The 115,343-nt window shown below is 58.3% G+C and carries 97 protein-coding genes, 1 tRNA gene and 7 pseudogenes (2 of these 105 only partly in view); 50 read left to right on the forward strand and 55 right to left on the reverse strand.

Translation table 11 applies throughout. The annotated features are described in order from the left end of the window. A protein-coding gene (locus tag ACV7GQ_RS01390; RefSeq protein ID WP_470311773.1) for a type II toxin-antitoxin system VapC family toxin crosses the window boundary here: on the forward strand, positions 1 to 179 show its end. The gene continues 283 nt to the left of window position 1, outside the view; the window shows 179 of its 462 coding nt (coding positions 284-462); its start codon lies off the left edge, out of view; its stop codon occupies positions 177 to 179. A 75-nt stretch (positions 180 to 254) separates the two neighbouring features. Then, positions 255 to 1,172, forward strand: a complete 918-nt coding sequence (locus ACV7GQ_RS01395; RefSeq protein ID WP_470311774.1) for an NAD-dependent epimerase/dehydratase family protein — start codon at positions 255 to 257, stop codon at positions 1,170 to 1,172. Positions 1,173 to 1,284: 112 nt separating this feature from the next. Here ACV7GQ_RS01395 and ACV7GQ_RS01400 read toward each other — a convergent pair whose 3' ends face one another. The 7 genes from ACV7GQ_RS01400 to ACV7GQ_RS01430 all read right to left on the reverse strand — a co-directional run bounded on the left by ACV7GQ_RS01400 (position 1,285) and on the right by ACV7GQ_RS01430 (position 8,117). Then, positions 1,285 to 1,689 carry an HVO_A0114 family putative DNA-binding protein gene (locus tag ACV7GQ_RS01400; protein ID WP_470311775.1) on the reverse strand — a complete coding sequence of 135 codons (405 nt, stop codon included), beginning with the start codon at positions 1,687 to 1,689 and terminating at the stop codon, positions 1,285 to 1,287. Between the two features lie 21 nt (positions 1,690 to 1,710). Continuing rightward, positions 1,711 to 2,016, reverse strand: coding sequence for a toxin-antitoxin system TumE family protein (locus tag ACV7GQ_RS01405; protein ID WP_470311776.1), 306 nt, complete (start codon positions 2,014 to 2,016; stop codon positions 1,711 to 1,713). Positions 2,017 to 2,097: 81 nt separating this feature from the next. Then, a complete protein-coding gene (locus tag ACV7GQ_RS01410) occupies positions 2,098 to 2,895 on the reverse strand; it encodes an SWIM zinc finger family protein (protein ID WP_470311777.1) in 798 nt (265 codons plus the stop codon). Between the two features lie 26 nt (positions 2,896 to 2,921). Beyond that, on the reverse strand, positions 2,922 to 3,677 hold the full coding sequence (aglF, locus tag ACV7GQ_RS01415) for a UTP--glucose-1-phosphate uridylyltransferase AglF (protein ID WP_470311778.1): 756 nt from the start codon (positions 3,675 to 3,677) through the stop codon (positions 2,922 to 2,924). Positions 3,678 to 3,758: 81 nt separating this feature from the next. Then, positions 3,759 to 4,331, reverse strand: coding sequence for a metal-dependent hydrolase (locus ACV7GQ_RS01420; RefSeq protein WP_470311779.1), 573 nt, complete (start codon positions 4,329 to 4,331; stop codon positions 3,759 to 3,761). A gap of 170 nt (positions 4,332 to 4,501) precedes the next feature. Further along, complete coding sequence (locus ACV7GQ_RS01425; protein ID WP_470311780.1) at positions 4,502 to 6,844, reverse strand: PGF-pre-PGF domain-containing protein; 2,343 nt, start codon at positions 6,842 to 6,844, stop codon at positions 4,502 to 4,504. A 181-nt stretch (positions 6,845 to 7,025) separates the two neighbouring features. After that, complete coding sequence (locus ACV7GQ_RS01430) at positions 7,026 to 8,117, reverse strand: PGF-CTERM sorting domain-containing protein (RefSeq protein WP_470311781.1); 1,092 nt, start codon at positions 8,115 to 8,117, stop codon at positions 7,026 to 7,028. 288 nt (positions 8,118 to 8,405) lie between these two features. Between ACV7GQ_RS01430 and ACV7GQ_RS01435 the strand changes: the two genes are divergently transcribed. The 5 genes from ACV7GQ_RS01435 to ACV7GQ_RS01455 all read left to right on the forward strand — a co-directional run bounded on the left by ACV7GQ_RS01435 (position 8,406) and on the right by ACV7GQ_RS01455 (position 13,155). Beyond that, positions 8,406 to 8,681, forward strand: coding sequence for a DUF8044 family membrane protein (locus ACV7GQ_RS01435; RefSeq protein WP_470311782.1), 276 nt, complete (start codon positions 8,406 to 8,408; stop codon positions 8,679 to 8,681). Then, positions 8,681 to 9,742: a DUF4350 domain-containing protein gene (locus tag ACV7GQ_RS01440; RefSeq protein WP_470311783.1), complete on the forward strand. Its 1,062-nt coding sequence runs from the start codon at positions 8,681 to 8,683 to the stop codon at positions 9,740 to 9,742. The genes ACV7GQ_RS01435 and ACV7GQ_RS01440 overlap by 1 nt, the downstream gene beginning before the upstream one ends. Next, positions 9,735 to 10,733, forward strand: a complete 999-nt coding sequence (locus ACV7GQ_RS01445; protein ID WP_470311784.1) for an AAA family ATPase — start codon at positions 9,735 to 9,737, stop codon at positions 10,731 to 10,733. Before ACV7GQ_RS01440 ends, ACV7GQ_RS01445 begins: the two co-directional genes overlap by 8 nt. 76 nt (positions 10,734 to 10,809) lie before the next feature. Then, positions 10,810 to 11,265 carry a TRAM domain-containing protein gene (locus ACV7GQ_RS01450; protein ID WP_470311785.1) on the forward strand — a complete coding sequence of 152 codons (456 nt, stop codon included), beginning with the start codon at positions 10,810 to 10,812 and terminating at the stop codon, positions 11,263 to 11,265. A 123-nt stretch (positions 11,266 to 11,388) separates the two neighbouring features. Continuing rightward, entirely contained in the window at positions 11,389 to 13,155 is a 1,767-nt protein-coding gene (locus ACV7GQ_RS01455) for a two-component system sensor histidine kinase NtrB (RefSeq protein ID WP_470311786.1), read from the forward strand. 109 nt (positions 13,156 to 13,264) lie between these two features. Here the strand turns inward: ACV7GQ_RS01455 and ACV7GQ_RS01460 are convergent, their stop codons facing one another. The 4 genes from ACV7GQ_RS01460 to ACV7GQ_RS01475 form a co-directional block, all read right to left on the reverse strand. Then, complete coding sequence (locus tag ACV7GQ_RS01460; RefSeq protein ID WP_470311787.1) at positions 13,265 to 14,143, reverse strand: DUF7982 domain-containing protein; 879 nt, start codon at positions 14,141 to 14,143, stop codon at positions 13,265 to 13,267. A gap of 88 nt (positions 14,144 to 14,231) precedes the next feature. Continuing rightward, positions 14,232 to 14,390: a hypothetical protein gene (locus ACV7GQ_RS01465; RefSeq protein ID WP_470311788.1), complete on the reverse strand. Its 159-nt coding sequence runs from the start codon at positions 14,388 to 14,390 to the stop codon at positions 14,232 to 14,234. A 59-nt stretch (positions 14,391 to 14,449) separates the two neighbouring features. Beyond that, positions 14,450 to 14,998, reverse strand: a complete 549-nt coding sequence (locus ACV7GQ_RS01470; protein WP_470311789.1) for a DUF8163 family membrane protein — start codon at positions 14,996 to 14,998, stop codon at positions 14,450 to 14,452. Further along, positions 14,995 to 16,020, reverse strand: coding sequence for a DUF58 domain-containing protein (locus tag ACV7GQ_RS01475; RefSeq protein WP_470311790.1), 1,026 nt, complete (start codon positions 16,018 to 16,020; stop codon positions 14,995 to 14,997). The genes ACV7GQ_RS01470 and ACV7GQ_RS01475 overlap by 4 nt, the downstream gene beginning before the upstream one ends. 603 nt (positions 16,021 to 16,623) lie before the next feature. On the opposite strand from ACV7GQ_RS01475, the gene ACV7GQ_RS01480 reads away from it, so the two are divergent. Both ACV7GQ_RS01480 and ACV7GQ_RS01485 read left to right on the forward strand, forming a co-directional pair. Continuing rightward, entirely contained in the window at positions 16,624 to 18,678 is a 2,055-nt protein-coding gene (locus ACV7GQ_RS01480) for a hypothetical protein (protein WP_470311791.1), read from the forward strand. A 50-nt stretch (positions 18,679 to 18,728) separates the two neighbouring features. Continuing rightward, the gene (locus ACV7GQ_RS01485; RefSeq protein WP_470311792.1) at positions 18,729 to 19,772 is read left to right on the forward strand and encodes a DUF1616 domain-containing protein; all 1,044 of its coding nucleotides are present in this window, start codon (positions 18,729 to 18,731) and stop codon (positions 19,770 to 19,772) included. 2,054 nt (positions 19,773 to 21,826) lie between these two features. Here ACV7GQ_RS01485 and ACV7GQ_RS01490 read toward each other — a convergent pair. The 4 genes and pseudogenes from ACV7GQ_RS01490 to ACV7GQ_RS01505 all read right to left on the reverse strand — a co-directional run bounded on the left by ACV7GQ_RS01490 (position 21,827) and on the right by ACV7GQ_RS01505 (position 27,101). Next, positions 21,827 to 24,007, reverse strand: a complete 2,181-nt coding sequence (locus tag ACV7GQ_RS01490; RefSeq protein ID WP_470311793.1) for a hypothetical protein — start codon at positions 24,005 to 24,007, stop codon at positions 21,827 to 21,829. 79 nt (positions 24,008 to 24,086) lie between these two features. Beyond that, positions 24,087 to 24,998, reverse strand: coding sequence for a hypothetical protein (locus ACV7GQ_RS01495; RefSeq protein WP_470311794.1), 912 nt, complete (start codon positions 24,996 to 24,998; stop codon positions 24,087 to 24,089). A gap of 1,383 nt (positions 24,999 to 26,381) precedes the next feature. Next, positions 26,382 to 26,753: pseudogene (locus tag ACV7GQ_RS01500) on the reverse strand (hypothetical protein); the annotation flags it as partial. Between the two features lie 66 nt (positions 26,754 to 26,819). Next, positions 26,820 to 27,101 (reverse strand): ribbon-helix-helix domain-containing protein, encoded by a 282-nt coding sequence (locus tag ACV7GQ_RS01505; RefSeq protein ID WP_470311795.1) that lies wholly within the window; start codon positions 27,099 to 27,101, stop codon positions 26,820 to 26,822. A 450-nt stretch (positions 27,102 to 27,551) separates the two neighbouring features. Between ACV7GQ_RS01505 and ACV7GQ_RS01510 the strand changes: the two genes are divergently transcribed. From ACV7GQ_RS01510 to ACV7GQ_RS01520, 3 genes and pseudogenes are all read left to right on the forward strand, one after another. Then, a complete protein-coding gene (locus tag ACV7GQ_RS01510) occupies positions 27,552 to 27,698 on the forward strand; it encodes a DUF7837 family putative zinc-binding protein (protein WP_470311796.1) in 147 nt (48 codons plus the stop codon). A 70-nt stretch (positions 27,699 to 27,768) separates the two neighbouring features. Then, a pseudogene (locus tag ACV7GQ_RS01515) lies at positions 27,769 to 28,017 on the forward strand (DUF8065 family protein); the annotation flags it as partial. Positions 28,018 to 28,099: 82 nt separating this feature from the next. Further along, a pseudogene (locus ACV7GQ_RS01520) lies at positions 28,100 to 28,477 on the forward strand (hypothetical protein). On the opposite strand, the gene ACV7GQ_RS01525 reads toward ACV7GQ_RS01520, so the two are convergent. The 5 genes from ACV7GQ_RS01525 to ACV7GQ_RS01545 all read right to left on the reverse strand — a co-directional run bounded on the left by ACV7GQ_RS01525 (position 28,464) and on the right by ACV7GQ_RS01545 (position 34,330). Then, positions 28,464 to 29,567: a hypothetical protein gene (locus ACV7GQ_RS01525; RefSeq protein WP_470311797.1), complete on the reverse strand. Its 1,104-nt coding sequence runs from the start codon at positions 29,565 to 29,567 to the stop codon at positions 28,464 to 28,466. The pseudogene ACV7GQ_RS01520 and the gene ACV7GQ_RS01525 sit on opposite strands and share 14 nt — an antisense overlap. Positions 29,568 to 30,518: 951 nt before the next feature. Next, entirely contained in the window at positions 30,519 to 31,148 is a 630-nt protein-coding gene (locus tag ACV7GQ_RS01530; RefSeq protein WP_470311798.1) for a signal peptidase I, read from the reverse strand. 156 nt (positions 31,149 to 31,304) lie between these two features. Beyond that, on the reverse strand, positions 31,305 to 31,931 hold the full coding sequence (locus ACV7GQ_RS01535) for a hypothetical protein (protein WP_470311799.1): 627 nt from the start codon (positions 31,929 to 31,931) through the stop codon (positions 31,305 to 31,307). Positions 31,932 to 32,111: 180 nt separating this feature from the next. Then, complete coding sequence (locus ACV7GQ_RS01540) at positions 32,112 to 32,759, reverse strand: TasA family protein (protein WP_470311800.1); 648 nt, start codon at positions 32,757 to 32,759, stop codon at positions 32,112 to 32,114. 398 nt (positions 32,760 to 33,157) lie between these two features. Then, positions 33,158 to 34,330, reverse strand: a complete 1,173-nt coding sequence (locus ACV7GQ_RS01545; RefSeq protein ID WP_470311801.1) for a TasA family protein — start codon at positions 34,328 to 34,330, stop codon at positions 33,158 to 33,160. A gap of 327 nt (positions 34,331 to 34,657) precedes the next feature. Between ACV7GQ_RS01545 and ACV7GQ_RS01550 the strand changes: the two genes are divergently transcribed. The 3 genes from ACV7GQ_RS01550 to ACV7GQ_RS01560 all read left to right on the forward strand — a co-directional run bounded on the left by ACV7GQ_RS01550 (position 34,658) and on the right by ACV7GQ_RS01560 (position 36,566). Then, complete coding sequence (locus ACV7GQ_RS01550) at positions 34,658 to 35,257, forward strand: DUF7344 domain-containing protein (protein WP_470311802.1); 600 nt, start codon at positions 34,658 to 34,660, stop codon at positions 35,255 to 35,257. A gap of 234 nt (positions 35,258 to 35,491) precedes the next feature. After that, positions 35,492 to 35,857 (forward strand): DUF5658 family protein, encoded by a 366-nt coding sequence (locus ACV7GQ_RS01555; RefSeq protein ID WP_470311803.1) that lies wholly within the window; start codon positions 35,492 to 35,494, stop codon positions 35,855 to 35,857. Between the two features lie 526 nt (positions 35,858 to 36,383). Further along, a complete protein-coding gene (locus ACV7GQ_RS01560; RefSeq protein WP_470311804.1) occupies positions 36,384 to 36,566 on the forward strand; it encodes a hypothetical protein in 183 nt (60 codons plus the stop codon). Between the two features lie 24 nt (positions 36,567 to 36,590). On the opposite strand, the gene ACV7GQ_RS01565 is transcribed toward ACV7GQ_RS01560, so the two are convergent. After that, positions 36,591 to 37,097, reverse strand: coding sequence for a metal-dependent hydrolase (locus tag ACV7GQ_RS01565; RefSeq protein ID WP_470311805.1), 507 nt, complete (start codon positions 37,095 to 37,097; stop codon positions 36,591 to 36,593). 102 nt (positions 37,098 to 37,199) lie between these two features. Here ACV7GQ_RS01565 and ACV7GQ_RS01570 point away from each other — a divergent pair, with 102 nt between their 5' ends. The 10 genes from ACV7GQ_RS01570 to ACV7GQ_RS01615 all read left to right on the forward strand — a co-directional run bounded on the left by ACV7GQ_RS01570 (position 37,200) and on the right by ACV7GQ_RS01615 (position 51,380). Next, entirely contained in the window at positions 37,200 to 37,460 is a 261-nt protein-coding gene (locus tag ACV7GQ_RS01570; protein ID WP_470311806.1) for an antitoxin VapB family protein, read from the forward strand. Then, the gene (locus ACV7GQ_RS01575; RefSeq protein WP_470311807.1) at positions 37,457 to 37,843 is read left to right on the forward strand and encodes a PIN domain-containing protein; all 387 of its coding nucleotides are present in this window, start codon (positions 37,457 to 37,459) and stop codon (positions 37,841 to 37,843) included. Before ACV7GQ_RS01570 ends, ACV7GQ_RS01575 begins: the two co-directional genes overlap by 4 nt. A 1,488-nt stretch (positions 37,844 to 39,331) precedes the next feature. Then, positions 39,332 to 40,540, forward strand: a complete 1,209-nt coding sequence (locus tag ACV7GQ_RS01580; RefSeq protein WP_470311808.1) for a Cdc6/Cdc18 family protein — start codon at positions 39,332 to 39,334, stop codon at positions 40,538 to 40,540. Positions 40,541 to 41,884: 1,344 nt separating this feature from the next. Then, positions 41,885 to 43,678, forward strand: a complete 1,794-nt coding sequence (locus ACV7GQ_RS01585) for a hypothetical protein (protein WP_470311809.1) — start codon at positions 41,885 to 41,887, stop codon at positions 43,676 to 43,678. Positions 43,679 to 43,983: 305 nt separating this feature from the next. Further along, positions 43,984 to 44,286 (forward strand): hypothetical protein, encoded by a 303-nt coding sequence (locus ACV7GQ_RS01590; RefSeq protein ID WP_470311810.1) that lies wholly within the window; start codon positions 43,984 to 43,986, stop codon positions 44,284 to 44,286. Continuing rightward, positions 44,279 to 44,653: a DUF7344 domain-containing protein gene (locus ACV7GQ_RS01595; protein WP_470311811.1), complete on the forward strand. Its 375-nt coding sequence runs from the start codon at positions 44,279 to 44,281 to the stop codon at positions 44,651 to 44,653. Before ACV7GQ_RS01590 ends, ACV7GQ_RS01595 begins: the two co-directional genes overlap by 8 nt. After that, positions 44,650 to 45,471: a hypothetical protein gene (locus ACV7GQ_RS01600; protein WP_470311812.1), complete on the forward strand. Its 822-nt coding sequence runs from the start codon at positions 44,650 to 44,652 to the stop codon at positions 45,469 to 45,471. Before ACV7GQ_RS01595 ends, ACV7GQ_RS01600 begins: the two co-directional genes overlap by 4 nt. Next, a complete protein-coding gene (locus tag ACV7GQ_RS01605; protein WP_470311813.1) occupies positions 45,468 to 46,724 on the forward strand; it encodes a hypothetical protein in 1,257 nt (418 codons plus the stop codon). The genes ACV7GQ_RS01600 and ACV7GQ_RS01605 overlap by 4 nt, the downstream gene beginning before the upstream one ends. Then, entirely contained in the window at positions 46,717 to 50,346 is a 3,630-nt protein-coding gene (locus tag ACV7GQ_RS01610) for a UvrD-helicase domain-containing protein (protein WP_470311814.1), read from the forward strand. Before ACV7GQ_RS01605 ends, ACV7GQ_RS01610 begins: the two co-directional genes overlap by 8 nt. Further along, entirely contained in the window at positions 50,346 to 51,380 is a 1,035-nt protein-coding gene (locus ACV7GQ_RS01615; RefSeq protein ID WP_470311815.1) for a hypothetical protein, read from the forward strand. Before ACV7GQ_RS01610 ends, ACV7GQ_RS01615 begins: the two co-directional genes overlap by 1 nt. A gap of 133 nt (positions 51,381 to 51,513) precedes the next feature. On the opposite strand, the gene ACV7GQ_RS01620 is transcribed toward ACV7GQ_RS01615, so the two are convergent. Next, complete coding sequence (locus tag ACV7GQ_RS01620) at positions 51,514 to 52,653, reverse strand: glycosyltransferase family 4 protein (RefSeq protein WP_470311816.1); 1,140 nt, start codon at positions 52,651 to 52,653, stop codon at positions 51,514 to 51,516. A 213-nt stretch (positions 52,654 to 52,866) separates the two neighbouring features. Here ACV7GQ_RS01620 and ACV7GQ_RS01625 point away from each other — a divergent pair. From ACV7GQ_RS01625 to ACV7GQ_RS01635, 3 genes and pseudogenes are all read left to right on the forward strand, one after another. Continuing rightward, a pseudogene (locus ACV7GQ_RS01625) lies at positions 52,867 to 53,476 on the forward strand (transposase); the annotation flags it as partial. A gap of 131 nt (positions 53,477 to 53,607) precedes the next feature. Then, positions 53,608 to 54,066: pseudogene (locus tag ACV7GQ_RS01630) on the forward strand (IS701 family transposase); the annotation flags it as partial. Positions 54,067 to 54,425: 359 nt separating this feature from the next. Then, a complete protein-coding gene (locus ACV7GQ_RS01635; protein WP_470311817.1) occupies positions 54,426 to 55,079 on the forward strand; it encodes an alkaline phosphatase family protein in 654 nt (217 codons plus the stop codon). Here the strand turns inward: ACV7GQ_RS01635 and ACV7GQ_RS01640 are convergent. Beyond that, entirely contained in the window at positions 55,054 to 56,523 is a 1,470-nt protein-coding gene (locus tag ACV7GQ_RS01640; protein ID WP_470311818.1) for an oligosaccharide flippase family protein, read from the reverse strand. The two genes, ACV7GQ_RS01635 and ACV7GQ_RS01640, sit on opposite strands and share 26 nt — an antisense overlap. A 49-nt stretch (positions 56,524 to 56,572) precedes the next feature. Here ACV7GQ_RS01640 and ACV7GQ_RS01645 point away from each other — a divergent pair, with 49 nt between their 5' ends. Next, positions 56,573 to 57,370 (forward strand): FkbM family methyltransferase, encoded by a 798-nt coding sequence (locus tag ACV7GQ_RS01645; RefSeq protein ID WP_470311819.1) that lies wholly within the window; start codon positions 56,573 to 56,575, stop codon positions 57,368 to 57,370. A gap of 581 nt (positions 57,371 to 57,951) precedes the next feature. Here ACV7GQ_RS01645 and ACV7GQ_RS01650 read toward each other — a convergent pair. Genes ACV7GQ_RS01650 through ACV7GQ_RS01675 form a run of 6 tightly spaced genes read right to left on the reverse strand, consistent with a single transcriptional unit; the run spans position 57,952 to position 65,682 of the window. Continuing rightward, positions 57,952 to 59,505, reverse strand: a complete 1,554-nt coding sequence (locus ACV7GQ_RS01650; protein WP_470311820.1) for an alkaline phosphatase family protein — start codon at positions 59,503 to 59,505, stop codon at positions 57,952 to 57,954. A 2-nt stretch (positions 59,506 to 59,507) separates the two neighbouring features. Continuing rightward, on the reverse strand, positions 59,508 to 61,235 hold the full coding sequence (locus ACV7GQ_RS01655; protein ID WP_470311821.1) for a glycosyltransferase family protein: 1,728 nt from the start codon (positions 61,233 to 61,235) through the stop codon (positions 59,508 to 59,510). Beyond that, complete coding sequence (locus tag ACV7GQ_RS01660) at positions 61,232 to 62,359, reverse strand: glycosyltransferase family 4 protein (RefSeq protein ID WP_470311822.1); 1,128 nt, start codon at positions 62,357 to 62,359, stop codon at positions 61,232 to 61,234. The genes ACV7GQ_RS01655 and ACV7GQ_RS01660 overlap by 4 nt, the downstream gene beginning before the upstream one ends. Next, on the reverse strand, positions 62,349 to 63,593 hold the full coding sequence (locus ACV7GQ_RS01665) for a sulfatase (RefSeq protein ID WP_470311823.1): 1,245 nt from the start codon (positions 63,591 to 63,593) through the stop codon (positions 62,349 to 62,351). The genes ACV7GQ_RS01660 and ACV7GQ_RS01665 overlap by 11 nt, the downstream gene beginning before the upstream one ends. Next, complete coding sequence (locus ACV7GQ_RS01670; protein ID WP_470311824.1) at positions 63,590 to 64,774, reverse strand: glycosyltransferase family 4 protein; 1,185 nt, start codon at positions 64,772 to 64,774, stop codon at positions 63,590 to 63,592. Before ACV7GQ_RS01670 ends, ACV7GQ_RS01665 begins: the two co-directional genes overlap by 4 nt. After that, a complete protein-coding gene (locus tag ACV7GQ_RS01675) occupies positions 64,771 to 65,682 on the reverse strand; it encodes an NAD-dependent epimerase/dehydratase family protein (RefSeq protein WP_470311825.1) in 912 nt (303 codons plus the stop codon). The genes ACV7GQ_RS01670 and ACV7GQ_RS01675 overlap by 4 nt, the downstream gene beginning before the upstream one ends. 130 nt (positions 65,683 to 65,812) lie before the next feature. Here ACV7GQ_RS01675 and ACV7GQ_RS01680 point away from each other — a divergent pair, with 130 nt between their 5' ends. Beyond that, on the forward strand, positions 65,813 to 66,019 hold the full coding sequence (locus tag ACV7GQ_RS01680; protein ID WP_470311826.1) for a hypothetical protein: 207 nt from the start codon (positions 65,813 to 65,815) through the stop codon (positions 66,017 to 66,019). A gap of 859 nt (positions 66,020 to 66,878) precedes the next feature. Continuing rightward, positions 66,879 to 68,237: a tyrosine-type recombinase/integrase gene (locus tag ACV7GQ_RS01685; RefSeq protein WP_470311827.1), complete on the forward strand. Its 1,359-nt coding sequence runs from the start codon at positions 66,879 to 66,881 to the stop codon at positions 68,235 to 68,237. 26 nt (positions 68,238 to 68,263) lie between these two features. On the opposite strand, the gene ACV7GQ_RS01690 is transcribed toward ACV7GQ_RS01685, so the two are convergent. From ACV7GQ_RS01690 to ACV7GQ_RS01715, 6 genes are all read right to left on the reverse strand, one after another. Next, on the reverse strand, positions 68,264 to 68,851 hold the full coding sequence (locus ACV7GQ_RS01690) for a hypothetical protein (RefSeq protein ID WP_470311828.1): 588 nt from the start codon (positions 68,849 to 68,851) through the stop codon (positions 68,264 to 68,266). Between the two features lie 136 nt (positions 68,852 to 68,987). Then, positions 68,988 to 70,115, reverse strand: coding sequence for a tyrosine-type recombinase/integrase (locus ACV7GQ_RS01695; RefSeq protein WP_470311829.1), 1,128 nt, complete (start codon positions 70,113 to 70,115; stop codon positions 68,988 to 68,990). Positions 70,116 to 70,487: 372 nt separating this feature from the next. After that, positions 70,488 to 71,702 (reverse strand): glycosyltransferase family 2 protein, encoded by a 1,215-nt coding sequence (locus ACV7GQ_RS01700; RefSeq protein ID WP_470311830.1) that lies wholly within the window; start codon positions 71,700 to 71,702, stop codon positions 70,488 to 70,490. A 359-nt stretch (positions 71,703 to 72,061) separates the two neighbouring features. Further along, positions 72,062 to 73,288, reverse strand: a complete 1,227-nt coding sequence (locus ACV7GQ_RS01705) for an ABC transporter permease (protein WP_470311831.1) — start codon at positions 73,286 to 73,288, stop codon at positions 72,062 to 72,064. After that, positions 73,288 to 74,478 (reverse strand): ABC transporter permease, encoded by a 1,191-nt coding sequence (locus ACV7GQ_RS01710; protein WP_470311832.1) that lies wholly within the window; start codon positions 74,476 to 74,478, stop codon positions 73,288 to 73,290. The genes ACV7GQ_RS01705 and ACV7GQ_RS01710 overlap by 1 nt, the downstream gene beginning before the upstream one ends. A 26-nt stretch (positions 74,479 to 74,504) precedes the next feature. Further along, positions 74,505 to 75,239: an ABC transporter ATP-binding protein gene (locus tag ACV7GQ_RS01715; RefSeq protein WP_470311833.1), complete on the reverse strand. Its 735-nt coding sequence runs from the start codon at positions 75,237 to 75,239 to the stop codon at positions 74,505 to 74,507. Positions 75,240 to 75,429: 190 nt separating this feature from the next. Here ACV7GQ_RS01715 and ACV7GQ_RS01720 point away from each other — a divergent pair, with 190 nt between their 5' ends. The 6 genes from ACV7GQ_RS01720 to ACV7GQ_RS01745 all read left to right on the forward strand — a co-directional run bounded on the left by ACV7GQ_RS01720 (position 75,430) and on the right by ACV7GQ_RS01745 (position 86,342). After that, on the forward strand, positions 75,430 to 76,722 hold the full coding sequence (locus ACV7GQ_RS01720) for an RNA-guided endonuclease InsQ/TnpB family protein (protein WP_470311834.1): 1,293 nt from the start codon (positions 75,430 to 75,432) through the stop codon (positions 76,720 to 76,722). A gap of 545 nt (positions 76,723 to 77,267) precedes the next feature. After that, positions 77,268 to 78,125 (forward strand): hypothetical protein, encoded by an 858-nt coding sequence (locus ACV7GQ_RS01725; protein ID WP_470311835.1) that lies wholly within the window; start codon positions 77,268 to 77,270, stop codon positions 78,123 to 78,125. A gap of 199 nt (positions 78,126 to 78,324) precedes the next feature. Then, the gene (locus ACV7GQ_RS01730; protein ID WP_470311836.1) at positions 78,325 to 79,374 is read left to right on the forward strand and encodes a hypothetical protein; all 1,050 of its coding nucleotides are present in this window, start codon (positions 78,325 to 78,327) and stop codon (positions 79,372 to 79,374) included. Then, entirely contained in the window at positions 79,371 to 82,919 is a 3,549-nt protein-coding gene (locus ACV7GQ_RS01735) for a UvrD-helicase domain-containing protein (protein WP_470311837.1), read from the forward strand. The genes ACV7GQ_RS01730 and ACV7GQ_RS01735 overlap by 4 nt, the downstream gene beginning before the upstream one ends. Before the next feature lie 263 nt (positions 82,920 to 83,182). Further along, positions 83,183 to 85,108 (forward strand): Ig-like domain-containing protein, encoded by a 1,926-nt coding sequence (locus ACV7GQ_RS01740; protein WP_470311838.1) that lies wholly within the window; start codon positions 83,183 to 83,185, stop codon positions 85,106 to 85,108. Between the two features lie 334 nt (positions 85,109 to 85,442). Beyond that, positions 85,443 to 86,342: a hypothetical protein gene (locus ACV7GQ_RS01745; RefSeq protein WP_470311839.1), complete on the forward strand. Its 900-nt coding sequence runs from the start codon at positions 85,443 to 85,445 to the stop codon at positions 86,340 to 86,342. A gap of 268 nt (positions 86,343 to 86,610) precedes the next feature. On the opposite strand, the gene ACV7GQ_RS01750 is transcribed toward ACV7GQ_RS01745, so the two are convergent. The 5 genes from ACV7GQ_RS01750 to ACV7GQ_RS01770 form a co-directional block, all read right to left on the reverse strand. After that, on the reverse strand, positions 86,611 to 87,462 hold the full coding sequence (locus tag ACV7GQ_RS01750) for an RNA ligase family protein (RefSeq protein ID WP_470311840.1): 852 nt from the start codon (positions 87,460 to 87,462) through the stop codon (positions 86,611 to 86,613). Between the two features lie 85 nt (positions 87,463 to 87,547). Continuing rightward, positions 87,548 to 88,744 (reverse strand): protein kinase family protein, encoded by a 1,197-nt coding sequence (locus ACV7GQ_RS01755; protein WP_470311841.1) that lies wholly within the window; start codon positions 88,742 to 88,744, stop codon positions 87,548 to 87,550. Further along, positions 88,719 to 89,993: an RNA-guided endonuclease InsQ/TnpB family protein gene (locus ACV7GQ_RS01760; RefSeq protein ID WP_470311842.1), complete on the reverse strand. Its 1,275-nt coding sequence runs from the start codon at positions 89,991 to 89,993 to the stop codon at positions 88,719 to 88,721. The genes ACV7GQ_RS01755 and ACV7GQ_RS01760 overlap by 26 nt, the downstream gene beginning before the upstream one ends. After that, complete coding sequence (locus tag ACV7GQ_RS01765; RefSeq protein ID WP_470311843.1) at positions 89,990 to 90,145, reverse strand: DUF2080 family transposase-associated protein; 156 nt, start codon at positions 90,143 to 90,145, stop codon at positions 89,990 to 89,992. Before ACV7GQ_RS01765 ends, ACV7GQ_RS01760 begins: the two co-directional genes overlap by 4 nt. A 54-nt stretch (positions 90,146 to 90,199) precedes the next feature. Beyond that, positions 90,200 to 91,221, reverse strand: a protein-coding gene (locus ACV7GQ_RS01770; RefSeq protein WP_470311844.1) for an IS630 family transposase whose coding sequence is annotated in 2 segments (ribosomal slippage) — positions 90,200 to 90,717 and positions 90,717 to 91,221 — 1,023 coding nt in all. Because the reading frame shifts where the segments join, the coding sequence is not laid out codon by codon here. A gap of 50 nt (positions 91,222 to 91,271) precedes the next feature. Between ACV7GQ_RS01770 and tnpA the strand changes: the two genes are divergently transcribed. Further along, positions 91,272 to 91,670 carry an IS200/IS605 family transposase gene (gene tnpA, locus ACV7GQ_RS01775; protein WP_470313129.1) on the forward strand — a complete coding sequence of 133 codons (399 nt, stop codon included), beginning with the start codon at positions 91,272 to 91,274 and terminating at the stop codon, positions 91,668 to 91,670. A 45-nt stretch (positions 91,671 to 91,715) separates the two neighbouring features. Here the strand turns inward: tnpA and ACV7GQ_RS01780 are convergent, their stop codons facing one another. Further along, positions 91,716 to 91,976 carry a hypothetical protein gene (locus ACV7GQ_RS01780; protein WP_470311845.1) on the reverse strand — a complete coding sequence of 87 codons (261 nt, stop codon included), beginning with the start codon at positions 91,974 to 91,976 and terminating at the stop codon, positions 91,716 to 91,718. 229 nt (positions 91,977 to 92,205) lie between these two features. On the opposite strand from ACV7GQ_RS01780, the gene ACV7GQ_RS01785 reads away from it, so the two are divergent. The 3 genes from ACV7GQ_RS01785 (at position 92,206) to ACV7GQ_RS01795 (ending at position 94,445) form a co-directional block, all read left to right on the forward strand. Next, complete coding sequence (locus ACV7GQ_RS01785; RefSeq protein WP_470311846.1) at positions 92,206 to 92,361, forward strand: hypothetical protein; 156 nt, start codon at positions 92,206 to 92,208, stop codon at positions 92,359 to 92,361. Between the two features lie 105 nt (positions 92,362 to 92,466). Next, positions 92,467 to 93,345 carry a universal stress protein gene (locus ACV7GQ_RS01790; protein WP_470311847.1) on the forward strand — a complete coding sequence of 293 codons (879 nt, stop codon included), beginning with the start codon at positions 92,467 to 92,469 and terminating at the stop codon, positions 93,343 to 93,345. Between the two features lie 119 nt (positions 93,346 to 93,464). Further along, positions 93,465 to 94,445, forward strand: a complete 981-nt coding sequence (locus ACV7GQ_RS01795; RefSeq protein ID WP_470311848.1) for an AAA family ATPase — start codon at positions 93,465 to 93,467, stop codon at positions 94,443 to 94,445. On the opposite strand, the gene ACV7GQ_RS01800 is transcribed toward ACV7GQ_RS01795, so the two are convergent. The 4 genes from ACV7GQ_RS01800 to ACV7GQ_RS01815 are packed head-to-tail and all read right to left on the reverse strand — an operon-like array spanning position 94,417 to position 97,796. Next, complete coding sequence (locus ACV7GQ_RS01800) at positions 94,417 to 95,118, reverse strand: DUF7519 family protein (RefSeq protein WP_470311849.1); 702 nt, start codon at positions 95,116 to 95,118, stop codon at positions 94,417 to 94,419. The genes ACV7GQ_RS01795 and ACV7GQ_RS01800 overlap by 29 nt on opposite strands. After that, on the reverse strand, positions 95,106 to 96,377 hold the full coding sequence (locus ACV7GQ_RS01805) for a DUF58 domain-containing protein (RefSeq protein ID WP_470311850.1): 1,272 nt from the start codon (positions 96,375 to 96,377) through the stop codon (positions 95,106 to 95,108). The genes ACV7GQ_RS01800 and ACV7GQ_RS01805 overlap by 13 nt, the downstream gene beginning before the upstream one ends. Beyond that, positions 96,374 to 97,012: a DUF7269 family protein gene (locus ACV7GQ_RS01810; RefSeq protein ID WP_470311851.1), complete on the reverse strand. Its 639-nt coding sequence runs from the start codon at positions 97,010 to 97,012 to the stop codon at positions 96,374 to 96,376. The genes ACV7GQ_RS01805 and ACV7GQ_RS01810 overlap by 4 nt, the downstream gene beginning before the upstream one ends. Further along, a complete protein-coding gene (locus ACV7GQ_RS01815; RefSeq protein ID WP_470311852.1) occupies positions 97,005 to 97,796 on the reverse strand; it encodes a DUF4129 domain-containing protein in 792 nt (263 codons plus the stop codon). The genes ACV7GQ_RS01810 and ACV7GQ_RS01815 overlap by 8 nt, the downstream gene beginning before the upstream one ends. Before the next feature lie 161 nt (positions 97,797 to 97,957). On the opposite strand from ACV7GQ_RS01815, the pseudogene ACV7GQ_RS01820 reads away from it, so the two are divergent. Then, positions 97,958 to 100,177 (forward strand): annotated as a pseudogene (locus ACV7GQ_RS01820) (nucleotide sugar dehydrogenase); the annotation flags it as partial. A gap of 3 nt (positions 100,178 to 100,180) precedes the next feature. Further along, positions 100,181 to 100,675 (forward strand): annotated as a pseudogene (locus tag ACV7GQ_RS01825) (UDP binding domain-containing protein); the annotation flags it as partial. A 6-nt stretch (positions 100,676 to 100,681) separates the two neighbouring features. Here the strand turns inward: ACV7GQ_RS01825 and ACV7GQ_RS01830 are convergent. From ACV7GQ_RS01830 to ACV7GQ_RS01850, 5 genes are all read right to left on the reverse strand, one after another. Next, positions 100,682 to 101,173: a hypothetical protein gene (locus tag ACV7GQ_RS01830; protein WP_470311853.1), complete on the reverse strand. Its 492-nt coding sequence runs from the start codon at positions 101,171 to 101,173 to the stop codon at positions 100,682 to 100,684. After that, complete coding sequence (locus tag ACV7GQ_RS01835) at positions 101,166 to 101,648, reverse strand: OB-like fold-containing membrane protein (protein WP_470311854.1); 483 nt, start codon at positions 101,646 to 101,648, stop codon at positions 101,166 to 101,168. Before ACV7GQ_RS01835 ends, ACV7GQ_RS01830 begins: the two co-directional genes overlap by 8 nt. Before the next feature lie 61 nt (positions 101,649 to 101,709). Further along, entirely contained in the window at positions 101,710 to 102,693 is a 984-nt protein-coding gene (locus ACV7GQ_RS01840) for an NAD-dependent epimerase/dehydratase family protein (protein ID WP_470311855.1), read from the reverse strand. Further along, on the reverse strand, positions 102,686 to 103,621 hold the full coding sequence (locus tag ACV7GQ_RS01845) for an NAD-dependent epimerase/dehydratase family protein (RefSeq protein WP_470311856.1): 936 nt from the start codon (positions 103,619 to 103,621) through the stop codon (positions 102,686 to 102,688). Before ACV7GQ_RS01845 ends, ACV7GQ_RS01840 begins: the two co-directional genes overlap by 8 nt. After that, positions 103,618 to 104,787 (reverse strand): NAD-dependent epimerase/dehydratase family protein, encoded by a 1,170-nt coding sequence (locus ACV7GQ_RS01850; protein ID WP_470311857.1) that lies wholly within the window; start codon positions 104,785 to 104,787, stop codon positions 103,618 to 103,620. The genes ACV7GQ_RS01845 and ACV7GQ_RS01850 overlap by 4 nt, the downstream gene beginning before the upstream one ends. Before the next feature lie 141 nt (positions 104,788 to 104,928). Between ACV7GQ_RS01850 and ACV7GQ_RS01855 the strand changes: the two genes are divergently transcribed. The 4 genes from ACV7GQ_RS01855 (at position 104,929) to ACV7GQ_RS01870 (ending at position 106,549) form a co-directional block, all read left to right on the forward strand. Next, positions 104,929 to 105,001, forward strand: a tRNA-Pro gene (locus ACV7GQ_RS01855). 171 nt (positions 105,002 to 105,172) lie between these two features. Further along, a complete protein-coding gene (locus ACV7GQ_RS01860) occupies positions 105,173 to 105,502 on the forward strand; it encodes a hypothetical protein (protein ID WP_470311858.1) in 330 nt (109 codons plus the stop codon). Continuing rightward, positions 105,503 to 106,072 (forward strand): hypothetical protein, encoded by a 570-nt coding sequence (locus ACV7GQ_RS01865; RefSeq protein ID WP_470311859.1) that lies wholly within the window; start codon positions 105,503 to 105,505, stop codon positions 106,070 to 106,072. 276 nt (positions 106,073 to 106,348) lie between these two features. Further along, positions 106,349 to 106,549: a hypothetical protein gene (locus ACV7GQ_RS01870; RefSeq protein ID WP_470311860.1), complete on the forward strand. Its 201-nt coding sequence runs from the start codon at positions 106,349 to 106,351 to the stop codon at positions 106,547 to 106,549. A gap of 319 nt (positions 106,550 to 106,868) precedes the next feature. Here the strand turns inward: ACV7GQ_RS01870 and ACV7GQ_RS01875 are convergent, their stop codons facing one another. From ACV7GQ_RS01875 to ACV7GQ_RS01885, 3 genes are all read right to left on the reverse strand, one after another. Next, complete coding sequence (locus ACV7GQ_RS01875) at positions 106,869 to 107,639, reverse strand: cupredoxin domain-containing protein (RefSeq protein ID WP_470311861.1); 771 nt, start codon at positions 107,637 to 107,639, stop codon at positions 106,869 to 106,871. Positions 107,640 to 108,375: 736 nt separating this feature from the next. Beyond that, the gene (locus tag ACV7GQ_RS01880; protein ID WP_470311862.1) at positions 108,376 to 108,864 is read right to left on the reverse strand and encodes a hypothetical protein; all 489 of its coding nucleotides are present in this window, start codon (positions 108,862 to 108,864) and stop codon (positions 108,376 to 108,378) included. After that, positions 108,861 to 109,583, reverse strand: coding sequence for a hypothetical protein (locus ACV7GQ_RS01885; RefSeq protein WP_470311863.1), 723 nt, complete (start codon positions 109,581 to 109,583; stop codon positions 108,861 to 108,863). Before ACV7GQ_RS01885 ends, ACV7GQ_RS01880 begins: the two co-directional genes overlap by 4 nt. Positions 109,584 to 110,033: 450 nt before the next feature. Here ACV7GQ_RS01885 and ACV7GQ_RS01890 point away from each other — a divergent pair, with 450 nt between their 5' ends. Then, on the forward strand, positions 110,034 to 110,249 hold the full coding sequence (locus tag ACV7GQ_RS01890; protein ID WP_470311864.1) for a hypothetical protein: 216 nt from the start codon (positions 110,034 to 110,036) through the stop codon (positions 110,247 to 110,249). Positions 110,250 to 110,819: 570 nt separating this feature from the next. Here the strand turns inward: ACV7GQ_RS01890 and ACV7GQ_RS01895 are convergent. Then, positions 110,820 to 112,160 carry a polysaccharide deacetylase family protein gene (locus tag ACV7GQ_RS01895; protein WP_470311865.1) on the reverse strand — a complete coding sequence of 447 codons (1,341 nt, stop codon included), beginning with the start codon at positions 112,158 to 112,160 and terminating at the stop codon, positions 110,820 to 110,822. 244 nt (positions 112,161 to 112,404) lie between these two features. On the opposite strand from ACV7GQ_RS01895, the gene trmY reads away from it, so the two are divergent. Further along, a complete protein-coding gene (trmY, locus tag ACV7GQ_RS01900) occupies positions 112,405 to 113,001 on the forward strand; it encodes a tRNA (pseudouridine(54)-N(1))-methyltransferase TrmY (protein WP_470311866.1) in 597 nt (198 codons plus the stop codon). Positions 113,002 to 113,123: 122 nt separating this feature from the next. Then, positions 113,124 to 115,232 carry a hypothetical protein gene (locus tag ACV7GQ_RS01905; protein ID WP_470311867.1) on the forward strand — a complete coding sequence of 703 codons (2,109 nt, stop codon included), beginning with the start codon at positions 113,124 to 113,126 and terminating at the stop codon, positions 115,230 to 115,232. A 69-nt stretch (positions 115,233 to 115,301) separates the two neighbouring features. Here ACV7GQ_RS01905 and ACV7GQ_RS01910 read toward each other — a convergent pair whose 3' ends face one another. Beyond that, positions 115,302 to 115,343, reverse strand: partial view of a hypothetical protein gene (locus ACV7GQ_RS01910; RefSeq protein ID WP_268899093.1) — the final stretch only. It continues 84 nt past the right edge of the window; the window shows 42 of its 126 coding nt (coding positions 85-126); the start codon falls outside the window, past its right edge — the gene reads right to left on this strand; it ends in the stop codon at positions 115,302 to 115,304.

Genomic DNA, 115,343 nt, shown 5'->3' on the forward strand with positions numbered 1-115,343 from the left:
GGGCAGGTGCACTGAACATCGACGGCTGGGATGGATACTACGTACAGGTTGCAGTCGAAGAAGGTGTCGAGACGATACTTACACTAGACAACGACTTCGACCGAATCGACGGTATCTCTACCGAGATTATTCTCTCCGATTCGGAGTTCGAAGCGCTTGATGCATATCTCGGATACTGATTCGCAGGTCAGGCCGAGTCCCACCTACACGACCCAATCAACAGAAACTTGTCACACCGGATTCCCTCGTTGCGTATGGACGGACAACGCGTGCTGGTTACTGGTGGTGGCGGATTCATCGGCTCGAATCTCGCGAACACGCTCGCTGTCGACAACGATGTCATCGTCGTCGATGACGGCTATCTCGGCACGCCCGAGAACGTCGACGACGCGGTCGAGTACGTCGAACGGAGCGTCGTTGAGGACGACCTGCCCACGGACGTCGACGTCGTCTTTCACCTCGCGGCGCTGTCGTCGTACGCGATGCACGAGGACAACCCGACTCACGGCGCTCGCGTCAACGTCGAAGGGTTCGTCAACACGGTCGAACAGGCTCGCGACGATGGCTGTGACACGGTCGTCTACGCCTCGACCTCCTCGATCTACGGCAGCCAGACCGAGCCCTCGCCCGAGGACATGGACGTGACCGTCAACACGGGGTACGAGGCGTCGAAGATGGCCCGTGAAACCTACGCCGAGTACTTCCACAATCACTACGACATCTCGCTGGCCGGGATGCGCTTCTTCTCGGTGTATCAGGGCTACGGCGGCGCCGAGGAGCACAAGGGCGAGTACGCGAACGTCATCGCGCAGTTCGCCGACGACATGGCCAACGGTGAAGCGCCGGTATTGTACGGCGACGGCACCCAGACGCGGGACTTCACCCACGTCGAGGACATCGTCCGCGGGCTCGAACAGGCCGCCGACCACGAGCTGCACGGTATCTACAACCTCGGGACCGGCGAAGCCTACGACTTCCGCACCGTCGTCGACATGCTCAACGACGAACTCGGGACCGATATCGACCCGGAGTTCGTCGAGAACCCCATCCCCGACGACGTGTACGTCCACGACACCTGTGGCGACTACGCGAAGATGCACGCCGCCACTGGCTGGGAACCGCAGATCTCCTTCGAAGGGGGGATTCAGCGAGTTTGCGAGCCGTATAACTGAGTTAACTCCGAGAAAACGTATTGACTACGTGTTGTCACGGTTAAAAATACAGTCCGACCACAGAACAGACCACCAGTAGCCCTGTTGAAAGACACCCAAGGACTAGAACAGACTACGGTGCAGCAGAACCTGTCTCCCTGTGTCTTTCTGTGAACGGAATATCTATTTCGAGACCGTCATAGGCCAACATCGGTTTTTTCGCCTGCCCTGGTCCGCCGCCCTGGAATTCGATGACGCCGATGTCCGCGAGCTCGGAGAGATTCCGGTGGACCTGTTTGTAGTCACGATCCACCAGTTCAGCAGCTTTGCGGATGCTCTCGGGTTCGTGTTCAGAGAGTGCGTCCAACAGTTCCAGGTTCTTCGGGCTGAGGAGGCGATTGAGTTCAGCGTACGAACCGAAGTTCAGCACAGGCTGAGCGTCCTCAAGGTTTTCGCCTTCCTGAGCGGCTTTGATTCGACTGCGTGTGTGCTGATCGAGGCGGTCACGGTTTCCAACGGTTACTTTGAGCGTGGACATAGTGTCTCTCCTGAGGGCATCCTACGTTGACCAATTCCATGAGACGGGCGACAACTCTTCGGCTTCCTGTTTGAAGCGGTCGTAGAGCGTGAGCATTCCGGGAAACTTGATGACCTCGACGTCATCCCGAGTATGGCGTTCGTGTCCTTTTGTCCGTTCATGAGCGTTATCGTATCGAAGGAGTGTATCACCACCGACTTTCCCAAGGTGGAGGCTGTAATCCCACCCACACGGGTACTGGTCGTCCTCCGTCTGTCGGATGGTGACAGCAACGACGTAGCCGTCTTCGACATCCCGCCAGTCTTCCACCGTAGTGTAGGACGCCATCCGCTACCCTATGGTATCTGCTCCATAGGAATAAACCTATGGACTGTACAACATAGGTCTTGGTTTTGTAATTATCGTGAGTTAGTTGCCGGTGAGCGTATCAACCGCTTCCTGATACCGCTTAGCGTACGGTCCGATCGCGTCGCCAGCCCGTTCGGACAGGACTGCAATCGCTTCCTGGCGTTCCTCATCACCTAAATCGGCTGCTTGCACGCACTCGACGTAGCCGTCCAGTGCAGTCTGAAACGTTCGGGCGTAGTGATCGTAGGCGGCGTCGATCCGATTCTCGTTGGCTTCGATTCCCTCAGCAAGGGCGCGATAGATGGTCGCGGCCTCGCGATAGCGACCGCGTGACCGGTACTGGTCGGCCTGCTCGAAGAAGTGCGAGAAGTCGATAGCGTCCGTGACGGCCGGATACTCGACTGTGTGGTCGTCGAACAGTTGGTCGACGTCGGCTCGGTAGTCCTCGACCGACCGTCGCTCGTCGCCGAATCGCGCACGAAACCGGTCACGGAGGTCGGGGTTCCGGGCGAGTTCGTCGAGGAGGAACGACCGGAGTGCATCTGGAGCGGCGTTCTCGAGGCGGTCCTCGATCTGACCACGTTCGTCGTCCGGTGGCTGCTCGGCGACGTCCAACAGAACAGCGACGACGTGCTTGCAGATGCCCGGGCCGTCGTACGGACACGTACAGGTTGCCTCGAACGGCGTCGTGGCCAGGTCGACAGTGACGTCGTAGGACCGCGAACCCTGTACGTCTGCGGTGATCACTTCTCCGAACCGAGTCAGGCGTCCGAGTCGGCCCTCCGTACGGTAGTTCTGGCCACGCTCGAACACCGCCTCCGTACATCGCTCGCGGATCTGAGCCTCGTCGATCGTCATACTGTCTGTCGGCCGATTTCAGCTGCTCACTCGCTTGCCGCGATGTTCTCGGCGGCGAGTTCGGAGTCGACTTCACCCTGGAGACGCTCTTCGGCTTCGTCGCGGTCCTCGGGATAGCCGATGTCGTTGCGCCAGCCGTCCATGCGGATGGCGTCGATGGTTCGGCCCGAATGCAACAGGAGGTCGATAGCGTCGCTGATCTCGTACTCGTCGCGACCAGAAGGCTGGACGAGGTGACAGGCGTGGAAGATAGCCGGCGTGAACGTGTAGAAGCCGGTCATCACCAGATTGGACGGTGGGTCCTCCGGTTTCTCGATGACCTCCGTAATCTCGCCATATTTGTTGGTGTCACAGACGCCGTACCTGCTGGCTTCCTCCCACGGCACCTCCTCGACGAGGAACGCGGCGTCGGCCCGGTCTTCCTGCTGCCGGTTGACAACGTCGCTGAGGTTCGCCTCGAAGATGTTGTCCCCCAGCATCAGCATGAAGTCGTCGTCGACGTGTTCCTCGACGGTCAGCAGCGCGTGGGCGAGGCCCTTCTGTTCACGCTGGTGGGTGTAGGTGATGGGAACGCCCTCGAACTCGTCCTCGTAGTGGTTGATGATGGCCTGTTTCTTGTAGCCGACGACGACGAGCAGTTCGTCGGCACCCAACTCGATCAGTTGCTCGAAACAATGCGTGAGGATGGGCTTTCCGGCGACCTCGACCATCCCCTTCGGTTTGTCCTCGGTGAGTGGGCGGAGGCGGGTCCCTTCACCGGCGGCAAGTACGACAGCTTTCATACAGATTTGTGGTCAGAGCAGCGATAAAACTCTTGTCGAAGCGGCGGGCACGTCGTCGGCATTTCAATCCCGTACAGATACTTATCGACCAGCAAGCGTCGACGCCGCGGCGTTGGCCTGTCGCATACACCATTGGCCCAACACGCGAAGCCCTGGGGCGCCATCGACCAGCCAGAGTACTGTGGCGACGACGAACAGGCCGACCTCGAGAAGGAGGTGTGGCGTAACTTCCGCTGCTGCGAAATGCGCGAGAATCCCAGCCGACTCTTCGTATGGTGGGAGGGGCGTCACGGGCCAGAGGAGATATCCCAGATAGAGGAATTCACCGTCGAAGACGGCATAGATGCCATCACCAGCGAGATGCGAGAGATAGCCGAGTCCGAAGCCAGCCATCGCTGTGCGACCATCGTGGCTATCGAAATGCCACCAGAGCACGACAAGCAGTGGGAGGGCAATCAGTAACGAGTGGGCACCAGCGCGGCCGGATGGCAGCACGCCCAGCGTCCAGCCGAGCGGTTTATCGATGAGGTCCGGAAACTGGGTGCCGACGGCGAGTGGCAGGACTACGCCGGCCGTCGGCCGATGACCATAGCGTGCCCGTAGCCAGAGCGTACACAGGAGGTAGCCGACAGCGGCGTGTCCCCAAGGCCACATGGCTGTGGCCTCGGGTTGAGGAGAAAAGAACGCTCGGGTTCGGACTCACTGGCACACTGGTGCGAGCACACTGCAGAGCGCCTCGTGGCCCTCCGGACCGCTGCTGATTTTCTGGCCTGTGTCTCTCGACATCCGCACGCGAAAAAATAGTGATGTGCCGCAGGTGTCTCTCAGTCGTCGCGACGGGCGGCGAGGAGTGCCGCTGCCACGATTGCGAGCAGGGCTGCCAGTGCAGTGAAGCCTGGCCCGTCGCCCGCGGTGGTCGTCGCAATCTCCTCGGTGGTTTCGTCGGTTGGTTCTGTGGTCTGCTCGGCGGTCGGCGTCGCGTCCTGGGTGACAGTCAGCGTCCCAGCCGACTGGTCGTTCACAGCGATCTCGTAACTGCCAGCTTCGTCGAACGTCACCGAGAGTGTCTCGGTCACGGTCTCGCCGGCACCGACTGTCACATCGGTCGTGTCGATGACCTCCCCGTTAGCGGTCACCTCGAGGATGATGGTTCCCTCGGCACTCCCGCCATTTTCGATAGTCGCGGACACATCTGCCGAGTCACCAACTTGCGTTTCCGTGGCACTCAGGCCCGACTCGGTCACGGTCAGCGACGGTTCGGCGACACCGATTGCGAACCACGAGAAGCCTGGCGTGACCGCCTGGTAGCTGCCATTCCCGAGGTAGGTCGTCTCGAGCGTCTCCCAGGAGCCATCACTGTACCGGAACATCACCACGTTGCTGGGGTCGATGCCACGGTCCTGGAGCCGTTGTTCAGAGACACGGAACGTGAACGTTCCTTCACTGACGTTCGCGTCTTGGAGGTTCTGCACGTCGACCTCAGCGTACCGGAAGACGGTACTCGTCTTGTCAACGGCGGGCGTGCCCGGCGACGGCTGCTCGCTGGTGCTGAAATTAACCCGCACGTTGCTGGCGTTATTCGCACTACTGATGTTCAAGCGTTCGACTGCAGCGCCGTCTTCGTCCTCAGTCTCGTTCTCACCGATATCGACGGTAATCGTCTGGCCACCAGCGACGCTGGGCACCGTAGCCGACAGGGTCCCGTTCGAGCGGATGACTTCTGCCGGTTCGACGAATTCAGGCACGGGTTCTGGAGGTTCGGTAATCGGTTCGTCGTCACTGTCGTCACCATCGTCACCATCGTCACCGTCGCCGCCGTCGTCACCGCCGCCGCCGCCGCCACCACCGGTGGACTCGTCGATAGTCAGCGTTCCCGTATTCGTCGCCATTCTGGACTCGTTGTCGTCAGGCACCGAGACGACGACGTACTGGTACGTCCCCTCGGTGAAGTTCGAGAACGTATCGACGGTCACAGTGGTATCCGTCGCTTCACCGTTGACAGCCGTCACCGACGCATCGATGGTTTCGTACTCAGTGTCCGATGCGCCACCGGCTTTGATGGCGTTCGTGTTCGGGTCGTTTGAGCCGACTTCGTCGGCGAAAAAGTCGATTGCACTAGCGGCATCGACTGGCCGATTGACTCGCCCATCGGCGAGCGTGTTCTGATTGAGCGTCGTTCCCGCCTCGACGTCAGCGATACCGTTGAGTTCGTCGATCGAGTGCTCGAGTTGCATGTCCTCTGACTGGGAGAAGTCGTTCCCGAGCTCTGACTCATCGACGACGACGTCAAACCGTGCATCCTCGAAGGTGGACTTCTTGTAGACTGCGACGGCGTGCGTCATCGACCCATCATCGCCACTGAACGAACTGCCAGCGTCGACGTCGAAGGTTAGGCTCTCTCCTGGCTCGGGGTTAGACGGAGTCCCGACCGTCGCACTGGCTTCCTGCACAGTGAGCATGTCAGCACCAATGACCACGACATCACCGTCGACAGAGATGTCTCCGTCAGTGACCTGGATACCGTTCTCTTTGTCCTGGTGAACTGCTGCAAAGAGCACGTAGTGGCCAGAGCTGAACGTATCCGTGTGCTCGAACGTCCCACCAGTGATCGAACCCGAGTCGACCAGCTTCTTGAACGAGGCATTGTTGTTTGCCTTCTCGACGTTCGAGAGGAGTTCGATGGCCGCCGACGTACTATCGGGTGCACCCTTTCCATCTTCTGGAGTGAGTCGTGCTGCAACGAGGTCGACTCGGTCCTGGGTGCCGACATCATAGTTCGCGTAGTTGTCGTCAAAGACGATTCTGACTGAATCACCACTCTGGTGGACGCCAGCCGGATTTCGCGAGCTGAAATCCCGAACCAACGTTTTCGTGTCCCCACCGTCGTTCCCATCAGTGAATGAACCTGAGTCCAGCGTCTGCCCGTTCACTTCTGCAGGCAGTGGGACCTGTGTTGCGGCACCGGTATCGTCAGTCCTGAGTGGGAACGCTGCTCGTTCCCAGCCTTCGATTTGCCCACCATCGCTCACAGCGAACACTTGGTCGTCCGGAATATTATCAGTTGGATTTTGTACTCCGGACTCCGCGAGCGCAACACCTGATGACCCGACACTGACCATCATTAATACACACATAATGATGGTCAGGTAGTGCCTAATCTCAGTCATATAACTGATTCGTGATGTATCTCTGAATGGTAATGAAACTTCCCATTAAATCAACTAACCTGCATACCAGCAGATGTAAATTATGAGTAACTAGAACGCAGATGGTGCTGAGATACTCACTCCCCACAGCCCCTACCGATATCAGAAGACAGACCCTGTGTTTTGAAAAACTACGGTTTGCCTATCTCCTTCGTTGCAGATACAGTGTGGCAATTATTGAGATGAGCGCTCCAGCGACTGTGAAGCCCGGGCCTGCATCCCCTGTCGTCGACGCAGCTGTTGTTGTCGACCCAGTCGTCACCGTTGATGGGTCGATGACGTTCGAGTCTGTCGTTGATTCGGTCGTGGGTGACGATTGCGTCGGGGACGTCTGGCTGCGTGTCCGAACCGCCGTCGTCGGGCGCTCCGTGGTCGGTGTTGAGTCTGTTGTCACCGTAGATTGGGTCCTGACAGGAGTTTGTGTGCGTGTACTGGTCTCGCCGCCACCGGATGAACCGTCTGACCCAGTGTTCGAGGTAGATGTCGTTGTTTCGGTCGGTGCCGTTGTCCCACCGTCTTCGACCGAGAGCGATGCCGTCTCGCTAACTGCCAGTAACTCGTCTCGTTGCCGAACCTGTTCATCGCCACGGACAGCCACATAGATGTCGTAATCTCCAGTTCCGAGTTCAGATGCTGGTATGGTCGTCGAATACGTGTTTCCGCCACTCTGTTCCATACGGGCCTGCGCGGCGACGCCGTCGTCGGTACCGACGACCACTTTGAGATACTTCAGCGAGGAATGGCGCTCGATGTCACGTTCAGCCACCGTTGCCTCGATTGTCACTCCCTCGTCGGACGCAACTGTGTCCGGTGCAGATACGGCGACATCATACCCTGGGATGACTACTGGGTGGACCGCCTGTGTCGTCCCGTTATCTTGGATTGTTATCGCGTACGTGCCTGCCTGTGCAGGCCCGTAGTAATCAATCGTATGGGAGCTGTCCCCGACCTTTCGCTCGCTGCTGATTATCTGGTTGTCTGGCCCCCGGAAATTGATGTAGTGCCCAAGATCGTTCGGTACATCTGAGGAGACCGTCACTGTCTGATCCGGAGTGATCTGTGTGAGCGAACTGATGGTATATTCTGTACCTTGATAGGTTACTGTCTCCGTCGGCGTGTCCATTGCTGGATCCGCCGAAAGTGCATAGCCCGACGCTGCGAGGCTGGGGGCTGTGAGCAGTCCGATACCGAGCAGAGTGAGAAGGAGGAGGGTAACGGTACGAGGACCAGACATACCCGTAGAGTTCTTCGAGAAGTATTCAACTTTTTTGGCTTGTGTCTTTGCCAGGATGTCTGTCGACGGATGAGGCGCCGAAGCCAGTGGCTACACAGTGCTCTTCCTGGCCGACCATCTCGCCACCAGAGCAGTGCCTTATCGATTGCCGCGTGATCGGCGCGCTAGTGCGTACCGAAGATAGCTGCAGGTCCCTATGGCCACATTGCACGTAGAGGGGGCGAGCCGACTGAAGTATGGTATGCAGGAGTCGATAGCTACAAACCGGTCGCCCCACAGACTCCGGTGATGGCAACACGACGACGGACCCAGTTCGTGACGGCCACGCTCGCCTGGCAGCTCGGGGCCGTACTGGTTCTGGCGCTGCTGGGATCCTTGTCACTCGAGTTGTTCTTCGTCGTCTCACTCATCGGCTTTCTTGTCGTCGTCGAACTCACGGCCCCGTTTGCCGTCACACCAACGTGGCGCCGACGGCTGAAATGGCTCATCGGTGTCGGCCTGCTCGTGTTCGGGTATATCGTCGTCCGTCGTATCCTCGCAATCCTGCCGCCGGGGGTGCTCTGATGCTCGAGGACTACTCGTATCCCCGTCTCCTGTTCGGTGCATTGCTCGCTACGGTCGCAGTAACGCTGCTGGTCGTCGCCGGCACCTCATCGGCGTCGCTCGGTGTGTACAATGACCAGTGGGATGGCACCTCCGAAATCCGGGCGGCTGCCGACACGGCCGGCACAGACACGACAGTGGCCCGTAACGTCAGCCAGTACGGCCAGGCCACTCCCAACCGAACGCTCGCCGTCGTGCTCTCGCCGACAGACGCTTACAGTGAGGGCGACACCGACAGAGTCCGGACGTTCGTCCGGTCTGGAGGGACGCTTCTCGTCGCAGAGGATTACGGCCAACACGGCAACGACCTGCTCGGCGCTGTCGGCGCCGAGGCACGGGTCAACGGGACACCGCTGCGTGACGAACAGCGGGCCGGCCCAAGCCCGGCGTTCCCCCGTGCCCAACCGACGACCAATCATACCTACACTGAGGGTGTCGACGGCCTCATGCTCAATCACGGGACTGTTGTCGACCCCGGCGCGGCGACAGTGCTGGTAAATTCTTCGGCGTTTAGCTATCTGGATACCAATCGGAACGAGGCACTCGACAACACGGAGGTCCTTGCGTCCCGTCCGGTCGTGACCGTCGAATCCGTTGGCTCGGGGACGGTTATCGTCGTCAGTGACCCGAGCATCTTCCTGAATTCCATGCTTGACCGGAGCGATAACGCGGCGTTCCTGACCGCAATCGTTAGCGCTCACGAGAACATCCTCCTCGATATCTCACACAGCAGTTCACTGCCCCCGCTTGTCACACTGCGATTGCTCCTCCAGCAATCCGGCCTCGCCGCGTTCGTCACCGGTTGTCTGTCGATTCTCGCGGTACTCGTCCTGTTCCGGCCTATCGGTGTAGGTGACCGACTGCGAGCGTGGCGACGTGACAGCGTCGATTCCCCGGGCCTGTCGACCGACGACGTCGCCAGAACGGTTCGAGACCAGCACCCTGACTGGGACCCAGAGCGAGTCGAGCGCGTGACAGACAGTTTGATGGCAGACCGACAGAAAGGGGAAACCGATGACTGAGCCCGCCACGCTTGCTGACGATCTCAACGAGGAGGTGTCGACGGTGTTGGTCGGTATGGACGAGCTAGTCGAGCAACTGACGATTTCACTGCTGACGCGGGGTCACGTGCTCTTAGAGGGCGTTCCGGGCGTGGCCAAGACGACGCTTGCAAACACGTTCGCACGGGCGAGCGGGCTCACGTACAACCGGATTCAGATGACGCCGGACATCCTGCCCGCCGACATCACGGGTACCAGCGTCTATCGCGAGCAGACCGGCGAGTTCGAACTGCGGAAGGGCCCCGTGTTCGAGAACGTCGTCGTCGCCGACGAAATCAACCGGGCGACGCCGAAGACCCAGTCTGCGCTACTGGAGGCGATGGCCGAGGGCCACGTCTCCATCGAGGGCGAGACACTGGACCTGCCAGAGCCGTTTCTCGTCATTGCGACCCAGAACCCAATCGAGATGGAGGGCACGTTCGAACTGCCGGAAGCCCAGCGCGACCGCTTCCAGCAGAAGCTGACCGTCGATCTGCCCGATGCCGACATGGAGCGGGACTTGCTCACGCGGTTCGATGGCGCACCGACGATGGGGCCTGCCGATATCAAAGCCGTCGTCTCGCCCGAGGACGTACTGGATGCCCGTGAAGCTGTGACGGCCGTTCATGTCGAAGACGTCGTCCGTGACTATATCCTCGCATTGGTCACCGCTACCCGCGACCACCCTGATACGGCACATGGGGCCTCTCCGCGTGGCTCACTCGCATTGCTCCAGACGGCCAAAGCTCGTGCCGCCATCCGAGGCCGAGAGTACGTCACCAGCGACGACGTCAAGCAACTGGTCGAACCGGTGCTTCGCCATCGGTTGGTGCTCACGACTGACGCTGAACTGAGTGATGTCTCGCCGGCATCGATTATCGACGATATCCGATCGTCAGTCACACCGCCGGAGGGCCAGACGACTGATGCAGATCTGATTGACGAAGATCCGGCAGAGGCAACGACAGAATAGACCGGATTGGGTGCCCTCAGATACTCCCCCGATGGCAAACGAATTTTTCATGATTCTGGAACTGTGAGCCAGTACAATGGCGCAAATTCCGAACTCGCTTCGTCTCTTGTTCGACGGCTCAATCGAGAAAGAGGACGGGCGCTACGTTATCCCGATTCCGGCCGATTTCGTCGAGAACGGCTCGCTGTCGGCAGAAGAGATGTACCGCATTGCCCTTTTGGAAGACCAGCAGGAGCAGTCGACACCAACCGATGCGGCGGCGGCTCAAACCTCCACGACGACTCACCCAGAGAGTGACCCATCCGGCGGAACATCGTCACAGGTACCGGACCCACCAGTGAGTGAAGGGGAAACGCGATCCGTGACGATCGATACCCTCGGTGACCAGGGTGACGGTATCGCGAAAGTCGAGCGTGGCTTCATCCTTATCGTTCCGGAGACCCAACCTGGCGATCAGGCTGAAGTCGAGATTACGGACGTCCGCGAGAACGTGGCCTTTGCCGAGCTCATTGGCGACCCAACGGTTCGGTAGGTCTGTTTGCGATTGGCTGAATCGGAGTAACCAGACAGCACTCTGTAGCGCGCAACTACAGTACATACATTTCTGATAGAGGGTCAAACTATTCAAAGCTCGAACACATGGTCGAAATAAAGTATGTCTATCTCTGGCGACACGACCACAACCTCAATCCATATTCTGCATGTCGATGACGACCCTGATTTTCCCGATATCACGGCGGAGTTCTTACAGCGTCTCGACGAACGGTTCACGATCGAGACGGCAACAAGCCCAGAAGACGGACTGGCGTATCTCACTGACAACGATGTCGACTGTGTCGTCTCTGATTACGAGATGCCTCACCTGGATGGGCTGGAGTTTCTAGAGCGGGTACGCGAAACGCATCCGAACCTCCCATTCATTCTGTTTACTGGCAAAGGGAGCGAAGCAGTTGCCAGCGACGCAATCTCCGCCGGCGTCACCAACTATATCCAAAAGTCTGGCGGGACCGAACAGTACGAATTACTGGCCAAGAACGTTAGCGATGCAGTCGAGAAGCAACGCGCACAGGCCCAACGTGATCGCTGGATTGAGGCCGTCAGGACGGCTAACGAAGGCATCGCAATTGTCGACGCCGACGGCCGGTACGTCGACATGAACGAAGCCTACGCAGAACACTACGGGGTAGAGCCAACTGAACTCGCCGGTGAGCCATGGACGACGACCGTTCCGGAAGCCGAAGCCGACCGACTCGCTACCGATGTCTTTCCCGAGCTTGGAGAGACGGCTAAATGGTCCGGGGAGGCGGTCGGGAAGCGTATCGACGGCACAGAATATCCGAAAACCCTCTCACTATCGACGCTCGATGACGGTGGACACGTCTGTGTCATTCGGGATATCTCGACGCTAACCGGCCGTGAGAAGCAACTCCGCCGCCAGAGTGCCAAGCTAGACGTCCTCTTCGAGAACTCGCCGGACATGATTCTCATCCATGACCCGGATGGCAAACTGGTCGACGTCAACCAGAACTTCTGTGAGAAATTGGGATACTCGAAGGACGGACTACTCGGGAAGTACGTCTGGGACTTCGACCAGACCGTCGATCCGAATGGCTCCAGATCCCTCTGGCGAGAGATGTCTGTCGGTGACATTCGCAAGGTCGAGGGCGTGTTTCAGCGGAAGGACGGGATGACCTTCCCTGCACAGATTCACCTCGCAAGGGTACGGATAGATGGTGCCGACCGATTCTTCGTCATCTGCCGGGATATTTCCGCGCAAAAAGCGTACGAACAACGACTCGAACGAAAGAACGAGCGGCTCGAAGAGTTCGCCAATATCGTCAGCCACGACCTCAGAAACCCTCTGAGTGTCGCCGAGGGGCATCTCGAACTCGAACGGCAAGACCGAGAGAGTGAGCACCTAGATACGATTGACCGATCGCTCAGTCGAATGCGACAGCTGATCGACGACATCCTCATGTTTGCTCGCCAGGGACGAAGCGTCGACGAGGTCGAATCGTTATCGCTGGATAGGCTGGCACACGGTTGCTGGGAAACCGTCGCGACAAGCACTGCCTCGCTGGAGTGTGAAACCGGGCTGAGCGTGGATGGTGACGAATCCCGCGTCAAGCAACTGCTGGAGAACGTCTTTCGGAACGCCGTCGACCACGGCGGCGACGATGTCCAACTCACCGTCGGCACACTCGAACACGAAGACGGATTCTACATCGCCGACGATGGCCCGGGCATCTCGCCGGACAAGCGGGACAAAATCTTCGAATCAGGCTACTCCACGGCCGAGAGCGGGACTGGGTTCGGACTCGCGATTGTCCGAGAAATCGTGGAGGCCCATGACTGGTCCGTCCATGTCACCGATAGCGACACGGGTGGCGCACGGTTCGAGATCGTGACCGACGGCCAGTGAGTATTCGGCACAACCACGGCTGCGGAGAGGATTCAGAGACACAGTCTGACGCTTTGTGGGCCTGTTCCCAGTAGATACTTCAGTGGTAGTGCCGGTTCTAGTGGCTGTCCTATCGGGACCTGTCCTCGCCCCACCGACAGGTCACGAGATAATCCGAACGGTCGTCCTCGGCCGCTGTAACATCTACCGAGATCGGCTCGTCAAGCCCACGTGCGAGGCCGACTGCCAGCAACGACGCCACCGGATGGTCGAACCGGTCGACGCGCCCATAGACACTGCCGTCGACTGCAACGGTCACACGCTTAGACGCCGTGTCGACCTCCGGTGTCGCAGACCGTGCGAGCTCGAACTGCTCGACGATGGCGTCCGTCAGTTGGTCGGCTATCTCGGCAGGCGTCTCAGCCAATGAGCCGGTCAGTGCGTCGTCGACGGCGGTGAACAGGCGCTGCCCGCTCGGTTCGAGTGCCAACCCACGCGTCTCCCCGTCGTCCGGAACGACGACTGTGTGCGTGAGTTCCTCTCCGTCGGGCAGCACTCCGGTGTCGTGCTGTGGCACGAATAGCCGAACGCCACGTTCGGACGTGGGCGTCGGCACGTAGCACCGTCGGGTTGACAGCCCGAGTTCGTCCGCAATCGCGGCTTCGTTATCTGCCAGCGACGCATAGACATCGCGACCGACGTCGGCCGAGACGAACTGTTCAGGTGTGAGATAGTAGGTCAGCAAGCCACCAAACAGGCCAATGGCACCGAGCGCGAACAGCACGTCACCGGCACTGGAGACGAAGATGCCCCCGACGACGGCGAGCGTGCCGAGCAGACCGAGGCCGACAGCCGTTCGCCGGTATTGTGTCTGTTTTGCCTGCGTGTAGGACGCACGGAGTTGCTGATTCTCCTCGCGGAGCACCTCGAGCTGTGTGCGTAACTCCTCGCGGGAGCGTGCGTCCTCTTGGGAGTCGTCGTCGGGTTGACGTGGGTCGGTCGTACTCATTGGTGTCGCGGGAATCGTGTCGTTGGTTCATGCCTGCTGGCTGTGGTCAGATTACTGTACCGTTTCTCTATGCCGGTCGTCGGCGGTCTCAGATTTCCTCGAGCGAGTCGAAGCCACTCCAGCAGTCACAGTCGAGGTCGTCGATAGCAGTGACTTCATCGGGAAGCGACGAAATCGGCATTCCATCCGCGAAGTTGTCACAGTCCTCCGTATGGATTGAGAAGTCCTCGCTCGACATCACAGGCATACGTGTTCGTGGCGGGCACCGCTCAAAAATCTCTGGTTCAGGGTTAGATATGCTTCCGGTCAGGACCGTGCTTCCTCTTTTTGATCCGTGAGATGCCCCAGTTCGAGGAGCAGGTATCGGTGCAGCAGGTACGACACGAGCCCGAGACCGAGAAGCAGTCCGATGGCTGCCGCGAGGAGTCCCGTGGTCTGTGCGAGGACCAGTGCCCCAGTCCCAGCCACGAGAGCAACGGCGACCAGTACGACCCCATCGATAGCTGTACGACTCCCGATTACGATATCGACCACAAGGACTCCCAGCAGTGCAGCCTCACCCGGCAGCACTGCAGTGAGGCCGGCATCGGCAGGCGACAGCGCAACCAGCGCAAACTGCCCGATTCCGACGGTCACGATCGGGGGGAAGACGAGCCAGCTCGTCGCGACGACGGCCCAGGCGACGACCCCCCAGAGCCCGCCCAGCAACCAGAACGTGGCGAGGATGGGTAGCAACGCCACAGCACTGATCCAGCCTTGGGTCGTGCCCCATCGTGAGTCCTGGACGCGGCGCTGCGGTGTGGTGGCCTGACTCGCCGACGATTCCGTACGTGACTCGTCCGGTGTCGCCGTCACTGCTCGGCCCTCCGTCGTCGCTGGCCGGCCGACAACACGCTCGCAAGTCGGTCGCTGGGGCCGACCTCGAACGCACTGACGCGGGCCAGCGAAGCGAGTTCCCGACGGAACGTCTCGAACTCGGTATAGCGACGATATGCGTCGTCGAGGTCGGTCAGTGTCTGTGGTTCATACAGGACAGTCGGCGTCAGGAAGACGACCACCTGGCCGTTGCCCCGCTGGGCGATCTTTACGGCTTCCCGAAGCTCCGTCCGGTGGCTGTCATCCGTGATGATGACCGTACGAACGGTGCCGTCGAGTCGAGCCGAGGCCGTTCGTAAAGCGCCGAACAGGGGTTGGTCGGCGATTCGCTGCACGTAGGTGTCGGCCGCCTCGAAGAACGGCCGCAGTTTCTGCTCGAACGGACTCTCGCCGTCGAGGCGGTCCGCCGTTCGTCTGGCACGTGCCGGGTTGACTAAACCTGTCGCCGGACGATTGTTTGTCGCCGTCGTCGGCTCGAGAGCGCGACCCCGTTCTGCGATCGTGCGGTACTGACTGTCGGCAGTACTCGGTTCGAACGTCTCGGTCAGCCCATCATCCCCGACGCCGTACCACCCGAGCGGGTCACCCAGTTCCTGTGCACTGTCGATAAGTGCCAGCGCCACCTGCCGGGCGAAATCGAGTTTCGTCTCGCCCTGCCGGCCCGCCGTCATGGTGGCGCGATGGTCGACGACCAGCAGCGTCTCCAGATCGGTTTCGGCCTCGAACTCGCGGATGTGTGGTTCATCGAGGCGTGCGGTTGCCTTCCAGTCGATCTGTTGGACGCTGTCGCCGGGGATGTACTGTCTGACCTCCGCTGGCGTGAGCCCACTGCCGGTCTGGCCGGCGTCGTGTTCACCAAAGCCGGCGGCGATTCGGTCGCCGCCTTCGCCGACGTGGATGTCGCGGGGGGCACGCGGCTCGACGGTTACAGACGGTTGGGTACCAATAGCCGTCGTCTGTTCGAACAACCCCAGTGAATCAGTCAGCGTAACGATCGGCACACCGAACTCGAAGGAGCCTGCGACCGGCCATGAGACATCGAACGTGGTTGTGGTCGTTTGCTCGCCTGCGGCGAGCTCACACGAGGCCGGCGTGGCCGTGGCGCCCGTCGGCGGCGCCGTGGTGACACGCAGGTCGACACGGCTGGGGTGGCTTGCCTCTACGGCGAGTGTCCCCACCGTCGTCTCTTCGGCGGTGACACGAGTTCTGTCGAGCCGTTGGGCAACTGCAAGGCTATCGACAGTCTCGCTGACCCCACGGACGAACCGATACTGTCTGACGAGCAGCCACGCACCGATACTCCCAGCCCCCACCAGCACCACTGGGCGAGTCAGGATTCCTGCCCACAGTGTGAGCAGACCGGCGACTGCCACTGTCGTCCAGTATCGGCGCGTTACCTGCATCTACTCGTGCGACGGGAGAACGAAAGTTAAGTTGTGGGGGACTGATGGCGTCTGTGGACCGGACGCAGGTACGTCGACAGTGCGGACCTGATCACTTGCCGCCGGCGTGTGACTATTTTCTTCGAACACGACCAGTGCTGCAGAGTTACTGTCTGGAGTACAAAAGGTGGGTTTTTGATGCCTGACTGCCAGTGAGCGAGTGTGCAACGGACGGGGTTCAGTATCGGTGTCGTCACCATGCTGGTGGTGTTGCTGATCGTTGGGCTCGCCACCCCAGCACTCGCTGTGTCCGGGCCCACGCAACTGGGGGCTGCCCCACTCGCACAGCAGGCGACGCCAACCCCGACGAACAATACGACGGTCCAGCACGAGCGTCCCGACGACGTTTCTGCGGACGGCGATTCACAGCAGGTGAGTCAGTGGCTCGAAGGACAACTCGCTGACCGTCTCGAAGAGAGTTCCATCGAACTCTCGCAGGGCCAGTACGAGCAAGCTCAAGGCCGGCTCGGGGACGAGTACGACTCCCGACTCGAGCAGTACGTCGACGTCGCCGGTGAGACAGAGAACAATGCAGACGATCGAACGGCTGAATCGTTCCGAGAGTCACAGGAACAGCAGCAGTCCTACACAAACGCCACCCAGTCCTATCGAGAGACCTACCAAGAGTACCAGCAAGCACGCGAACAAGGCAACACCTCCGCTGCTCGTGGGGCCGCTCGTGAGTTGGAAGCCATCTCTGACCGCGTGAGCACGCTCAACGAATCACTGAATCGCAATTACGAGACCATTACGAACCAGACCGGGGCTGATACCGGGACGGCACAGCAGTCGATTTCGAATACCACACAGAACATTACGACACAGCAGGCAACCGTCCGCAGCCAGACGTTCGTCGAAACGCGACTGGCCGTCGAGACGAACGGTTCGACTGTTGCGTTTGACGCGCCGATGGCGATTACGGGCCAGCTGCAGACTGCAAACGGGACTGTGATCGCGAACGAGACGATTCAGATTGGTGTGTTCAATCGAACCTACGCGGCCCAGACCGACCAGAACGGAACATTTTCGGTTCAGTATCGGCCTGTCTCGCTACCGGTCAACGCCACGATGGTCGCCGTCCGGTACGTGCCTGACAGTGGATCACCATACCTCGGCACAGCTGAGAACGTCTCCGTCGACGTTCGGCAGGTTTCGCCGTCACTCGACGTCTCACTTTCACGGTCAGAGGCTAGGTACGGCGACCGCGTTGAGACACATATCGTCGCGACAGCCGATGGCCGGCCTGTTCCATCGCTTCTTCTAATTTCGACACTCGGGGATATTCGTATCACTACCGAGACGAATCAGACCGGTCAAGCCGGAGTTGAACAGCCGGTCCCAGCAGCGGTCCCAGCTGGTGACCAGCCAGTCCGCGTTGCACGCGTACGTGCGAACCGCGCCATCGGTCCCGCGACCGTGCGTGAGCCTATAACGATCACCAGTACGGACACCCTCCTGACTGTCAGCGCTAACCAGAGTGATGATAATGTGACGGTCCGCGGGCAATTACGGACTGCTGATGGGCAAGGGCTCGCCGAACGGTCGGTGACGATCGCCGTCGGGGAGACTGTTCGGTCGGTGGACACCGATCGACGTGGCCGGTACCGACTTCGCCTACGTAACGTGTCTACGTCGGCGGTGGCCAACCAGTCGGCGGTTCCAGTGACTGCCCGATTCGATGGGTCAGGAACGAACCTCGCCGACAGTCGAGTGAAGACGACTATCGCTGTCGCTCTGTCCGATGGTGAGAACTCGTTCCCGTCACTACAACTCGTGTTGGGTGTCATTATAGCCGTACTCGGGTTTGGCGGTGTCTTTGTGTGGGTTCGTCGTGAGACTGTTGGCGATACCGTCGCATCGGCAGGCGACCCAACCGGTCCAACGGCGACGGACTCTGATGGTGCCAGCCAGGCACACTCTCTCGTTGACCGTGCACGGTCGGCCCTCGCTAACGATGATGCCGAGCACGCTGCGATGGCCGCTTATGCCGCCGTGCGAACGCGAGTCCAACACGAGACCGGCCTGCCTGACTCACTGACCCACCGTGAGTTCCTCGCAGCTTGTGAGCAAGAGGCCACGGTTGATGTTTCGACTCTTTCCACGCTCGCTGATGCGTACGAACGTGCGACGTTTGCCGGAGCGATCACGACGGATGCAGCCAGCAGTGCGGTCGAGGCGGCGACGGCAGTGGTATCCAGCGACGACAATCACGAGTGAGTATCGACTAACCGCGACTTTTTTGTCAGGTACTCACTTCCTACCTGTAGATGCCGCTCCGACGGGACCTCTGGGTATTGCTTCCACGCCCAGTCCGTCGGTTACCGGCCGACCTCGCCGCCGTCGTTGTTCTCCTCCTGATTAGTAATTTCGCTGTCTTCCTACCGGTCGTACGTGATACGCCGATTCGAGTCGCCGTCGCCTTACCGCTCACACTGTTCGTGCCGGGCTATGCCTTGATTGCGGCACTGTTTCCTGAGGCTGGCGAATCACCGGCTGACGACCAAGAAGCCGACACAACCGGTGCGTCCGATGACGCCGAGGGTGCCGACGCCGGTATCGACGGGATCGAACGTGTCGCGCTATCCTTCGGATTGAGTATTGCCGTCGTCCCGCTCATCGGCCTCGTATTGAACTTCACGCCGTGGGGCATCCGGCTCGTCCCCATCATGCTGTCCGTCAGCGGGGTCACACTCGCACTGACCGCCGTCGCCGCCGCACGCCGCTGGGCACTGCCGCCTGATGAGCGATTCGCAGTTCCCTATCGGCAGTGGATACAGGATAGCAAGGCGGAACTGCTCAACCCAGAGTCACAGACCGACGCCGTGTTGAACGTCGTGTTAGTCCTGAGTGTCTTGCTGGCGGTCAGCAGTGTTGGCTACGCCGTCGCCGTCCCGAAACAGGGCGAGTCCTTCACCGAATTCTACGTCCTAACTGAGAACGAAACCGGCGAGCTCGTCGCCGACGGCTACCCCACCGAGTTCGAACGGGGCGAGAGTCGTGAGCTGGTCGTCGGCATCGGGAACAACGAATACGAGTCGACGGACTATACGGTGGTGGTCGAGATGCAGCGGGTCGACATCGTCGACAACGAGACGGTCATCCGTGAGGCCACGGAGTTGCGTCGGTTCCGGACGACGGTGGCTCACAACGAGACCTGGCACCGACAGCACACGGTCACGCCTCGCATGACTGGCGAGCGACTCCGGTTACAGTATCTGTTGTATCGCGGTGATCCGGGTACATCGGTAAACCGGTCAGCAGCTTATCGGGAACTGCATCTCTGGGTGAACGTGACCTCCCAGACCGGGTGAACAGAACGTTCTGTGATCGGCCATACACGTAGCGCGAGCCCCCTCGTGTCTACACACCAACCCGGATATGATTGTCAGCGCTCACTCCCGCCTGATAGAGATTCATCCGGACTCACCGACATGGGGCTATCAGAAGCCTCGCGCCCTGACTACGACGCATGCACTCCCCCGTTCACAAATCGTTCACACTCACTGTGCGTGAAAGCGCGAACAATCCGTGCCTGAGGGGTACGTTTGTACCCTGCATCCACTCCATCACTACTGTCCAGTATCTTATCTGTTCCTCGCTCGTCGTGGCATGTTCTGGAGTAATCAAACGCTCTCAGCCCCTCTATAGACGTATATGGTCTATTTCACTGAACGTTCTGTGAGGAACAATTTGTGAGCTATGTCAGAAGCCACATATATCCACCTAACTCCCTCACTGAGCGGTCTCCCTACGTTTCTCAACGTATCCGTCAGCCGAGATAGCCAATCCGTAGCGATGCAAGGTACACGCTTGTAAAACCGCTAGCCAGCGAACGATGACACCTACGGCAGAGCGGGTTACATAATAATAATAAAAAGCACAATAGCATACACCACCCAGAACGCAGTCGTTCTGAAACAGACTCAAACCCCACTCAGACGGGGAGACTCTCTTCGTACTATCGATGGGCCGAGGCAAGGTGCTTGCCCATCTGTGGCGGCGCACACCTGCTTAAACTGTCCGCGCACGTGCGGGCGAGCGACGGCTGTGCTGGCTGCCTGTGTGTCTGCGGCTTGGCTCGACGACGGCGATGCTGTCACCGAACATGCGTACTGCGACGGCGAGACACAGGTAGCCAGAAGACGGTCAGTATGCCGATTCAGAGTCGCCATGACGCCGCTGTCACGGTCTGTCGTGTCCGTTGCCCATGCAGCCACCGACACGACGGACAAGCGCCCACACAGCGCCGACATGGCGCCCCACTCCTGAGTGCCAGCCGACGGCGGCACCGCGTCGACAGCCGGCTCAGGCCGCCTGCCTCGGGTCACGCTCTCGCGATGCCGTGGAGCCGCCGCCGTCTCGAACCACCTGTTGGGCAGCCACACGCCCCGTCACTCGTGTTTTGGCCGCTCGATAGACGGCAGCCTGTCGCCCTGCCCAGCCTGGACAGGCGCCTGTCCTATGCCGGCACCGTGTCCTCGCGTGGGTAGCCGACGACTGGGTGCTGACAGTGCAACACGGACCTCCTGCTGGCGGATGTGCCTCTCGACTGCCCATGGCCGAGACATGCCGTCACGGCGATAGTGCTGGCCACCACTCGCCTTGCCGGTCTGCTCGGCGCACTCACCTCGACGGCGAGCCTGCACGAGACTGTACTGGCACGCTTCTTCCCGACTGGTCTACCGTCGTCGGCCGATACGCCGTCGACAGTGGGGTCTGATCGGCCCACTAACCGGCAGCAACGCTGTCTGACCGCGATTTCCGTGTGACAGTGTGCATGCCGCCGGCGGCACTGGCTCGCCTGTGTTCCAGTCACAGTCCCTCTACAGTACGCATTCAACCCCCTCACAGTCCCTTCATCGTAGACACACAGCCCCACTCACATTACCTCACATTAGAGACATAGCCCCACTCACATTACCTCACATTAGAAGCACAGCTTTGTTCACAGTACCTTCACATTGGAGACATCGCCCTACTCGCAGTACCTGCACAGTAGACACACAGCAGCTCCCACGCTATCTTCACATGAGACACACAGCCTTACCGACAGTACCCCCACAGGAGATAGTCAGATCTACCCACAGGCCCACCGGCCTGGAGACGGCCTGCTAGGCCACCACTTCGCCCACTCACACGGCCTTATTATGATTATATAACCCGCTCTGCTGTAGGTGTCACCGGCCGCAGGCTAGCGGTTTTGTGGATGGATACCCCTCACCGTCGAGTCTTCCCTCGGTGGCCGGGTCTCCGCGTGACGAGGAAGGCCACGAGCGTTTTTCAGAGGGCCCTCCCTGTTGGGGAAGCGGGTATCGATCGCGTCTGCAATCCGCTGGCGGCCTTCGTTCGAACGCGCCGGCGGTGGTCAATCCCAGTCGTCAGGATAGGTCGGCTCGTCGCCGTACTCCGGTAGCTCCGGCGAGACCAGCCCGGGTGGATAGACCCAGGCACGGGACTCGTAGTACGTGTCCTTGCCTGGCCCCTCACTGTTGTTTTCTACCGTGTCGATATGCTCCGGCACAGATCGCCCGAACCAGTTTTTCGGGACGGGGTCGTACTCAGTGAGGCAGTGGTACCACGTTCGGCTCCAAGGCCAGAGTTCAGCACGTGCCAATCGCTCACCCGGCGCAGCTGTGGTGTAGGTATCGAAGACGGTCTTGACGGCTTTTCTGTGTCGTGGCTCGGGATCTGGCTGATCCCAGTGGCCAACTGGGTTGAAGGTCTCGAGCGTTCCGTCATCGACGTATTTGATCGTGACCATGTCGATGTATGTTAGGCGAGTCGGCACGAGCGGCTTGCGAACTTTCGTCCACTCGTCCAGCAATTCCTCTCTCGTGTCATAGCGATGGAGAACGCTGCCACTGGCGTCTTCGACGATGTACGTGCCGTCGTCTTCAGTGTACTGCGGGGTGTCGTACTCGAGGGTCGACAGCTCGGCGGTTGCCGAGCCGGCTGCCAGACACGTCCCGTCGGCCCGCAACTCAACGCGGCCGTCGTACGTCGGATACCACGCTGATTCGCTGACGCCCTTCGGTAGCAGCTGTGTCCACCCGTTATTTGTAATCCCGTCGCCTTTCTTGAGCGTGTAGAGGCGTGGCTCGTCGCCTCGATTATCGTACGGCACCGTCACGATCTCGCTTACGGTCCCGGCATGTGACCGGGTGCTGACGACGATCTCTACCGGCAGATCCCACTGTTCGGCGCGGATCACGTTTATCAGGAGGTCCGCCGGACTGGATTTGTTGCCCTCTTCGGCCTCGACCGCGACGATTTCGCCCGTCGGCGTGCGCCGGTAGAGGTCCGGCACCGAGTCGTTGCCCTCCTGGCTGACGACAGCCACCGCCATCCCCTTGGCATCGTACTCGTACTTTGCAAGCGACTCGAGGTAGTTGTGCGCGCTACCGCCAGCACTCGGGTTGGTCGCCTCGCGTGTGACTGCTGACAGCTTACGTTTAGCGGCTGTCTCGAGGCCATCGGGCGAATCGACGACGGGCACCTCGGGCGCGAGGCGCTGTGGTGAAGAGCGATGTTGAAGATCATCCCATGGATCCGTCGCGTAGGTCTTGTGCGTACAACTGAGGAACTGTGAGAGATCAGTTTGAGCGAGACTGAACCGGCCGTAGTGGTTGAGTTTCTTATACACGCCATCGTAGCCAGACCGATTGGCGAGCAGATCCCAGTACTCGGGGTGGCCTCTGGCGAGCTTCCGTACCATGCTGGGCTCGCTGAATTGGCCGGGGTTGCTGACAGGCACGTACCCCCAAAGCGACGATGCACGTAGGTTGCGCGCCATCAGCCTTCGGCTTGATCTGAGGCCGCTGAACACATCGGCAGGATCGGTGTCTCGGCCGTAACGAGCCACGTCAGCGAGCCCATCAGCTGTGTGAGCCTGGTGTCGCTGGGCAAACAGCGCAACGCGGACACTCGCTGTGTACTCATCCTTATCTTCCTTTGTCAATTTAGCTTGGTACAGGTGCGGTCCCATATCCGCCTGCAGAAATTCTTTAAACCCGGTCGCCTTGGTGGCGTCTTCGGGGCCTGGCGCTCGGCCGGTTTTGACCAGCAGTCGGGTCGTCGTCGCTGGCACTGTCCCGAGGGGGTCGTATGACAGCCGTACCGCTCGGTACGTCCAGCTTGGGAGTGCCTTCCTCAGTTTTTGGATGGCTGTCTGGGCCACGTCACCGGGTGCCCCGTCGCGTGGCGTGTCTCTGTCACGGATGGGTACCTTTTCGCTTTTCTCGTCGTCGTATCCCGGTGGCTCCGGGACACCCAAAGTTCGGATCTGCAGCAGGTAGATCTGTCGCTGGCTGTCTGCATCGGGGTACGAGAGGAATTCGATCGAATCCACGTTGTACTCCGAATTGAAGATCTTCTTGAGGGCGACGCCGAGGTTCTGTGCAGCTCTCTCGTCGTCGATGTTGGTGTCTGCGGGTGGAATCACCTCGACCATCAGTTCACGGTGGTAATTGAGCTCGGGTGACCACTTCTCGTCGTCGACGGCGTCCTGTTCTGCTGGAGTGGAGTCGCTCGTATCTTTGGTTGCCATTAGTATCGGTTGCCTGCTGTCGCTGGGGTGTGCGTGTTGTGCTCGTCGGCGGTCGGTTCGGTAGTTGGCGGCTGGGTGCTCATCCGCAACCTCCCGACTGTGTCAGCGCCCTTCGTTGCGGGTACACCCACTGCCGGTCAGCCAGATGGCCGTGTGTCTGTGTGTCGGGGCCGTGCCACGCGATCTCGACTGTGGAGGGGCAGTCGGCGCGAAACCAGTCACGCCGTGACTGGTCGAGACCGAGAAAAGTTGCCCACGTCGCCGCTACATCGTCCAGTGTCGGGCCGCCACCGTCCTCTGCTCGGACAGTGAACTCTCGAAGGAACGAGTCGATGGTGTCAGCACAGGTCGCTCGGTCCGGTTGGGGCCCCAAGAGGGCATTCACCGGCTCGAAGCGGCGGTCGTCGTCGACCCAGTACTCCACCGGCACGTGGTTGTAGCAGAGCCTGGCAGGCACTGCTGGCTGGCAGAGTATCTGGCAGTCATCGCCATCCGGACGTGGATCAGTCTCGCAGGTACGACACGGCGTGTCGCTGTCGTCGACCGTGGCCGCTTCGGCACTGAGACGCAGGTCAGTGACCACTGTACCATATGTGCGTGGCCAACTCGCGAGTTGCGTCTCGTCGACCCGCAGCTGCACACGGTCTTCGGGACCGAGCCGCCAGTCATAGTGGACTGACTCCGGCAGACACACGACTGCCCCATCGATCGTGTGGAGGGGGGCACTGCGTTCGTACAGCCTGGCCTGGCCCGCCACGATCTGGTAGAACGGTTGTCTGAGCATCTCGCGCATCCCGACGGCGCGTGGCACGAGTTCTGACAGTAGTGTTACGTTGTCGCCTGTTGCCTCGGCAGTCATGACGTAGTCGAGCAAGTCGCCGGGGTGAATCGGCAGCGTCGACGTGGCTGCGACCGTGTGGTGTGTCGTCGCCGTCACGGTGTCCGCTGTCGCGAGGACACCGGGACTGGCTTCTGGTTCCTCACTCAGCATCAGCATCACCTCCACTTTCGGTCGCGCATGTGCCCACGCTGGCGTCGTGACAACGCTCGTTCGCGTGTGTTTGTGACTCGATGTCGCCTGGTGGTCCACGAGCCCAGTCAGCTGGGTCCGGGATGCTGCGATCTTTGATTGTTCCGTATCGCATCAATCCGGAGTTTATGATTTCATGCCATAAGGGCTGGGCGAGGTTATATTCTAAGAATTTATAGTGAATATTGGGGCTAAGAGATGGTTCAGGTGGCTGAAAGTCCAATATTCTGGCCCGCAGAATTGCCCGTTCATTATCAAGTTTGATAGCAAAAAACGATAAACTAACACCCAAAACAACGAAATTATATTCGCCCGCGAATGAGCCGTCGCTTCGAAATACAAACAATGGTGATTTGGATTTGGCTGCATGAAATTCTCTGAATATCACTTCATCATCAGCATCTTTGGAATTCCTGTCTTCAGAACCAAATTCTGTTTTTGATATTTTAGCTTATGTTTTCACCCCGTCTTTTCTGGGCGTGATTTTTCGGCTCTAAGACGCTATGCTGGCTTCTCTGGTGAATGAGGTCCTTTCTATATTGGTTATTCATAAATATATGAGTATGTTAGGACGTGCCTTTGTAGCGTTTCAAACCGGCTGCACCCTGAACATTTATTACCCCCTTGACGGCGTCGGGGTGAATTGACTTTGCAAATTCTCTCTTTTTGTTCTGAGGCTGTTTGCAAACCGCTTAGATAACTTCTGGAGCGTGCTGAACCACTCTCTGAATTTCCGAACACGGAACTCTGTTTTTCGAGAACAATGGTGCAATGTCCTATTGCAATCTCATTTCTCCAGTTTGCTGAACTCCGTTTTCCTGGACTGGCACTTCTTTGTGAGAGTACTACAGCAAATACTGATCGAGTATTCAGTAAACCGACAGAGGGCGGTATGATTACTGTGTCTAAATATCGCCTGACACGTCTCGACTGAGATCTGGAATGTAGAATTTTGCTGCAGACTAATCTAGAATCTTGGTGTCTATCTTTCTTCCCGCAGCTCAGAACAGACCAGGATTTGAGATACTTTTCTTGATATAGTATATTTTCTGGAGACTACTGGCTTTTCTGCACTTTGAGGACTTCTATTATATACTTAGTGAAAAAGAAGCAGTCGAAAAATATTGCCGTATACTCAAATCAATAATTTTGGGACGTACTTTGACAGCAATATTCCTCCAAAAAACATAGTCGCACCAAACGTTTATTACCCCCTTGACGGCGTCGGGGTGAATCGAGTTTGTAGATTCTATCATCCTGTTCTCTTACTACTTCTGAATTCCTTAGATTGCTTGCAAAGCGTTCAAAATCGCTAAACTGAATTACCGAATACAGAGCACTGTTTCATTCAGAGTGACGGCCGAAATCAGTTCCAAGAAACCTGTTCAGTTCGTTGAATTCGTCGGATGAAAGAACGACTTCGGTATTGCACACATCAAATCGTTCGAAGTCATCATCAATCGTCAAAACAGTCTTCACCCCTTCGTCAATCGCGACCCGAGCATAGTACCCGTCCCATCCACCAACATTTGTTTCACTCGCCTGAGAAAACCCTCCTCGAACTACGTCTTCGGATTTCCCGTCGTACCAATTGATTCGTTTCGCGTCCATAAAATTCTGTAGAAGCCGGGACGCATCTGCGTTTGACCGCCCGTAGTACGTCATCAGGACGGTGTGCGCTCCAAACAGCGCAGGATACGGAACAACGGCATCTATTCATCCGGGGAGAGTGCATCGAGATCATCCTGTGCCTTCGAAGAGAGTTCCCAGGTCCACCCGTCCTCATTCATCGCTCGTACCGAACTGCTCGCGGGCCTCGTCTGCATTTATCGTCCGTCCCTCACGGACGTCTCCTTCAGCTTCGAGCAGTGCAATGAGTTCGTCGCGATCGAAGGTCGGGAACTCGATTGCGTCTCGAAGCGTGTACCGAATGAATTCGCTTCGGATGTTGAATCCCCGCCCCTGCCATGTATCGTCGACTGAATCAAGGAACGACTCGGTGAGTTTAAAATTCACTGTCACGATTTCGTCCTCATTGTCTCCATCTGTAGTTGCTCCAGCCATACGTCAGTAATACGCCAATCTTACCAGTAGTCGTTTCGCCCGGAAATACGGGTGAAACACACAGCCCCCGATTGACTGGTCGGGGTGTTCTCTCCTCGATTCTCATGAGGATCTGCCCCAAGAGTCGCGTGCCAGTCACGCCGGAATTCGGTAACACCCTATCTCGTCTGATCCGCACTCCGGACATTCGTCAGTATCTGAAGAGACGTTTTTCCCGCACTGACGGCACTCGACAACAACCTCTGTCCTCTCAGTAGAAAGGAGCCGAGTGAGAATTGTGCGGACATCCATGAATTATGTTATTCCGGGGGACCTCAATTAATCGTTCTGGTAGGCTGTCACCCCAAAACCTGGTGTGGCGGCGTGCAAGCCCGCTAGAAACTTATCTTTGACAAGCTTCAATATTTGTGTGGAAGGAACACTGTCACACGCTCCTTCCATCCCCTTTCCATGGGTGACGACAAGCAGATACTCGGTCGCTGCTGTGATGAACGTATTCCAACTGGGTGGATTTCAATCGAATACAAAAAGGATGACGGCACAGAAGGCCTGTGGGCTGAGTGTCCAGCATGTCAGAACGTTGTCGAACCGGAGTGAGACACTTTTATGCTGAACTCGTCTTATGTATCTTGCAAGCCGGATCTGAGTATTTGGAGAGGTTGATGAGGTTCATGTTGGCGGCGTAAATGTGAGCGAGCTTGCCCGCACTGGGTTAGTCGAAATGCTCTGGCGGTCGCTGGACGAACAGGATGGGATCGCGGTTTACGAACAATACAGTCGCAGTGAGATCGACGAAGACGTAGCTCGGGTCCTACTCGGTGAAAAAATCGACCAGATGGAAGCGAAGAAAGACGCATTCGAGTCTGCGATGGAGCGAGATACCTCAACATTCCTCGCTGATAGCGATGGCGAATGACCCTTGTCACCCGCTCTTGGCCGATACGAGCTCTCTGATTGCCGTTGCGAACACCGGCCAGTGAGACGTACTGGCGGGGTCGTTGGCTCTCACGACCACGAACGTCTGCAAGCACGAACTGCAGAACCACGTCAACGCGAATACTCACCCATCGGCGGGAAGCCACGAACAGTACCTGAAAGAAGGCAGTCAGCGTGTGCTCGACCACTTAGACGACGATTCCTCGTCGTGGTCATGCGTGACCGTTGTTCCGCGCCCGCACGGACCGGATACAAGTGAAGAATCGCTGAAGCAAGAACTTTCTGAACACGGAGGCTCGTATCAGGTCGTCTTACTTTTTGATGGAGTCGCACGCCGGTCGATCAGGTGACTGGTGGAGGACCACGGATACGATATTGACGTTGTGGGCCCTCCGTATCTGCTCTACGTTCTCCTCGATAACGAACTCATGCTGACGTAAGCGTATACGTGAGATTTATTGACACGCTATCGGACTGGATCTCGTTTCCGACTGTCGCATCGATTTGCCACTCTGCTCGGAGTTGGATTTGCTCGCCACCCGCGAGTTGTTCGTCAGACAGAATCGGCCCTTCGGTGAGCGCCCTGAATGGGATGTACTCGGCGGGCCCGCCAACGAGGTAGGTGACCGAGCCATCCGGCCTGGTGACCGCAAGACGAATCTCCAGTGCGCTGCCAAGCTCAACTTTGCCAGCCGTATCGACTGGTTGCTCCGGTCCGACGACGCCGTTTTCGGACGCATCGGTCCCCTCGATTGTGATATCCAACAGACCCGTTTCGGAGCCCGTATTTCGAATCGTTCGCGTGGTCGATTCCTGCTGTCCGGGAGCCACATTCGCGACACGCAGTAGGTGCCCGTCCGGGACGAATAGGTTCACATCGGCCGAATCAGTCGTCTCGGTCGAGTCAAGTTCACGATTGGTTACACTGACTGTGTACGTGGCCATTTCCTGTGTTTGTGACACTCGCTCGCCAGTGTCGACCATGGCGGTTAGGGCTACATAGCCTTCCGTCGTTTTTGTCCCATCGTCTCGGTAGGCGAAAGCATCGGCTCGGTCCCCCGTTGCCAGCGTGATGTTCGTTGTCTCGAAGACCGAGTCAAGCGAGCGGTTGCCACTCCCGTTTGCGGCGATCGTCACTCGTTGTTTCTCCGTCCAGCCGTCAGTGGGCACCCAGGTACTCACGACGAGTGTCACCTGTTCGGCATCCGTTGTCGCCCAGGAGACGTTCCCGTGTAGGGAGCCATACAAGCTGTCGACGGCCCCGGCGACGTTCGACACGTCTTTCGGATCGGTTACTGACACGGTCACCGATGGGGGGCTCGGGGATGATGGTGTCGAGGTCGACGAGTCAGCTGATTCGGTTGTCGCCGTTGATTCGGCCCCGGACGCAGGCTGTGGTGGTGTCACTTCCGGTGCCGGCGGCGCTATCTGTGCGGGCTGGTCGGTCGTGATGATGTTCGTCCCGAGCCCGGCTGCGGCGAGTCCAAATACGACCACGACGACGACCAGCAGCGCTCGGCGAGTCAGCACGGTTGATCACTCTCCCATCGCTCGTCCTGCCAGTCTGGAGCTACTGGCTGGCCGGTCCGTATGTCGACCCGCGCGTGGGTAGCTTGCCGCTGACTGTAGTGGTGTAGAGACATTTGTCCTCCTCTATCCAGATGTCTGCGTCCGTGTCTCGGTGGGCGTCGATGTCCCATCGCTCTCAGCGTCTGTCGGGGTTGCAGACGCCGGCTCAGTGGTTGACTTCGTTGTCTCAGTGCCATCGGGCGTAGCGGTAGCCGTCTCGGTAGCCGTGGGCGCCTCAGTGTCCGTTGGAGTAGCCGTGAATTGTTCCGTGGTGGTATCGGTCGGTGTTGCTTCGGCAGTGTTCGTTGTGTTCGCCTCTGTGCCGGGCGACGACGTAGTGTCCGTTTTGCGACTGGCCGTCGTATCTGTTTGAGACCCGGATTCGGTGTAAGTCGTTGACGTCGCCGTAGTCGTGCTGCTCTTGGTTGATTCGGGCTCGGAGTTTGTGTCCGAGCCTGTGGTGTCGGTCGACGTTTTGGTTGATGTCTCGGTGGAGATCGGTGTCGTGTTTTGGCCCGTTTCTACGGTCTCTGGCTCGGGTGGAGTCTCAGAGGTGGACTGCTGGCTCTTGCCCTCGCCACTGGACGGGCCTTGTCCAGCGGTCTCCGGACAGCCGTCCGCCCGCTTGTTTGCGTCCTCTACGTTGCTCTGACAGGTGTTCTTATCACTACCTGATGACTGCCCGGCATTGCCCGGGCAGCCGTCCCCTTGCTGGTTCGCGTCCTCCGAGTTACCGGGGCAGCTCTGGGTCGATTGCTCGGTGGTCCACGTACCTGCACTTACTGTCACCTCCGCACTCTCCGTATCGGTAAACAGGCCAGCCGCGAGGCCGCCACCGGCAGCGCTCGCGGCAACCACGATGACGGACACGATTACGAACACCTTGCGAGTGGGAAATGTGTGAGACACGGTTCAGTCTGTTTCTGCTGGCGTGCTTGTGCCGCTCGGTGCCTCAGAGTCAGTGCTCCCGGTCTGCTCCTGTGCATCGGCCGCCGCGGTTGCCATCTCCTCTTCGGCCGTCTCTTGGCTCTCGGCCGTCGCCGCTTGGGCCAGAGTCCAAATCTCCGAGAGACCAAGCAGGACAGCCGGGACGATGACCAACAGTATCACGCCCAGCTCGGAGCTGCCGAACATCACGACATGGCCCAGATACGGGATATGAAAGAACACGACTCCGATGACTGCTGACGCCGGCACGAGCGCCTGGTCGGGCGATTCGTTCGCATCCCCCTTCGTCCGGAAGAAGAGTTGCCCGTCCTCGCGAACAACCTCTACAACGCGATGGGTCACCCTGTTGGTTCCTTCGCTGGGTCCATCGCGCGTGAAGGTGATCACGTCGCCTTGCTGGATGCTCGATGGTGTACGCTCGTCGACGATGACGACGTCGCCGGCGTTGATCGCCGGCGACATACTGTCCGAGAGGACGACGTAGCTGTTGTTCGCCCCAACCGCTTGTGGTACGGCGAAGATAACGAATGGAATAACGATCGCGACGAGCAGCACCATCCCGGCGACGTTCGCGTAGTTCCTGATATCAGTCATCGGTTTTCTTGTTACATTCCAGTTGAGTATATCGTACTGTTATGATATTCGATTTATATTTCTTGCGACCGCACTAATCCGAGGGGACCGGGAGTATCGGGGCCCGAGTGTCCGTGTCAGTCCTATGATTGCCAGTTGGCATTCTCATCAGTTTGTCTAAGTACGGATATCCTGACCGGGACCGTCGAGCAGTGCCACGGTGCACGTCAGACTGATGTTATTATTAAGCGCATCCCAGACGGTTCCGGATAACTCTAGGGTGTAGCTGCCACCATTCGTGGGCGGTGCTGGGAGGTCATCGAAGACGCCGTGTTGTTCTATGGCAGCGAGATCGACGAACTCGCCGGTATCAGTCGTGCTGACCGCTTCAATGAGATTGTTGCCTTGTGGATAGGCAAGCTCTGTTACCTCAACTAGTTCAGCTATTCTCGAGGCCGAGTGTGGTGTTGTCCCCTCGCCGTGGGTGTTGACTTCAAGGCTGAGTTCCACGTGATTGGCCTGGGTAGTGCCGTTATTGATAATCTCGAGGAGCCAGGTCACGGAGTCGCCAGGAGCGGCGGGCCCGCTCCGGAAGGTGACCCTCTCGACAGTGGCCTCATTGTCGCCGAGCGCGAGTGGCACTGTCCCTGTGCGACCGCTATCCTCATGGGGTTCCTCATCGCTGCCGAGTACGAGCGTGCCCAGGCCTGTCCCCACGCTGGCGATACCTGTGACTGCGACCGCAGCGAGGATCCGCCGTCGCGTGAGGTCGAATCGGCCTCCAGATGCGCGCTCATTTGACATGTTTTCACTCCGTTACTGGCGGGGAGCTGGGCTTCAAGCACGCCGGTCGCTCCGGGAACACAATCGTCTTACCAGCCTCTCTGTTCGGCTGATGCCCACAGACGGAATCGAACCGTCTCGACACACCAGCGTGGGTTGGAGTATACGTCCGGTTTCTCCATGGGCCTGCGTGTCCAATCATTACTGTCCTTTCTCTTGGCCGAGTTCGACTGTGAAATCGGCAGTAACCTTGTCTCCCTGAACGTCGTTGCTCACGTCCTCCGGAAGCGACCACGACACCACCAGCCATGCTGATGTCTTGCTTGTGAGTGGGTAGCTTTCGTCGGCCTCCGTTCCGTCGAAGACATCGTTAAATGTCCCGCGTCGTACCGGTTTCTCGTCGCCGTCTTCGGTATTATCGTCCGATTCGTAGTTCGGGTCCAGAGAAACCGAAACTTCGAGAGCTGACCCTATGTCTCCCTGGCCGGAGCTATCGCCTTCAGACTCCGGATTTCTGCCTTCCGTGTTCCTTGCGTCACCGAACCGCACATCGAGATAGCCATCGAGACTGCCAGCGTTTCGTATTTCGGTGGCGCTAACACCGGAGCTCCCAGGCATAACGTCAGGGACGTCCACCGCCGTTGTCGCAGTTCCGTCGGTACCCTTGAGTGTAAGATCGAGTGTGCCAGTCTGGATTTTGTTCTCTGAACTGGTCTCGCTGTCGGTGAACAGTGCGAACGTGCCCGCACCTGCGGCGACGGACGCAGCCCCAACTGTCGTGACGCTGCCAAGCACGGCTCGCCGGGAAATGGCGACGTTGCTGGTTGCCGAGTCTTCAGTATCGGACATGGTGGTCTGGGCTGCGTATCGTGGTCCCTGTCAAGGGAAGACCCACCGGCGGAATCGAACCGCCGAGATGCCAGTGTGGGTCGTGGCCGGGAAGTGAATCCCGACCGGTTACGTGCCTTTGCCGTACAGTTGCTGTACTTCGCTCGTTGTGTGTGCGCAGTCGTCGATTACCGCGTCGAACTCGTTCGACCGGTTCAGATTCACATTGATCGTGTCGTTCATTCCTAACTCAAGCGCGCCGGCTTGGCAGTGTTTCGGGAGTTCTTTTCCAAATCGTCGAAGAGGCCGAACGTCCCTGCAGCTGACGAAGCCGCGCCGACTGTTTCGATGCCGCCGAAGGCCCGGCGGGAGAGGTTGGTTGCCCAACCGGGGTCGTCGCGCATCAGTAATCGCTTTGATTACTGGGAGTCCTTCTGGTTGAGTTCGACCTCGAGGTCGAACTCCGCTATATCGTTCTGTACTGCATTACCGACGTTCGGGGAGAGTTCGTATTCCACTATCACGTGATTCGTTGCGCCCGCGGGTAGGCTCTTGTTTGGTTCTGCGTCAACCATCGGGAGACGATTCAATTTCCCTGCGGCAACGAAGGTATCGTTCGAATCGAGAGATGCGTCTGAACTAATGTGGACCGTGATATCCAGTAGGTCCGTGAGTGTCCGCAGCTCGTTTAAGTCGATTTCCACCATCTTCGTCGCTGTGCCATCGAACGCGCTTGTTCCGGCCACTGGCGGGTTGTTGTAGCCAAAGCCGGGAATAAGGGGGATAGCGAGGTTTGAGGCGTCGCTAGCAGGCGGATTAACCGAGGGGAGATTGGCTTGGCCGGTGACCGCGAACGGGTCCGAGAGGTCGCTTTTCGGAACCTCTACCACAAACTGCTTGTTACCATTCTCCATCCGGGCATCGTACCCTGATGGCAGACTCTGGTTTCGGTCACGGGAACCGGACGGGAGCGCGCTCCCATCGTCGTACACACCGACGAGCTGGTAGCCGTCACCAGCCGTAATATCCCGTGCAGCCAACTGGAAGTCCTCAATCCCGTCGTTATCGCTGTCGAACGCGAACGTGACTGAGTCCTTCTCCGGGTCAAGCGCGTAGGGGAGATCTGCGGTTATAATGACTGGATCTGAACTGAGATCTATCTCAACTGAGGCCGTCTCCCCGAACTCAGACTTCAGTGAAACGTAGTTCGATGGATTCGCGTTGTCGCGACCATAATTAATCGTGAAATCTCGAGTATTGTCAGTCGCTGGCTCCGGATCCGGGTTTCTGTTAGTCGGCGAAACGTCACCGATGTTCACATCCAGAGAGCCGCCGATATCACCGTCATTAGTGATTTCGACGACAGCCGTTCCTGAGTCTCCCGGCGCAACGTTGTCAACAGACAGCGTTGCACTTCCGCTGTTTCCAAGCGTGAGGTCTAGCGTCCCAGCAGTAACGGTGTTGCCGGAACTGGTTTCGGAGTCACTGAACAGGGCCAGCGTCCCTGCACCTGTTGCTGCTGATGCTGCGCCGATCGTACCGAGCCCGAGCAGGGCACGGCGTCGCGTCAGTTCGATTTTCTTATCGGACATAGTTTTTCCACCCCAAGTCGGTCCAATCCGACTGGGTTACCAGACGCGTATCCCCCCTGGTATGTTACTGTGATCCGATTGATGGATATTCAACGACTGTTATCGGGTTGTCAAACACTCATATACCCGGTCTCCACCGACGAGCCCGGATTGCAAGACCGGTTCTCAGAGCGCCAGAACTCGGTCAAACAGCCTTTGTAGACACCGCAAAAACCTATTGATCAGCACTGTGGCTGGCGCTGTCCAGTTCAAACGGACCAATCTACTCATTCGCGAAGTAAACTGTATGTAGGATTTTATTAGATCCAAATTGAACCGCCGAGTAGGATGTCTGTACAAGGGGTGGAGGGTCAACGGAAGGACCCGTCAACACCGGGGTTGGACCACTCGCCGACTACGGAGGAAGTCTTCGATGTGCTGAGTAACCGGCGGCGACGGTATACACTACATTACCTGCTCCAAGAGGAGACCACGGCAACTGATTTGGGAACGCTAGCAGAACAGATTGCAGCGTGGGAGAACGACACCGCCGTCGAGGAGGTGAGCTACGACGAACGCCGGAACGTCTACACGGCACTCCAGCAGTCACATCTGCCGACGCTGGAATCAGCTGGCCTCGTCAGATACGGCGAATCCCATCGGGATATCGAGGCGACGGATTCCTCCGAAGCTCTCGATATATATGTCGACGTCGTCAGTGAGAGAACGATTCCTTGGAGTGATTTCTACCTGGGACTCGGAACCATCTTGATGGCGCTCACCGGCTTCCGGTGGATCGGACTCCCGCCATTTGAGTATATTCCGATGGTCGCCTGGGCGGCGCTCGTCTCGGTCGCATTCCTGCTCACTGGCCTCGTGCATTATCAGTACGAGCGCAGCCGGAAACTGGGTGCCGATGGACCACCACCGGAGGTGAGTGACTCATGAATCGGTCACCTTCCGTGCCAGAACTCCACCGGCGCAAAGAGGCAATCATTCAATCGTGGCCGCTTCTCCGGTTGCGAGCACCCAAGCGAAACACGCTACTGTTGCTCATCTATGCCATTCTCGGGTTCGTAGTGACGAGTCTGCTCATAAATATCGGTTGAAACACGGCCGCAAGTATCACAGCTAATAATTGGGGCGAGGAGTATATGTCGCTGACCGTGATACTGATTAATAGTGACAGCAACAGAGCGTTCTTGGCTTCGATTTGATGACACGCCCTTTGAGGATGTCGGGTTCGTTCGCCTCTGGTTGCTACCGTTGGCCACCTATGGAGTCGGTGACATTGTCACGACCATCGCGATCATCTACTTCAGCGACGCCCATACGGAAGCTAACCCGATTATCAGGCAGGCGATTCAAGCTTTCGGCGGTGGTGGCTTCCTCAGCCTGAAACTGACTGTGATCTATTTCGCCATCGGAATCAGTCTCTGGGCTGGCGTACAAGACGAAGATCGGCTGATGTTCTATCTCCCCCCGGTCGTGTTGACTCTGTTCGGGGGGTTCGTCACCGCTCATAATCTTCGTCTCCTGCTCTTTTGATCGTATTCTGCCACGCGATTCTGGCATAGCTCCGCACGCCTCTAACAGCAGCCCGGACTCCCCGTCGTTGGGTACGTTCTCATTGGACTGGCGGATGGGCAGTCTCTGTCGATGCTTACTGAGAGGGACACCCGACACCAGTTCCGAGACCGGCACTCAAACGCTCTACCGTGGTCGGGATGTATCGGCTACGTATCGTTCCGTGGACGGCCGGACGCCAACCCACATGGAACAGGCGTGTACACGAGCGGAGGGCTGGTCGCATCGTTTTTTGTATATCCCGCCGACGACACGGATGGGTCGACACGCCCACTGGGTGACGTCGTCGACGTCGCCCCGGTGGTTGGACACCGAGGCGTGTGGTTCCCGTGGAGAGAACCAATGGTGAATACGACACTACGTTACAGTAAGTGTGTTGGCAGCGCTGACGTCGAAGTAGCGAACCCGACTCGATTGAGGCCCACAGTGGTCCCGCTTCGCACTGTCGTCGCCGGCGTCGCGCCTGGTGTGGCTGGGTGGTGTCACTATGCCTGATGACGACAACGTGTCGTTCGGCGTCGTCTACGACCCGGACCGGGGCCCGCGACGGAAGCTCACCTTCGAGCCCCGAGCGGATGGCCAGTGTGAGCGCATTGAGGCGGTCTGGACCGGCTGTGACTGGCGTGTAACCGGCCGGGAGGTCGTCTCGGTCGTCCGGCGACTCGACTAATTCTGTGGGTGTCTGGGCGCATCGCTAAAAATGCGTCTGGATGTCGCGCCAGAGGAGGTACGTACACACGGCGAGGACGACCATCGAAAACGTCGTCCAGAGGTAGATGTTGATCGAGTTGGGGCCAGCCCAGTGTGGGACTGGCGGCCGTGTGACTGGCTGTCGGAACGGCCACAGCAAGTCGCCCGGAACGTGTGGGTTGGGTGGACTGAGCGCCTCGTAATTGTCGGCAAACAGGTGTGAGAGGTGGGCGACCGCGAAGACGGCGCCCAGTCGGACTCTGTGTGTCCGCCAGCCATAGGCGACGGCGACGGCAGCCAGCGGGAGTGCGAACGGCAGCGAGTGCATGAACACGCGGCCCGAGGGCAGGACGTGCAGTGCGTGGGCCAGTGGCTTGTCGACCAGATCCGGGAACTGGCTGCCGACAAAGGTGAGCCCGACCAGTCGTGGCGAGGGGAGCTGTCGGTCCCGGACGAGGACGTACGCAGCGATGGGGAGGACGGCGACGAGGAAGTGTTCGATCGGGAGCACAGCTGCTATGATGTTTCTGAGAGTGCCAGCGGCACATGCTTTCCGTCGGTCGTCGGGTCAGCGACAGTCTTAATGTGTACACAAACCCATACACAATCAGAGATGGCCTCGAAAAATATCGGCATCAAGGAGGACGTCTACGAGCGGCTGAAAGCGCACAAACGGGGCGACGAGAGCTTCAGCGAGACGCTGGACCGCCTCCTCCACGAACTCGATTCGGACTGGCGGACGAACGCGGGCTTTCTCACCGACGAGGAGGCGTCCGACCTCGAAGGAGAGGTTGAACGAGGCCTCCATGAGCTCAACGAGGCGTTCGACGAACGCGGCGATGAAATCGACGAGCAGTTCTCGGGGGAATCGTGAAACTCGTCGACGCATCGTTTCTCATCGACTACGCCCGCGGTGACGATGCTGCGATTGGATATCTGGCCGCCCACGACGACGAAGAGATCGGCGCATCGACCATCGTCCTGTCCGAACTCTATCGCGGGTTGATGATCACCCAGGATATGATACAGGAGGACGCAATTTCGAAGTACGAGTGGGTAGAGCCAATCCCATTCACCAGCGAGATTGCCGCAGAAGCCGCTGAAATCTACGTTGAACTTCGCACTGACGGCGAGATGATCAACAGAAGCGACATATACATCGCTGGAACGGCTCGCTCGCTTGGTGTGCCGCTCGTCGTGAGCGACGATCATTTTGCTGCAATCGAGGGGTTGGACGTCGAAACGTACCGCGAATAGGTGTTAGTGCGGTAGTATTGGTTAGTTCGCGACTACAGGCCTGCTGCCAGTCCCGTGCGTCTCTTCCGGTACGTCGCCGTCTGGTGGGTCACCCACTTCGCCTCATGCATTCGCTCTATCCAACGTCGTCGAGGTCGTCGGCTTCTGCCAGCCGTTCCCCGCGTCTCTATGGTACATCGTGGAGCCCCTGCAGTGTGATCATGACACGTGCACCCGTCTGGCAATCTAAACATGCTGCACCCTCACATATCAAGTAATTCCGTTGACAGCACTGTCCGCGGCAGCGCTAAGATACAGCACGCCCCTAAATCCCAGACTATGCCTATTGGGAAACTCACCGCTGTCGGCAGTGGCTGCCCAGTCTCGGCAGGCCACGTCAGCGCCCGGTGCGAAGCGACCCGTCTTCGTGAACACCAGACTCGCTGGCTTACTAACCAATCGACCCAATCAGTATGGAACACGACGCACACTTGTTCGATTTCGACACGATCGAGACGCTCCCGGGGCACCGGCCCCACGCCGGAGGGCCGTCGCCGGGTACGTCTCGCTGGCGATCGCACAGGCAGCAGATGATCACCAACTGGGCGCGTGGCGCGGCCAGCAGGCACGGGTGCAGTTGCTGGAGGAGTTGACCACAGAGGTCCTCGAGGCCTGGACGGTGCCAGCCGACGGACAGCGGATCCCACTTGAGGAGTTCGTTGCTGTCACTCGCGCTCATTATGAGTCGCTTGGCGACTCCGAGTCCAGTGTCTCGAGAATCTGAGTCAATCGGGCGTTAGCGTCAGACGTCGACGTTGAACGCCAAGGGAAGGTTGGCGACTTGGCGCTTGTCGACCGCGCCTGGGTGTTCGACCCCGACCGCTGAGGGCAACGGTCGGCTAAAGTTCGCTCTTTTTTTGCAGTGAGTTCGATCCGGACGGCGAAGGGAGGTATTAGCGCGGCTGGATCTTCGGAGGCGCTGTCTGGCCGTGACGAAGCGGAGTGGGTCCTGTTACGTGCTCAATAGAGCGGATTCGAAGCCGTCGCTACTGCTGGAGACTCTCTGTAATCGGTCGGGCAGACACACCACGTAACGAGTGAAAAACCAGCGAGATGTACTTCTCTTATCATAGCATTCTGCTAACGTCGCTATGAGACGGTCGCTCGCCAGTGCCTGGGGAGAGAATCCATTTCGTGTGGTTTCCCGAATGTATCGGCCGATAGGTGGACGCATCCAACAGCTAACCGTTCGCACAGGCACACCCCACACCGAGTGAATAAACGAGACTACCAGTGGGAACATCGCTGCGAAAAAAGATCGTTGGCCGATGGAATCAAGCCATGGATCACTGACTGATTCACTCGTTGCATAGTGTGTGCTCTCACTGAATATCGTATATAAATACTACCGAGAGTGAAGTATATACGGCGTAGAAATCTCTACGAAAAATTCACTCGGTGTCTGGTGGGCAGATTTATACTACAGCTTTGTGTCTGTTGCAGTATCCCATGTCTGATCCAGAGCAGACGGACAATATCTTCAAAACCGGGGGTATCTTTGCCAATCGGGAACTCCTCCGCGTTGGGCACGTCCCCGAATTAGAGCGTGTCGTCGGTAGAGACGCCGAGGTAGCTGCAATCGGGCAAGCTCTCGGCCCAGCAACAGTCGGTGGTCCACCCGAAACCACGATTATCTACGGGAAAACGGGAACGGGCAAGTCACTCGTTTCGAGGTGTGTGGCTCGGACGGCTCATGGAGAAGCTGAGACGAACGACGTCGTGTTCCAGCATGCATACGTCGACTGTTCGGACTACCAGACCGAAACAAAAGCAAGCCGGGAGATGGCACGGCAGCTCGCCACAAATCTCGACGCCGACGTGGATATCCCACGGGTTGGCATTGCCGCTTCGGACTATCGAGATATTACGTGGAATCTTCTCGACGAGTTTGCTGTTGATTCGCTCGTGGTCATTCTGGACGAGATTGATAAACTGGATGACGACGAGCTGCTCCGAAGCCTCTCTCGAGCGCGTGAAAGCGGGAAGTCAGAAACACACGTCGGCGCGATCTGTATCAGTAACAAAATAGAGTACAGAGACCGACTGAACGAGCGTATCGACTCCAGCCTACAGGACAACGAGATCGTGTTCGACCCATACGACGCGAGCCAACTTCGTGCGATTCTCGAGAATCGGACGGATGCCTTCGAAGACGGTGTGCTCGAAACAGACGTCATCCCGAAGGTGGCCGCTCTTTCAGCGAAGGAACACGGCGACGCACGGAAAGCGATCGATACTCTGTACGAAGCTGGACGGCTTGCAGAGAAGCAAGGCACCGAGACAGTCACTATCGCTCACGTCGACGACGCGGTGAAACAGGCGGAAGTGAACCGATTCGAGAAATTGGTGAGTGGGACGACACCGCACGTAAAATACATTCTCCATGCTCTGGCGTTGCTAACTGCGGACAATCCGGAACAGGAGGCGTTCCGTACACATCGGATATACAATCTCTACGCAACGCTTGCAGAACAGGCAGGCTCTGAGCCACTCTCTGAAGACCGAGTCTATCGGCTCCTCAAAGAGCAGTCGTTCCTCGGAGTGACAGAATCCAATCACACCGGTGGCGGCCAGGGTGAAGGCAGTTTCCTCGAACACCGTCTTCTGCGGGACCCGAAGATCGTCGTTGAGGCGCTGGATGCATCGGGGCTGAGCTGACTGGCTCGGATGATTTTCACTCGTTGTGAGGTGTGTGGGTGGATTCGTGTCCCGGAATCTTTCAACATTGCTCAGATCTCGCGTGCCTGGACGCAATCCTTTGGAGAATCTCTACCGCGGAGCTCGCTCAGCAGGAGGGTAACGTCGACGGCAGTACAGCACTGACGATACAGTTGCGCATCTTGCTGGTGTACGAGCGGACGAGAGCGACCGGAAAAATCGTGTTCCTCATTGATGAGTCCCGTTCATTGTGCGGGATGGCACGAGTCTGGTGTCTCTCGAGATGGAACTCCGGCATTACCACTGTCCAAACAGTGTCTGACCCAGATGATTGCCTCGAGCAGGCAATCCCATCCAACCGCCTCTGAGCGCGTTTTTGGCTCCGATCCGACGCCTGAAACCCTCATTTTCGGCCGTGTAGAGCGATTTTTGTGCTGGAGACGGAAAAAGAACCCAGTTAATTGCCTCCCAGAATATTTCGATTTCGCAGGTCAAATTCGGCGCTGACATAAATCATCCAGATGAATGCCTGCACCGGTTTTTCGAGGCAATGATCTGGGTTCTGCTAATTAGTGCATTCTTTATATGTGCCGGCATTCATTTCGGTAATATCACTCTTCAAAAGAACAGTTTCCCAGGCAATCTTTATAAGTAATCTCCAGGTCAAAAAACCGGGTTCTTGCTATTCATCGAATGACAGGTAGTGCTGCCTAATCGATTAACAGTCCAACCCAGCAGGATTCCGAATCAATGGAGCTTCGACTTCTCAAATCGGTCTCAAGACCGAAGATTTTCTCATAAATCACCCTTCAACCTTATTCGGTAGGTAGAGTCCGTAATTCGGCGAAGAACGGGTTTCAATCGGTCTGGGTGTCGGGAGCTCAACGGTCAAGCGAGTCCCGCTGTATCGACAGACCACCATACTACGACGTGTTTCACCCCGGGGGCATATTATCAATCTCAAAGTACGACTCATTCTCACATCCTAATACGCATTTGATCGACTGAGGGCAATCGCTTATGCCTCACCACCAAATCGATTAAATTACGATCATGAACGGGCCCCCTACGGGCGAGCATACCGATGCCAGCCCTCCTGATAACGCGCCGGGGGACGGAAACTATCGAACCCCACTAGAGTACGCTCCGTTTCCGCAGAAAGACGGGTACGGGTCAGAGGAACGCAAGTACGGAGCGGTGGAACAACGAGGATTCGATATTCACGTCTCTTCACCGGTAGACGATGTCGATGAGTTATCGCGGCGAAATCATCTCACCGCGCAGTTCCATGCCCACAACCGTACGTACTGGGAAGATGATTCTCGGTTCATCAACGATGGAGGAATGCTCTACGACAATGCCATCCTGGATCTATTCGATGAGAAGCTAAGCTGTGAAGGTATCGACCCATCCAATCCGGCCATCGGGATTCCGGTGCCTCGGCTGAAAGCGCTCTTCCTACGGAAAGCACGCGAGCAATCCGGCACCGAATTCCAGGAGTATTTGACCCAGACGCAGGCTGCTGGGTTACCCACTCTTGAGAAAATCGGGTACGCGAAGCGGAGTGAGGTCCCCAGCTACCAGACATTCCAGCGCGCACATAGTACGCTCTACGGCGAAGATGCCGACGCGATAGATGCGGATGCATTCGTCGCGGCCGTAACTCGGGCGGTCTACACTGTTTACCGGGCAGGAATCGTGCCTCCAGATGCAGTCAAACAGGAGTACGGTTTCGCCGTGCTAGAACCGCCCCTCGACGAGATACATGTCCCTCGTGAAACTGAGAAAGCGGAACTTCGGGAGTTCGTCAAACTCTTGTTCGATCTCACGACCGAGCCGCTCACCTTCGGACGAGATCTAGAACAGAGCAAACACGACATGCAGGCGTTTATCGGTGCGTTCGCCGCCTCTGCCCTCACCGGCGCAGGGCTCGAAGGACTGAAAGACGTCTGTGACTGGGATTATCCCCGTGACCAGATACCCGGCGGTGCCTGGTTGGACAACTACGTCTCGGAGCTTCCGATCCACGCCGAGGAGATGTCCGATTTCCAGTTCGACGTAGATGGCGACTCAATTTCGACGATTGATGAGCAGTTCAATGCTGTCCATCGCTTGACCCTGCAGCTTGCGAAAGCGCTCGGATTTTGGTCGAAATCAGACCCGTTCAAGCTCGGCGTCGATATGTTCCGGGTTGATTGGACTGGCGAATCGTTGGATGTGACAATTGGCCGGCCCGCCAAATTCGAAAATGACGCCGTTACTGAAGAGTGGACGTTCGTCATCGCTGGTGGCGCGGAACCAACAAATCGATTCATCCTCGGTGGTCGCTGGTTGCAGACGCTAAAGGACTATCCCAGCGCAGTTCGGGAGATTCTGTCGAACGCCGTCCCGCCTGCTTCCCTTGACACAATCCTCATCGATTCCGAAGTCGTTAGCGGGGAGCTCATCGACACGCTCAGGGAGTTCGTCGGAGACGACTGGATCATTAGTGCGCCCGATAGTGCAGTCGTGACAGGATTGAAACGCCTCACGCCGACGAACCACGTCGGCTTCGCTCCGGGGATACGGTGGAACACCGACAGGAAGCCGAACTTGGTGACTTATCCGACAGAGGGAAACGACCCAGACCCAGTGATGGTTGATCCACGGGATATTGCGCTCGAAGCCATACAGGAAGAAGAAGACGACAAGATAGCAATCCCACTCAAACACCTTCTGGAGGATGAAACCCCCCGGCAGACCTCTTTGGAGTCGAATCCAGACATTCCGCGCCTTACTGACGCAGTAGATGACCTGGAGGCAGCTCCTGGCATCGGCAGTGAAGGTGGACTTGCGGCGTATTTTACTGACCGGTCCCTCCAGAACCGCTCCGGGTCCGGGATTCGATTTCAATACGTGCAACGGTGGAGCATCGAGAAGACCGTTGACCAGGTGAAGAACGACTTCATGCCGAAGATAAACAGTCGAGACCCGAAAAAGCGCCTGTACGGGATGCATATGGCCATCTTGCTGTATAACTGGCACACCCTCATCAACCGATGTCTATCGCCGAAAGGGATTCCGCTGGACATCAATCACCAGGAACTACTGCAAGCGATTCAGCACGTCGCATTCAACGAAACTCCGAACGAAGAGTAATTGGGACAGCACGCTCGCAGAAACTTGGCCGGTGCAGATCTACACCAACCGGTCCACCGGATCGTGACGTGTTCAGCGTTAGAACTAGATGGGTTCGCTTCCCCCCAAACGATTCTGCAGAAACAGGTCGGCATGGCCATAACCACTTCCTAAACTTCGAATCGAATTCGCCAGTACGATGCCTCAGAACGCACTTTTAGCGATTCGCTAGTTAAGAATACAAATATACTTTATAATCCAGACAGAAGGTTCACTTGGCGAAAACGCCCCCGGTGCTGGAGACACCGAGGACTACGCTGCCAGCTATGACAGCATCAAACTCTAACAGTGCCGACAGTGAAAACTCTGACCTTCGGTTCCAAGATGGAGTTGACACGGAGGCCCACGGCCGCTTAATCGTTCAAGTCGTCCAGTACATCGACGAGAAATCGGGACCAGCACATCGGCTGGAACTCAGCGAGGAGTTTCGGCTGATGTTCTTCGAACTGGACGGGCTTCTCGAATGGTTCGAAGACGAAGGCTACGTAGAGCTTCGTGGAACGAAACCCTACGAAGACATCTTGCTTACGCGTAAGGGCAGGTTGCTTGCTGGGGGGAACGATGACTGACGGTGAGTGTGGGCTGGCAATCCCGATGGACCCAGACGACGCGTTCGATGCAATGGCCAATAGCCGTCGTCGGCAGGTTATCCTCTCTGTCTCACGGACAAACGAAGCAATCTCTGCTGGCGATCTCTCCGTTGAGATTGCCGCTGTGGAGAATCTCGTCGATCCAAGTGAGGTCACCAGTGAACAGCGGACGCGTGTCTACACGGCATTAGTTCAGGGACACTTGAAGACCCTCGATGAACTCGGCGTGATAAAGTACGATGAGAGGTCGAAGCAGGTCGCCCCTACAGAGGTAACGCAGCCGCTCGCACGCCACATTCGACGGATCAAGACCGCGTGTTATAAACCGGCAGAGGACACGCAATGACGGCATCGGTGAAGGGGGACAATTCTTCGCTCCCCGAATCACTTTCAGTTCACGCCGGTGACGTGAAGCGGCTGCTCGAACGCGCTTCTCACGCCCGCTGTCCAACGGACTTGGTAATCGCACCGGTCGAGTTGCACCAGCGAAATCTGAAGCTCCGAGTCACCGACGCGAAACAACCACTCGACGCGTTCGAGTTCACGGGTCCGATAAGCGTCGCATCCCGAATACTCGAAACAGCTGGCCGGTCATCGAAATCACTTGACCGTGTGGATCGATTAGCGTTACTTGAGGAGATTCTGGCAAGGGACCACGAGGCGAGGGATTGCTTCCGAATGGTGCTGGGTGGTGAACCGGCACAGAACGTGAAGGCGGTCGAGCAGGCTCGGACTGAGATCGAAACGACGACCAACTACCATCCGTCCCGTGTCGGCGCATTACGACAGACAGTCGAATCGGTACCGGAACCCATCGAGGCCGATGCCCGTGATCTCCTCGCAGGGACCCTGGCCGCAGAGCGAGAACTTCGACGGAGGACGTCGAAGGTCACGTCGGACCGCGCTGTGATTCGACGCGCTACACGAGCGCTTTCGGACACTGGCAGCGCGGTCTGGGAAGATGCGTTTCCAGCAGTTGAACAGGTATCAATTGTCGGGTTGAGCAACGTTCCAGCACCGCTCGTTGATCTGGTGAATGCCATTACCGCCACGTGCGACGTCGAGGTTCACTGGTTCCTCCGGCGTGGGACAGGGCCATTCTTGGAGAATCGACTAACGGAGCTGTTGTCGGTTCCGGACCCCGGCCAGGTGGTGGTAACGTGACTGGAATACTGAGCCGGTCGGAGCCGGATGTGTCTAATCAGGAGGTTGATGTCCCGGTCGCAGAAATTACGGCGACTACACAGCGTGAAGAAGCCCGAGCAGCGGTGGCGGTCGTCGCTGCGCTCCTGGACCGTGGTGTGCCCGTTCGGGACATCGTCGTCGTTGCCCGCGACCTCGACAGCTACGAAGAACCGCTTTCCCGCACGGCGATTCGCCACGACATCGCACCGGATTTCTGGACGCAGATTAATCTCGTCTCCACTCGTCCGTACCAGTTGATCAATTCGCTCTGTAACCTGTTTGGAACACCGGAGCCGGATTCGGATACTCTTCTCCAGCCGTTGGAACTCGGGTGGACGCCGAAAGACCCGACCGAAGAATGGCCGATTCCTGCCGAAATCCTGGCGGAGACTGCCCACGAGTTGCCGGACGAATCACGCCCGATCAGCGCGTGGCAGTTGCTGCTTAACGACACGACATGGGTGGACCCCCGAGTTATCGAGTACGTAGAGTGGGTGAGTACCCGCCGAGACCCAACGCCCGAGGCTGTGGCCGACGTGCTTGGTGGGGTCGTTGAGTCCTACCGTGAGACGGTGCTTCCGCATCAACAGAAAATGGATTCGCCAGCGCTGCTGGAAACGGAGACGGCAGCACGTGCAGTCGTTCGTTTGGAGACATTGGTTGAGCAGGTCGAGAACAAGTACGCCCAGCGTCTCTCCGACGGGTGGGCCGACAAGTCGTGGATGTCGGTCGCCGGTATCTGCGAGTCACTGGCGACGCAGCGCCCGGGGCGGCGCGAGCACGCAGATGCGCTGGCGCTCGACGTGCTGGAGGCGAATGACCTCTGGGCTCGACAGGTCCCGTTCGTCATCGCTATCGGCCTCGTCGAAGGCAAGTGGCCGCGACAGCCTGAAGGCATCGTCCCAGAAGTGGTCCAGCAGGCCATTCTCTCTGGAACCGGGCCGGCGGAGTGCCTGTCACCACGGACGGCCTGGATGGGTGGTCGTGACCGCGACCAGTTCATCGACGCTCTTCAGGCCGCTACTGAGGGGGTTGTGGTCACGCACCACACGCGGACTATTGATGGAGTGGACCGGTTCCGCTCGTCGTTGCTCACTGGTCTCAGCGTTGAGCACGTCGGCAATGTTGCTCGCCAGCATCTCCTGAGCGCCGACCGGAGGCTCCCTGACGCGATTCGATCGATGATCCCCGACGGTGATGAGGTGACTTCAGAGGTGGAACTCAATGAGTGACCAGACAGATTCGACTGGTGACCACACGGCTGACAGTGATGAACCGCTTCAGCTTCGCAACGCACAACGACGGATTCGTGACGCGTATTTCGCAAATAACGCAGGCCTGTTCGTGCTGAATTGCAACCCCGGTGTTGGGAAATCCGTCACCGTGGTGGACGTCGCGGCCGAAGAATTGCTTCGGCGGTTCGTCAATGGCGATTCGACACCCGAGCAGAACATCTGCGTGGTCTCGTTCGCACGGGACGACGCCGTCGCGTTCGTTCCCAAGATCGTCGCGCGACTCCGGGAGCTCGTGAAACACGATATGACGCCAGCCGCAGCTGCTGTGTCCAAGGATGAGGTGGAGAATCTCGTTGAGCGTGTCCGGCGTGCGCCATACGTCGGAACGATTGACAGCGTGTTCCGGGGCCTTCTTGGAGAGTTCGTCAAGGAAGTAGGGTTCGAGAGGATGCCCGCAGTCGGTACAGAGGCGGAACTCAATCGCCTCCACGCTGATTGTTTCGAGACAGTAACGTCAGCGAATGCGACGGCCATCGACATAGTCGAACGAGCCTATCCGCCAGACGAGTACGACGACGGTCCGGCAGCGCTGTTACGGCAGGCACATCATCAGTGTCGGGCCCGGCGACTCACGACCGAAGAGTTCCGTGCGGAACTGCACACCACAGTCGATGCGGTCTACGCAGAAGGAGAGACGACGTCGATGGACGACGTTGCCGACGCACTCAGTAGGTGTATCGGAGCTGACGAGGCTGCCAATGTCTGCTCTGAACTCGACGACGCTGATCGTGACGCGCTCGTCAACGCTGACCAACGACTCCACGAAGCGTGGCGCGAGACGGTTGACGAATTCTGTGCGTTGCTGTCGGCGTACCACGAGGAGTACGCGACGCGCGCCCGCGAACGCGGTGTGATTTCGCATACGGACTGTGCGTTCCTTGTCGCCGAGTTCCTCGATGGGAATCTCGGTGACGGCGACACGGCTGAAGCGAAACGAGAGCGCGTCCTGGCGCGATACCGGAAGCGCATCGAGAGCGTTCTCATCGACGAAGCGCAGGACGTCTCCGAACTCCAACACGCGGGGCTCGCCCCGTTGATTACCAGTGATTGTCGTGTACTCACTGCTGGAGACATCCGACAGTCTATCTACGGTTTCCGAGACGCACTCCCGTCCATCTTCGAGCGGGCAGCAGACGAGGGTCGGTACTTCGACATCGACTGGGACACGCACGTGACTGAAACAGCAGCAACTACGTATCGCTGCACACCCGACGTCGCGGCAGCGATAAACGCGATCGCTGAGCCCGCACTCACCGACCCCGAGCGTGGAAATCTCGGCGATCTCGACGTCACCTTCCCCGCCCTTGAGGCAGTACGGAAGCCCACGGTCGAACCGAACGTCCATGTTGCGGCCTTCGACACCGACGCATCACCAGGGTCGCCTGGTTACGTCGCCCCCGATACGGGGAAAGGCGAAGCCGGGATTCTGGCGACGTATATTTCGAACGGTCTTGCAGACGGTACGCTTGACGACGCCGATACTGACAGTGACGGGAACGACGGCGGCGGTAGTGATGATGGCGCTACTCAACCCGACGTTACAGTGCTATTTCGCTGGCGTACACAGATGGCGCGATACGCCGACGCGTTCGAGGCAGAGGGGCTCTCGGTGGAAAATGCATCCGACTACCTCTTTGGGTGTCCGGTCGTCACGACGGTCCTGGACGTCGTCGAGTGGTTGGTCGATCCGGCAGATCCGGATCGGCTGCAAGCACTCGTCACGGAGTCTTCACTCGGGCTTGCCGCGCTGACAGACGCCTTCGCCACCCACGACTGGGATCTCGACACAACCCGCGAACGTGCGAGCACGTCCAACGAAGTCACCGACGAGCAACACGACGTGCTCTCCCGGCTTCACCGGCTCCGCGAGAAGCGTCCCGTGTTTCACGCCCAGTCGGCAAGGAACTGTCTCGCCGACATCATCGAGATACTCGGCCTGCGTGCCGACCCGAACGACAGGTTTCCTGAGGTCTCGGCTGCGCAACGCGTTGCCAACCTGGACGAACTCGTGCATCTCGTCTCTGAGTGGGAACGTGATTCGCTGGCCGATCGCGCTGACGTCGTCGAGGAGTTCGCTCCGCTTCAGGAAGATCCGCATACTGGCCCGACACAACCCTTGGCCGATTCCAACGACCACGACGTCGAGTTCAAAACGGTCCACCAGGCGAAAGGCAGCGAGGCCGACGTCGTTGCGCTCGCCGATCTCGGATGGAGTCTCCGCAAGCTCGGCCCAACCAGTCAGCGTCTCGTTGCTAACGGCCCTATGATCGGTCTCGCACCGCCAGTACACGCTGCCGCCCCAGACATCGACTCCCTCTCCGTGTTCGCGCGTGGACTCTATGACCCTTCGGACGCCGATGACCGCTTCGCCACAACCCCGTTCCTCGGTGACGTGGGACTTCGGTGGGCGAGCGAACGGTGGAGCAACCAGGGTACAGATGGTCAACCCAATGCCGATATCGTCGGCCACGATCGAGTGCAAACAGCGACCCGACGCATCCGTGCCGAGGCCTTTCGAATTCTGTTGGTCGCTCTCAGCCGAGCCAGGAATCATCTCGTCGTTCCGTTGCCGAGGGACGTTCCCGGACCAGCCAGGCCGCGAGACCGCTGGCTCGAAACTATCCGTGACGATCTGGAGTTCGACGGCACGCCAGCCGCCGGTACCTACTCTCTTGACGTGGACACTCCTGGCAGGGATACCGGTAGCATCGAGGTCGCTGTCAACGACGTCGAACCATTCGCTGCCGACACCCCAGATCAGACTGCGAACTCAAATACACCGTTCGCTGCGACGACTCCATCGAACAGGGGCAATCTCTCGCCGTTAGTGCCACGGATTCTTCGCCCAAGTACCCTTCACCCGCTTTCGGAGGATCTGGACCACCATCTCCTCGACCACCTGCAAGGCCGAGCGCTCCACACTAATACCGACACGGTTGACGACGACCTCCCGCTCATCCTCGACGCGTTCGATACGGAAGCGGTCGGCAAGGTCATCCACGGTGTGCTCGCGGCCGCTGTCCTGGATGGTGTTTCAACCACAGTACTCCGCACTGTGGATGAAGAGGTTGAACGGATTATCGACGACCAGTTACACCACCATGGTCCGCCGGTGACCGACGCCGAGCGAGATGGACTGCTCACGTTCCTTACCGAGCATGTCATTCCGGACGTTATCGAGTCGGATCTGTGGAGGCAGCTGAAACACGCCGAAGACGTCTACGTCGAAAAGCGCCTCCGAAGTCACGTCCGGCGTGAAGATGTCGAATTCGAACTCGAAGGGCAAGCGGACTTCGTGATGCGCAATCCCGACGGGTCGTGGACCATCACCGACATGAAAGTCGCACTCACCGACACAAACATCGACACACAGCAACGTTACCGCGTCCAAGTCGCGTGCTACGCCTGGCTCCTCGTCACCGAATCCGTCGCCGAGGACCCGGCAGACATCACGACGACAGTCGAGACGTTCGGCGCAGTTACCGACCGCACCGCCGAAACGCCCTCGTCGTCGATGGTTCGTGACCGACTCGACGAATTCCTCGACGGAGGACAGTGATGTTCGCAAATACTGACCCACATCCACCACGTATTCTTACGGCTGACCTGACCTGGGAACCCGTCCACTCCCTCGATATCGGCCAGCAGGTGGTTACGTTCGACGCAACCCCTAGGGATCACAGATACCGGATGTACCGAGTCGGCCATGTGACCGATATCCGGACGGCACAGTGTGAAACAGTACGCGTCACGACTGACGATGCCGAAATCATCGCCGCCGCGAAGCACCCGCTGTTCGTGAAGAAGTGGAAGCGAACGATGTTCAGGGTCGCCGAGAAGTTGGAGCCTGGCGACCGAATCTTCTGGTTCGCTCCACCTAACGAGTATGAGGACACTGCCGCCTACAAGCGAGGCTACCTCATGGGCGTGTTCGCCGGCGATGGGAGCGTCCCCGGGTACAAAGACCGCGTCGTTGACCCAAAGAATTCCGGCTCGTACGTTAGCTCGGCCGATGAAGAAATAGCCCGAACAGTCATGGATTACGCCGCAGACGTCGCGCCTGAATACGACCTCAAGCTGAAGGAACGGCACTATAACGAGAATAACGATACGGCGTCGATGCCCGTTTCACCTGGTGCGAGCGACGAACTCATCCGTGAAGACTTGCAGGCGGACCACCCCACGACCGACGAGGATTTCGCACGGGGTTGGCTCGCAGGCATGTTCGATACCGATGGAACCTTCCCAGAAGGCAAAGAGCTGGGTTACTGCCAGTACGAGGGTCCGATATTCGACCAGGTATGCACGTACCTCGATCTCCTCGGATACGAGTGGAGTCACGACGAGGGTGTGCAGGACGAGTACTCGGACAAGGTGCGGCTCACGCCCGGGAGAGAAACTGGCCGTGTGTTCGAACATCTGATGGAGATTCGGGCTAAGGTGTTTCGCAAGCGGATGTCGTTCATTGGCGAACGACGAATCGGGGGGCACACGACAGTCACGGCAGTCGAGTCAATAGGCGCGGAGACAGTCTATCAACTGGAGACGACTGAAGGTACGGTGATCGCCGAGGGGATGTTGCGTGAAGCGTGATAAATTCGCTGCGTTCAGCTGATTGTGATGGATATTTATCGTATTGATGCCCGCGAGGGTCCCTACGAGGCAACTTCGGCTCGAATCACTCTGACAGCTTGAGGATGTCACTCAGATGGAGATTCCCAATGAATCACCATGAGCCGTCGATGGCGCGCTGGTAGGCTGTTTCTGCTTGGTCGGCGACTGCGTCCCAGTCGTATCGCTGCGCGCGTTCGACGGGATTCGTCGGTGGTCGTTCACCGCTTAGAGCGGCGTCGAGTGTCTCCGTCAAGGAATTGACCGTGGGATCGACGAGGAAGCCTGCACCGTCGATGACTTCGTCGGCTGCTGAATCAGGATGATCAGCGGCGATGACGGTGCAGTCGGCGGCCATTGCTTCCACAAAGGTGATACCGAATCCCTCGCGGGTACTCGGGGACGCGAAGACGTCGGCTGCGCGCATATGACCGAGAACGTCATCGTAGTCATCGAGAAAGCCAAGAAATTCCACGCGGTCAGTATGAGTCAGTGACTCCTGTTTTCTTTCGAGGCGTTCGCGTTCGGGACCGTCGCCGACGATACCCATTGTGGCGTCGTGCTCGTCGGCGACTTGGCCGAAGGCGTCTAAAAGTAGGTCTACGTTCTTGTGTTCGATGAGTCGGCCAGCGAAGAGCACGTCGTACCCCCGTTCGGGAAGCGATGCGCTTCGGACTTGCTCAACGTCAATGCCGTTCGGGACAATTTCGATGGTCTCGCGGGAAGGTCCGATAGCGGCAAGACGGTCGGCCGTGATGGATGAGATCGCTATCGGATGTTGTGGTGTGCGGGCGGTGACGTGCTCCGTGAGTTTGCCGAACGGGGCGAGGTGACCAAGATACTCCTCCCAGTAGTTGCCCCAGACCTCGTGCCACGTTGTAACGAGCGGCGTGTTCGTGCGAAGACTGGCGAGCTTCGTGGAAAGAACCGGGAAGTACGGGAAGACACTGGCGACAACGATGTCGTGTTCGTCACGCCGGAGGTGTCTGCGGATTTGTGGGAGCGCTCGGACTGCGAAGTCTATGGCTTCCGTGATGGAACGACGGTCTCCGTTGTAAAGGTCGGCTTCGGGGGCGACTGCGCGCAGCGTCATTCCTTCATGAGTGGTCTGTTCGGGGCCGTCCCAGAAGTGGCGGCCGTAGATGGTGACGTCGTGGCCCTCGTCGGCGAGTCTGGTGCCGATTTCGTGGATGCGTTTTTCGGCCCCGCCGGTGACAAACGGATAGACGACATTCGAAATAAAAGCCACGCGCATCATCGACGTGTACCAATTCAAGCATAATGTTCTTTCGATTTTGCTTCAGTCCAGAGGTAGCGCCAAGTCATTGTACATCTTGAACCTTTAATATGTAATATAGAAAAATATAATTTAATTACTTTAATACAGTTTTGATCCTAAAATCACTCTCTCTATCAAATGGACGAGCAATATCAGGACTTGTGTCAATTTCAATTCCATTATGGAACTCCAGTTCAGGGGAAACGTGCCCTCAGCAAGTTCCTCACCCAGTACGACTGGGACGAACAACAGTTCAACCACGAATGCCTCGAAGAGCTTCAGAAACACGCTGAAACACGCTGGTCACAGGATGGCTACATCATCCTCGACGACACGATCACCGAGAAAGCCGGGGACAAAGTCCCCGGCGTCGGCCACTTCTATGATCTCGCTGAAGGCGACACTGTCTGGGGCCAAGACATCATATACGCGTTCTACGCTGACGATAAAACCGCCTATCCGCTCACCTTCCGCCTCTACGAACAGCAAGACGAGAACGACCAAGACCACGACACCAAGTACGATCTCGCCCGAGAGATCGTCACCGAACTCGAAGAAGAGGTAGATGTGCCTGCAGACACCTACCTCTTCGACTCGTGGTTCGCTCACGACCTAGCCTTCCCAAACACATCGAATCCTTCGATAAGGACTGGATCGGCCCGCTCCGAAGCAATCGACAGGTGAGCTACGACGGCGAAAAGATTCGCGTCGATGCGCTGGAGAGCGCATCGACACGGACGAGCGTGATGTCGATGACGACACCTACCACATCTGGACGAAGAAGCTTCCCGTCTCCCAGGAGTGATCAGCACAACTATTGAACCCTACTGGCTAAAGCCGACTGACTCGGTGAAAATTAACAGACTGAGTCGAGATGGTCGTGTGTCACGGCGTCTTTGCGCACGTGTTCGGAACTTTCGCAGACCACTCCTGGGAGACGTGAAGCTGGTCATCGCCGAGAAAGAGACCGACGAAGACGAAGAGAATCCGGTCAAGTACCTCGCTACGAACAAAATCGACGCCCCGACCGAGCACGTGATTCGCTCCTATGGGGCGCGATGGCGCATGAAGACGTTCTTCGAGGATTCGAAGCAGGATCTCGTCCTAGGAGACTGCGAGATGCAGATTGACGAAGGTGCCAGTGCCGACTGGCACCTTCTGATGGCTGCCTACAGTCTCGTTCGTCTTGATCCTGAGTCGAGCGCCTTGGGGACGGTTCGCTCGAAAGCGTCATCGCTTCGAGCGAACCTCGAACACTCCCTGAAAGAAACCGTGTACCACCTTTTCTCGTGGGTTCGAGACAACGATGATTGTGGCGTCGATGACCTCATGGAAGAGATCGACCACCTCTTCGTTCACTCAACCGCCGACGCTAACGTGCAAAGCTGAGTAGTCTGTATAAGTTCTGAATGTATTTAAAAACATATCGCTAAAGTAATCTCGCCTTCTATACCGCGGCATATAAGTAACCATTCAATCAACCAAATATGAAAATGATAGAGAAGCTGAAATCCCTCCTTCGGGACCCCTCTCTTGCATTACGGAGAGCAAACTCGGCATACCACCATTTCCGAGGTGATTGTGCCTATAATTGTAAGGGGACAGATATTTTTTCAGAAGATTGGGATAATCTGATACTACTTGACGCATGTAGATTTGATGTCTTCGAATCATGCAATACCATCAAAGGCGACTTACAGCGACGGAAATCACGTGGATCGACGACTCACGAATTTCTAGTAGCGAATATGGAAGATCGGGATCTGCGAGATACTATCTATGTGACCGCCAATCCTCAATTATATCGACATCAGATTGATACGCAACTCCATAAGGTATACAATATATGGGAAGACGAGGGGTGGGATGAGGAACTCGGAACTGTTCGACCGGAAGTAATGACAGATTATGCTAAACAGATTGCAGCTGATCATCCGAATAAACGTTGTCTCATCCACTACTTACAACCACATCATCCATTTCTTGAGTCTGAGATAGAAGATACAGGCCGAGTTGATGAAGGTATTCCGGAACATTCTATCTGGCGGAGAATGCGTGCAGGAGAATTGAACGTAGATAAAGAAACACTATGGAAAGATTACGCAAAAAATTTGGAAATTTCACTACCATATGTTCAAGATCTTATTGATTCACTAGATGGAAAGACTGTTATTTCATCAGATCATGGTAATATTTTTGGTGAACGTGCCTATCCAATACCAGTCAAAGAATGGGGTCATCCTGGAGGATTATATGTTGAAGAACTGATTCAAGTACCTTGGCTCGTATGTAAGTCAGGAGAACGTCGCTCAATCTCACGAAGTGACGAGATTAATGAACGTGACGAGGTTGAGGATGAAGTGGTACGCAGCCGGCTCAAGAACCTCGGGTACGCTGAGTGATTTTGTTAAATTGTTCACGATCTATCTCATCAATCCCAAAGACAAGTATTGATAAAACATGGATAATAACAAGTGTCCCTAAAAATATCAAAAAGCTATTGTCTGGGAAAAACCGCTTAAGCACCATTGCTATAAAAATAGATAGACAAACTGTTGTACTGAAGGACTTAATTAACGAATATCGAATTGGATGAACATTAATTGATTTATATAATCTAATTGAATAGTAAAAGTTTACAATAAGGAAAGCAGCAGCTGATGCGACCGCGGCTCCCATAATTTCAAAATATGGTATTAGAAACAGGTTAAGGGAAAGATTCACAAAAACACCAATTAGACTTCCATTCATAACTATACGCGTCTGATTATTTGCTATAAGACAATTTTGATTCATACCAAAAATAACATGGCTAAAGAATCCTATGAGGAGAATTCGAAGTGCTAATCCGTTATTAATATATGAACCTCCAAAAACAAATTTTACTACCAGAGAAGGATATAAAAGCAATATGAGCATAAGTGGTGCTGCAGCAAAAGTCATCCATTTTGTTGTATTTGCATAGATTTCTCGGAGATTATCTAGTTGATTATTATCTATTAATTCAGAGAATAATGGTAGTGCTAAGAATCCGAAGCCACCCGTAACAACCAATAATGACTTTGTTAGAGTGAAAATTGCATCGTATTTACCGACGATATTCGGCTGGTAGAAAACGCCTAAAAGAAGAGTGTCAGTTTGTTGCATCACCGACCACAAAGCGTGGGTGACCATTAACGGTACAGAAAATGTTAGCATTTTCCAGCCTACTGATAGTGAGGGATAAGAAAATGATTTCTCTATCAGTTGAATGGCGACTATTATCCCAGCAACAGCACCAATTATGTAGATTCCGATCCACCACCAAGACAGCCACGTTACACTAACACTATAGTAACCACCGACAACAACAACAATGAATAGTACCGTCTTTAGGAATATATCTTCAACAAATACTTTCGGGAGTGATCTACTTAAACCTCGCGTAGCCCCTGTAGAGATCCACATTGCAGCGATAAACGGAGTTCCGATTGCAAATATGGATATTACATTAACAACATCCTTAGTAAACCATAAAAGCAAAAGTGGTCGAGAGACTATGACTCCAGCTGCTGTTCCACATCCGATCAGAATAGAGATAAATAGTGAAGAGATATACATAGTCATAGGTCTATCAGTAGTTGGAAGTTTACTGGCGACACCTTCATTGAGGCCAAGTACAGCAACGAGTCCAGTGAGGTTTAAGACAACAATACCAAGAACAAGAATACCGTAGTCACTTGGACCATACAATCTAGCCGCGACAACACGTGTAATAAAGCTGAACCCAAGCCCTAGTAAATTACCAATAATGGCTATGATAGTTCCAACTGAATATTGACCGAGTTGATCGTGTAACCGTCCCATCTGGTACCTATGCGGAAACAATTTATATTTGCTCCTAATTAGTTTCGATATGAGGTTGATGAACCGTGCTCTTATGTTATGCAAGAGACTATATCGTCGTCAAAGTCTTATTGAATCTGATATTCTGAAATCGCTTTATCATCAACTCTGGTATTATACATTCTCAGAATTATACACGGAATCAATTAATGAAATTGATGTCTCATTTCGTGTTTCTAATAGTCACGAAGCTCGTCACTTTCCTATAGATGAAGTAGAGCGGCAAGTGCTTGACCGAATTATCAAAAGACTTGATGCGGACAGCTGCTTTTACGATGTTGGAGCACACATCGGAATCTTTGCCTGTACAGTTGCTAAAGTTACAAATTCGACTGTCATTGCCTTTGAACCTCATCCCGAGAACTCAGATCGACTATTAGAAAATTCGGATATAAATAACTGCAATATAAATATCCAGGAAGTAGCGCTATCAGATGAACGTGGACTCATCGAGGCCACGATGAATAGCCAAGATTACGGGGGAATGGTCCACTTATCAAATTCAGGTACTCAAACAGTACAGTTGCAAATGGAAACAGGAGATCATCTCCGAGCGAGGAACACAATTCCTTCTCCAGATATTGTGAAGATTGATGTAGAGGGGGCGGAACTTAATGTTCTCCGGGGATTGAAGAAGACTCTTCGAAAAGAAAATCCAGATTTGTTTATTGAAGTACACCCGGAAACAATGGATCGATATGGTGATAGCAGGGAAATGTTAAATGAGTTTCTCAATAATTTAGGATATCAAATAGAGGAGCTTGAAAAGACTGGTTCACAACATGTCTATTTATTTTGTTATAGGTAGAGAACCGTCTCACCACACTGGATTCCGCAACCATGTTTAGAGAGACCACATGAGCGCGACTACAGTCACGCTCTCGGCCTCCAAGTCCCGCAGCTTAGACTTCGTTGATTTCAACCGATCCAACGCGATCTGTGGCAAGCGGGTCGAGCGTTATAGTGAACTGCTCGACATAGGTCGGAGGACCGGTAGACGTGTCGAATTCAGCGTGTAACTGGCCGAACTTGTGCTGTATAAGAACAACCCGTAGAGGTCTTGTCGAGGCCTATCATCACATAGGGTTGGACGAACGTTAAACCTCGCTGGAGCACCATTGCATGGCGTTCTTGACTGCTTCGTCGTCAGCGTGTTTCACTGGGTTATGCGAGAGCAACGTTTTAATCTCTGATTAAGAATACCAGCACGGATACTGGAGGACATTGGGCCATCGAACCTGCCCCAACAGATTCTCGGTGCTTGCTTCGGAGTTCAACACTTCGAATAGGAATATATCGGGTGACGCTACCGCGTCACCTTACTACCTTTCTACAGGGACGGGACTGCTCTACTTGCCCAACAACCTTCTACCGAAGAGCGAAAACACATTATTCCATATAACCTAAATTTTCAAGCCGCCTCTCAATTTCCTCGTCGGTTTCACGTTCAATTCCTTTGAGCGGTCGAGAGACGAGCTCGGACCAATTAATCTGTTCACTGTCATGGTGGATGAGCGCTTGTCCATCAGCTTCTATATCGATACCTAAACCACATAAGGCTGCAATAGTAGGAGCAATATCATATATCGAAACGGGGTTTTCCTTCACTTTAATCGGAATATTGGTGATGAATATACCTCTCGGTTTGTGGTTTTTATGTGGGTTTGGTTGATACGTATCCAATATAGTTCCGCTGAGATCGTAATTGGCACCTCTCGGTATAAGTATTATGTCGGGTGCGTCATCAATTGCATCTCCATCATAAATTGATTCAACACGTTCAGCCCGTTCTATTATCTGTCGGCCTTGAATATCTGTTACTTCAGTTGCGGCATCAATTATTTGTGAACGGATTTTCTCATAGTTGTCTTCCTTTTCAATATGAATTCCCCAGCTATTGTAGAGGAACTGATAAGCTGTTGAATGTTTCCAGTCAACAGTTTCAATTTCAATATTCTCGATGATATCTTGGGGTAGTCGATCTAAGATATAGCGATCTAAATGTATGTGTGAAACGAAATTATGAATCTTCTTTGGTGTGATCCTTAACGAGCTCAAGACCGTAATTAGGCTACTAAATATTCTTTTCTCGATGGGTTGATTATCATTTGTTGAGGTTCTTTTGAGTCGAGATTCCTTTACTGTCTCAAAGAATTTCTCCGTACCAGTTGTAGTCTGACAATATCCTAAATCGTGCAGCCAAGAATTCGTGTGGAATGTACCATTGTAGTCGCCCATACCGTGATCAGAGACTATGAGGTGATTCGCCTCGGAGTCAATAGACGCTATTTCGGCGACGATCTGGTCTACTGCCTCGTAAACTTCTCGCCTTTTATTTGAATTATTTAACTCGTGGAAAACTGTATCAGTAACCTGGATTTGAACAATAAGAAGATCCCAATCGTATCGCCTTGAGAGAAATTGAGCCATTTGTAGGCGATCACGGGCTACGGTCACGTAATCTGAAACAGCAGTTCCTTGTGGATATATGTTATACTCGCCATGCTCCTGTTCGTATTCTGTACGTAGTTGTTCAGGATGAAAATCTGCATCTTTGTCAGCCAAGTAGCCTGGTACCACTGCACCGTGTTTAAGTTCGGGTACAGGGCTAGTTATTGGATAATTGATAACGAGCGCACATTGTCCAGCAGCGTCGGCAACTTCCCATAGGGGAGGCCTTCTAATTGAGGTGTTGTCAACCAGATCTCGGTTATGCCCTGACTTCTCAAAAAAATCAAATATACCGTGCTTACCAGGGTTAGTCCCAGTAGCTAGACTTGTCCAAGCAACCGGGGTCCAAGGTGGAATTGTACTTTTTAGTTCACGGGCTGTCCCGGAATTAATCACCTTTTCGAGGTATGGTAATCGACCCTCTTTGAGCCAATCCTCGATGGAATTGAATCCAACACCATCCAGACCGATTACAATCGTTCGATCAGTCATCTTTATTTCTCCTCGCGGGTACGCCACAGTTGAACGACACCATTATCGTAAACATTCTTCACGGTTGGTTTTCTTTGAAAGCGATGATATTCTGCCATCGAGTGCAACTTAGCCCGTCCGTTTTTTGATTGAAGGGTATAGCGATCCGCACCAGATATCCAAATTAGAGTATCTGGTTTTACAGATGTATTGGGTGCGTAGCCAAAACTTGGTGCTACAAGGTATTCCGTACTAGATATTAATCCCTTACGTTGCAAGCGATCCTTTAGACCGATAACTAGATCTCCAAACCGATATGGCCGAGTCGCAATACCGGCATGTCGGGTTCCTTCGGGGGAATATAATAATGCCCATTCAGCAGCCTCGAACTCCGAATGTGTTGCTTGGGTATTTGATGTTCCGGAGTAAGGACTAGGATGAGCTGCGGCAGCACCAGTAATCGTTGATATTATAAGGAAAACGGCGAGTGTACCCTTGGCTGTCGATCCTTGTCCCGTTCTAACGAAAGCGGCAACTATTATGAGCGGAGCAATGACGACTGCCGGGCCCACGAATCTATAGATGAATAAGGAAAAAGCTCCAACAACACCTGTCATCAAACCTACTTGGAGTATTGAAGAGATTGTAAACCATTCTAATAGTTCAGGGATCTTTCGGGCTTTTTCATGCTTCTGTACCAATAGATAAAGCAATCCTAAGCCGGCACTTACAGCAAGTAATGCATCATTCAGCATCCTGCGGAGAAAGAGCAATAATATGTCAACACTCCCATAATTTGCAATTGCATCAATATTTCGTTCAACTGGACTTGAGGTATCCCTAATAAGGAAAAATGCGAGACTCCGAAGTCGTGTTTCAAGGAGCGGTGTGGCTGAGAACCAAGAAAAGGCGACAATGCTTATAATGAGGACTAAACCGATCTGTAATGTCGTATGTCGATAATTAGATTTAGTATATAATGTGACAAATAAAGCAGTTATCAGGGTACTTCCAAGAATCAGCGTTGAGACTGGATGGAAAAATGGGTACAACCCCGTGAATAATATTGTAATCATAACAAACCGTCGGTCGCCCCTATGCGCTCTGAGATATGAATAAAAGAATAATGGTATAAATAGTACGCTCATGGCTTGGCCATCAAAGACTGTATGACCCCATCGGAACGATAAGGGAAGCGTCATCGATATCAACACAGCAACTCGACATTGGATGTTAGTCAATTCAGCTTCTTTAGCTAGACACCAAACGAATCCCCATGATCCAACTGTAATCATCCCTTGAAAAAATAATAGTTGATAAGATAATTCAACCGGGGAAATATAATGAAGGCTTAATGCTAAAATATTTGGGAGGGGATAATAATTGTGCGAGGAAATAGAACCTGTATTTTCGATTACTTCGATAATTGCGATAATACTCGCTACGTCATTTCGTCCATAGTGATGATATCCCCGAAATATTGGAAGGAAAAGAATAGCTATTAGTAGAATTGCTTGGAGTAACACTACTAATCCGAACGTCTGTTTGTTAGTCAATCCCTTCTTAATAAGTAGCCACACGATAACAAGTTCACTACCCAGTCCGAGCAACCAGACCGATATCGGTATCGACTGATATGGTGATACTTCATAACCTTGTACCGGAACGGTAGCCGCTATGTAAATGAAGAGTGAAAAGATCGAAAGGACAATAATTGTTACAGATTTCTCACGCCGGGACAACCTTTTCATGAGTTCTTGATTTGGTTAAGCCAATGTTTAATAAATGTCCCCCGATCATTTTCTGGAGCAAGCGAACCTTTATTGACAACATCACGGATACCAGGCACATCAAATCCGACTACTGGTGTATCATATTCTTGAGCTTCTAATGGCGGAAGGTTTCGGCCTTCTCTTAAGCTTGCGGTCACGTACACATCCGCCTCATTATAGAAACTGGCAAGTTCGGCATCTGAGACGAATCCTGTAAATACAACATTCTCAGGGGCTACTTCACGAACTTGCTTCATATAATCCTCAGCATTCGGTTTTCCTATTATAGCAAGAGTTACATTTTCAGCATCTGATTGTAAATTTTCAAATATCTTAACTAAGGTATCAACATTTTTTGTCGCAGAAATTCTTCCTACAAAGATAGACAGAGAATCCTCCTGGGGGATATCGTACTTATTGTACACGAGAGATGGGTCAGCTACCACATCCTCAAATCTATCTTTCTCTGTGCTATTCGAGAGAACAATACTGTTAATCCCGGTCGATTTTCGTAGTTCTTCACTGGCTGATTGACTTATTGCACATACAGCATCGGCATTCTTGACAATAGTACTTCTTTCTTCAAGATATCGCATTAGGTGAACCCACACTTTCCGTGCTAAATTGGGCATTTCGGAAGGAAGTGGTGAGTGATAGTGCCAGAGAACATACGGAGTATCATGTCGGCGAGCAGCGATGTATGTCAAAAAATTAAGTGGATAGCCGTGGGATATGATGAATTCGCAGGAACGGATATCTTGGAGGAATTTGTATACACTAACTAGATTTAATGGAAATGCCAGTTGGTTAATTTTTTCAAGATAAAGATTCTCAAACTCAGATCCCAGTTCAACAAGCGCAACATCATCCGGGGGAGAGAGGTCAGCATGCATGACATATATTTTCACCTCATAGCCTGCATCACGGAGCTGTCTAGCTTGTTGTTCGATTTCTCGACCTACGCCTCCATGACCTGCAAGCGTGTAATGGGTAATACCCACAGTACTTCCTTTTGTGATCTCAAAGGCCTCAGCTAAATCGACTACATTCTCAATATCTTTTGATTCGATCTGACTAAAATCGTTAGTGGAATTAATTTTCATAGTTCTCTTTTTGGTGTACCTTTTGGGAATGTTCTCTAATGGCCCGCTTTTCGGCCATTGTCCGTTTATGCTGCTGGATAGTCGTACGTCCAGCATCCGTTAGCAATTCATTGTGAGGATGAGGTTGGTTGTCAGTAATAAGACGTTCGCCTTCTGGTGTACACACATAAGACCAATCGTCACCATGGGCGCTTATTTTCTGACTGTCACCAGTTTTTGAAATAGCCGGTTCATTCTTTATTGTATCTTCAATAGCCCGTTCCTCCACAGTCCTTAATAGTACATCCGGTAGCGATCGGAGTGATATCGGTGTATCTAAGCGTGTTGTTTCTTCGAAATTTTCACCAAAAACAGCAAAGGGTACACGCACGTTCTCATCGTATAAATTCTGTTTATGTCCGAAATTTCCGTGTTCACCGAAAGCTTCTCCGTGATCACCGTGAACCGCTACAAGCGAATTTTCTCCGATTCGTTTTGCGAGTTTTTTTATGAATATATCTGCGTATTTGACTGCATCCTCATAAGCTACCTTCAGTGGCTCAACAACCTCAGAGGAAGGAGAGATATCATGACCAGATTTCCATAATTTATAGTTCGATCTATACATTGAGAACGCACTCTGAGAACGGTGTGAACGAGGGGTTAAGTAGGGATCATGGGCATCCATGAGGAAGATCCAGATAAAGTACGGCTCCGGCAGATTGTCGATACAGTTCCAGATTTTTTCGGCATACGAATCCCATGTGCGGAATACTTCTTCACCAGTTGCCCAATTTGATAGAAGCCGGATACCGGAAAGGAAACGACTATCAGCTTTATTCAGAAGTCGTTCATAGAGACGTCCTCTCGATTCACCCACAAAATCTTCATATTGATCAAATCCTGAATCAAATCCAAAATACGTTGATGCATATGGATTGGGTGCAAAGCCAGCAGTAGAATATCCTCGAGCCTGAAATCGTTCCGCGAGCGTTGTCCTACGGGACATATGCTGGCTTATGGTCTGTTGTTGTTCAGCCATTGTCCCAAGAACATTCTCCGTGGGATACTGGCCGGTCATTATGACCGGCATCGATTCTGGCGTCGAAGGGCCAGGTGCGACTGCGTTCTCAAAGATGAGTCCTCCTGATGATACCTTTGCATCAAGGTGTGGCGTTATCTCTGCGTCCTCATTATAGAGACTACATTTATCGGCCCGGAAGCTGTCTATCGTGACTAAAATTACATTTTTCATGATATCATTTGATATGTATCGAGGTACTGCTCAGCAATGGATTGCCAAGAATAGTTCTGGGCAATTTCGTGAGCACGTTCAGCCATTCGTTCACGTTCATTGGTCTGCGAGAGTAGATAAATCAGATAATCACGCAGCTGACATTCATCCCCTGGTTCAAATAGATAACCATTTTCGTTATGATTAACTTGGCTCTTAATACCTCCTGTATCGGAGCCAACGACTGGTGTACTAGCAGCCATAGCCTCAGTTACAACCATACCAAACCCTTCCTCCCGTGCAGGATGAACGAATACGTCTGCTTCAGCGTAGAACGATCTAAGATGTTCATCAGGTACATATCCAGTAAACGTAACTTCTTGAACCCCAGTAGCGTCTAGATCATCCACCAATTGTTTGTAGTACTTTTCATCCAAGCTATTATCCCCAACTAGACAAATGTGTGCATTAGTTCTATTAATGACTTCTGCCGCGATATTAACTACGTCCTCAAAACCTTTTCTGGGGGTGATGGAGCCGACGCACAGTACTAATTGACGGTCCCGGGGGATACCGTACTCATCGTAAATTATCGTAGAAGAATCATCCTTAAACCGATCGAGATTCACACCATTAGGAATCTTTTTAATCGTTTGTTCAGTTACACCTTCCGAGCTGAAAGCTTCTTTCATATCTTCATTTAGAACAACCGTCTGCTGAACTCGTTTTGCCAGGAATACATCTGGTGAGAACCTCATGTTGGTTACTCTTGTTTCTGTTTCTCCGAGATGAGCTGTATAGATTGCCCGTTGTCTGAAAGATTGACTGACGCTTGCCAACACACAAGCAGCAAAGGGAAGATGAACATGAATTATATCAAAATCCGTAAAATCCGTTTCTTGAAGTACCCGAATAGCAAACTCCGTCCTATCCGCTATCAGTTTTGTTGTACCAAATAATGACTGAACCATTTCATAGGGAATATCTTCCCAAGGAATGGATGATCCGGTTCGGACAGAGAGTCGGCGGAATGTAATTCCCTCCCGCTTCTCAAACGATTGTAGACCATCCCATTTACGTTCAACTATTGTAACATTGTGTTCATCACTGATCTCACAGGCCACATTCCAAAGCACTGTCGGGACTGATCCGTTTCCATCACCGACAGCTTCATGACCATCATAGATATGGAGAATTTTCATAATAAGGTCTTGATTCCTCTTTCAAGCGAATATTTTGGTTCCCAGTTCAGTTGTTTTTGGATTTTTCCAGTATCGGCTTGGAGGTTCTGACGATCGGTTTCACGTTGCCGAGACACCTCGCTAACGATATTGGCTTCAACATCCGAAAGTTCAATTGCTAGCTGAGCAACTTCCTCTACAGAGTGAGACTTGCCAGTCCCGACATTGAATACATCATAATCATCCTCAAATTCTTGTAACACTCTCATCACAGCATTGGATACATCATTGACATGAACAAAGTCTCGAGATGGTTGAAGATTCCCTAACTCAATTTCAGTAGCACCATTTTTGAGCTGGGAGAGGATCTCTGGAATTAGGTGCGGATTCGTCTCATGAGGTCCGTAGACGTTAAAAAGACGTAGAGAGGTGATCGAGATATCCTTTCGAGCTGCAAGTCCTCGACAGAGATCCTCTCCGATAATTTTGGTCCGGCCATAGATGTCCATCGGCTCTATGTGTGATGATTCAGAGTTTGGTTCCGTACGTGGAGGATAAACCGCGGCCGAAGACGCAAAAACCAATTTATCGACGCTTGTTTCCTCAATTCCATCCAATATACGTTTAGTTCCGTAAACATTTGTTTCAAAAGTTTCCTCAGGATGATCATTACAATATGGAATGTAGTGTACAGCAGCGAGGTGAACAACAGCCTCAGGTTCTATATCTACAATCAGATTTGTTATTTCTGGATTGCGGATATCTATCTTATGAGCAGATACGTCAGCAGGAACATGTTCTCGCCGTCCAGCTGTGAAATCATCGACAATAACCGGTTCAGACCCAGCTTTCTTAAGATCTGATACGAGTTGACGACCGATAAATCCAGCTCCACCTGTTATAAGCACTGTCGAATCGGTGAGTTCCATCGAGAGTCTCTTTTTATAATTCATGGATAAGAAGTTATCGAAATGTCCTACCAGAACGAGATAGTACTTTATTAGGAGTAGATTTAATAATTCACTGTGGCAATCGATTGGACATGAGATGGTGGTTAATATGACCGGGACACGATCCGTCGAGTTACCAGAACAGATTATTGATCAAATTGATGTACATGTTAACAGAACCGATTTTAAGGATGCTTCTTCATATATCACATTTGTTTTAGAAGAAGTACTAGACGGGATTGAAGGTGATATTGAGTCAGATACCGGCTCTGATCAAGAAATTCAACAACGTCTTGAAGATCTTGGTTATCTATAAACTACGCGCCTGTGAAGCTGATTGTTGGTCGCTCTTCTCAGGTTTATCGTCGGAATTAGCATCTTAACTGATGATACACGGCTTCTAACTTCTACAGTTGTTCTTGTGAAGAACATTGTTGGTAGAGAGCAGTCTAGCGATTTTGTCTACAGTAGCCTCGAAAGATCTGTCTTCGAAACGAAGTGGTGAGTGGTTGAGAGAAGGAATCTAGTGATCGTCCTTCAGTGGCAAGTCGTCATCAACAATATTCTTGTAGTAGCGTGCAGAGAACCACGAAAGAGACCTGATAGCTAGTGATAGAGTTTTTTATAGAGAAATTCTATCGTATGTATCTCTGGTGAGCATTCAATGGATATTTTATTTGGTAGGAAACATGATCGACGTGGTTGAAGTGGACACGGACATGGCCCCATGCTTCTCACTATTTACAGGGCCTTCTGTACCCCAGAAGTCGCAGGGCACCTTGCAATCCCCTGTCAATATAGGCGGCCAACAGGAACAGTAAGGTAGGCCGATTTCATTTCACGTACACATGTACATCAACATCACTGCCTGGCGAGGCTGGAACTCATTTCTCTGCCCTCTGCCGATTTCATAGATTCCATTACACACTCCGTCGATCCACCGGCGATTTGAACCCTATTTCGCCAGAATTGTTTCAGTAGAATTGTCACAGCCGGGCAGATCACAACACGATAAGGAGACCTATTATTGATGGCTAAACGGCAGTATACGGCCCATATTATGCTATTCACCGGGGTACGGTGGATCAATAACCCTCGTTGGCCCAGCCCAAGAAGTCCCCATCTGCAGCCTGAGTTTTAAATACAACCGGCGGTTTTGCCGGTGCACCGCACAGATGACGAGCGAAGATCAGCCGCCGAAACCAATCAGTATTCCGCTGTCAGAGATACTCGGCGACTCTGCACCGCGCGTCCGTGAGCAACTGGACGAGTTCTACGGGTGGATGATTACGAAAGGGAGAGATCAGCTGAAACACGAACCGCTCTCAGAGTCGATGGCCGAGAGCTATCACAGCAGACTCGATCAACTGTTCAGGTACGCTATCAACCGGTTCGATCCGGATGACGAAACGGTGTTGACCTACGATCAGGCGGACGACCTGCTCCTCCAGCTCGCACATGACGAAATCACGAAGCGAACCGGGGAACCGTACTCCGAATCATCGAAGCGGAAGTTCTCGAACACCCTCTCCAAGTATTTCGAATGGAGACACGACATCGGAGAGATTCCCGCCGAATGGAACCCGCGTGTTTCATTCTCAGAGAACAATCACGAGTCGGCTGACAAGCTCAACTTCGAAGAGCGGTGGAAAATACGAGAAGAAGCCATGCAGTACGGCTCAATCCCCTCGTACTACGAGGTGTCGGAATCCGAACGAGACCGAATCAACGGACTCGTCGCTCAGCGCGTGGGAAAGCCCAAGTCTGAGGTCAATCGAGAGGACTGGTTGAAAAGTGACCAGAGTAGAAAGATTGGTTCACTCATCGCTGTTACACTTGAGGTAGGCCTCACCCCCATCGAGATCCAGGAGGCGCGGATCGACTGGTACGACCCACAACGGAACGTATTCATAATCCCAGAGGAGTTTGCCTCGAAAGAACGGACGACTTCCACACTCCCATTGACCGAGAGTACAGGAAAAGTGCTCAGTGAGTGGATTCAGGAACGGCGTCACCTGGAAGCGTACGATGGAACCACGCGACTGTGGCTGAACAACGCGGACAACCCCTACAAATCGGCCTCGCTCTGCTACCTCGTGCGGAGACTCTGCGATGAGGCCGACATTCCGAGATCGAACCGGAAAATCGTCTTTTACAGTTTGCGTCACAATCTCGGCAAATCGATGGAAGAGGTAGACAGTCTGTCGCAGGCTGCCGACCAGCTCCGTCACAGCAGCATGGAGACTACGAAGGGCACGTACGCAAAGTCCTCGATCGAAAGCCGTCGCAACACGCTAGAGAATATCAACGAGCGGGCCAAGCGCACGGCTGAAGACCCGGACTTCAATCCATATGGGGACGAAGACTCCGCAACGTCGGTGACATCCTCGACAGCATCTCAAAGTCAACCGTCGCAGGGATCGTCATCTGGAACCCATATCGACGCGGTCATCAAGGACACGACCGAGGCGCGAAGCAAGTTGGCACAGCAGATCCTCTCAGGCGAAGAAATAGACGAAACGTACCAGGGATAGTGACTGGAGCTTCGAGGACCCCATGATCACATATCTTCCTGAAGCGAATTGCCGAACTCTTCCTGGAATCCTTCGACGATGCGCGCGACACCCGACTTGAGCGAGAAGTGGGCATCCTCCTTTGCTTCACGGAGGTGTTTCGCCTGCGTCCCTGACGCCTCTTCTGCCATCTCATCCAGTTCGGCGATGAGCGCTTGCAGTGTCTCCTCGTCGTTGAGCGCATCGTAGGTTCGAAAAACGTCTTTCAACCCGCGCTTGGCCGCTTGTCTGACACGGCCGTCGTCGTCCGTGAGCGCCTCTAGCAGGAAGCCACACAGCGCGTCTGTCTGATTTTGGAGTTGTGCTTCGTCGGTACCGATGGACCGATTGTCGTTGTCGAGCGCCATCACGGTCGGAATACCGGGTGTGAGTTGGTCTGCGACCCGGACAAGGGACTGACGGACGTAACCATCGTCGGCGTCCTCATACATTTGGGCGACCTCCTCGAAGCAGACGTTGTAGAGTTCGATCCGTTCGTCGAGACTCATGTCGCCGATCTCGTCGATCACGTCGTTGACGCGATCCGAGTCACCGGATTCGAGTTTTGTGGCGAAGTCCGACCACTGGTTATGCATAGTCGGTACTACTGGCTCCACTCACTAACACCTAATCGGTAGCGACTCGGGAAGCCAGATGTTCGAGCTGTCTCCCAAACAAACCAGTCCGGTGAGATTCCGGACTGCTATGATGGGTTCGACCTCAAGCAGAGCGTCAACCCATCCGATCTAGTGCGTCCTGACGATCCTCCGGTGGCGTTTGATCGTAACGCATCGTGGATTTGGGATCGCGGTGACGAAGTTGGGTTTGTGCCGCCGCGAGATCTTCCTCGCGGGCCATATACGTTCCCGTGGAGTGTCTGATGGAATACCAGGACATGCTCCGGTTTTCGTAGTCGATGTCCGCAGTATCACACAGTCTATGGAGGAGGTTACGCAGCGATGCGGACCCGTAGGGGTTCCCGAAGCTGGTGAGCCAGAGGCTGTCGGTATCGTCGTACTTCTCGTTTACTTTGCGTTGTTCGAGCCACCGATCCAACATCGTCGCTGTCCGGTCCTGAATACTCGTCCGCCAGTTTTCCTCGTTCTTCGACGACTCCTTACTGGGAATGCGAAGGAGACCATTGTCTACATCGACCCACGACGTGCGGGCGCGTTTGACCTCAATCGGACGCAGACCTGCGTCAAGGCTGGTCCACACGAGTGACGGGATCTTCCAGCTGTTCGCTCGCTCCCAGTCGTCCTCGGTGATCTGCGATTTCGGTTTGCCGAAGCGTTTGGCCAGATAGGCTCGCCAACGGTCTCGTTCCTCGCCATAGACGTTCTCCCTCGCTGGAACACTCCCATATTCCAGCGCAGCGTCCCGGATCTTCTGTCGCTCCTCACGAGTGAGATAATCGCGTGGCGTCGTCGATTGATTCGGCTGAGAAAATGAGAACTCGGGCTCCCATTGCTCGCCGCCGCGCTGGTGGTGTCGCCACTTGTAGAGCATCTGTATTGCCTTGCGACACGTATCCTTGTGAGAGTTCGATTTCTGCTGGCGGGCGAGGTGGCGCATGTAGTCGTTGGCGTGATCAGTGGTCAGCGCCGACGTGTAGCCGTCCTCTTGCTCCCATACCCAGCGATAGAATTTGTCCATGCGGTACGCCCGGTTCTTGACCGTGGTGACGGCATACCCCTCAGCTTTCTCGGGGTCCTTGCCGAAATGAAGGAGCCAGTCCAGACACTGTTCTCGCTCACCTCGATAGTCAATGAGCTGGCGCTCATTGAGGCGTTCTTCGACAGGCTGGGTGACAAGCTTGACCTCCGCTAAGGGGTCAGTTGCCTGGTCAGCGCGTTTCATTGCCTCCCCTCCGAGCCAAGACCCACTTCATTGCTCGTCAATTCTTCCAATCGCACGACTGCGGCGGATTTTACCCCGCTAATTTCATTGCCCCTTGTGATACCTCTAATCGCATGACGGCGTCGAGTTTTCGCCGTCTGTAAATTCGTATTGCCTCCGAACATAGTTTTCTTTCTCTCATTACACGGGCGAAAAGTATTGGAGGGCGTCGGGGTGGATTGAATCGGTAGCGAATTCGCCTGGGTCGAGAGCCTCGAGCAGGCAATCAAGAAGGGATTGTTATCCCTTCTATGGATTTAACGAGCCGGTCAATAGCAATTAGCACAACAGTGATAAAAAACAAAATAACCGAAAAGGCAGGTAGGCTATTCCCTACTGTCGCTGTGACGCGATTGTACTCATAAAGAACGCGTCGAAGATGATCTGCAATCCGAGAACGATCGCGGTAAACGCGACGATGTCAGCCATCAACAGCGGCAACTGCGTAAACCCACTGGCAGCCCACTGACTCAACAGGTACGCCGCATACGCGCCACCGACGACGACGAGCCCGAGACCCAGCATCGCGCTGCGCTCTAACTGGAACACGGTCGTGATCCACTCGGTCAACGGATCGGAGGGACTGCGAATCGGATTACCCGCAACGGTGGCGAACACACCCATACTGGCGACCTGGAACCCGACAATCGTCAGCAGGCTCCCACCAATCATGGAGTGCGTGCCCAGTGTCACCCCGCCGAGTGACAAATCAGCGAACGCAAACGCCATCACAGCCAGCCCGAGCAGCGCCATCCCGAGCCCCGGCCCCGAGAACAGATAGCCCGGCGCGTTCACCAGCATGAACCGGACGTGGCGCCAGCCATCCTGGAAACTGTCCAGCGTCTCCTCACCCTCGCGTTCGTGATAGACGATCGGCACCTCCTCGATGGCCAACCCCTTGGCGCCGGCGTCCATGATCATCTCGCTGGCGAATTCCATCCCGTCGGTCTCGAGATTTAACTCCTCCAGCGCCCCACGCGAGAACACACGGAACCCGCTATGGGCGTCACTGACGCCGGCGTCGTAGAAGGCGTTCAGAAACCGCGTCAACAGGGGATTGCCGACATATTGATGTAACGTCGGCATCGACCCATCACGGATCTCACCCTCTAACCGACTCCCCATGCAGATGTCGGCCGACCCGTCTCGAACCGGCTCGAGCAGTCGTGGAATTGCCTCGAAGTCGTAGGTCGTATCCGCATCACCCATGACGACGAAGTCACCACGGACACGCTCGAAGGCGTAGCGATACGCATACCCGTAGCCGCCTTTGTCCGGCTCGACGACGATCGCCCCCATCTCACGAGCAATCTCTGGGGTGCGATCGGTCGAACTGTCGCTGATGATAATCTCACCCGGCGTCCTGAGCTCGGCCAGCGCTCGCTGGACACGCTCGATGCATTCCCGAATCCCCTCCTCTTCGTTGAGCGTGGGCATGACGACGCTGATCGCTGGCTCGAGATCACTGTCCGCTGGCAGCAACCAGTCCGGACTGGTTTCGGGCACACTGACCTCACTCGCGTCCGTCTGCTCTGCAACCTCTGCCATCGAACTCAGTCCCCGCTGTGACGGCTCGGTCGAATCGGCTCTGATCCACAGTCAACACAGACGTAGCCACCGCCTACTGTCTGCGTGACTGGTGCGTTGCAATTGATACACTTGATCGCAGAAGCCCGCACCTTCCTCGGATAACGCCCCATTAACAGGTCAGTATGCGAGAGATATAATATATCTTTGGAAAGATACACCCACTCACATACACTGCCCTGACAACCCGCCCGATTTACCCCTGCTGGCGGCCGAAACCGCTGGCAAGCTAGCCACTCGCCCGACCAACGACACCACTCGATTGGGCCGAAAAGCCACCGTTAACACCTACCTACTATCAGTTCGACGACCGGAACCACTCAGCCGCGCAACACGGCCAGTGGCTCCAACCGCCGGAGATACAGCGTCGCCGCCAGCGCACTCAGCAGACTCACACAGACGGCGATCGCCAACCCACCGAGCAACATGGGCTGTGACAACGAGACCACTTGCTCGAAGCCACTGACCTCGGCTGCCACTCGATTGACGACCCACGTCGACGGGTACGCCAGCCCGATGCCGACAAGACCACCCAGGATACCGATGAGCAGCGTGTTCGTCAGGACGATCGTCGATAGCGACGACCCCGACGTGCCCAGCGCTTGCAACGCCGCGAACCGTTCACGACGCTGATACACGAAGGAGAGCTGGAGGTTCAGCGTCAACAGGATGCCCGCAACGACGGCGAGGACGACGAGACTCACGCCGCTGGCGATCACCGCGATCTTGTCCTGCAGCGTCGCTTCCAGTTGCTCCTGATTCGTCCGAATCGCGTACTGGGGATACGCCTGCTGTAACTCGGCTTCGACGGCACTCGCGTTCGCATCGTCTTGCAAGCGAACAGAGATGAACGTCGCCCGATCACTGGCGGTCGTCCCGGTTACTTCCTGTAACTCACTTAGGTGGAGCGTCACCGTCGGCGCACCGACGAAGCGTGAGTACGTCGGCGAGATGCCGACGATCGTGAACTCGTGTTGGCGTGCCGTCGCCAGGGTCCCGCCGATGTACAGCGTGTCGTTGACCGAGACGTCGAGCAGACTGGCGGTCCGCTGGTCGATCACCACCTCGTGGGTCATCGGCCCGTCGTAACTCCCATCGGCGTAGTGGACGTCCCGGTTCTGAAACCCCTGTCCAGCAGTCAGCCTGACAGACGGCCCGCGTGCCGGCGCCCCCGCACCGATGAGCGTCTGATAGTCGGAGGTGTTCCGCCCCACATACACCGTCTGAAAGCCCATCGGGACGGCCGTCGCCACGTCTGCACGCCCTTCGATCTCGCTGGCCACCGCATGTGCATCGACCAGCGAGTTCTCGAACCCGCCGGCACTCCCCGGCCGGATCTCGACGGGCCCGCCGGTCACCCAGAGATCCCGGCCGGACTGGTCGAACTTCTGTTCGCCCGTCTCGATGACGCCGACACCCACACTCGCGAGCAACACCGTCGCCAGCACTGCCATGGCGACGCCGGTCACCGCCAGCACCGTCCGTAACCGGTCGTGTCGAAGCTGGGCGAATGCCACGCCCAGCAGCGCCCGAACCCGCGTCAACATCAGGCCAACACCTCCAGGACGTCACCACGCCGACTCAGCCAGACGGGATAGAGTGCGCCGACGAGGCCGATGCCGACGGCCACCATCAGTGCATACCCCGCCAGCTGTGGCTCGAAGACGGCGACGGTGTCGACGCCGAAATACTGGGCACCGAGGCGATTCACGCCGAAAATCCCCAACAAGCCGATGCCGATACCCGCCACTCCACCGAGCAGCGAGATGAGGATGGTCTCGGCCGCAACCAGCAGCGAGCGCGACCGCTGTGCGAAGCCGATCGCCGCGAGCGCGCCCAGTTGCTGGCGGTCGGCACTCACTTCCAGACCCATGAGCGTCGTGACGAAGAGGACGCCGACGACGACCGCCGAGACGAGGGCGGCGACGGCCACCGCCAGCGGCAGGTTCGAGGCCGACACCTGCTGGGCCGAGAGGCCACTCCGCGTGACGACCGTCGTGCGGGGATAGCGATTCTCGAGCGACGAGCGCACGCCAGGATCGTTCGTGCTGACGAGCAACTGGTCGGCCGTATCGCCGCCCGTACTGCCGGTCATCGCCTGCAGTTCGCTCAGGTGGACGAGCATCACGGGCACGCCCCCGCCGGCGGTGCCGAGCCCACCTTCGGAGACGTTGACGACCGTCATCGACCGATTGCTGGTGACTGGCGAGAGTTGCGAGCCAGTCGAGGTGTTCGTCAGCGTGGCGCCGGCCTCGTTGAGGATAGCCTCGCCGGTCCATTCCCCATCGTAGCTGCCGTTCTGGTAGTAGGGATCACCGGGTTGGAGTTGGCCGGCCGGCATATCGAGGACGGACTGGCCGGCCGCGGGGACGATCCCGACGGCGAAGATGTACGTCCGTTCACCCGTATTCGCGTCCCGAACCGGCACCAACTCGAGTAAGACGGGGGTGACGTACTCGATGCGGTCGTCGGTGGCGATCTGCTGGCTCGTCCGGTGGACGTCGCCCAGGCGGGGCCCGCCCGTCGAGACGGCGATGGACTGGACGTTCGCCTGTTCGGGGACGACCCAGTAGTCGACGCCGTCGCTCTGGACCACCGACTGGGAGGCCAGGCCGAGTGAGACGCCCGTTACAGAGACCATCAGGCCGACGGCGACGCCGACGCCCAGCACGGCCAGTAGGACACGCTGGGGCGCGATCCGAAACCGGCCGGTCACTCGTGCGACGGCCAGGCCCATGATCGAGCGAAGACGGTGCCAGCCCATCAGTCACTCCGGACGATCGTGCCGTCCCGCAGGTGATAGACGGTATCACAGACGTCCAGCGCCTGCTGGTCGTGTGAGGCCAGGACCACCGCCTGTTCGTCGGCGATATTGACCAGCAGGTCCAGCACCTGGTCGCCGGTTGCCGAGTCGAGTTCGCCCGTCGGTTCGTCCGCGACCAGCAGGTCGGGCTGGGTCACGAGCGAACGTGCGATGGCGACACGCTGTTGCTCGCCGCCCGACAGCTGGCCGGGTTTGTGTGTCGTCCGGTCACCGAGGCCGACGGCATCCAGGAGGGTTTCGGCACGGTCACGACGCGTGCCTTTCGACGTGCCCCGCTCGACGAGTGGCAGCGCCACGTTCGCCCGCGCCGAGAGCGCATCCAGCAGGTGAAACCGCTGGAAGACGATGCCGACGTGATCCAGGCGGAGTTTGGCACGCTCGCGTTTCGAGAGGTTCGAGAGGTCGTCGCCGGCGACGGTGACGGTACCACTGGTCGGGACATCCAGGCCAGCCAGCAGGTGGAGGAGTGTCGACTTGCCGCTGCCGCTGGGGCCGGCGATGCCGACGACCTCGCCGGGGCTAATGGCTAGTGAGACGCCGTCGAGGGCTCGAACCGTGGGGGCGTCCGAGCGGCCAAGCACGCCACTGCTGCCACGGGTGTACTCTTTGGTCGCCGTGTCGGCCGTAACCGCTGCGGTGGAGGGACTGGTAGGGACCGCTGTCGGCTGTGCCATTGCTTATTGGTACGTGTTTGGTGAGCAGTAATAACTGCTGTGTCACAGCGGTAACAGCGCGGAAGCCCACGGCTGTAGCCGTGGGAGGAAGCGCGTAAGCTACACTACCACAAACCACCAAAAACAGCACTGCCGACTCTCCAACAATACTCAAAAATATTACTAAAGTATAGACAGTACTGTGATGCAGATGGTGTGGGAGATAACTCGCACCGTGCGCGTCCAACTTGACGTGCCCGACGACCGCAAGAGTGACCTCCACGCCACTAATTCCAAATTCCAGTACTGCGCGAACCGCACCGCAGACTGGGCGTGGCGCTATCCCAACGAAGACTGCGTGACCAGCAAAAGCGAAGCTGAAAGCGCAATCTACGACGACCTTCGGGAAGAGACAGACTACTTGCACGCGAACCTCGTGCAGAAAGCTATCAAACGTGCCACCGACGACATCGACAACTGCGTAGACAGGCTGGCCAAGGGCGAGAACACCAGCAAGCCAGCCTACGACACGTTCAGCATCGTCTACGACAAACGCGCCGCCACCTACTACCGCGACAAGGTGAGTCTCGCAACTGTCAACGGACGGGTTGAATGTGAGTACGACCTACCCGACAACTCCGAAGGGACGCCCCACGGTGAGTACCTCCTAAACAAGGACTACTCCTTCTCAACCAGCACTGTCCATTACGCCAGCGAGGCTGACGAGTTCTACCTGCACGCGGCGATGGAACGAGAGATAGACGTGAGCAGTCCTGAGAAAGCCGAGGATTCGAGAGTCCCTGGCGGGGACTGCAACGTTGACGACCACATCGCCGTTACCTCAACGGGCAGGTTTGTCGGCAACGCCGATTATTTCAACCATCAGCGTCGGGAGTTCGAGAAACGCCGTGCCAGTCTGCAACAGACTGGCACCCGGAACGCGAACCTGACCTACCACCGTATCGGGGGCAGGTTCGGACGGTGGAGTGAAGACTACCTGCATCGGTGTTCGAAAGAACTCGTCGCGGAAGCCCAACGCCACGGCTGTACGCACATTGCGTTCGAGGACCTGGAGCAGATTCGAGAGCGCATCAGCGACGGAAAGAAGTTCCAGCAGTGGGCGTTCCGTGCGTTGCAGGAACAAGTTGCGTACAAAGCCGAGGGACAAGGCATTGTGGTTGAGAAGGTGGAACCGTCCTACACCAGCCAGCAATGCTCGAAATGTGGCTGTACGTTAGAGGAAAATCGTGACGGACAACAGTTCGCCTGCCCTGACTGTTCGTACTCGGTAAACGCCGACTACAACGCGGCGAAGAACGTTGCTCGGAAACTCGCACTCAAGCTCCAGCGGGGGCAGAAGTCCCCCACTGGAGGGGCGTTCAGTCAGTACGCCCTGAAGTCAGGGGTGATGACCGTGAACGCTACTGACGTGGCGTCCGACACGCCAGTGTCGGCAGAACGAGAGTCCACTGGCAAGCCCACCGCTTCAGCGGTGGATAGCTGACGTGTCGGCAGCGCAGGAGGCCATTGACAAGCCCACCGCTTCAGCAGTGGGTCGCTGACCACCCCTGCTGTCGAGTGTAAATCGAACGTTTAGGCACGGTAGAGGTGCTCTATCCCCATCCAGTGATACACTCGACACCTGGTTCCTCAAACGGAATACACGCACACCAAGGTATTCAACTGAGGGTGAATCCCCTCTGCCTGTCGATATCAGCACTATGACGGATACCCCATTAGTAAAATCGAGATTTAGATACCGAGCTGGCATGGTGCTAACTGTCGATAGCTGGAGAGTCGGCATCGTGGACCCTGGTGCAGGCAAGTGATCCGGTCAGGAGTGGGGGGTGGGAGAAATGCCCAGGGTCCATTATTCTATTACCATTCTCCGATAAAAATATACTGCAAATGGTGTGTATTGCCGCTTAACAGTCCGACCCCCTCATGGCGATAGTTTCTGCTCCCGGATGTCTGACTGCTCAGTTTCACTTCCACTGTGAGGCGCTTGTTTAACCACCCAACCTGCGTACACTGCTATCTCTGATCGGTATGTCGTCACACAGACAGCTTCGCGACGTTGGCACCGACGTCTTCGATATCTATATCGACGAACCGGACCGGCTCTGGTCGACGGCAACGCGAGCGACTAGCCCGTCACAGCTCGTGATCACACCCGTCGAGTTACACCAGCGCAACATCGAACAGCGGCTCCGCGAGCACGACCGCCCAAAGAGCGACTTCGACTTTACTGGCATCCGCGATGTGGCCGCGCGGATTATGGCGACCGGCGATGGCCCGACGCGAACGCTCGACCGCCTCGATCGGCTGTCGCTGATTCGCCGTCTCGTCGACGACGGAGCCGAGGGTCTCGAACGATTGGAACCACTGTTCGGCGTCCAGCTGGCCGACCACGCTGACGAACTCGAACGGGGCCGTGTCGAACTGGCACTCGTGACGGGATTTATCGAGGAACGACTGGCCGCACTCGACGACGCTGCTGAAGCGACGTCGGCGGTCGTCCAACAGGACACGACGGACCTGCTATGTGGGCTCTCGTCGCTGCAGGCACACCTCAGGGAGGCAGCGATCACGGGAAGCGCTCCCGACGACAGGCCACGAGCCGTCTCAGAGACAGATCTGCTCTCGCGTGCGACACAGCGACTCAGCGAGACGCCTGCCTGCTGGAACCAGGCCTATCCGGATGTCGAGACACTCGCTGTGGCCGGTGCCAGTATGCTGTCGGCACCACTCGAGGATTTCTGCCGGCTCGTCGCCAGAGACACGTCGGTCACCGTCGAACTGTATCTCCGGCCGGCCACCGGCCCGGCGATTCGTGAGCAACTCGCCGAACAACCCGCCGTGACGGCTCCCGGCACACAGGTGGTGTACGATGGCGACGCCCAGTGAGCGACCGACACCAGCCCTCGAGACGGCAGATGACCCCGTCGAACTGGTCGCCCCCACCCGCCCGAAAGAGGCCAGGACCGCACTGGCACTCGTCGCCGCCCTCCGTGATGCCGGCGTTGCCGAGCGTGATATCGGCCTCGTCGCGCGTGACGTCGACCAGTACGAAGACGCACTCAGACGAGCGGCACGGCGATACGATGTGACGCTCGCAGTCTGGACACCGCTGCGACTCGACCGGACGGTGCCGAACCGACTCGCCCAGTCACTCTGTGCGGTCCTGGCTACACAGCAGTCGGTGTCGGCGACGACACTGTGTCAGCCGCTGCGCATTGGCTGGGTCCCACCCGAATCGGCCACGACACAGCCGGAACTGTGGCCACTGTCGATGGCACGGCTCCAGGCGGCTCGTGACCACTATCGTGGGACAGAGCAATCGCTTTCGGCCTGGCTCGAGACATGTCAGTCTCCGGCCGCGGAACTCGAGGCCGACACGGGCACGGCTCTTATAACGTATCTTGAGTGGCTTGCCGCCTGTGACACTGAGCCCACGCCGGCAACTGCCGCAGAGCCACTCCTTACTGCGCTGGCGCGTTACGAGCGATGTGTGTTGGAGCCACAGCTGACGGACCAGGCTGTCTCCGATGCCGGCCAGACAGTCCGTGGCATCGAGCGAACGCGGGCACTCACGCGACGCGCAGCCGAGAAGTACGGCACCCGGCTGTCCGAGGGGCTGTGTGAGCACTCCTGGGCCGCTGTTGCCGACTTGCTCGAGACACACACGTCGATGGTGCCAGGGCGCCGGGAGAACCCCACCGCACATGCCGTCGACGTGATGGAAGCGAACAACATGTGGGCCCGCGAGCGCCCATACGTCATCGCTGTCGGCCTCGTCGATGGTGAATGGCCACGCCGGCCGACGTCGGTGGTCCCTGCCCCGGTCCGTGAGCGTATCCGCCAGCCGTCGGTGCCGACGAAATGGGTGCGGCCACGTGCCGGCTGGACCGAGCGCCGTGACGCTGACCATTTCTGGGACACGACGACGGCGGCCACCCAGCACGTCGTGTGTACCCGCCATACACACGACCACGACGGTACCGAGCGTCACCGATCGGTCCTGCTCGACCGTCTCGACACCCAGTGTGTCAGTGAGGCTGCCCGTCGGGACCTGATCGCCACCGGTGAGGCGATTCCACCGGCGCTATCGGTGCGTCCATCAGCGACGGCTGCGGGGCCCGGGGGTGGGCAATGAGCGACCTGCCGACACTCGATGCCGATCAACAGCAGGCTGTGACGGCGTTCTGTCAGCCCGGGGCTGGACTCATCACACTCGGTAGCGTCCCCGGTGCCGGGAAGTCGACGACATGTGCGAAGGCTGTCGCAGCCGACCTGTACCGACGGTATGCGAACGGTGAGCCAGCGCCCGAAGCGCAGCTGTTGGTCGTCTCGTTCTCGAAAGATGACGCCGCGTCACTCAAGCCAGACATCATCGCCTGGCTTCGCGAACTGTTCGAGCGGGGCGAGGTGCCCGACAGTATCGACGCCGCTGCCGTCGAAGAGGTCGTCCACCGTGTCCGACACACCGAGTGGATCGGGACGATCGACAGCATGCTTCGTAGCGTGCTTGACGATATCGCTGGCGAGATCGGATTCGACGGCATGCCGACCGTCGGCAATAAACCCTTGCTGGCCCGCCTCCAGCGAGAGTGCTACACGCAGCTTCGTGACTCGACTGTCGCCACCCAGGTTCGAGCGCTCGAAGACGCGTATCCCGAGGACGTGGGCGATTCGCTGGCTGAAATCCTCGAGGATGCACGCGTTTACTGCCGGACACGCCGACTCACCGTCGACGCATTCGAACGCCGGCTGCACGATGCGATCACCGAGACGTACGCCGGTGGCCAGCCCGACGCGTTTTCCGACATCATCGACACCGTGGCGCGGTATCGCGGTCCCGAGGCGACTGAGCCACTCGAGAAAGTACTGCCGACGCGACAACGGGAGCTTCTGGAGGCAGACCGGGACCTGTTCGTCGACTGGGCGCGAAGCGTGCACGCATTGTGTCAGGTGCTCCGGCAGTACATCCACCTGTACGATAGCCTCTCTCGGGAGCGTGGCGTGATCGGGCACCTCGACTGTGCGTACTGGGTTGCTCGGTATTTCTGTGCCGACGCCTATGCCGGCAAGCGCCGACGCCGGCTACGCAAGCGGCTCACGACTCGTCTCGACCGCGTCGTCGTTGACGAGGCCCAAGATCTCAATAGCCTGCAACACGACGCCCTCGCACACCTCATCGACGCGTCAACGCGCGTGCTACTCGTCGGCGACGTGGATCAATGTATCTACCAGTGGCGCAACGCACAGCCGAGACTCTTCGAGACGGCCATCGATGACGGAACGTATTTCGGTATCGACTGGGCGACGCATATCGACGCGACGACCCCTCGTAACTACCGGTCACGCCCGGCCATCGTCCGGTTCGTCAACGCAGTCGCCCGGCAGACGCTCACACATCCACGCCGTGGGTCGGTCGGCGACGTCGATAGCTCGTTCTCGGGAATCGAGCCGACCCGCGCACGGACCGAGACAGCCAATCTGCACGTCGCCGCCTTCGAAGCCACAGGCCAGCCTAGCACAAAGAAGTGGGTCCACTCAGGCGAGGGTGTTAACGAGGCACCTGCGGCTGTCCAGTACCTCGTTGGCGGACTCGCCGACGGGACGTTCACCGACGACGATGGAGCACAACCGTCGATTACGGCGCTATTCCGCCAACGGACGTATATGGGGGCCTACGCCGAGCTGCTGGAAGACAAGGGCGTGACCGTCGCGGACGCCAGTGCATATCTGTTCGATGCCGTGAGTGTCCAGGTCGTCAATGATGTCCTCGAGTGGTTGTGCGACCCGACTGACTCCGAGCGGACCCGGCGACTCGTCACCGAGTCGGCGCTTGCCCAGCCAGCCGCTGCAACTGGCCTTGACGGCGCCAGCGGGCACTTTGAGACTCACGAGTGGGACATCAGTGCGATTGCAGACCACCTCGAAGACGTCCCGACAGCAGCGTGTGACGAACTGGATTGGTCCGGCGTCATCGAGGGGCTGGTAACGCTCGCTGACGAGTGGCGCACGCTCGAGGTCGAACCAGCGGCGACGGTGGTTCGTGACATCGTCGACGCACTCGGACTGGAAACGGACCCGCTCGCCCTCGACCCGGATACGGGGACTGCACAGCGTATCGCGAACCTGGATGCGTTTATCGCACTGCTCGACGAGTGGGAAGGCGATGAGCAGTATACCGTTCCCGAACTGTGCTCGCTATTGACGCCGTTTCGGGACTCCCCGAAGAAGGGCCCGACACAGCCTGTTCCCGACCGTGAGGCCGTCGACGTCGTCTTCCAGACCGTCAATAGCGCAAAAGGTGACGAAGCCGATGTCGTCCTTCTCGCGGACCCGGCGTTCAACTGCGGACCACGACTGACGCAGACAGAGCAACTGGTCTCGACAGGTGACGACGTCGCGCTTGCCCCGCCAGCGACCGCAGCGACAGATCACGACTTGCCTGGATTCAGCGGTGGATTCTACGATCCCAATCCGAAAGCAGCATGGCAAACACCATCGGGAGTACCCGGCAGTCAGGACGTCGGCCTTCGCTGGACCGCCGAGCACTGGGCAGCCGACAGTGACGCGACACAAGCTGACCTGCCAACTGGCCCGCAGGTACGGCGGGACGCCGCCGCCGAATCACGAGCGGAGGCCTGGCGGCTACTCTATGTCGCACTGACGCGTGCCCGTGACCACCTCATCATCCCGCTGCCACGGTCGGCCGAGCAGCTGGACGACCGCAATCACTGGGCTCAGGCGCTGCATCAGGCACTCGAACTCGACGAGGCACCCCGACGCGGCAGCCATACCATCGATTTACCGGCTGCGGACGGCTCGACCGCTCCCGTGACTGTCAACATAAACGACGTGGCGCTTGCCGATCGGTTCTCCACTGGTGGGGTCGCGCCGACACAGCGACCACCGCAGGGCTGTGTCGGCGATACCCTGCCGACCGACGACAGCACCGTCGCACACGTCCCGCGATTCCTCAATCCGAGTACGGCTCGCCCGGTCCTTCGGCGTCCGACCGAGACACTGCTTGCCCACCTCAAGGGCGACGCTGTCCACACTGAGAGTGCACCGGTCAGCGAGGCAGTGCCGTTCGACATCGACCAGGTCGGCCCAGAACGGGTTGGCGATCTCGTTCACGAGGTGGTCATCGCCCTCGTCGACGCCGAACTGACCGACACAGTGATGACCCCGCCATCCGAGCGCGTCGTCGCCGTCGTCGACGAGACGCTCACGGCTGCAGCCAATGCGGACCGAACCATAGCGTCTGTGCAGGCAGGTCTTCGGCAGTTCCTGCTCGAGCAAATTGTCCCGCAACTCGGTGAATCACCACTCTGGAGTCGCGTCCGTGTCGCAGAGCGCGTGTTCACGAACGAGCCCCTCCAGACGGTCCTTCACGTCGACGGCGTCGAAATCGAGGTACAGGGAGAGGCTGATCTGGTGTTGGCACTGCCCGATAACACGTGGTTCGTCGAAGACCTCAAGGCATCGTTCGCGCCGCTGACCGACGAGACAGCGGAGCGGTACTCCCTCCAGGTCGCGATTTATGCGACGATTCTAAACCGACAGCTCTCGGCCGACGAGCGTGTCAAAGCCCGATTCACCGCACTCGGTGTTGAGTCAGCTGGATACAGTGTGTCTGCCCCGGTAGAACGGTTTGACACAGCACTCGATCATCTTCGCATCTAGTTACTATCAAAGATTGCCTGTGTAGCGGACGGCTTGGAATTCTTCTTATACCATGGAAACCGGTTGGAGAGAGATATACAGGGCACATACTGAAACCCGAGATATTCATAAATACCTGAGTCTGCTACTCTTTCTCAACCTCACATCTGATAATATCAGGAAAAGATACTTTATTGGTTAACTGGAAGGCCTATTTAGAATGATATACGAGCGATTCATACATGATCGCCCAACGGACAACCTACGTACACAGATAGCAACCAATGTCTGACACGGCATCTCGAACGCAGATACAGGCGTTGTTGATGACGACTCTGTTACTTGTAGCAGCCTTTGCGACGACAGTCGCGTTCTCGGCCAGCGTGAGCGCCGCCGTCAATAGCTCTACGTTAACAGTGACCGATGATCCCGTCCAGGCAGACGGAACGATAACTGTCGAAGGGGATGTCAGTTCGACGGGTGATGTCACGTTCTTGATCCAGGACCCTGATGACAACGATTTCGCGACAGTCACCAAGACTGTTAACAACCAGGACTTTTCTGTTACCATTGACCTCAGTACACTGAGCTTCGGTGACGGACTGGATGACGGTGAGGCAACGATCTCGGCTGATAAGGGGACGGGCTTCCAAACGTCGGAAGCGTCGACGACGTTTGTCGTTGACAACGAATATCCGTCTGTCAACATTGATTCGCCCACTGACGGCGCTGACTTGACCGCCGGGCCGACGATCTCAGGGAGCGCATCGGACGATACCGGTGTGCGCTCGGTCAAGGTCTCCATCCAGCGAAGTAACGGCGACTACTACGACGGATCGTCTTGGGTCACCTCTGAAACGTTCTTGAGCGTTTCCGGTACCACGGACTGGAGCTACAATACGACCAAGAACGGCATCAGTAGCGATGACTCGTTCAATGTGACAGTTAAGGCGACTGATAAGGCTGGGCAGGTCAGGTCGTGGTCGTCTGGACCGCCAGTTCCGTCCGGTAACACGCTCCAGGTCGACTACATGGTCGACACGACTGCGCCAACGATGAGCAGTGTTACAGTCACACATAAGGGTGCCGACGACACCGTGACAGTTGGCGATACAGTCAAAGTCGCGGCCACCGTGACGGATGCCACAGCCGGAGTGAAATCCGTCGAAACAGATGCCTCAGCGCTCGGCGGGTCCAGTTCGCTGACCCTCTCGAAACAGTCGGGCGACACGTACTACAATACGTTTACCGTCCAGAGTCCGCCTGCCAGTGACGGCACCGTCTCGCTGCGCGTCGTTGGGACGGATAATTTCGGCAACACGGAAGCAAAGAGTGACGCGGTGACACTCGATACGGCGATCGATTCGGTCGAGACGCTCACTATCGAGCAGGACTTCGTCGGTATCGTTGCCGACACAAATACGTCGGTTCACGTGACTGCGACTGGAGTCACCGATGCGCAGGGGAACCTCATCGCCAGTGGTGATGCCAGTACCGAGACAGCCACTCTGACGATCGCTGGCGAAACCTACTCGGTCACTGTCGAAGACGGTACGATCGACACAACCATCGACCCAACGGCAATCCCGGACGACACCACGGTCGGCCAGGCGACTGTCTCCATAGCCGAAGCCGACGCACAGGCTGCTACCGACACCGTTGAACTCGTCCACGAGGCTCAGGGATTGGATAAGGGCTATCAACTGGCTGGAACCCCCATGGACGCTGACGACGTCGTGTTCCAGAACGTCAGTGACGTCACGACCTACGACCCGACGGCAGAAAACACGAAGTGGATCTCACCCGCTGAAACGAAGGCCGGGACGGGGTACTACATCTACGCCGAGGGCGCGGATGCTCGGGTCGGATACACGCTCGAAGAGCGTGGCCAACTCCGTTCTACCGAACTCCACGAAGGGTACAACCTGGTTGCTGCAACGCCGGATCTGAACACCGAACAGGAGGTGCAGATCTCGGATGACCTCGGCGACGGTATTACGGTCGACGGGAACTCTAACGTCAAGGTGTACGTTCGCGACCAGAGCGTCGACTTGACGGACAAATCCGGTGACGCAGATACCTCGGCGTTCGATGAGGTCTCTGGCACGACGACTGTCGATGGGTTCGAGGGGTACTTCGTCTACATTGACTCCGGAGAGGAGATCCGGACAGTTGACGACGAAGGTTACGACGCAAGCGAGGGAAGCTGACTAAGGCAGTTCCTCACTGTTTCGCGAGTATGGACACCTCGGCCAACTCTTCCACAGAGTGATCGAACGTACTTTCGGCGTGTTGTCTCCGCACGATGTATCGTAACACTGTCGCTAGGATTTCACTCAGGTTCTGATGGGAATGTCACCGGAATCCACGCACTCACATTATCAGTATCGCCACGCTATCGTCGCTGTACTGCTAGGGCTGTTGGTTCTCTTCGGTATCGGGGTCGGTCCGTCGATCGCACAGACCGCGCCTCCAAACTCCTATTATGGAACCGTCGAGTCAAGCACCGGGACTGATGCCCCGGCGGGCACGACTATCGTTGCGGTGGCAAACGGTGAAATACAGGATTCGATTACTGTCGAATCCGCGGGAATGTACGGCGGCTCGGAGCCAACTGCTGATAAACTCCGTGTAAGCAGTGATATCGATACGACGGTCACGTTCCATATTGACGACCGAGACGGCCCACAGGCTGAGGAGACGGATCCGGATCCGGAGCAAGAAGTAGAAGAATTGAATCTCACATTCCCCGGTGGGACGTTTGGTGGGCCTACAGCGACACCTACACCCGCCGAAACATCGACAGCAACGCAGACTGCTACTACGACAGCGACGGTGACCCAGACCACAACGGAAACCGCAACGACGACACAAACTGTAACTGAGGCACCTACACGAACCGAGACCACCACGACTCGTACAGATACACCACGGACTACTGACAGAGGTGGTGACGTACCGACTGAGCAAACGAAGACTGACTCATCTGGTACCCAAACGGCCAGTGTAACATCACAGACGCAGGTCGCCACTCAGACAGCGCAAACAGGTGGAGAAAGTTCGCTGCAAGTACTCAATGCCTCGCTCAATCGAACTCAGGCGTCGGTCAACGAGACGATCACTGTTACTGCGACACTTGCGAACGCTGATACCCGAGAGCACTCGATGGCAGTGTCATTGTTCGCAAACGGCCAGCCCATCAACACGCAGAATGTCACCGTATCTGGATCCACAACACGCCAAATCCGTTTCCAGTACCAGCCGCGTCAGACTGGCGACGTGACATTCCGTGTCGGTGACACGACTGCCGGCACGCTTACCGTCGGTCAGAGTGCTGGTTTGCTCCCCTGGAATCTGCTTCGGACAATCGGAATTTACGTCGGGTTGCCGATTCTCGTTATCTACTTGATTCTGAAGGCGCTCGCCATCTATTACGGATACTAATCTCAAACTGAGCCCGCGCTCAGAGAGCTATCAACTGTCATATACTGCACTATACCGCCAATACACAGCCGATATTCGCCGCATTTCGGTCGTCTACGAGGCCATCAGCCCAAACGGTCCCAGTCAGAGCCACGGTGTTCCACTTCCGCGTGAGTCTGGATAGGTTCACAGACTGAGATATCTCGGTGAGCAGGACGTTTGGAACGTACGTATCTTGAGACTAGCAGGCCGCCACACTCAGTCTGAAATCTCACGATAGGACTCCTCGCTAGCGGTCAGCAGGTCGCTCGTCGAGAAACGCCCGCGTCAGTGCGGCCACCGCCGACCGAAACTCACCCATGTCGACGTCGCTCCGTGCGTGGTAAAGGCGGCCGTGCGCTTCCCGAACGATGGTCTCCAGCACACGGTCGTAGAGTGCGTCGAACGTCATCGGTCGGCCATTGGCTTCGAGGTCGTCGACGACCCGCTCGAAGCGACGTGTCGTCGCGTATCTCTCTGCCAATTCGGATTCCGGTGCGTCGACCGGGTTCGACCCGTCGGCTTCCCGAACGGCGGGATTCGGCAGTATCGCTCGCTGGCCGCGCTTGTTCCGGACGACGATGCCTGCTGGCGGCCCGTCGTACCACGCTGACTCGGGGAACGTGTACGACTCGGGGTCGAAGTACTGCGCCTGCTGTTCCCGCTCGAAGGCGTTCACGGGATGGAGGCCGAGGCGGTCGAATATCTGTTCGGCGGCGTCCGGTGGGCGGAACGCGTCACGGCTGTCCGACCAGACGTCGAAGCCGAGAAACGACGGCGTCCGCTCCCAGTCGTAGGCGATCGTGTGGTAGTGCGTCGCCTCGCCGAAGAAGACGACCTCCTCGACGTCGTCGACGGCGGTGCGAAGCGCCTCCCGGTCGAGGTGCTCTCGGACGTGCCGGACGGCGTGCTGGTACGGGTCGGGGACGGCGTCGGGGTCGTCGTAAATCCGGTCGCCGTCGCCGAACCGAACGAGGCCCGAGTCCTGCAACTGGAAGCGAAGGAGCGCCCCGTCGACCTTCTCCAGCAGCCACAGGTGGCCCGATTCGAAGAGGTCGGCCGGCGCGTTCTCGACGTGTGGAATCGACGGGTACTGTTTCATCTTTGGTGGGTCACTGAGGTGCGCGTACTGACATTCCTCGTCGGGCCCGTACGTAGTTTGGGGCGGCGAACCCACTCGCCGTTACTTACAGTACATCCGCGAGGTCCCGATGCAGCGTCGTCGCGCTGTCGTAGCGCTTGTCGGGCACTGGGTCCATCGCCCGACGCAAGACGTCGTCGAGCGCCTCCGTCACGGACGCGACCGCACTCGGCTGTCGGAGCGACCCGGTCCGAATCGCCTGTCGCCTGTTCTCGGCCGTCTCGAACGGCGCCTGTCCACAGAGGAGGTGGTAGGCGAGCGCACCGAGCTGATAGACCGGCGTCGACGGCGCCACCTTCCCGTCCAGTTGCTCCGGTGTCGTGTAGGGTGTCACCGTCGCGTCGTCGACGGCCGCCCGCACGGCCCGCTCGATGCCCCAGCCCGCGAGAGAAGCACGGGCTGGCTCGTCACGCGACGTGAGCTGGACGGTCTCGGGATTGATTGCCGTACTGAACACCTCGCGTTCGATTGCGCGGTCGACGGCCGTGGCGACGTCGGCCAGTATCTGCAACTGTGAGGTGCGCGACAGCGTGCCGAGATATCGCCCGAGCGTGCCCTCGCCGGCCCGGTAGGCGACCCACGCGTTCGGGCTGATACCGACCTCGTAGACGGTCGTGACGCAGTCGTCGTCACAGAGTTCTCGCCAGTCGTCGACCGCGCGCATGAACTGTCTGGCGCCGGCGCTGCTAGCGTTCCGGTCCGGGTCGAGCAGTGCGATGCGCGCCTGCTCGCCGTCCGTCCACGTCCCGCGGTAGTGGTGGACGTACCCGGTGGTGGCGACCGTCTCAAGCTCCGTCAGGTCGGGAATCGCGGCCATCAGGGTACTGGTCGTCGTCATCGACGCAATCTCGGCGTTGCCAGTTGCCGTCGCGGGTTCCTCGCCGCTGAGAGTGTCGTCGACTCTGCCCAGCGGCCGGTCGCGCTTGAACCGCACACCGGATTCCGCGATAGAGTTCCGCAAGAACCGGTGTTCGACGACTTTCCTGACCTCACCATCACGCGAACACACCGCGAGTTTCTTGAAGTCGTACTCTCGCTGAACTGACTTCGCTGCCTCGTAGGCCGGTTCGATGTTCCGTGCCGACTCGAAGACGAAGCTATCGCCGTCGGGGACGACCACCCACGCGTCGAGGAGCGTGCTGTGTTCGAGCCGCACCCGCTTGAACGTCTCGTTCCAGTGAACCGCCTCGGGGTCAAGCCCCGAGGCTTCCCGTGGATTAGTCGGACACTCCCGCGACACCATCGGTCTGATAACCTCGAACGGCGTCGTGGGTCACGGTCGGGGCGTCCACGGCCCCCGATGCCTGCCGTCGCACCTTCCGAACGACGGGAAGGCTGTTGAGAGCAGGCACATTCCAATTGAGTTCCCTCACGCCTTTCACAGCGATATTGACGCTTGCACCACGGTCGCTGTGGTCTTGATGCCCACACGACCGACACTTGAACCGCTTCTTGTTTCGGTTCGCACGTTCTGTGTGTCCGCACATCGGACACCGCTGGCTGGTGTACTCGGGGTTAATCCACGTGGTCGGAATCCCCTTGAACGACGCCTTGTACGACGTATAGAACTGAAGGGCACGGAACGGGAGGTGGTGCAAGCGTCGGTTCATCCGCGTACCGTAGTCGATACTATCACGCATCTCTTTGAGGTCTTCAAAGACGATACACGGCCTCTCGAACTGACGGCTCCACTCCACGATGTGACGGCTCACCTTGTGGAGTCGGTCACGGACGAACCGTTCCTCACGCCCTTCCAACGTGTCGTGGATACTGTCCTTTCCGGCGTTCTGGACACGCTTCCGCATCGTGAAGTAGTGATGGCGTTCGAACTTGATTTCGGGGAAGTCGATGACTAATGTGTCCTCGACACCGTTCTCAGTGAGCGCGGTGAGGGCCACGTTGTCCTCGTTCACGTCCACGCCGACGACTGTCCGTGAGTCCTGCTTGTCTCCAACAGTCTGCTCGGTGTAGGTGACGTTGACGTGCAACTCGGGGTTGTCGTTGTGGAACAGGGCTTCTGCAGTCCCAACTTTCCACTCGTTGCTTTCGAGGGCGGTCTTGAGAATATCGAGGTGAGCGTCACTCCCTTCGAGGACGCCTTTGACGTGATTGTACGGCTTCGCGCTGATGCGGAACGCCACGTCACCGTCGTCGGTGAGCGACAGGTTGTACCCTTCCTCGTAGTTCGCACGAAGCGGGTACGCGCCATCCTTGGTATGACTCGGAAGTCCGAAGTCGTCGTACTCGTAGTAGTTCTCCATCGCGCCGAGTGCTTTGGCGACGACGCGCTGTGTCGTGTTTTTCACGAGGGTGGCGTCGTCAGCCACACGGTCGGGAATCGCATTCCAGTCCACGCCTTCTTTGGCGAGACGGACGGTTTCGTTGTACACCGAGCGGGCTTCGAGCGTGGCGTCGTACAGCAGGCCCTCGTTGTCACTCTGAATGTCGAGTTGGAAGTCCAGCGTTTTGACGAGGGCCTGTTCGTCAGTCATTCTTCGTGTTGTTCGGTGGGTTCTGAGGTTCGGACGACCTTCACGTCGGCCCCACGCCAGCGTTTGGGGACGGTGATATGGGCGCTGTTCCCGAACGGCTTGACCTCGCCGTCGAGGATTTCCTCGCCCTCAATTTCAAAGCGATTCGCCATACTCGTGTATATACTCAGAATATACTTAGCTGTGTCGGAGACGTGTTCTCATACTTACAGACATAAATACGTGAAAACCTCTGGTGGTTTGATGCTGTCGAGCGCAGAGAGCGCAGCATCACGAAGTTCATCAAGCGTGTCGAAGAGGCGATTTCCGAGTTCTTGATTCAGTTGTTTCCAGCAGTCTTCCGCGGGGTTCAGCTCCGGTGAACCCCGCGGGAGATAGCATAGTTCGATCGGTGATTCTTCGGCGAATTTCTGCACTGCGTTCGCCGTGAAATACGACGCGTTATCCAGAACAACACAGATTTTCTCGCCGAACTCGGTCTGGAGTGCGTCCAGCAGACGGATCGTCGTGTCGCTGTTGAAGTTCTCCGCACACGGCAGAAAGAACGTCTCGCCGGTGTCGCTGACCGCACCGAGGAGTTTGATGCTGTCCCAAGCGCCCGTCACCGGCAGTGACGGGCGCTCTCCCTCTGGAAACCACGCATAAATCAGCGTCGAGAGGACCTGTCGCGTCTGATCTATTGTGAGGATCGTGTATTCGTCATCCAGATCGTCGCGCTTTTTTTGAACCCTTCTTGCCAGGCTTCCTGTGCTCTCTCGTCGGACTTGTAGTACTCTGGCCGGGCTGTCTTCCAGGACAGCCCGGCCTCGGACATCAATCGCCGGACGTGCCGTTCACAGTACTCAACGTCGAACTCTTCGGAGAGGTAGTGACGAGCTAGTGGAACAGACCACGCGGGCGCGTCGAATCCGACTTCCTCGGGTCGTTGGTGAAGGACCTCGACGAACTGCTCGTGCCCTTCGTCGGAGAGTTCGGAAGGTCTGCCCTCTCGTTGTTTGTCGTAAACGACCTCCTCGAACGGCTCGTCGGCGAGCCGTTCGAGTCGGTTAAACCATTTCGAGGCCCAACTACTGGAAAATCCGTAGAGTTCGGCGGCTTCTGTCTGCGTGAGTTCGTCCATTTCCTTGTAAGTGATCGCCGCCATGAGCCGCTTTGTCGCGTCGGCATCGTCGACCTCCGCCAAAATCTGGCGGAGGTCTTCGACAGAAACGTTCTCTAACGTCGCCATACTGATCCTTGTCTCTGAAGATCCATGAATTTTTAGCCGTTAGTATCAATATAGGCGAGAAGCGGTCGAACCACACCGTGTACAACATCAACTACTACTTCGTGTGGTGCCCGAAGTACCGCCACGCGATACTCGAACCAATCGAAGATTCGCTGGACAAGAGTTTCCGCGACGTGTGCGACGAGTACGGGTACGAGATACTGTCGATCTACATCTCGCACGACCACATACATCTGTTCCGCTTTGCTCACCCGAAACACGTACCGAGCGAGATAGTACGGACGGTTAAGAGCATCACGGCAAGAGAGATGTGGGAACAGCACGAACCGTACTTGGAGAAGTGTCTGTGGGGCGGTGGTTTCTGGGAACAGTCGTACTACATCGGAACGGCGGGGCAGGTATCCAGCGAGACGATTGAACGGTATATCGAACGAACTGAACACGTCTGAGTGTCGGCTTCACCCTCGGGTCAAGCCCCCAGGCACTCGCCTTGCTCATCTGTAGATGTCACCGACGACGTCGCGAGCGTCCCACCGCAGGAGACACGGATAGCGCTCGTCGGTCATCGTCGCCTGTGCGGCCCGCATCGCGTCGATGCGACTCCCGTGTGTCGAGACCACGGTCGGCTGCCGCTCCGTGCGGCGGAACTCGCGGAGGTGCCACTCGCCGCCCACCTCGATCATCTCCAGCGGCGGCTTGCACGGCGGCTGGGCGACCGTTCCCTGTCCGGTGACAGTCCCGTCTCGCTGGCCCATCAGTATCGGCGGTGCTCCCCTCTGTGTCGCGTATACCGTTCGCCGGGAGGCAACCCCCACGTCGAGGCCCCCTGTGCCTGTCCCATCGTCTTCGAGAAACATGTAGTGGTACTAAAATGTTCATCCGGTTGCAGATATTGAGAGGGCTTCGGGACGGCGACGCCCGACTCAGTGGTCTTGCTGGTAGTATACACCGCGTAACAATCACCTATCGGACGCGACGGCCGCCATGGGTGAGGGTGCGAACCGACGGGACGACGAGTGTGACCAGACAGACGACGCGGAACAGACAGCCCTGGACATCGGCGTCGAACAGTTATCGGCGGCCGAACGACGCTGTGGTATCACGTTAGTCACCGAGGACGACTCCGAGGAGGTGTCCTGACCCCGTCTCGGTCACGCCGATGGCCTCGGCGACCACCGCGACCCGATACTGTGTCCCTGTGGATACAGGTGCATACTTTTGCCAGTCCAGTGCTAACAGTGAACAATGGCGACCGACACAGGCACGACCGACTATCGAGTCGCCGTCTCGGTGGCTGACCCGGGTCACGTCGGGCAGCTGATGCGGACAGCCATCGACATCGCTCGCGACCGTGACGGGGACGTCTTCGTCGTCAGCGTCGTGGGCGAGTCGCGGTCGTCGCCGTTCTGGGTGTTCCGCGACGAGGTCATCAAAGAGGAGTTCAGCGGCGACCGCCGCGAGCTACTCGACCGTGCCGTCGAGGTCGCCGAGGGCACCGACGTCGACGTGGACGGCCGCCTCGTCGTCGCCGACAGCGTCGCCGGTGGCATCCTCACGGCCGCGACGGACTGTGACGCCGACGCGATACTGCTGGGCTGGCACGCGCGTCGCCACAGCGACATCGTGCTGGGCCACATCGTCGACGACGTCGTTGCCGCGGCCCCCTGCGACGTCCTCGTCGAGAAGATCGGGCCGACCGCGAACGGCGTCGAGACCATCTGCCTCCCTGCCGGACCCGGGGAACATACGGCCCTCGCGGCAGGTGTGTGCCGGGCTATCGCTCGCGCGAACGACGCCCGGGTCGACGTACTCAGAGTGGTGTCGCCGGACACCGCCGACGAGACGCGCGAGGCGGCCGAGCGACTCGTCGCGGAGGCAGCGTCCGCCGTCGGCGACGTGTCCACGACGACGAACGTCGTGGAGGGCGAGGACGTCACCGCAACGCTGGTCTCGGCCGCCGAAGAACGGGACGTGACCGTCATCGGTGGCGGGGGCGGTGGCCGACTTCGCCGGGTCGTCGTCGGGTCGACCGCCCGCATGGTCGGCCGGCGCGCCGAGACGACTGTCATCGTCGCCACGCGCCCACAGCGAGTGCGGTCGTGGCTCGCTCGCCGGCTCACCTGAGCGCGACCCGGCGACCTCCCTCGGCCCCCTTTCGTACCGACCCAGTGCTGTCACGTCTTGCATCACGGCACCCGGTAGGCCGACGATAACTAAGCCCGCTATCCCTCTGTCACCGCTCGATGAGTACGGACACCGACGTCGACGCCGTCGCCGACCACTGTGGGACCGTCCTCGACACCGTTTCAGGTGCGGTCATCACCGAACGAGAGACGCTCGAGACCGTGCTCTCGGGCTTCCTCGCTCGCGGCCACGTCCTGCTGGAGGACGTGCCGGGGACCGGCAAGACGCTCACCGCGCGGTCGCTCGCGGACGCGCTCGGACTCCAGTTCTCCCGCATCCAGTTCACGCCGGACCTCCTTCCAGCCGACGTCACCGGCACGTACGTGTTCAATGAGAAGGACCAAGAGTTCGAGTTTCGCGAGGGCCCCATCTTCGGCAACGTCGTCCTCGCCGACGAAATCAACCGCGCGTCGCCGAAGACACAGGCCGCACTGCTGGAGGCGATGGCGGAGGGACAGGTCACCATCGACGGGGAGACACACGCCCTGCCGGACCCCTTCTTCGTCATCGCGACCCAGAACCCCATCGAGCAGGACGGCACGTTCCCGCTGCCGGAGGCACAGGTCGACCGCTTCGTCGTGAAGACGAGTCTGGGCTACCCCGACGAGGACGGCGAACTGGAGATTATCGACCGCAGAGCGGCCCGCACCGACCGGACGCCATCGGTGACCGAGGCCGTCTCGATGGCGCCGTCGGAGCTGCGGCAGGCACCCGAATCGGTCCACGTCGAGAAAGAGGTCCGGAAGTACGTCGTCCGACTGGCCCGCGCGACTCGCGAGGAGCCACGCGTCGAGACGGGCGTCTCCCCGCGAGCGACCCAGCGGCTGTTCGAGGCGGCCAGAGCCCTCGCCGTCGTCCGCGGCCGCGACTACGTCACGCCCGACCACGTGGCCCGCATCGCGCCGGAAGTCCTCTCACACCGGCTGGTCCTGACGCCGGACGCGCGCGTCGACGACGTCGCAAAGCGCGCCGTCGTGGCGGACCTGCTCGACGACGTCGAAGTGCCGACGGTCACCTATACAGAACAGCCATCAACGTGACGGCGGCGGCCAGGAGCAGGGCCAGCGCACCCAGCGGCACGCCGGTCCCCCCGTTCTCGTAGAGGACCATCGCACCGACGACCAGTAGGGCCCCGTAGCCGCCGCTGGCGCCGGCGTGGACGAGTTCGACAGTGTAGGTACGGGCGTCGGCTCGCAACTGCTCCCCGAGACTGATGGCGTGTTCCCCGAGGTCCCAGGCCACGATGGCGGCGGCCGTCGCCGCGAGCAGCGCCGGAGGGTCCCCGCGCTCGAAGATGCCGGTGAGGACGACGCCGACGACGAGCGCGGCGAGTCCCGCCGAGACGAACCGGCGAGCGAAGCGCTGTCTGAGCGGCCGCGTCCCGAGGCCGACGCACACGATACCCACCAGTCCGGGGACGAGCTCCGCCTGTGCGCCGAACTCGCTGACCGCACGCAGCGCGTGTGTGAGTGCCGCGAGAACCACGAGGCCGCCGGCGGCGACGACCGCCCGCCCGATCAGCGGGGGGTACTCGCCGGTCAGGTCGTCACGGTCGCCGAAGACGACGAGGGCGATGCCCGCGACCGTCCCGAAGACGGCGAGTCGCTGGTCGGGGCCGGGAGCCAGGAGTGCCGTCGAGACGCCCGCCAGCAGTATCGCCAGCGCACTCGCGACTGGCGTGGGCCGGTGGTCGACGCCGGTCACGCCGACCACCGCCGTCGTCGCTCGCCAAGCAAGACGGTGCCCAGCGATTCGGTCGGCGACCAGTCGATGACCGGGACGCCGGCCTCGCGAAGCGCGTGTATCCGGTTCTCGCGCTCGGTGCGTGCCAGTCGTTGCCCGAGCGTCCGGTCGCCGGTCACGTCCGGACACAGCACCGTCGTGGTGTGCGAGGCCGCCTCCAGGGTCCGGACGGTCCGAACGATGGCGTCGTCGGCCAACGGCGAGCAGACGAGCACCTGCGTGTCGGTGTCGAGGCGCTTCCGCAGCATCTCCGTCTGCCGGCGGATGTCGCCGTCCTCCTCGGGTGCCGGCGGCGTCGCCGACAGGCCCGGATGGGTGCCGAGCAGTCGGCGGAGGTCGGCGTGGTGGTCAGGGCCGACGCCAGGGGCGGCCCAGCAGAACTCCCGGCCCAGCGCGGCTACGCCGACGAAGTCGTTGGTGTCGTCGAGCGTCGCGAGCAGTCGCTCGACGGCGGCGAGGCTGTGGGCGACGGCGTTGGGCGTTCCTTCGCGCGCCGACCGGTAGGCCGGCTCGCGGGCGTCGACCAGCAGGAGGACCGAGGTGCGCCGTTCCTCGCGGAACTCGATGGTGGTGAGTTCGCCGGTGCGGGCCCACCGCTTCGAGTCGATGCGGCCCAGCGGGTCACCGCGGCGGTACTCGCGGACGGCGTGGAACTCGATGCCGCTCCCGCCGTCGTCGGTGACGAGCCGACCGGCGTGGCCGTTGGTCTGCTGGCGCACCGGCAGGGAGGGCACCGACTCGGCGCAGTCTATCTCGGTGCCCGTCGCCACCGTCGTCTCGACCTCGTGGGCGCCGGTCACGTCCCTGACGACGACGGTGGCGGGGTCGAACTGGTGGCGGCCGTGTTCGGCCTCGACCGCGTAGGTGTACGCTGTCGTCTCGCCGGGCCGCAACACGGCGGCGTGGCGCGGACTCCCCGACGCGACGGTGAGCATCGGCGGGACGCCGTCGACGACGCGCACGTCCGTCAGTGTCCGGTCGCCAGTGTTCGTCAGCCGCGTCGTCACCGTCACCGGGTCGCCGCGGGCGGGATGGCCGTCGTCGAGACGCCGCTCCAACTCCAACTCGACGGACGGTGGGCCGAGCAATCGGGGGTACGCCGCGTAGCCGGCGCCGACGGCCCCGACGAGCAACACCGCGGGTCGGTCGGCGAGGACACCGACGGCGACGGCGAACAGGCCGACGGCGACGATACCGCGCCACCGGCCGGTCGTCCGGACCGTGGTCATGCCTCCTCGCTCCCGTCCCCACGCGCGTCGGCCGCGTCGGTCCGCTCCAGCAGGGCGCGCGCGACGGCTCTGGCGCCGTGTTGGACCCACGAGTCACCGCGGAGCAGGAGCCGAGCGCGCTCGCTCAGCGGGGGTCCGCTGGCCGTCTCGTCCAGGAACCGCGTCGCGACCGGGTCGTCCGTCCACGCGCCCTCGGCGACCTGTCGCTCGGCGCGCTCCTCGCTCAGATCGGCCTCGCGCATCAGCGTCGCGACCACCGTCGAACGCAACCGTCGGCGGAGTTCCTCGGCGTCTTCGCTCCCCTCGCGGGCTGCGAGCGTCGGTAGCCCCTCGACCAGCTGGTCGAACTCGACACCCGGTGGCGGCGCGTCCCGAACCGTCTCCGGCTCCGGCGGCTCGGCCTGTGTGACGTGCTCTCTCGCACGGCGGACGACCATCCAGCCGAGGACGCCGACGGCGATGCCGCCGAGCGTCCCCAGCAGGAAGTACTCGTTACCGACCCGGTCGATGAGCGCCTCCGTCGGGAGGAGCCCTGAACCACCGGGGACGACCGCCAGCGCGAACGTGAGGAGGCCGACGGCCACGAGCAGGTACCACCCGAGACGACGGACGCCGGTGACCGCTCGCTCACTCATCGGCGTCCTCCCCCAGCGCCTCAAGCGATTCCTGAGCGATCCGCTCCCGCTCACCCGACGGCGACGCGCCGCCGTACTCGACGTCCTCGAACGTCCGCCGAAGCCGGTGAACGGCGTCGGCGTCCAACCCCGTCTCGACGGCGGCCCGGGCACAGTCCCGGGGTGTCTTCGTCCGCTGTCGGGCGATGCCGACGCGTCGAAGCAGGGCTACCCACGCTCGCTGAACCTCGTTCTCTGGTGCCGGGCGCAACGTTTCGGTCCCCTCGTCTGGCGGGGCTTCGGCCCCGACCATCATACCTAACAGCGAGATAATCTTCTCGCGGTAGCGGTACGCGATGCCTACGACCGCCGCGAGCGCCACCAGCCAGAGGAGCGCCGTCAGGAGTGTCTGCCAGACCGACTCGGAGGGTACGACGCCGGTCCCCTCGCCCTCGCTCGGTGCCTGCTGCTGGTTGTTCTCCCCGCCCGACCCCGCGTTCGACTCCGAGTTCGCGCTGCTCGACTCGCTGACGGACTGCCTGTCTGAGCCGTCGGGGTCCCTGTTCGCGTTCTCGCTTTGCTCACCGGTCGGTGCTGGATTGCCCGTGTAGCGGTCGTGGAGATTCTGTGCGGCGTCCTCTATCTCGCCGGCGCGGTCGTCGCCGACGGGGAGCATGTCGTAATCCGGGTCTATCGCGTCCGATGGGTCGGTCGACATCGACGGACCGAGCGTCGCGGCCGAGAGGCCGACGGCGACGACGACGACAGAGGCGACGCCGACCGACACGAGTCGTTCAGTGTCCATTTGTTCCGAACGGCGACGGCTGTCGCCTGACTGGTCACGCCTGGGGCAGGCCCCGGCGTTGTTATAAGGGGATTATCCACGCGGCCGCGACGGAAGAGAGCGCCGAACCAGCCGGCGAAGGACCCGAGTTCTCAAGTATGGTGGTGGCCAACCCTCCGCCGATGAACGTCAGCATCGTCGGGAGCGGCTACGTCGGGACGACCGTCGCGGCCTGCCTCGCCGACCTGGGCCACGAGGTGACGACCATCGACGTCGACGAGGCCATCGTCGACGCCGTCAACGCGGGCGAGTCGCCCATCCACGAACCGGGACTGGACGAACTGGTCGCCGACCACGGCGGCGACCGCCTCCAGGCGACCACGGACTACGGCGTCGTCCGAGAGACGGACCTGACGATGCTGGCGCTGCCGACCCCCTCGAACGAGGACGGCAGTATCGATCTGCAGTACATGGAGGCCGGCGCGACGTCCGTCGGGGAGGCGCTGGCCGAGGCCGACGACGCTGTGGACCCCCACCTCGTCGTCACGAAGTCGACGGTCATCCCGCGGACGACCGACGAGCGACTGGCCCCGCGCATCGCCGAGGCCGGACTCACCCGCGGCGAGGACTTCCTCGTCGCCTCGAACCCCGAGTTCCAGCGCGAGGGCACTGCTGTCGAGGACTTCCTTAACCCCGACAAACTCGTCTTCGGCGCCGACGACGAACGAGCGTTCGAGCGATTACGCGCCCTCTACGCCCCCCTCCGAGACGCCGCCGACGGTGACGTCCCCGTGGTGGAGACGGGCATCGCCGAGGCTGAGATGATAAAGTACGCCAACAACACCTTCCTCGCGAGCAAGGTCAGTCTCATCAACGACATCGGGAACGTCTGCAAGGAGTTCGGCGTCGACGCCTACGAGGTGGCCGAGGCCATTGGCCTCGACGACCGCATCGGTGAGCAGTTCTTGCGGAGTGGAGTGGGTTGGGGTGGAAGCTGTCTCACGGGTGACCAACGAGTATTAACGAAAGACGACTCGGGCACCAAACTCCTTTCATTGGCCGAATTCTTCGACCACTACGCTGCTGACGGTGACATTGAGGACGTTTCCGTTCTGAGTTGTGACGAGGACGGCGAGTTCTCCTTCGAACCGGTTCTGGCTGTGACGCGTCGGCAGTACGATGGGCCACTCCACACGATTCGGACGAAGATGAACAAGGAGGTCACTGTCACACACGACCACCCGATGCTTGCCGTAGCTGACGGTGAGGTCACCGTTCGAGAGGCAACCTCGCTAACAGAAGGCGACGAGCTACCGGTTCAGACTGGGCTACCTCCGGACCCTCTCGAATCGTTCGATTTAATCGACCTAATCGATTCGGCTCCCGCCTTCGAGAACGATTCGGTCTACCTGAAGCCGTCGTTCGATCTCGGTGAGCACAAACCCGAACTTCGGCAGTCTTTGGCCGACTACAACGACCAGTACAGCTACGACAAGGTCCACGAATTCGCTCGGAACAACTACCTACCACTCGACGTGGTCCTTGAGTTCGAGGACGACCTTCCGGTAGCGCGTGGTAATCTCGCACTCTACACGACTGTCGGTGGCGGACAGACGTACATCCCAGCAGTACTTCCTGCGGACGACGATTTCTGGCGATTCATAGGGTACTACCTCAGTGAAGGACATATTCACGACGACGACTCCGGCCGCGGGTCGACGACACGCAAACGTGTGTTCTTGAGCTTCCATCCGACAGACGAAGAGGAGTATGTCACAGACGTCGAGTCGTATCTTGACGAACTCGGGGTCAGGTATCGGACTGATACACAGGAGACGGCCACCCAGATCGAGATATCGAGCCGAGTCCTGGCGTATTTCCTCGAATGGCTCGGTTGTGGCACCGGCTCGTACTCCGCGGCTATTCCTGATGCCGCTTATCAGGCCTCGCCAACACACAGACGCGCCCTTCTCTCCGGCTTGTTCCGGGGTGACGGCCATATCGAGTACACGAGCCATTCGAACGCTGTCGTGTACGACTATGGTTCGGTGAGCGAGGAGCTAATTCAGGGGATGCAGTTCCTGCTACACAGTCTCGGTATCGTCCCGAGCTACAAGACCTCTCAATCACAGAAGTCGACGCAACCGGCACACTTCTTGCGAGTCAGCTCGAAACGGCAGATTGCTGAACTCACGGACCTGTTCCTGCCGAGCGACCGAGAGAAAATCGAACAGCGCCTATCGCAGTACGACCGCGACATCGAACCGTCGAGCCACACGGTCGGAGATTCTCACACGACAGTAGAGGTTCAGGATATCTCGGTCAACGAGAGAGAAGCCGACGTGTTTTCGCTCGAAGTCACGGACAATCATACGCTGGTCACGACCGATGGACTCGTCGTCCACAATTGCTTCCCGAAAGACACCGACGCCATCATCGCCGCCGCCCGTGAGGAGGGGTACGACCCAGCCGTCCTGTCGGCCGCCGTCGAGGTGAACGACGCCCAACCCGAGCGCCTGCTCTCCCTGCTGGACGACCACGTAGACGTCGCCGGCAAGCGCGTCGCCGTCCTCGGACTGGCGTTCAAGCCCGGGACCGACGACATCCGGAACACGCGCGCCGTGCCGGTCATCGAGGGCCTGCGAGAGCGGGATGCTGAGGTCGTAGCCTACGACCCCGTCGCCGTCGAGAACATGCGCGAGCGGTATCCCGACGTCGAGTACGCCGACTCGGCTGCCGAGGCGCTGGAGGGCGCCCACGGTGCCGTGGTCGTGACCGACTGGGACGAGTTCGGGGCGCTGGACGACGAGTTCGACGCGATGGCGGAGTCGGTGGTCGTCGACGGCCGGCGGATTGTCGAGCGGCGTGACGGAATCACGTACGAAGGGTTGACCTGGTAGGTCGGTCTACGCCGCCTCTCGGTACCGGTCGGTGACGAGGACGACTATCGCGAGCGCCAGCGTCACGACGAGTGCTGTCGGGTCAGAGGAGACGTAGAGGCTCGGCGTCGGCGGCCGCCAGTTCGTGACCGGATAGAGCCACGCCGAGGCGTGGCCGTCGGCGAACACCCGGAGCCCATCGAGGACGAGCGCGCTCAGACCACCGGCGACGAGCAGCCCATACACCCGGCGCCAGTGGTCGCGCTGGAACGCCAGCGTGATGAGTGCCGCAACGAGGAGGACGCCGCCGAGCGTCGAGAACGAGTCATAAGAGAGCGGTACGCCGAGCATCGCGCCGACAGTATCGGCCTCGAGGACGATGTCGACCTTCACGAGGTCCGGGATAGCGCCGCCGCCCATCCCGACGACGACCCAGCGCCGGTCCAGCCAGTCGATGCGCCAGCCGGCGACGGTCAGCAGGACGAACGGGACCAGCACGTGCGTCAACAGGTCAGCCATCGCGTCTCGCCTCCAGTACCCAGCGGTCGATGTCGACGCGCCAGTACCGAGCGAACAGCACGAGGAACAGGAGGACACCGACGAGCGAGGCGCCATACTTGTACAGCAGGGCGCCGGTACTCGCGTTGACCACTCTGACGACCTGTGCGTCGACGTTCCTGTCAGGGCCGAGCGTTCCGTACACCTGGACCGTCCCGCCGCGCTGCACGGCGGCGTCGCTCCCGCGTACGGTGAGTGAGATCGTCTTCCCGGCATCCTCGTCCTCGATAGTAAACGCGCCTCCCTCGGTGTTGACGGCGATCACCTCCCCGATTAGGAACACCCGTTCGCCGACGTAAGCGTCGTAGTCGGTCGCTAATTCGCTGGCGTCAGGATACGGCCAGCGCTGGTCCTCGGTGGCCTCGTAGTGGACGAAACTCACACCGAGGACCGACAGCAACAGGAGTGCGACGACGGCGCGGTACCGGAGCTTCACGTCATCCGGTGAGCGCAGGCTGTTAGATGGTCGTTGCGGTTTCTCGCCGGCGATAGCTGTCCTACTCCGCGTCGGCCAGCGCGTCCCGGACGACCGAGGCCACGTCGTGCTCGGCGGTCCAGCCGAGGTGCTCTCGGGCGGCGGTGGTATCGACCGGGAAGTCGTCGACGAGCGTCTCCTCACCGGCGCGGGGGTTCTCGACGAGTTCGACCGTGGGGTCGTAGCCGAACTCGACGGCCGTGTCACGGACGAGCCTCGCCACCTCGTGGACGCTGGGGTCCTCGTCGCTGGCTATCTCGAACTTCTCGACGCCGGTTTCGCCGGCCTCCAGCTGCTCTACGAGCCGCTCGGCGCTCCGGACGTAGGCCCGCGCCACGTCTTTCACGTGGACGAAGTTCCGGGACTGGGTGCCGGGCTCGTACACGGTCAGCGTCTCGCCGGCCATTGCCCGGCCGAGGAAGAAGTTGATGACGGTTCCCTTCGAGATGCGTTCCCCGCCGACCTCGTGGCTGCCGTAGAGGTTCGAGATCATGAACTGGTGGGCCGGGAACGCGCCGTCGGCGAACGTGTCGATGCTCCGTTCGGAGAGGAGTTTCGTCCGGCCGTACCAGTTGATTGGGTCCCGTGGGTGGTCGACGGTGATGGGGAACTCCTCGGGGTCGCCGATGACGGCCATCGAGAAGGGGAAGGCGAGCGCCGCGCCGGTCTTCCGGCAGAACCACGCGACGTTGTCGGTCCCCTGGACGTTGACCTCGTAGGCCAGGTCCGGGTTCTCGTCGCAGTCGTCGACGCCCGACACGGCGGCCAGATGGAGGACGACGTCGGCACCGTCCAGCGCGGCCTCCAGCCGGTCGCGGTTCCGGATGTCGACGTGGTCGACGTCGACGTCGCCGACGGTCCGGAGGTCGCCCCGGTAGAAGTTGTCGACGGCGGTGAGTTCCCAGTCGGGGTGTTGGTCTTGCAGTTCGACGAGGACGCGGCTGCCGATGTAGCCGGCCGCGCCAGTGATAGCGACGTGTGGCGTGTCTACCGTTCGTTCAGGCATCGGTGAATCTCCGTGCGATGTCGCGAATCCCCTCGCGGAGGGTGGTCTGTGGTTCGAAGCCAGTGCTGCGGAGCCGGTCGAAGTTGACGTGGTAGGAGGGGCCGGGGTGTTCGTCTTCGAGGTAGGTGATGTCGACCGCACCGACCTCCTCGTCGACGATGTCGGCTATCTCCGAAATCTGGTGGTTGGCGTCGGCACTCCCGACGTTGTACACCGTCTCGTCCCACTCGCTCGGTTCGAGCGCGGCGTGTTTGTAGGCGCGAGCGGCGTCGGAGACGTGGATGAAGGGCCGCCAGTTCGACCCGTCGCCGTAGACGGTGAGCGTTCGCCCGGTCAGCGCCCGGAACACGAAGTAGTTCACGACGAGGTTGAACCGGACGCCCGGCGAGTAGCCGAAGTTCGTCGCCATCCGCAGGGCGGTGCCGTCCATGCCGAACTCCTCGCAGTACTCCCGCAACAGGGTCTCCGAGTCGAGTTTCGTCTCGGCGTAGGGATTGATTGGGTCGGGCGTGACCGTCTCGTCGATGTCCGTGCTCGTCGCCCGCCCATAGACGTTACACGAGGAGGCGAAGACGACGTTCTCGACGCCCAGTTTCCCGGCGGCTCGCAGGACGTTCTCGGTGCCGTCGTAGTTGACCGCGACCGTCTCCTCGCGCCGGTCGTGGGTGCTGGACGCGCCGGTGATGGCGGCCAGATGGACGACGGTGTCGACGCCGCGCATGGCGCTCTCGACGTCGCCGTACTCGCGGACGTCGCCGCGGCGGAACTCCAGATTGCCGTCGACGGCGCCCATCAGCGCCCGTGGCGACCCGGAGGTGAGGCTATCGAGGACGACGACCTCGCCCACGCGGTCGTCGGCCTGCAGGCGGGGAATCAGGTCGCTCCCGATGTAGCCACACCCGCCCGTGACGAGGACGTCGGTCGTCATTCCGCTAAGACGCCCGGCAGGAAGCGGTCCTCGTGGGACTCGATGGTCTCGGTGTAGCGCGTCAGCGTCTCGAAGATGTCCTCGACGCCCTCCTCGAAGGTCTGGGCCTGTCCGCCGATGAGGTCGTCGTAGCGCTCGTTCTCGATCTCCATCTTGTGGGTCTCGTCCTCGTCGCGCGGGTTCTCGAAGTGCTCGACGTCGACGTCCAGCTCGAACTCGTGCCCCACCTCGGCGATGGTCTCGGCGATTTCGACGATGGAGATGGCTCGCGTGACCTGATTGTAGACGGTCAGGCCGTCGGGTCGCTCGTCGGCGTCGCCGAGTGCCAGCTGTGCGAGGCCCTCGACGGCGTCCTCCAGCGAGACGAACGGTTTGCGCTGTTCGCCCTTGCCGTAGACGGTGACGGGGTAGCCGGCGACGGCCTGCGCACAGAAGCGGTGGCCGACGGTCCCGAAGTAGTAGTCGAAGTCGAAGCGGGTCTTGAGCCGGTCGTCCTCGCGTGTCTCCTCGGTCTCGGTCCCGTAGGTGATGGCCGTGCGCACGTCCGAGATGGGGATGTCGAACTGCTTGTGGGCCAGCCGCATGTTGGCCGCGTCGTGGGACTTCGTGAGGTGGTACCAGCTCCCCGCCATCGCCGGGAAGGGCACGTCGTCGGCCTCGCCCTGGTTCTCCATCGTCGCGCCGCCCTCCGGGATGGGGAACTCCGGCGCGCCGTAGACGCCCGTCGTCGTCGTCTCGATGAAGTGGGTGTCGGTCATGTCGTGCTCTTCGAGGCCCCACAGCAGGTTCCGCGTGGCCTGCATGTTGTTGTGCTGGGTGTAGTTGGCCCGCTCGCCGTTGATCTGAGAATACGGCGCGGAGGGCTGGGCGGCGGCGTGGACGATGGTGTGGGGTTCGTGGACCTGCAGGAGTTCGTCGACGAAGGCGCGCTCGGTCAGGTCGCCCTCGACGAAGGACATGTTGTCGATACCCAGCGTCTCCTCGGCGGCGCCGATGCGTTCGTCGATGGACGCCACGGGGGTGGCGCTGGTCGCGCCGACCTCCTCGACCCACTCGCGGCGGGCGAAGTTGTCCACGAGGAGGACACGGTCGTCGGTTCGGTTCGCGATGCGCAGCGCTGTGGGCCAGCCGATGTAGCCGTCGGCCCCGGTGACGAGGATGCTCATAGTTACTCAACTCGTGAGTAACTGCACTCGGATAAATATCTTCTGCCGTTCGTCGGGGCTGGCGTGCCGATGACCCACAGCCACTCGGCCGTTCCGGAAGGGTTAAAAATCGCCCTCGCCTTCGTTTGAATGCTATCGCACGGGCCGGTGGGGTAGCCTGGTATCCTTCGGCCTTCGGGTGGCCGTAACCGCGATTCGAATTCGCGCCGGCCCACTACCTACAAACCCTTTTTCCCGGGTTTCCTGACAGTAAGCGGCCGCTTTACAGGGTGGTCCGCGTGAGCCTCTCGACTGACGAGACGCTCATCTGCGACACCTCCGGCGAGGTCATCGAGGACGCGTACCAGCGGTGTCCCGCGACCGACGACGGACGGAGGTGTCGGCCATGACGCCGACCCTGGAGACGCCGTGCATCACCGACGGCAACTGGGTACGGCGGCCGCGGGATTCTCGGGACGTCGATGGTCGCGACCTCTGTGACCAGTGTTTCCCGGACGGCTGGGACACCGTCGTTGAGAAGGACATCGAGACGTTCCTGACGACGCGGCGGACTGGCGCGAAGCTCCACCGCAGCATCGACACGGGTGACGACGCCGACACTAGCGAGTTCGGTGACCACGACTATCCCGACCAGCCACTCGCCTCTCGACTGAGCTCTGGTGACGTCACAGTCGACCATGAGTTCGAGTGGGACCGCGCGGGAGGTGATGTGTAGATGGTCTCGCACGACGACGAGTGCGAGTCCTGCGGCGCCATCGGACGAACGACGCTGACGCGCTTCGCCGACGGCTCGCGCTACGAGATGTGCGACCCGTGTACTCGGGACTGGTTGCTCATCTGGCGGCACTTCTGCGAGTTCCAGCCCCAGCAGGCCAACCGCGTCCGCGCACAGGCGAACCGGGATACCCTCGCCCGCTCGGATGGTGGTCGGCCGATAACCGACGGTGGACAGTCCACCAGCGATACTGGCCAGTCAGACACCGTGTTAGCCTGTCCGGAGTGCGATCGTGCCTCGGTCCAGCACTCTGGGCCGGAGCGATACCAGTGTCAGGTCTGTAAGGCTGCGTTCCCGAAGGAGGAAGCTATCGAACGCGAGCGGCGTGGCTCGCACGGCCTCCGTGGACTTGCGGGCCGGCTCGAAGAGGCCGATGCGGACCTCGTTACCGATGGCGGAACTGTCACAGCCGGTACTGAACGAACGCCTTGCTGGAAGTGCGGTTACGCCCGCCCCACGTTCGAGGCGTGTCCCAGCTGCGGGGCTCTCGGGAGTGATTGCGATGACTGAGTGCGATACTGTCCGCCTCGCGAAACTGGGCCGGGGTGGGATCGGAGCACGTGGGCCACAACCACTGCTCACCGTCGCGGCACAGGTCCTGTCCTTCGCTGCAGAAGGGAACGCGGGTTTCCGCGGTGCGAGTTGTAAATCGCTTTCTCTGTCAGAGGCGGGTGCGTTCCCAGGGCTAGCTACTCCTTGTCGATGTGAAATCTTCACCCTTCTATTAAGAAGTCGTTCAAGTACCCAGCTACCAGTGGCTACGGCCACTGACCAGGAGGGGTCAGAGTGAGCGACACCTTCGTCTGCGACGACTGCGGCGAGGAGACGCCGACGGGCCAACGCTGGCGCTACCTGCTCCCGAACCAGCCCGAGGTCGCCGATGAGGTCGCTGTCGACGAACTCTGTCCGACGTGTTCCACGGGCGTCGACCACACCCGCCTGTTCCGTGCCGGTGACGACCTCACGGGAGGTGACGATGCCGCGTAGCATCCGTCGCGAGCACCTCTTGGGAGCGACCGTCTGGGCATACGGCGGCGGTACTGCGGCTGTGAAACCGTGGTCGCCGACCGCGAAGGCCAGTACGCTGTCAGAGGCGCGGGCAAAGTGCCCGCATGTTAACTGTTAGCATTCAACACATATAGGTGCTGTGTGAGGATACTAACGTATGCGAGTGGTTATATAAAACTCCACTAGGTGTAAATCTGAGACAGTGGTGCCTGAGTCGACCGCTCAGTAGGTGTGCGTACCGACGGCAGACATTCTGTTTAATCGGCGGTTCGGAATGCTGATTCTGCGCCCTGGTGTGTTAGCCCTCTTCAACTGGCGTCAATAGTGGTCGTTTGCTCTCGGGTTTGAGCTCACTCCAAGAGACAGATCCCTGGTCAACAATATTTTCGGGTGCCATAGCTGGGTCGCTCAACACGAGTCCAGCGGTGAATTCAGGTGGTCGAGATTGTTCGGAGGGCGCCGGTGCCTCTCCAACCGGATTCGCTGCAGGGCCCGTGGCTGATCCGACGACAATGCTCCCGACCATCCCAAACAGCTCGTGGGGTGCACACATGATGTTGTGCACACCTTCGGTCTCGAACGTATAGAGCCAGTAATCGCCAGCAGTCAGGATCGGCGATGAATACGGCGGTACACCCGAGGGGACCCGCTGTGTGTAGCCAAACGCCGGATGGTATGCATTGATGTTGTGGTGTGGCGTTGCGAGATTGAATTGAACGGTGTCGCCGACGTCGATCGCGAGCCCGCTGGGTTCGAAATAGAACTCCGGGATTGGAATGTTCTCCCGTGGGCGGATCTCGAGGTTGATCGTGTGATCCGGTTCGACTGGTGGCGATTCATCACTCGTTCCAATGTAACCGAACCGCGGATCGATTGACTGACTGTCGCTTTGCTGTGAAGTAGTGGTTTGTTGCATCGTGGTGGTGGTTTCCGAAGGCTCCGACGTATCTGTCGAACTACTACAACCGGCAGCCGCTGGCATTGCAGCTGCTCCAATTGCAGTCAACAATTGACGGCGAGACGGCGACAGCGTCAATGCCCCATCCCCGCTCTGTGACTCCTCTGCCATTACAGGTCAGGTGAAATAGGGGTGGAGTAAATGATATGTCGGAACCCTCAATATTCGCAGCTAGCGTTAATTACCATTATCCAAAATTTATAATTCTGTTGGTACGAACCATTTACCGGTGGTTATCCGATCACAGCATGACTCATAAGGAACCCTCCCCTATGGAACTCGTCCCCCCTTCTCATAGCCGTTACTGACAAGTTTCAACAGAATCGAATGTCGTTCTGATATGCGAATATTCTGCACAAATCGTTCGCGACTTGGCTGAGAAGTCGCTATTGTGGTCCAATTTATAAGCTACCCGTCAGAAAAGCGAATCATGCTATGGGTTTGTGACAGGTGCGGGACCATCCACTCGCAGAACCCACCGGAATGTAGGAACTGTGGTCATCGAATCCTTGACTCAATGCGCGCTCAAGAATACGAGAGGACTTACGATGAGGAACCGCCTGAGCCCGTAGATGGGGCAATTACGATGGGCACCACACCGGACCCAGATTTTGAGTCGTCTCCAGACGTAGCTGTTGACGGGTCTGTCAAGAAAGATAACAAACAGAAACAAAACGTCGGCAAACGTGCTTCCGGGAATCCTGGGCTGCTCACTCGGATACGAAATTGGCTGTTCTAACCAGTGTGGATATATGGGAAACAATTCGTTAGTGGACTGCGATTTATACTGGCCACTACCCAATAGGTTCGCAATGTTATAGGTGTGTGACAGATGTGGGACTGGTGTCTACGTGAGTTTGCCTACCGCTCTCACAACTGTCGACACGTATGCTGTCAGCCCGAATACAGGGGGTAAGACAAGCATCAGCACAGCAAGAAGAGACAACCCTAGTACGATCAACCCGATATAAAAGAAAATAAAGATAGAGACGGCCCCCATCCCGAGTGTGTACATTGCGTACGGTACGCTGAGAATGCAGACCGCAATGGCACCGACTGTTGGCACGAATACGATTCCTTGTAACAACGGATATCGAACCTCGCCACCCTCGCCGTACTGTCGTAGTGCTATGACCACCACGGCGGACCAGTCAAATATCGAATTGAATCCTGTCTCGTTTCGCACCCGTCTGAGGGTCGACAACACGCCTGTACTGATGTCGATGCTAAGTCCAGCCGCAGCCACAACCAGGGCACCCAAGACCCATCTCCGGGTGAACAGGAATCGGAGTGCCTCCAGTATCGTTTCGGGACCTACTCCACCAGCCTGCATCATCGGTACCGACCCCCAGGAGACTGTTCGCTGCTTTTGAGAACCCACAGTGCTGCTGCGCCGATATAGCCCGCAGTCATGACGACCCCGCCCACACCGAGGAGGACGAGCTGGTCTGGTACCAGTTGAAAGCCGTAGATGCCCGAGCCACCGACCAGAATCACCAGGCCAGCAGTCATTCCGAATGGCATCTCAGAGGGGACCGAACGGAGTCGCCACGCGATCCCGATTGTTCCGGTCAAGAAGAATACCACGGTCCATACGACTGTTATCTCCGTCTGGAGTGAGGATTCGACCGGCCCGAAAAACAAGAGTAAGAGCGACGCTGTAGCCCCAGCTACCATGACCAATCCAAGCACGAGTCGCAGCACGACCTTTTTCAAGAATCGCCCACCGCCCGGCAACTCTCGGTTTCGAAGCTTGTTGATTGTCGAACGAAGACGGAGGTACATCGTTACCGTCCCCACCCCCTGAAACCACTTCCCGACGAGGAAAATCGCACCTACAAGATAGTCAGTCTGTGAGACAGCCCATGGATACGCGAGTGCCGCATACGCGCCGGCGAAGATCCACCATCCGAATAGACCCGAGAACTGTTGACTCCGGAACGAGCGGGCGTAGCTGAACGCGAATAGGACGGCACCACCAGCCATTATTGCTGATGGGAGCCATTTTGGCTGCGGATTCAGAAACCAGGGGAGTTGGAGGAGCGATTCAGGCATAATCTCCGACCAAGACATGTGTGGCTGCAGCAGTCATCAGACCAATCCCTATGAAGAACATTCCAATCCCGGCCGGACCCAATAACACTACTATCGGGTACATCAGCCCACCTACTTCTTCGATTATCTCGGTTTGACGAGTCGCTGCTCTCGTAAAATACCACCCGATACCACCGATCGTTCCTAACAGTACAATCAGACCGAGTGGATTTGGCGGGTTCTCACCTTCAGGAACCATTAACGTGCCAACGATGCCTGATATAATAGCGAACACAGCGAATGCCGGTGCACTCGCCGCTTCACAAGCAGGGTCTGGCCATGGGAGACACATCTGGATATGAAGTTAATATAATCTGATATTGTTTTGACGGTTGCTATTTGCGCTCGCATTTCACTTTCACTCCGCATCCGTGGCTCATCCCCTTTACAGGTACTGCCTATGTCCCGAGCATGGGTGCGACCTACGACGATTCAGACGTTCACGACCGACCGACGCTGCACACGTACCGGGAACACTGGACGACCATCGTCCTTCAGGAGCAGGATGACGGCGAGTGGCTCGCCACGCAGGGCGGCGTCGCCGTCGAGGGCCACGGCGAGGGCGAGACGGCGGCTGAGGCTGCCGCCGAATACTGCCAGCAGGTCGCGGAGGCCAGCGATGAGTAGTACCCATCGATCCACCCCTCGAATCCGGTACCGCTGCCGGGCCTACGTTTCTTGCCTCTCGGAGACCGCGACCGGCGTCCTGCCTACAGCAGCTTGAAACATGTATTTGGGAGCGGATCTCCGGCGTGAGGGCACACCCCGGTCAGAACCGTTGCGTCGGTTGCGCGATGTTGACGACCAGATAGTCCTCACCCTCGACGAGCCTACGTCCCCGCTGGGTCGAGACCGTCCTGTGGGGAGTTGGTGTGTTGGAGGTCGACACGTGAGCACCGTGAAAAACCGGCCGTCGGCAGTGGGGGTGGGGATGTCCGTGGGGTTCGATGCCGACGGTCTATTTCGACACCGACGGTCGCTCTTGAAAACGTACCGGAGCCCTCAGGCCGTCGCGGCGACGATTGCGAACTCTGTCTGTGAAGGAGTCGGCCGGAGCGTCAGTCCGGCGAGTGCGAGTACCCGGAAGACTGTCGGCGAGATACCGTCCACGAGATATCTTCGCTCGGCCGAACGACACGCGAAACCTGGGCCCGAACGGGCCGGCCACGCTTCGGCGACTGCATGACGACTCGACGCTCAATCGAAGAGGCCGCCGTTGGACTCGAACATCGGCGGGTCGAACAGGTCCGTCAGGAGGTACGACGGGGTGACCACCTCGACGCCGTCGGTCTCGTCAATGCGGCGCATCTGCTCGCGGAACCCGGCTTCGCTGATCCAGTCGTCGCTCCCGATCTCGTGATACGACAGGACGACGAGTTGGTCGTACGCCCCGGCCAACTCGATGGCGTCGGCGACGCGGTCCCGTTCCTCGGCGAAGATGCGGCCAACCGTCAGTGGGCCGCTGAGCTGATGGCCGTGGGTGTTGCTGCCGTCCGTGAACGCCAGATAGTGGTAGTCGCCGACGACGGCACGCGTCCGCGGGTCGTTGCTGCTCCACGGGTAGACGAAACTGTTGGCGCCGTCCTCGAACCCGTTGTCGAGGAGCCACGCTTTGGCCTCACGGACCTGCGAACGGATTGCATCAGTCTCGAGTTCCGTGAGTCGTTCGTGGTCGACCGTGTGGCTCCCGACCTCCCAGCCGGCGGCCTGCAGGTCACGGAGTTGGTCGAGCGAGAGGTAGTCGTCGTCGCCAACCCGGTCAGAGTTGATGGCCGCGAACCCGGGGAAGCCGTACTCGGCCATCACGGGGAACGCCCGGGTATACTGAGACGCCTCCGTATCGTCGAAGGTCAGGACGACGTACCCACCGTCACCGCGCTCGGTCGCACGGAGGTCGTCGACCAGCAGTTCGATGGGGCGGCCGTAGTCCTGGTTCATGCTGATTCGGATTTCCTCGACCTCCGAGAGGTCGGGGTTGCCGTCCTCCTCGGTGATACCGAGGTCGAGGCGGAACCATCCGTAGGTCGGCGTGATGGTCCGGCGGCGCATCCGCACCTCGTCGCCGTCATCGTCCTCGACGGTGACGGTCAGCTGCTCGACCTCCGGCGATTCGAGCTTGAGCGCCAGCGAGAGCGCCTGGTTCGAGAGGTCGAGGTCGTCGTCGAACTCGCGGCTGATCTCGAGGACCCCATCATCGTCGGCCTGCAACGAGAGTCGCGCCGACTGGGTGCCTCTGTAGACGTCCACTTCTTCGGCGTCGAGTGACCCGCTCTCGACGTCCCACTCGTCGAGGTCTTCGAAGTCGTCCACGGGCGCCCCGACGTCGACGTAGCGGTCCGGGCTGGCGAACGCCGTTCGCAACTCGTCGACGGTGGCCTCCCGCGTTCCCTCCCGGTCGTCGTCCTCATCGTCGTCTTCCTCCTCGTCGTCGTGTCCACGAGCGATGTCAGCTGTGTGATAGAGGCTCCCGACGACGCCCAGTACACTGCCGGTCCGTCGGAGAAACAGCCGTCGTGAAGCCCCGTTCGACTCCGTCATGGTCTGTCACAGACATACGGAGTCGTGCTGATTGTTATTCTGAGGTTGTCACTAGCCCGGAATCGAAAGGTGGTGTTATCAGACCTGGCGACGTGACAATCCTGGATTACCGGCGGTCGGACCGGGTCGCTGTCGGTCTGCCGACCGTCACTCTCGTGTGTCGAGGCCACCGGTCGCCCGACGGCTTCGACCGGTCTCTCGGTCGTCTCGACACACCTAACAGCCCCGACAGTCACCACCGAGTATGCGCCAGTTCGTCGTCGTCGGCCACGACGCACCTACCACGCCCGACTTCTCGCTCGACGACCTCGCCGGGGCCGCCGGGCGCTTAGACGTCCTCTGTCGCTGTGTCAACAGCGCGTTCTTCCTGAGCCACGCCATCCGGGAGGACGTCCGCACGCATCTGGTCCTCGCCGACGAGTACACGGTCACCTTCGAGGGGAGCGATCTCCGTCGCCTGAACCCAGACGAACGGTCGACGGCAGCACTCGTCCGCAACGCGCTCGAAGAGCGCGAGGAGGCCATCGGTCACATCCCCGTCGAGACGTCGCCCGGCGTCTCGCTCACCCGCCGGGGGTTCGAGGGAACGCTCGACGACGTGGCCGGAGACGGGACCGTCATCCAGCTCCACGAGGACGGCGACCCGGTCGTCGACGTCGAGCCGCCCACGGACCCGGTGTTCGTCCTCTCGGACCACCACGACTTCGAGGAGAGCGAGGCCGACCTGCTCGCCGAGGCCGCCGAGGCGCGCGTCTCGCTCGGCCCCGAGCGACTGCACGCCGACCACGCCGTCACCGTCGCACACAACTATCTCGACACGGACGGGTTCACCCGGTACTGACCGGCCCCAGAAGACCTTTCACCCGCGCTCCCGACGACGCCGTATGATGCAGACGGTCCGTCGAGCCGACGAGCGCTGCGTAGCCACCGGGGACGGACATGTACGATGGGGTGGGCGACGAGATGCCTGAGTCGACACTCGACCGACGGACGCTCCTCGCGTCGCTGGCGGGCGTCGGTGCGGCCTCGGTCGCCGGCTGTTCGGTCCTCTCGGGCGGCGAGGACAGCGACGCGAGCGAGGTGGGCGCCGACCGCGCTAGCGAACTCGCCAACCGGTTCGCCCCTACGCTGTACTTCGACGAGAACGAGCCGTGGTTCCCGACGGACCCGCGACCGTACACGAGCGAACGGGACGGCGAGACGATCGTCGACGGGTTCGACGCCTTCGACGGTTACCACGAGCGGTTCACGGGTGACGAGCCGCCGAACCCGACGGTGTTCTACCACGCCGTCGAGTACGAGGACTCGCCGCTGGCGGTCGTCCAGTTCTGGCTGTACTCCGCGTTCGACCAGTTCACGACGAACTTCCACTGGCACGACTGGGAGGTGCTGCACGTCTTCGTCGACACGGAGACCGACGAGCCGCAACTGTACGTCGCCAGCTCCCACTCCCGGAAGGTGCCCAACAACGAGTTCCTCGACCCCGACCCGGAAGGGGTGCCACGCATCCTCACCGAACTGGGCTCGCACTCCAGCGCGCTGTCGGTCAACGACTCCCCCGACGAGTTCCAGCGACTCCCCGAGGGCGGGACCTTCGCGGACATCACCAACAGCGCCATCGAGACCCTGGAGGACGTGGCCGCCATCCCCTTCGCCTACGGGTTGCCGCGTGACGAGGGCCACCGGCTACCCTACGTCGTCCCGGAGTACGATGGGGCGCCGCTGTACGATCACGCCGACCTCCCGTCCGTCCAGCGCTCGGACCTCGTCGACGAGGCCCTGACGGTGCGCTCGCTCGACTCCCTCTCGTCGCCGCCGACGGACCTGCCCGACCGGTCGACGGGGCTCGTCTTCAAACACGCCGAGCGCGAGGGCGGCGACGAGGCCGACATCGAGTACGCCCTCGTTCCGAGCGGCGAGATAGAGTCCATCACGGACTTCACGGGGCCACAGTTGAGCTTCGAGTTCGCCGTCCCGGAGTTCGGCGAGGACGCCATCGCGGGCCACATCACGACGACGGGCGCGCCGTGGGGCCAACCACGGTACGAGAACCCGGCGGCGGACATCTCCGAACCGAACCACCGCGCGGCGCTGGCCGAGCGCTACGACGCCATCGGGGAGGCGGCCCCCATCAACACCGTCGTCGCGAGCATCTCCGAGGCTGTCCCGAGCGGCGACGCCCCCGAGGACGAGGGCCTGACCACGCAGGACTCGACCGTCGAGGCGGTCGCGCTGCTGGAGAGCGACCCCGAGGCGGTGCCCACCTTTGACGGCGTCGCCGCCGTCCAGGACGTTCCGGCGGGCGACCACCGACTGACGGTCAACCGCGCCGGAGCGTCCCCGCACAGCGAGCAGGTGGCCGTCACCGACGAGGGCGGGCCGGCGCTGGCCGGCGTCGATGGCGAGATCCCGACCGTCGCCAACGAGCGCGCCCGCAAACTCGAACTGGACCCGGCCGACGCAGACAGCGAGCTGACCGACCTCGCCGTTGAGGACGACTTCGCCGGCCGGCTGTACGACTCGCCGCTCGACGGCGCGGACGCGGTGTACGTCCACGACGGCGGCGCCTACACGACGGAGGTCCGGGACGCCGACGATGCCGTCGGCGCGTTCCGCGTGAACCCGGACCCGGCGGCCGACGAGTCGGTCCGCATCGAGCGGCCCAACACGGGGAAGGCGTCGCTGTCGACCTTCCTCGCCGACGTCGCCGAGGAGACCCGTGCCGAGGTGGCCGCGACGGCCGACGGCAGCGGCGATACCGACCAGCAGACTGACGCCGACGGCGGCAACGGCGGGCAAGACGGTGGCTCGCAGAACGCCGTGCAGGGATTGGAGCAGGCGCTCGCCGCCGTCGCCGAATCGGCCCGGAAGGCGGCGGAACGGGCACGTGCCGGCGACGGGAACGGCGCCGACCAGCGACTCGATGCCGTCACCGAACGCCTCCAGCGAGTGGCGTTACGCCTTTCCGAAGCGAGCGACGACCTGCCGGACCCGCTGGCCAACGCCGCTCGACGGCGGCTTGAACAGGCTGGGCGCCGCGCGGAACAGGCCCGGAACGCCGAGAAGCTCTGAGCACTGCAGTCACTCGCCGGTCGTAATCGGCTCGCAGAAAGCCCGCTCGCGAATCGCGCTCCGAGACGTCTACGACCCGAGCCAGCGTGCCACGCCACCGCCGAGCATCAC

The organism is Haloarcula sp. MBLA0163 (assembly GCF_055632435.1).

Coding starts and splice junctions, on each gene's coding strand:
- ACV7GQ_RS01395 (WP_470311774.1), top strand. CDS start 255: ATGGACGGACAACGCGTGCTGGTTACTGGTGGTGGCGGATTCATCGGC.
- ACV7GQ_RS01400 (WP_470311775.1), bottom strand. CDS start 1,689: ATGTCCACGCTCAAAGTAACCGTTGGAAACCGTGACCGCCTCGATCAG.
- ACV7GQ_RS01405 (WP_470311776.1), bottom strand. CDS start 2,016: ATGGCGTCCTACACTACGGTGGAAGACTGGCGGGATGTCGAAGACGGC.
- ACV7GQ_RS01410 (WP_470311777.1), bottom strand. CDS start 2,895: ATGACGATCGACGAGGCTCAGATCCGCGAGCGATGTACGGAGGCGGTG.
- aglF (WP_470311778.1), bottom strand. CDS start 3,677: ATGAAAGCTGTCGTACTTGCCGCCGGTGAAGGGACCCGCCTCCGCCCA.
- ACV7GQ_RS01420 (WP_470311779.1), bottom strand. CDS start 4,331: ATGTGGCCTTGGGGACACGCCGCTGTCGGCTACCTCCTGTGTACGCTC.
- ACV7GQ_RS01425 (WP_470311780.1), bottom strand. CDS start 6,844: ATGACTGAGATTAGGCACTACCTGACCATCATTATGTGTGTATTAATG.
- ACV7GQ_RS01430 (WP_470311781.1), bottom strand. CDS start 8,117: ATGTCTGGTCCTCGTACCGTTACCCTCCTCCTTCTCACTCTGCTCGGT.
- ACV7GQ_RS01435 (WP_470311782.1), top strand. CDS start 8,406: ATGGCAACACGACGACGGACCCAGTTCGTGACGGCCACGCTCGCCTGG.
- ACV7GQ_RS01440 (WP_470311783.1), top strand. CDS start 8,681: ATGCTCGAGGACTACTCGTATCCCCGTCTCCTGTTCGGTGCATTGCTC.
- ACV7GQ_RS01445 (WP_470311784.1), top strand. CDS start 9,735: ATGACTGAGCCCGCCACGCTTGCTGACGATCTCAACGAGGAGGTGTCG.
- ACV7GQ_RS01450 (WP_470311785.1), top strand. CDS start 10,810: ATGGCGCAAATTCCGAACTCGCTTCGTCTCTTGTTCGACGGCTCAATC.
- ACV7GQ_RS01455 (WP_470311786.1), top strand. CDS start 11,389: ATGTCTATCTCTGGCGACACGACCACAACCTCAATCCATATTCTGCAT.
- ACV7GQ_RS01460 (WP_470311787.1), bottom strand. CDS start 14,143: ATGAGTACGACCGACCCACGTCAACCCGACGACGACTCCCAAGAGGAC.
- ACV7GQ_RS01465 (WP_470311788.1), bottom strand. CDS start 14,390: ATGCCTGTGATGTCGAGCGAGGACTTCTCAATCCATACGGAGGACTGT.
- ACV7GQ_RS01485 (WP_470311792.1), top strand. CDS start 18,729: ATGCCGCTCCGACGGGACCTCTGGGTATTGCTTCCACGCCCAGTCCGT.
- ACV7GQ_RS01490 (WP_470311793.1), bottom strand. CDS start 24,007: ATGGCAACCAAAGATACGAGCGACTCCACTCCAGCAGAACAGGACGCC.
- ACV7GQ_RS01495 (WP_470311794.1), bottom strand. CDS start 24,998: ATGCTGAGTGAGGAACCAGAAGCCAGTCCCGGTGTCCTCGCGACAGCG.
- ACV7GQ_RS01505 (WP_470311795.1), bottom strand. CDS start 27,101: ATGGCTGGAGCAACTACAGATGGAGACAATGAGGACGAAATCGTGACA.
- ACV7GQ_RS01510 (WP_470311796.1), top strand. CDS start 27,552: ATGGGTGACGACAAGCAGATACTCGGTCGCTGCTGTGATGAACGTATT.
- ACV7GQ_RS01530 (WP_470311798.1), bottom strand. CDS start 31,148: ATGACTGATATCAGGAACTACGCGAACGTCGCCGGGATGGTGCTGCTC.
- ACV7GQ_RS01535 (WP_470311799.1), bottom strand. CDS start 31,931: ATGTCAAATGAGCGCGCATCTGGAGGCCGATTCGACCTCACGCGACGG.
- ACV7GQ_RS01540 (WP_470311800.1), bottom strand. CDS start 32,759: ATGTCCGATACTGAAGACTCGGCAACCAGCAACGTCGCCATTTCCCGG.
- ACV7GQ_RS01545 (WP_470311801.1), bottom strand. CDS start 34,330: ATGTCCGATAAGAAAATCGAACTGACGCGACGCCGTGCCCTGCTCGGG.
- ACV7GQ_RS01550 (WP_470311802.1), top strand. CDS start 34,658: ATGTCTGTACAAGGGGTGGAGGGTCAACGGAAGGACCCGTCAACACCG.
- ACV7GQ_RS01560 (WP_470311804.1), top strand. CDS start 36,384: ATGCCTGATGACGACAACGTGTCGTTCGGCGTCGTCTACGACCCGGAC.
- ACV7GQ_RS01570 (WP_470311806.1), top strand. CDS start 37,200: ATGGCCTCGAAAAATATCGGCATCAAGGAGGACGTCTACGAGCGGCTG.
- ACV7GQ_RS01580 (WP_470311808.1), top strand. CDS start 39,332: ATGTCTGATCCAGAGCAGACGGACAATATCTTCAAAACCGGGGGTATC.
- ACV7GQ_RS01585 (WP_470311809.1), top strand. CDS start 41,885: ATGCTCTACGACAATGCCATCCTGGATCTATTCGATGAGAAGCTAAGC.
- ACV7GQ_RS01590 (WP_470311810.1), top strand. CDS start 43,984: ATGACAGCATCAAACTCTAACAGTGCCGACAGTGAAAACTCTGACCTT.
- ACV7GQ_RS01595 (WP_470311811.1), top strand. CDS start 44,279: ATGACTGACGGTGAGTGTGGGCTGGCAATCCCGATGGACCCAGACGAC.
- ACV7GQ_RS01600 (WP_470311812.1), top strand. CDS start 44,650: ATGACGGCATCGGTGAAGGGGGACAATTCTTCGCTCCCCGAATCACTT.
- ACV7GQ_RS01610 (WP_470311814.1), top strand. CDS start 46,717: ATGAGTGACCAGACAGATTCGACTGGTGACCACACGGCTGACAGTGAT.
- ACV7GQ_RS01615 (WP_470311815.1), top strand. CDS start 50,346: ATGTTCGCAAATACTGACCCACATCCACCACGTATTCTTACGGCTGAC.
- ACV7GQ_RS01620 (WP_470311816.1), bottom strand. CDS start 52,653: ATGCGCGTGGCTTTTATTTCGAATGTCGTCTATCCGTTTGTCACCGGC.
- ACV7GQ_RS01635 (WP_470311817.1), top strand. CDS start 54,426: ATGGAAGATCGGGATCTGCGAGATACTATCTATGTGACCGCCAATCCT.
- ACV7GQ_RS01640 (WP_470311818.1), bottom strand. CDS start 56,523: ATGGGACGGTTACACGATCAACTCGGTCAATATTCAGTTGGAACTATC.
- ACV7GQ_RS01645 (WP_470311819.1), top strand. CDS start 56,573: ATGAGGTTGATGAACCGTGCTCTTATGTTATGCAAGAGACTATATCGT.
- ACV7GQ_RS01650 (WP_470311820.1), bottom strand. CDS start 59,505: ATGACTGATCGAACGATTGTAATCGGTCTGGATGGTGTTGGATTCAAT.
- ACV7GQ_RS01655 (WP_470311821.1), bottom strand. CDS start 61,235: ATGAAAAGGTTGTCCCGGCGTGAGAAATCTGTAACAATTATTGTCCTT.
- ACV7GQ_RS01660 (WP_470311822.1), bottom strand. CDS start 62,359: ATGAAAATTAATTCCACTAACGATTTTAGTCAGATCGAATCAAAAGAT.
- ACV7GQ_RS01665 (WP_470311823.1), bottom strand. CDS start 63,593: ATGAAAAATGTAATTTTAGTCACGATAGACAGCTTCCGGGCCGATAAA.
- ACV7GQ_RS01670 (WP_470311824.1), bottom strand. CDS start 64,774: ATGAAAATTCTCCATATCTATGATGGTCATGAAGCTGTCGGTGATGGA.
- ACV7GQ_RS01675 (WP_470311825.1), bottom strand. CDS start 65,682: ATGGAACTCACCGATTCGACAGTGCTTATAACAGGTGGAGCTGGATTT.
- ACV7GQ_RS01680 (WP_470311826.1), top strand. CDS start 65,813: ATGACCGGGACACGATCCGTCGAGTTACCAGAACAGATTATTGATCAA.
- ACV7GQ_RS01685 (WP_470311827.1), top strand. CDS start 66,879: ATGACGAGCGAAGATCAGCCGCCGAAACCAATCAGTATTCCGCTGTCA.
- ACV7GQ_RS01690 (WP_470311828.1), bottom strand. CDS start 68,851: ATGCATAACCAGTGGTCGGACTTCGCCACAAAACTCGAATCCGGTGAC.
- ACV7GQ_RS01695 (WP_470311829.1), bottom strand. CDS start 70,115: ATGAAACGCGCTGACCAGGCAACTGACCCCTTAGCGGAGGTCAAGCTT.
- ACV7GQ_RS01700 (WP_470311830.1), bottom strand. CDS start 71,702: ATGGCAGAGGTTGCAGAGCAGACGGACGCGAGTGAGGTCAGTGTGCCC.
- ACV7GQ_RS01705 (WP_470311831.1), bottom strand. CDS start 73,288: ATGTTGACGCGGGTTCGGGCGCTGCTGGGCGTGGCATTCGCCCAGCTT.
- ACV7GQ_RS01710 (WP_470311832.1), bottom strand. CDS start 74,478: ATGGGCCTGGCCGTCGCACGAGTGACCGGCCGGTTTCGGATCGCGCCC.
- ACV7GQ_RS01715 (WP_470311833.1), bottom strand. CDS start 75,239: ATGGCACAGCCGACAGCGGTCCCTACCAGTCCCTCCACCGCAGCGGTT.
- ACV7GQ_RS01720 (WP_470311834.1), top strand. CDS start 75,430: ATGGTGTGGGAGATAACTCGCACCGTGCGCGTCCAACTTGACGTGCCC.
- ACV7GQ_RS01725 (WP_470311835.1), top strand. CDS start 77,268: ATGTCGTCACACAGACAGCTTCGCGACGTTGGCACCGACGTCTTCGAT.
- ACV7GQ_RS01735 (WP_470311837.1), top strand. CDS start 79,371: ATGAGCGACCTGCCGACACTCGATGCCGATCAACAGCAGGCTGTGACG.
- ACV7GQ_RS01740 (WP_470311838.1), top strand. CDS start 83,183: ATGTCTGACACGGCATCTCGAACGCAGATACAGGCGTTGTTGATGACG.
- ACV7GQ_RS01750 (WP_470311840.1), bottom strand. CDS start 87,462: ATGAAACAGTACCCGTCGATTCCACACGTCGAGAACGCGCCGGCCGAC.
- ACV7GQ_RS01755 (WP_470311841.1), bottom strand. CDS start 88,744: ATGGTGTCGCGGGAGTGTCCGACTAATCCACGGGAAGCCTCGGGGCTT.
- ACV7GQ_RS01760 (WP_470311842.1), bottom strand. CDS start 89,993: ATGACTGACGAACAGGCCCTCGTCAAAACGCTGGACTTCCAACTCGAC.
- ACV7GQ_RS01765 (WP_470311843.1), bottom strand. CDS start 90,145: ATGGCGAATCGCTTTGAAATTGAGGGCGAGGAAATCCTCGACGGCGAG.
- ACV7GQ_RS01780 (WP_470311845.1), bottom strand. CDS start 91,976: ATGGGCCAGCGAGACGGGACTGTCACCGGACAGGGAACGGTCGCCCAG.
- ACV7GQ_RS01785 (WP_470311846.1), top strand. CDS start 92,206: ATGGGTGAGGGTGCGAACCGACGGGACGACGAGTGTGACCAGACAGAC.
- ACV7GQ_RS01790 (WP_470311847.1), top strand. CDS start 92,467: ATGGCGACCGACACAGGCACGACCGACTATCGAGTCGCCGTCTCGGTG.
- ACV7GQ_RS01795 (WP_470311848.1), top strand. CDS start 93,465: ATGAGTACGGACACCGACGTCGACGCCGTCGCCGACCACTGTGGGACC.
- ACV7GQ_RS01805 (WP_470311850.1), bottom strand. CDS start 96,377: ATGACCACGGTCCGGACGACCGGCCGGTGGCGCGGTATCGTCGCCGTC.
- ACV7GQ_RS01810 (WP_470311851.1), bottom strand. CDS start 97,012: ATGAGTGAGCGAGCGGTCACCGGCGTCCGTCGTCTCGGGTGGTACCTG.
- ACV7GQ_RS01815 (WP_470311852.1), bottom strand. CDS start 97,796: ATGGACACTGAACGACTCGTGTCGGTCGGCGTCGCCTCTGTCGTCGTC.
- ACV7GQ_RS01830 (WP_470311853.1), bottom strand. CDS start 101,173: ATGGCTGACCTGTTGACGCACGTGCTGGTCCCGTTCGTCCTGCTGACC.
- ACV7GQ_RS01840 (WP_470311855.1), bottom strand. CDS start 102,693: ATGCCTGAACGAACGGTAGACACGCCACACGTCGCTATCACTGGCGCG.
- ACV7GQ_RS01845 (WP_470311856.1), bottom strand. CDS start 103,621: ATGACGACCGACGTCCTCGTCACGGGCGGGTGTGGCTACATCGGGAGC.
- ACV7GQ_RS01850 (WP_470311857.1), bottom strand. CDS start 104,787: ATGAGCATCCTCGTCACCGGGGCCGACGGCTACATCGGCTGGCCCACA.
- ACV7GQ_RS01860 (WP_470311858.1), top strand. CDS start 105,173: ATGACGCCGACCCTGGAGACGCCGTGCATCACCGACGGCAACTGGGTA.
- ACV7GQ_RS01865 (WP_470311859.1), top strand. CDS start 105,503: ATGGTCTCGCACGACGACGAGTGCGAGTCCTGCGGCGCCATCGGACGA.
- ACV7GQ_RS01875 (WP_470311861.1), bottom strand. CDS start 107,639: ATGGCAGAGGAGTCACAGAGCGGGGATGGGGCATTGACGCTGTCGCCG.
- ACV7GQ_RS01880 (WP_470311862.1), bottom strand. CDS start 108,864: ATGATGCAGGCTGGTGGAGTAGGTCCCGAAACGATACTGGAGGCACTC.
- ACV7GQ_RS01885 (WP_470311863.1), bottom strand. CDS start 109,583: ATGCCTGAATCGCTCCTCCAACTCCCCTGGTTTCTGAATCCGCAGCCA.
- ACV7GQ_RS01890 (WP_470311864.1), top strand. CDS start 110,034: ATGGGTGCGACCTACGACGATTCAGACGTTCACGACCGACCGACGCTG.
- ACV7GQ_RS01895 (WP_470311865.1), bottom strand. CDS start 112,160: ATGACGGAGTCGAACGGGGCTTCACGACGGCTGTTTCTCCGACGGACC.
- trmY (WP_470311866.1), top strand. CDS start 112,405: ATGCGCCAGTTCGTCGTCGTCGGCCACGACGCACCTACCACGCCCGAC.
- ACV7GQ_RS01905 (WP_470311867.1), top strand. CDS start 113,124: ATGCCTGAGTCGACACTCGACCGACGGACGCTCCTCGCGTCGCTGGCG.